Source organism: Pseudomonas sp. GW822-FHT04H02, assembly GCF_058800645.1.
The window spans coordinates 438,269-548,682 of sequence record NZ_JBXAMM010000001.1 but is presented as its reverse complement, the minus strand read 5'-3'; the positions used below and the strand labels follow the sequence as shown (position 1 = coordinate 548,682).

Annotated in this window: 107 protein-coding genes and 1 pseudogene (2 of these 108 running past the window's edge); 65 read left to right on the top strand and 43 right to left on the bottom strand. The window is 64.7% G+C overall.

The genetic code is table 11. The features are described from left to right. Window positions 1–1,001, bottom strand: the 5' portion of a protein-coding gene (locus AC1RMG_RS02690) for a serralysin family metalloprotease (RefSeq protein ID WP_011060780.1). The gene continues 445 nt to the left of window position 1, outside the view; only the first 1,001 of its 1,446 coding nucleotides appear in the window; its start codon is at window positions 999–1,001; its stop codon lies beyond the left edge, outside the window. Between the two features lie 256 nt (window positions 1,002–1,257). Here AC1RMG_RS02690 and AC1RMG_RS02685 point away from each other — a divergent pair, with 256 nt between their 5' ends. Both AC1RMG_RS02685 and AC1RMG_RS02680 read left to right on the top strand, forming a co-directional pair. Continuing rightward, window positions 1,258–1,554, top strand: coding sequence for a hypothetical protein (locus AC1RMG_RS02685; protein ID WP_053150873.1), 297 nt, complete (start codon window positions 1,258–1,260; stop codon window positions 1,552–1,554). A gap of 39 nt (window positions 1,555–1,593) precedes the next feature. Beyond that, window positions 1,594–1,923 (top strand): DHCW motif cupin fold protein, encoded by a 330-nt coding sequence (locus AC1RMG_RS02680; RefSeq protein WP_493168246.1) that lies wholly within the window; start codon window positions 1,594–1,596, stop codon window positions 1,921–1,923. A 6-nt stretch (window positions 1,924–1,929) separates the two neighbouring features. Here the strand turns inward: AC1RMG_RS02680 and AC1RMG_RS02675 are convergent, their stop codons facing one another. After that, the gene (locus AC1RMG_RS02675; RefSeq protein WP_072452316.1) at window positions 1,930–4,290 is read right to left on the bottom strand and encodes a DNA polymerase II; all 2,361 of its coding nucleotides are present in this window, start codon (window positions 4,288–4,290) and stop codon (window positions 1,930–1,932) included. Window positions 4,291–4,858: 568 nt separating this feature from the next. Here AC1RMG_RS02675 and AC1RMG_RS02670 point away from each other — a divergent pair. Further along, on the top strand, window positions 4,859–5,188 hold the full coding sequence (locus AC1RMG_RS02670) for a hypothetical protein (protein ID WP_011060776.1): 330 nt from the start codon (window positions 4,859–4,861) through the stop codon (window positions 5,186–5,188). Window positions 5,189–5,344: 156 nt separating this feature from the next. Here AC1RMG_RS02670 and AC1RMG_RS02665 read toward each other — a convergent pair whose 3' ends face one another. The 3 genes from AC1RMG_RS02665 to AC1RMG_RS02655 form a co-directional block, all read right to left on the bottom strand. Next, entirely contained in the window at window positions 5,345–7,195 is a 1,851-nt protein-coding gene (locus tag AC1RMG_RS02665; RefSeq protein ID WP_493168244.1) for an amidohydrolase, read from the bottom strand. A 31-nt stretch (window positions 7,196–7,226) separates the two neighbouring features. After that, complete coding sequence (locus AC1RMG_RS02660) at window positions 7,227–7,805, bottom strand: antibiotic biosynthesis monooxygenase (RefSeq protein ID WP_053157816.1); 579 nt, start codon at window positions 7,803–7,805, stop codon at window positions 7,227–7,229. A 114-nt stretch (window positions 7,806–7,919) separates the two neighbouring features. After that, window positions 7,920–8,561 carry a hydrolase gene (locus tag AC1RMG_RS02655; RefSeq protein ID WP_493168242.1) on the bottom strand — a complete coding sequence of 214 codons (642 nt, stop codon included), beginning with the start codon at window positions 8,559–8,561 and terminating at the stop codon, window positions 7,920–7,922. Between the two features lie 161 nt (window positions 8,562–8,722). Between AC1RMG_RS02655 and AC1RMG_RS02650 the strand changes: the two genes are divergently transcribed. From AC1RMG_RS02650 to AC1RMG_RS02635, 4 genes are all read left to right on the top strand, one after another. Further along, window positions 8,723–9,619, top strand: coding sequence for a LysR family transcriptional regulator (locus AC1RMG_RS02650; RefSeq protein ID WP_019094407.1), 897 nt, complete (start codon window positions 8,723–8,725; stop codon window positions 9,617–9,619). Window positions 9,620–9,703: 84 nt separating this feature from the next. Then, on the top strand, window positions 9,704–10,363 hold the full coding sequence (locus AC1RMG_RS02645; protein ID WP_053150862.1) for a methyltransferase family protein: 660 nt from the start codon (window positions 9,704–9,706) through the stop codon (window positions 10,361–10,363). A gap of 643 nt (window positions 10,364–11,006) precedes the next feature. Continuing rightward, a complete protein-coding gene (locus AC1RMG_RS02640; RefSeq protein ID WP_493168239.1) occupies window positions 11,007–12,371 on the top strand; it encodes a glutamine synthetase family protein in 1,365 nt (454 codons plus the stop codon). Between the two features lie 137 nt (window positions 12,372–12,508). After that, complete coding sequence (locus tag AC1RMG_RS02635) at window positions 12,509–13,822, top strand: NAD(P)/FAD-dependent oxidoreductase (protein ID WP_011060769.1); 1,314 nt, start codon at window positions 12,509–12,511, stop codon at window positions 13,820–13,822. Between the two features lie 84 nt (window positions 13,823–13,906). Here the strand turns inward: AC1RMG_RS02635 and AC1RMG_RS02630 are convergent, their stop codons facing one another. The 5 genes from AC1RMG_RS02630 to AC1RMG_RS02610 all read right to left on the bottom strand — a co-directional run bounded on the left by AC1RMG_RS02630 (window position 13,907) and on the right by AC1RMG_RS02610 (window position 21,068). Beyond that, a complete protein-coding gene (locus AC1RMG_RS02630; protein WP_493168237.1) occupies window positions 13,907–15,523 on the bottom strand; it encodes a GMC family oxidoreductase in 1,617 nt (538 codons plus the stop codon). 78 nt (window positions 15,524–15,601) lie between these two features. After that, the gene (locus AC1RMG_RS02625; protein WP_493168235.1) at window positions 15,602–16,819 is read right to left on the bottom strand and encodes a mandelate racemase/muconate lactonizing enzyme family protein; all 1,218 of its coding nucleotides are present in this window, start codon (window positions 16,817–16,819) and stop codon (window positions 15,602–15,604) included. Window position 16,820: 1 nt separating this feature from the next. Next, on the bottom strand, window positions 16,821–18,143 hold the full coding sequence (locus tag AC1RMG_RS02620) for an MFS transporter (RefSeq protein WP_493168233.1): 1,323 nt from the start codon (window positions 18,141–18,143) through the stop codon (window positions 16,821–16,823). A gap of 139 nt (window positions 18,144–18,282) precedes the next feature. Continuing rightward, window positions 18,283–19,707 carry an aldehyde dehydrogenase gene (gene aldA / locus AC1RMG_RS02615; RefSeq protein ID WP_123725622.1) on the bottom strand — a complete coding sequence of 475 codons (1,425 nt, stop codon included), beginning with the start codon at window positions 19,705–19,707 and terminating at the stop codon, window positions 18,283–18,285. Window positions 19,708–20,126: 419 nt separating this feature from the next. Continuing rightward, window positions 20,127–21,068, bottom strand: coding sequence for a LysR substrate-binding domain-containing protein (locus AC1RMG_RS02610; RefSeq protein WP_123725621.1), 942 nt, complete (start codon window positions 21,066–21,068; stop codon window positions 20,127–20,129). Window positions 21,069–21,381: 313 nt separating this feature from the next. On the opposite strand from AC1RMG_RS02610, the gene AC1RMG_RS02605 reads away from it, so the two are divergent. Continuing rightward, window positions 21,382–22,554 (top strand): hypothetical protein, encoded by a 1,173-nt coding sequence (locus tag AC1RMG_RS02605; protein ID WP_493168230.1) that lies wholly within the window; start codon window positions 21,382–21,384, stop codon window positions 22,552–22,554. A 269-nt stretch (window positions 22,555–22,823) separates the two neighbouring features. Then, on the top strand, window positions 22,824–23,699 hold the full coding sequence (locus AC1RMG_RS02600; protein ID WP_492583234.1) for a LysR substrate-binding domain-containing protein: 876 nt from the start codon (window positions 22,824–22,826) through the stop codon (window positions 23,697–23,699). 118 nt (window positions 23,700–23,817) lie between these two features. Here the strand turns inward: AC1RMG_RS02600 and AC1RMG_RS02595 are convergent, their stop codons facing one another. The 4 genes from AC1RMG_RS02595 to fae form a co-directional block, all read right to left on the bottom strand. Further along, window positions 23,818–25,179 carry an MFS transporter gene (locus tag AC1RMG_RS02595; protein WP_493168228.1) on the bottom strand — a complete coding sequence of 454 codons (1,362 nt, stop codon included), beginning with the start codon at window positions 25,177–25,179 and terminating at the stop codon, window positions 23,818–23,820. A 147-nt stretch (window positions 25,180–25,326) separates the two neighbouring features. Then, window positions 25,327–26,760 carry an NAD-dependent succinate-semialdehyde dehydrogenase gene (locus AC1RMG_RS02590; RefSeq protein WP_493168226.1) on the bottom strand — a complete coding sequence of 478 codons (1,434 nt, stop codon included), beginning with the start codon at window positions 26,758–26,760 and terminating at the stop codon, window positions 25,327–25,329. Continuing rightward, the gene (locus AC1RMG_RS02585; protein ID WP_047285958.1) at window positions 26,757–27,791 is read right to left on the bottom strand and encodes an aldo/keto reductase; all 1,035 of its coding nucleotides are present in this window, start codon (window positions 27,789–27,791) and stop codon (window positions 26,757–26,759) included. Before AC1RMG_RS02585 ends, AC1RMG_RS02590 begins: the two co-directional genes overlap by 4 nt. A 10-nt stretch (window positions 27,792–27,801) precedes the next feature. Further along, window positions 27,802–28,314 carry a formaldehyde-activating enzyme gene (gene fae, locus AC1RMG_RS02580; protein WP_493168223.1) on the bottom strand — a complete coding sequence of 171 codons (513 nt, stop codon included), beginning with the start codon at window positions 28,312–28,314 and terminating at the stop codon, window positions 27,802–27,804. Between the two features lie 439 nt (window positions 28,315–28,753). Here fae and AC1RMG_RS02575 point away from each other — a divergent pair, with 439 nt between their 5' ends. From AC1RMG_RS02575 to AC1RMG_RS02550, 6 genes are all read left to right on the top strand, one after another. Continuing rightward, window positions 28,754–29,770 (top strand): DUF2628 domain-containing protein, encoded by a 1,017-nt coding sequence (locus AC1RMG_RS02575; protein WP_125063771.1) that lies wholly within the window; start codon window positions 28,754–28,756, stop codon window positions 29,768–29,770. A 154-nt stretch (window positions 29,771–29,924) separates the two neighbouring features. Continuing rightward, complete coding sequence (locus AC1RMG_RS02570; RefSeq protein WP_019094411.1) at window positions 29,925–30,590, top strand: hypothetical protein; 666 nt, start codon at window positions 29,925–29,927, stop codon at window positions 30,588–30,590. After that, window positions 30,587–31,108, top strand: a complete 522-nt coding sequence (locus AC1RMG_RS02565; protein ID WP_103290990.1) for a hypothetical protein — start codon at window positions 30,587–30,589, stop codon at window positions 31,106–31,108. The genes AC1RMG_RS02570 and AC1RMG_RS02565 overlap by 4 nt, the downstream gene beginning before the upstream one ends. Continuing rightward, window positions 31,105–31,626 carry a hypothetical protein gene (locus tag AC1RMG_RS02560; RefSeq protein WP_015635213.1) on the top strand — a complete coding sequence of 174 codons (522 nt, stop codon included), beginning with the start codon at window positions 31,105–31,107 and terminating at the stop codon, window positions 31,624–31,626. Before AC1RMG_RS02565 ends, AC1RMG_RS02560 begins: the two co-directional genes overlap by 4 nt. Continuing rightward, a complete protein-coding gene (locus tag AC1RMG_RS02555) occupies window positions 31,626–32,036 on the top strand; it encodes a GFA family protein (RefSeq protein ID WP_493168220.1) in 411 nt (136 codons plus the stop codon). The genes AC1RMG_RS02560 and AC1RMG_RS02555 overlap by 1 nt, the downstream gene beginning before the upstream one ends. Next, window positions 32,029–32,496, top strand: coding sequence for a hypothetical protein (locus AC1RMG_RS02550; RefSeq protein WP_493168218.1), 468 nt, complete (start codon window positions 32,029–32,031; stop codon window positions 32,494–32,496). Before AC1RMG_RS02555 ends, AC1RMG_RS02550 begins: the two co-directional genes overlap by 8 nt. 132 nt (window positions 32,497–32,628) lie before the next feature. Here the strand turns inward: AC1RMG_RS02550 and nadE are convergent, their stop codons facing one another. From nadE to AC1RMG_RS02535, 3 genes are read right to left on the bottom strand one after another with little or no spacing between them, the layout of a single operon-like run. After that, window positions 32,629–33,468, bottom strand: coding sequence for an NAD(+) synthase (gene nadE, locus AC1RMG_RS02545; protein ID WP_493168216.1), 840 nt, complete (start codon window positions 33,466–33,468; stop codon window positions 32,629–32,631). Window position 33,469: 1 nt separating this feature from the next. Then, entirely contained in the window at window positions 33,470–34,699 is a 1,230-nt protein-coding gene (pncB, locus tag AC1RMG_RS02540) for a nicotinate phosphoribosyltransferase (RefSeq protein WP_011060764.1), read from the bottom strand. Between the two features lie 9 nt (window positions 34,700–34,708). Further along, window positions 34,709–35,356 (bottom strand): nicotinamidase, encoded by a 648-nt coding sequence (locus AC1RMG_RS02535; protein ID WP_493168214.1) that lies wholly within the window; start codon window positions 35,354–35,356, stop codon window positions 34,709–34,711. A 184-nt stretch (window positions 35,357–35,540) separates the two neighbouring features. Between AC1RMG_RS02535 and AC1RMG_RS02530 the strand changes: the two genes are divergently transcribed. From AC1RMG_RS02530 to AC1RMG_RS02520, 3 genes are read left to right on the top strand one after another with little or no spacing between them, the layout of a single operon-like run. Further along, window positions 35,541–36,086: an adenylyltransferase/cytidyltransferase family protein gene (locus AC1RMG_RS02530; protein ID WP_493168212.1), complete on the top strand. Its 546-nt coding sequence runs from the start codon at window positions 35,541–35,543 to the stop codon at window positions 36,084–36,086. 1 nt (window position 36,087) lies between these two features. After that, a complete protein-coding gene (locus AC1RMG_RS02525; protein WP_011060761.1) occupies window positions 36,088–36,795 on the top strand; it encodes an NUDIX hydrolase in 708 nt (235 codons plus the stop codon). 8 nt (window positions 36,796–36,803) lie between these two features. Further along, on the top strand, window positions 36,804–37,310 hold the full coding sequence (locus tag AC1RMG_RS02520) for an NUDIX hydrolase (protein ID WP_019094419.1): 507 nt from the start codon (window positions 36,804–36,806) through the stop codon (window positions 37,308–37,310). Here the strand turns inward: AC1RMG_RS02520 and AC1RMG_RS02515 are convergent. Then, window positions 37,262–38,209, bottom strand: coding sequence for a LysR family transcriptional regulator (locus tag AC1RMG_RS02515; protein WP_125063766.1), 948 nt, complete (start codon window positions 38,207–38,209; stop codon window positions 37,262–37,264). The genes AC1RMG_RS02520 and AC1RMG_RS02515 overlap by 49 nt on opposite strands. Before the next feature lie 100 nt (window positions 38,210–38,309). Between AC1RMG_RS02515 and AC1RMG_RS02510 the strand changes: the two genes are divergently transcribed. Further along, window positions 38,310–39,485: an aspartate aminotransferase family protein gene (locus tag AC1RMG_RS02510; protein ID WP_236204172.1), complete on the top strand. Its 1,176-nt coding sequence runs from the start codon at window positions 38,310–38,312 to the stop codon at window positions 39,483–39,485. A 75-nt stretch (window positions 39,486–39,560) separates the two neighbouring features. Here the strand turns inward: AC1RMG_RS02510 and AC1RMG_RS02505 are convergent, their stop codons facing one another. Next, window positions 39,561–40,097: a DUF4174 domain-containing protein gene (locus AC1RMG_RS02505; protein WP_011060757.1), complete on the bottom strand. Its 537-nt coding sequence runs from the start codon at window positions 40,095–40,097 to the stop codon at window positions 39,561–39,563. 786 nt (window positions 40,098–40,883) lie between these two features. Between AC1RMG_RS02505 and AC1RMG_RS02500 the strand changes: the two genes are divergently transcribed. From AC1RMG_RS02500 to AC1RMG_RS02490, 3 genes are all read left to right on the top strand, one after another. Next, the gene (locus AC1RMG_RS02500; protein WP_011060756.1) at window positions 40,884–41,873 is read left to right on the top strand and encodes a response regulator; all 990 of its coding nucleotides are present in this window, start codon (window positions 40,884–40,886) and stop codon (window positions 41,871–41,873) included. Window positions 41,874–41,876: 3 nt separating this feature from the next. Further along, window positions 41,877–42,824: a GGDEF domain-containing protein gene (locus AC1RMG_RS02495; RefSeq protein ID WP_493168209.1), complete on the top strand. Its 948-nt coding sequence runs from the start codon at window positions 41,877–41,879 to the stop codon at window positions 42,822–42,824. A gap of 117 nt (window positions 42,825–42,941) precedes the next feature. Continuing rightward, window positions 42,942–44,267 carry a hypothetical protein gene (locus tag AC1RMG_RS02490; RefSeq protein WP_493168207.1) on the top strand — a complete coding sequence of 442 codons (1,326 nt, stop codon included), beginning with the start codon at window positions 42,942–42,944 and terminating at the stop codon, window positions 44,265–44,267. A gap of 7 nt (window positions 44,268–44,274) precedes the next feature. Here AC1RMG_RS02490 and AC1RMG_RS02485 read toward each other — a convergent pair whose 3' ends face one another. Then, window positions 44,275–45,402 (bottom strand): saccharopine dehydrogenase family protein, encoded by a 1,128-nt coding sequence (locus AC1RMG_RS02485; RefSeq protein ID WP_207239075.1) that lies wholly within the window; start codon window positions 45,400–45,402, stop codon window positions 44,275–44,277. A gap of 437 nt (window positions 45,403–45,839) precedes the next feature. Here AC1RMG_RS02485 and AC1RMG_RS02480 point away from each other — a divergent pair, with 437 nt between their 5' ends. Further along, window positions 45,840–46,709, top strand: a complete 870-nt coding sequence (locus tag AC1RMG_RS02480) for an isocitrate lyase/PEP mutase family protein (protein ID WP_011060752.1) — start codon at window positions 45,840–45,842, stop codon at window positions 46,707–46,709. Between the two features lie 33 nt (window positions 46,710–46,742). On the opposite strand, the gene AC1RMG_RS02475 is transcribed toward AC1RMG_RS02480, so the two are convergent. Then, window positions 46,743–47,147, bottom strand: a complete 405-nt coding sequence (locus AC1RMG_RS02475) for a response regulator (RefSeq protein ID WP_011060751.1) — start codon at window positions 47,145–47,147, stop codon at window positions 46,743–46,745. A 182-nt stretch (window positions 47,148–47,329) separates the two neighbouring features. On the opposite strand from AC1RMG_RS02475, the gene AC1RMG_RS02470 reads away from it, so the two are divergent. The 7 genes from AC1RMG_RS02470 (at window position 47,330) to AC1RMG_RS02440 (ending at window position 55,140) form a co-directional block, all read left to right on the top strand. Beyond that, window positions 47,330–48,079, top strand: a complete 750-nt coding sequence (locus tag AC1RMG_RS02470; RefSeq protein WP_236204170.1) for an SIR2 family NAD-dependent protein deacylase — start codon at window positions 47,330–47,332, stop codon at window positions 48,077–48,079. Window positions 48,080–48,130: 51 nt separating this feature from the next. After that, the gene (locus AC1RMG_RS02465; protein WP_019094424.1) at window positions 48,131–48,796 is read left to right on the top strand and encodes a suppressor of fused domain protein; all 666 of its coding nucleotides are present in this window, start codon (window positions 48,131–48,133) and stop codon (window positions 48,794–48,796) included. A 225-nt stretch (window positions 48,797–49,021) separates the two neighbouring features. After that, window positions 49,022–50,395 (top strand): nucleotide 5'-monophosphate nucleosidase PpnN, encoded by a 1,374-nt coding sequence (gene ppnN, locus AC1RMG_RS02460; RefSeq protein WP_041117516.1) that lies wholly within the window; start codon window positions 49,022–49,024, stop codon window positions 50,393–50,395. A gap of 249 nt (window positions 50,396–50,644) precedes the next feature. Further along, window positions 50,645–50,803, top strand: coding sequence for a hypothetical protein (locus AC1RMG_RS02455; RefSeq protein WP_169893685.1), 159 nt, complete (start codon window positions 50,645–50,647; stop codon window positions 50,801–50,803). Between the two features lie 52 nt (window positions 50,804–50,855). Beyond that, window positions 50,856–51,056 (top strand): hypothetical protein, encoded by a 201-nt coding sequence (locus AC1RMG_RS02450; RefSeq protein ID WP_125063760.1) that lies wholly within the window; start codon window positions 50,856–50,858, stop codon window positions 51,054–51,056. After that, the gene (locus AC1RMG_RS02445) at window positions 51,047–53,257 is read left to right on the top strand and encodes an ankyrin repeat domain-containing protein (RefSeq protein ID WP_493168204.1); all 2,211 of its coding nucleotides are present in this window, start codon (window positions 51,047–51,049) and stop codon (window positions 53,255–53,257) included. Before AC1RMG_RS02450 ends, AC1RMG_RS02445 begins: the two co-directional genes overlap by 10 nt. Before the next feature lie 119 nt (window positions 53,258–53,376). Continuing rightward, window positions 53,377–55,140 (top strand): FAD-dependent oxidoreductase, encoded by a 1,764-nt coding sequence (locus tag AC1RMG_RS02440; RefSeq protein WP_262214830.1) that lies wholly within the window; start codon window positions 53,377–53,379, stop codon window positions 55,138–55,140. Window positions 55,141–55,155: 15 nt separating this feature from the next. Here the strand turns inward: AC1RMG_RS02440 and AC1RMG_RS02435 are convergent, their stop codons facing one another. After that, window positions 55,156–56,172, bottom strand: a complete 1,017-nt coding sequence (locus AC1RMG_RS02435; RefSeq protein ID WP_493168202.1) for a hypothetical protein — start codon at window positions 56,170–56,172, stop codon at window positions 55,156–55,158. Between the two features lie 217 nt (window positions 56,173–56,389). Between AC1RMG_RS02435 and AC1RMG_RS02430 the strand changes: the two genes are divergently transcribed. After that, window positions 56,390–56,764: a DUF2784 domain-containing protein gene (locus tag AC1RMG_RS02430; RefSeq protein ID WP_011060745.1), complete on the top strand. Its 375-nt coding sequence runs from the start codon at window positions 56,390–56,392 to the stop codon at window positions 56,762–56,764. A gap of 152 nt (window positions 56,765–56,916) precedes the next feature. After that, the gene (locus AC1RMG_RS02425; RefSeq protein WP_262214832.1) at window positions 56,917–57,657 is read left to right on the top strand and encodes a TetR/AcrR family transcriptional regulator; all 741 of its coding nucleotides are present in this window, start codon (window positions 56,917–56,919) and stop codon (window positions 57,655–57,657) included. Here the strand turns inward: AC1RMG_RS02425 and AC1RMG_RS02420 are convergent. Both AC1RMG_RS02420 and AC1RMG_RS02415 read right to left on the bottom strand, forming a co-directional pair. Continuing rightward, complete coding sequence (locus AC1RMG_RS02420; RefSeq protein WP_445177264.1) at window positions 57,654–58,475, bottom strand: helix-turn-helix domain-containing protein; 822 nt, start codon at window positions 58,473–58,475, stop codon at window positions 57,654–57,656. The two genes, AC1RMG_RS02425 and AC1RMG_RS02420, sit on opposite strands and share 4 nt — an antisense overlap. Before the next feature lie 36 nt (window positions 58,476–58,511). Beyond that, on the bottom strand, window positions 58,512–58,964 hold the full coding sequence (locus tag AC1RMG_RS02415) for a GNAT family N-acetyltransferase (RefSeq protein ID WP_262214833.1): 453 nt from the start codon (window positions 58,962–58,964) through the stop codon (window positions 58,512–58,514). Between the two features lie 144 nt (window positions 58,965–59,108). On the opposite strand from AC1RMG_RS02415, the gene AC1RMG_RS02410 reads away from it, so the two are divergent. Next, window positions 59,109–59,510 carry a DUF6713 family protein gene (locus tag AC1RMG_RS02410; protein ID WP_065363747.1) on the top strand — a complete coding sequence of 134 codons (402 nt, stop codon included), beginning with the start codon at window positions 59,109–59,111 and terminating at the stop codon, window positions 59,508–59,510. 14 nt (window positions 59,511–59,524) lie between these two features. Next, the gene (locus tag AC1RMG_RS02405; RefSeq protein ID WP_370058955.1) at window positions 59,525–59,854 is read left to right on the top strand and encodes a DUF2834 domain-containing protein; all 330 of its coding nucleotides are present in this window, start codon (window positions 59,525–59,527) and stop codon (window positions 59,852–59,854) included. 9 nt (window positions 59,855–59,863) lie between these two features. On the opposite strand, the gene AC1RMG_RS02400 is transcribed toward AC1RMG_RS02405, so the two are convergent. Beyond that, entirely contained in the window at window positions 59,864–61,219 is a 1,356-nt protein-coding gene (locus AC1RMG_RS02400) for an MATE family efflux transporter (protein ID WP_011060739.1), read from the bottom strand. 133 nt (window positions 61,220–61,352) lie between these two features. Then, window positions 61,353–62,336, bottom strand: a complete 984-nt coding sequence (acuI, locus tag AC1RMG_RS02395) for an acrylyl-CoA reductase (NADPH) (RefSeq protein WP_011060738.1) — start codon at window positions 62,334–62,336, stop codon at window positions 61,353–61,355. 284 nt (window positions 62,337–62,620) lie between these two features. Between acuI and AC1RMG_RS02390 the strand changes: the two genes are divergently transcribed. Next, entirely contained in the window at window positions 62,621–63,556 is a 936-nt protein-coding gene (locus AC1RMG_RS02390) for an ankyrin repeat domain-containing protein (protein WP_262214836.1), read from the top strand. 241 nt (window positions 63,557–63,797) lie between these two features. Continuing rightward, window positions 63,798–64,739: a class I SAM-dependent methyltransferase gene (locus tag AC1RMG_RS02385; RefSeq protein ID WP_011060737.1), complete on the top strand. Its 942-nt coding sequence runs from the start codon at window positions 63,798–63,800 to the stop codon at window positions 64,737–64,739. Window positions 64,740–64,794: 55 nt separating this feature from the next. Here the strand turns inward: AC1RMG_RS02385 and AC1RMG_RS02380 are convergent, their stop codons facing one another. The 5 genes from AC1RMG_RS02380 to AC1RMG_RS02360 all read right to left on the bottom strand — a co-directional run bounded on the left by AC1RMG_RS02380 (window position 64,795) and on the right by AC1RMG_RS02360 (window position 69,715). Further along, the gene (locus tag AC1RMG_RS02380) at window positions 64,795–65,253 is read right to left on the bottom strand and encodes a GNAT family N-acetyltransferase (protein ID WP_493168198.1); all 459 of its coding nucleotides are present in this window, start codon (window positions 65,251–65,253) and stop codon (window positions 64,795–64,797) included. Window positions 65,254–65,382: 129 nt separating this feature from the next. Continuing rightward, the gene (locus AC1RMG_RS02375) at window positions 65,383–66,501 is read right to left on the bottom strand and encodes an agmatine deiminase family protein (protein ID WP_493168196.1); all 1,119 of its coding nucleotides are present in this window, start codon (window positions 66,499–66,501) and stop codon (window positions 65,383–65,385) included. A gap of 127 nt (window positions 66,502–66,628) precedes the next feature. Further along, on the bottom strand, window positions 66,629–67,708 hold the full coding sequence (locus AC1RMG_RS02370) for an extracellular solute-binding protein (RefSeq protein ID WP_401155012.1): 1,080 nt from the start codon (window positions 67,706–67,708) through the stop codon (window positions 66,629–66,631). A gap of 43 nt (window positions 67,709–67,751) precedes the next feature. After that, window positions 67,752–68,660 (bottom strand): N-carbamoylputrescine amidase, encoded by a 909-nt coding sequence (aguB, locus tag AC1RMG_RS02365; protein ID WP_493168194.1) that lies wholly within the window; start codon window positions 68,658–68,660, stop codon window positions 67,752–67,754. After that, window positions 68,657–69,715, bottom strand: coding sequence for an agmatine deiminase family protein (locus tag AC1RMG_RS02360; protein WP_065363741.1), 1,059 nt, complete (start codon window positions 69,713–69,715; stop codon window positions 68,657–68,659). Before AC1RMG_RS02360 ends, aguB begins: the two co-directional genes overlap by 4 nt. Window positions 69,716–69,852: 137 nt before the next feature. On the opposite strand from AC1RMG_RS02360, the gene AC1RMG_RS02355 reads away from it, so the two are divergent. Together AC1RMG_RS02355 and AC1RMG_RS02350 are read left to right on the top strand one after the other, a co-directional pair. Further along, window positions 69,853–70,722 (top strand): LysR family transcriptional regulator, encoded by an 870-nt coding sequence (locus tag AC1RMG_RS02355; protein ID WP_493168192.1) that lies wholly within the window; start codon window positions 69,853–69,855, stop codon window positions 70,720–70,722. Window positions 70,723–70,845: 123 nt separating this feature from the next. After that, window positions 70,846–71,460, top strand: coding sequence for a LysE family translocator (locus tag AC1RMG_RS02350; RefSeq protein ID WP_493168190.1), 615 nt, complete (start codon window positions 70,846–70,848; stop codon window positions 71,458–71,460). A gap of 4 nt (window positions 71,461–71,464) precedes the next feature. Here AC1RMG_RS02350 and AC1RMG_RS02345 read toward each other — a convergent pair whose 3' ends face one another. After that, window positions 71,465–72,358, bottom strand: coding sequence for a LysR family transcriptional regulator (locus AC1RMG_RS02345; protein ID WP_236203855.1), 894 nt, complete (start codon window positions 72,356–72,358; stop codon window positions 71,465–71,467). Between the two features lie 123 nt (window positions 72,359–72,481). On the opposite strand from AC1RMG_RS02345, the gene AC1RMG_RS02340 reads away from it, so the two are divergent. From AC1RMG_RS02340 to AC1RMG_RS02315, 6 genes are all read left to right on the top strand, one after another. Next, on the top strand, window positions 72,482–73,009 hold the full coding sequence (locus AC1RMG_RS02340) for a GNAT family N-acetyltransferase (protein ID WP_011060732.1): 528 nt from the start codon (window positions 72,482–72,484) through the stop codon (window positions 73,007–73,009). A gap of 111 nt (window positions 73,010–73,120) precedes the next feature. After that, window positions 73,121–73,831, top strand: coding sequence for a FadR/GntR family transcriptional regulator (locus AC1RMG_RS02335; RefSeq protein WP_011060731.1), 711 nt, complete (start codon window positions 73,121–73,123; stop codon window positions 73,829–73,831). Between the two features lie 115 nt (window positions 73,832–73,946). Then, the gene (gene lhgO / locus AC1RMG_RS02330; RefSeq protein WP_401019522.1) at window positions 73,947–75,140 is read left to right on the top strand and encodes an L-2-hydroxyglutarate oxidase; all 1,194 of its coding nucleotides are present in this window, start codon (window positions 73,947–73,949) and stop codon (window positions 75,138–75,140) included. Between the two features lie 153 nt (window positions 75,141–75,293). After that, window positions 75,294–76,622, top strand: a complete 1,329-nt coding sequence (locus AC1RMG_RS02325) for an MFS transporter (RefSeq protein WP_015635186.1) — start codon at window positions 75,294–75,296, stop codon at window positions 76,620–76,622. An 87-nt stretch (window positions 76,623–76,709) separates the two neighbouring features. Then, window positions 76,710–77,504, top strand: coding sequence for a nucleotidyltransferase domain-containing protein (locus AC1RMG_RS02320; protein ID WP_493168188.1), 795 nt, complete (start codon window positions 76,710–76,712; stop codon window positions 77,502–77,504). Window positions 77,505–77,642: 138 nt separating this feature from the next. Continuing rightward, the gene (locus AC1RMG_RS02315; RefSeq protein WP_019095952.1) at window positions 77,643–78,641 is read left to right on the top strand and encodes a hypothetical protein; all 999 of its coding nucleotides are present in this window, start codon (window positions 77,643–77,645) and stop codon (window positions 78,639–78,641) included. Window positions 78,642–78,711: 70 nt separating this feature from the next. Here AC1RMG_RS02315 and AC1RMG_RS02310 read toward each other — a convergent pair whose 3' ends face one another. The 3 genes from AC1RMG_RS02310 to mqo all read right to left on the bottom strand — a co-directional run bounded on the left by AC1RMG_RS02310 (window position 78,712) and on the right by mqo (window position 82,177). Beyond that, window positions 78,712–79,494: a DeoR/GlpR family DNA-binding transcription regulator gene (locus AC1RMG_RS02310; RefSeq protein ID WP_370058950.1), complete on the bottom strand. Its 783-nt coding sequence runs from the start codon at window positions 79,492–79,494 to the stop codon at window positions 78,712–78,714. Window positions 79,495–79,561: 67 nt separating this feature from the next. Further along, complete coding sequence (locus tag AC1RMG_RS02305) at window positions 79,562–80,284, bottom strand: GNAT family N-acetyltransferase (protein WP_493168186.1); 723 nt, start codon at window positions 80,282–80,284, stop codon at window positions 79,562–79,564. A gap of 255 nt (window positions 80,285–80,539) precedes the next feature. Then, window positions 80,540–82,177, bottom strand: a complete 1,638-nt coding sequence (gene mqo, locus AC1RMG_RS02300; RefSeq protein WP_011060725.1) for a malate dehydrogenase (quinone) — start codon at window positions 82,175–82,177, stop codon at window positions 80,540–80,542. 665 nt (window positions 82,178–82,842) lie between these two features. Between mqo and AC1RMG_RS02295 the strand changes: the two genes are divergently transcribed. The 9 genes from AC1RMG_RS02295 (at window position 82,843) to AC1RMG_RS02255 (ending at window position 91,681) form a co-directional block, all read left to right on the top strand. Then, entirely contained in the window at window positions 82,843–83,484 is a 642-nt protein-coding gene (locus tag AC1RMG_RS02295; protein WP_065363734.1) for a hypothetical protein, read from the top strand. Window positions 83,485–83,588: 104 nt separating this feature from the next. Next, window positions 83,589–84,083 carry a PaaI family thioesterase gene (locus AC1RMG_RS02290; RefSeq protein WP_125063169.1) on the top strand — a complete coding sequence of 165 codons (495 nt, stop codon included), beginning with the start codon at window positions 83,589–83,591 and terminating at the stop codon, window positions 84,081–84,083. A gap of 168 nt (window positions 84,084–84,251) precedes the next feature. Continuing rightward, window positions 84,252–84,758, top strand: coding sequence for a sigma-70 family RNA polymerase sigma factor (locus tag AC1RMG_RS02285; protein WP_125063168.1), 507 nt, complete (start codon window positions 84,252–84,254; stop codon window positions 84,756–84,758). Beyond that, window positions 84,755–85,732, top strand: a complete 978-nt coding sequence (locus AC1RMG_RS02280; RefSeq protein ID WP_125063167.1) for a FecR family protein — start codon at window positions 84,755–84,757, stop codon at window positions 85,730–85,732. The genes AC1RMG_RS02285 and AC1RMG_RS02280 overlap by 4 nt, the downstream gene beginning before the upstream one ends. Window positions 85,733–85,822: 90 nt before the next feature. Further along, window positions 85,823–88,255 carry a TonB-dependent siderophore receptor gene (locus AC1RMG_RS02275; RefSeq protein WP_125063166.1) on the top strand — a complete coding sequence of 811 codons (2,433 nt, stop codon included), beginning with the start codon at window positions 85,823–85,825 and terminating at the stop codon, window positions 88,253–88,255. Between the two features lie 103 nt (window positions 88,256–88,358). Further along, complete coding sequence (locus tag AC1RMG_RS02270) at window positions 88,359–89,054, top strand: DUF1963 domain-containing protein (protein ID WP_125063165.1); 696 nt, start codon at window positions 88,359–88,361, stop codon at window positions 89,052–89,054. Between the two features lie 100 nt (window positions 89,055–89,154). Then, on the top strand, window positions 89,155–90,000 hold the full coding sequence (locus AC1RMG_RS02265) for a CAP domain-containing protein (protein ID WP_169893752.1): 846 nt from the start codon (window positions 89,155–89,157) through the stop codon (window positions 89,998–90,000). Window positions 90,001–90,213: 213 nt separating this feature from the next. After that, window positions 90,214–91,266, top strand: a complete 1,053-nt coding sequence (locus AC1RMG_RS02260; protein ID WP_493168181.1) for an NAD(P)-dependent alcohol dehydrogenase — start codon at window positions 90,214–90,216, stop codon at window positions 91,264–91,266. Between the two features lie 196 nt (window positions 91,267–91,462). Continuing rightward, window positions 91,463–91,681: a hypothetical protein gene (locus AC1RMG_RS02255; protein ID WP_019094443.1), complete on the top strand. Its 219-nt coding sequence runs from the start codon at window positions 91,463–91,465 to the stop codon at window positions 91,679–91,681. Between the two features lie 86 nt (window positions 91,682–91,767). On the opposite strand, the gene AC1RMG_RS02250 is transcribed toward AC1RMG_RS02255, so the two are convergent. After that, window positions 91,768–92,442 (bottom strand): hypothetical protein, encoded by a 675-nt coding sequence (locus AC1RMG_RS02250; RefSeq protein ID WP_015635178.1) that lies wholly within the window; start codon window positions 92,440–92,442, stop codon window positions 91,768–91,770. A gap of 246 nt (window positions 92,443–92,688) precedes the next feature. On the opposite strand from AC1RMG_RS02250, the gene AC1RMG_RS02245 reads away from it, so the two are divergent. Beyond that, the gene (locus AC1RMG_RS02245; RefSeq protein ID WP_368994839.1) at window positions 92,689–93,330 is read left to right on the top strand and encodes a LysE family translocator; all 642 of its coding nucleotides are present in this window, start codon (window positions 92,689–92,691) and stop codon (window positions 93,328–93,330) included. A gap of 13 nt (window positions 93,331–93,343) precedes the next feature. Then, entirely contained in the window at window positions 93,344–93,829 is a 486-nt protein-coding gene (locus tag AC1RMG_RS02240; protein WP_019094446.1) for a hypothetical protein, read from the top strand. Here the strand turns inward: AC1RMG_RS02240 and AC1RMG_RS02235 are convergent, their stop codons facing one another. Together AC1RMG_RS02235 and AC1RMG_RS02230 are read right to left on the bottom strand one after the other, a co-directional pair. Further along, entirely contained in the window at window positions 93,830–94,012 is a 183-nt protein-coding gene (locus tag AC1RMG_RS02235) for a DUF1289 domain-containing protein (RefSeq protein WP_011060713.1), read from the bottom strand. 3 nt (window positions 94,013–94,015) lie between these two features. Further along, window positions 94,016–94,387, bottom strand: coding sequence for a hypothetical protein (locus tag AC1RMG_RS02230; protein ID WP_015635176.1), 372 nt, complete (start codon window positions 94,385–94,387; stop codon window positions 94,016–94,018). 114 nt (window positions 94,388–94,501) lie between these two features. Between AC1RMG_RS02230 and AC1RMG_RS02225 the strand changes: the two genes are divergently transcribed. Further along, the gene (locus tag AC1RMG_RS02225) at window positions 94,502–96,382 is read left to right on the top strand and encodes an amidohydrolase (RefSeq protein WP_212806227.1); all 1,881 of its coding nucleotides are present in this window, start codon (window positions 94,502–94,504) and stop codon (window positions 96,380–96,382) included. 183 nt (window positions 96,383–96,565) lie between these two features. Here AC1RMG_RS02225 and AC1RMG_RS02220 read toward each other — a convergent pair whose 3' ends face one another. Beyond that, window positions 96,566–98,137: a L,D-transpeptidase family protein gene (locus tag AC1RMG_RS02220; protein WP_011060710.1), complete on the bottom strand. Its 1,572-nt coding sequence runs from the start codon at window positions 98,135–98,137 to the stop codon at window positions 96,566–96,568. A gap of 153 nt (window positions 98,138–98,290) precedes the next feature. Between AC1RMG_RS02220 and AC1RMG_RS02215 the strand changes: the two genes are divergently transcribed. The 6 genes and pseudogenes from AC1RMG_RS02215 (at window position 98,291) to AC1RMG_RS02190 (ending at window position 102,859) form a co-directional block, all read left to right on the top strand. Continuing rightward, complete coding sequence (locus tag AC1RMG_RS02215) at window positions 98,291–99,016, top strand: murein L,D-transpeptidase catalytic domain family protein (RefSeq protein WP_072452375.1); 726 nt, start codon at window positions 98,291–98,293, stop codon at window positions 99,014–99,016. Window positions 99,017–99,123: 107 nt separating this feature from the next. Continuing rightward, window positions 99,124–99,441 carry a hypothetical protein gene (locus tag AC1RMG_RS02210; RefSeq protein WP_053157779.1) on the top strand — a complete coding sequence of 106 codons (318 nt, stop codon included), beginning with the start codon at window positions 99,124–99,126 and terminating at the stop codon, window positions 99,439–99,441. A 52-nt stretch (window positions 99,442–99,493) separates the two neighbouring features. After that, complete coding sequence (locus tag AC1RMG_RS02205; protein ID WP_011060707.1) at window positions 99,494–100,015, top strand: alpha-ketoglutarate-dependent dioxygenase AlkB family protein; 522 nt, start codon at window positions 99,494–99,496, stop codon at window positions 100,013–100,015. Window positions 100,016–100,102: 87 nt separating this feature from the next. Further along, window positions 100,103–100,984, top strand: coding sequence for an alpha/beta fold hydrolase (locus AC1RMG_RS02200; RefSeq protein WP_041774176.1), 882 nt, complete (start codon window positions 100,103–100,105; stop codon window positions 100,982–100,984). A 27-nt stretch (window positions 100,985–101,011) separates the two neighbouring features. Continuing rightward, window positions 101,012–102,001, top strand: a pseudogene (locus AC1RMG_RS02195) (MCP four helix bundle domain-containing protein); the annotation flags it as partial. Next, window positions 101,996–102,859, top strand: a complete 864-nt coding sequence (locus AC1RMG_RS02190) for a methyl-accepting chemotaxis protein (protein WP_370059491.1) — start codon at window positions 101,996–101,998, stop codon at window positions 102,857–102,859. The pseudogene AC1RMG_RS02195 and the gene AC1RMG_RS02190, both read left to right, overlap by 6 nt. Window positions 102,860–102,870: 11 nt before the next feature. Here the strand turns inward: AC1RMG_RS02190 and AC1RMG_RS02185 are convergent, their stop codons facing one another. Then, the gene (locus AC1RMG_RS02185) at window positions 102,871–104,205 is read right to left on the bottom strand and encodes an aminotransferase-like domain-containing protein (RefSeq protein ID WP_493168176.1); all 1,335 of its coding nucleotides are present in this window, start codon (window positions 104,203–104,205) and stop codon (window positions 102,871–102,873) included. Between the two features lie 107 nt (window positions 104,206–104,312). Between AC1RMG_RS02185 and AC1RMG_RS02180 the strand changes: the two genes are divergently transcribed. Next, window positions 104,313–105,209: a DMT family transporter gene (locus AC1RMG_RS02180; protein ID WP_077933867.1), complete on the top strand. Its 897-nt coding sequence runs from the start codon at window positions 104,313–104,315 to the stop codon at window positions 105,207–105,209. A 413-nt stretch (window positions 105,210–105,622) separates the two neighbouring features. On the opposite strand, the gene metE is transcribed toward AC1RMG_RS02180, so the two are convergent. Then, the gene (gene metE, locus AC1RMG_RS02175; RefSeq protein WP_493168174.1) at window positions 105,623–107,911 is read right to left on the bottom strand and encodes a 5-methyltetrahydropteroyltriglutamate--homocysteine S-methyltransferase; all 2,289 of its coding nucleotides are present in this window, start codon (window positions 107,909–107,911) and stop codon (window positions 105,623–105,625) included. A 213-nt stretch (window positions 107,912–108,124) separates the two neighbouring features. Continuing rightward, a complete protein-coding gene (locus AC1RMG_RS02170; RefSeq protein WP_019094991.1) occupies window positions 108,125–108,454 on the bottom strand; it encodes a hypothetical protein in 330 nt (109 codons plus the stop codon). Between the two features lie 416 nt (window positions 108,455–108,870). On the opposite strand from AC1RMG_RS02170, the gene yfcF reads away from it, so the two are divergent. After that, window positions 108,871–109,503, top strand: a complete 633-nt coding sequence (gene yfcF / locus AC1RMG_RS02165) for a glutathione transferase (protein WP_493168172.1) — start codon at window positions 108,871–108,873, stop codon at window positions 109,501–109,503. Window positions 109,504–109,576: 73 nt separating this feature from the next. On the opposite strand, the gene AC1RMG_RS02160 is transcribed toward yfcF, so the two are convergent. Continuing rightward, window positions 109,577–110,107, bottom strand: coding sequence for a DUF1993 domain-containing protein (locus tag AC1RMG_RS02160; protein WP_011060699.1), 531 nt, complete (start codon window positions 110,105–110,107; stop codon window positions 109,577–109,579). A 187-nt stretch (window positions 110,108–110,294) separates the two neighbouring features. On the opposite strand from AC1RMG_RS02160, the gene AC1RMG_RS02155 reads away from it, so the two are divergent. Then, a protein-coding gene (locus tag AC1RMG_RS02155) for a hypothetical protein (protein WP_019094994.1) crosses the window boundary here: on the top strand, window positions 110,295–110,414 show its start. The gene runs 318 nt beyond the window's last position; only the first 120 of its 438 coding nucleotides appear in the window; it begins with the start codon at window positions 110,295–110,297; its stop codon lies beyond the right edge, outside the window.

Sequence of the window (110,414 nt, the reverse complement as noted above, 5' to 3'; positions counted from 1 at the left end):
GCGATGGACACGTTGCCCACCAGGCCGCCGACATCGGAGAAGCCCCCTTCATTGAGATTGATCTTCTGGTTCTGGGTGAAACCCGAGAAATCCAGGGTATCGTTGCCGCCGCCGTCCCAGACCGCGAACACCAGCTTGTCCGAAGCGCTGTGGGCGCTGTAGAAGTCCCGACCGGTGTTGGAGTTGAAGCCGTAGACAGTGTCGTCGGCACGGGTTTCCAGGTTGGCGCCATAGAGCTTCTGCACCGCGACGATATCGTCCAGCAACGGCGCCGAGGCGTAGGCACCGCCGCCGTCCTTGCTGAAGTCCTGCCCGGTGTTGCTCTCACTCCAGTAGCTCATCAGGCTGTAGCCGCGGGTGTCCTGGGCGTAGGTCACGTCGTTGTAGGTCGGGCTGCCGCTGCCGGCGTTGTACACGCCCGGGTGGGACAGGCCCAGGCTGTGGCCGATTTCGTGGGTCAGGGTCTGGCGGCCGTAGTTGCCGTTGCCCGGGGTTTCGTTGACCCGGTACTGGTCGTTGATCAGGTACCAGGACTGGCCGTCGTAGCTGCTGCCGGACGGCAGGTAGGCAAAGGCCGCGCCGCCGGTGCTGACGTTGTAGTTGCCGAAGCTCATGTGGCCGTCGCCACCCTTGGCCGCTTCAGTGAAGGTCACGTTGGCCACGTCCGCCCAGGATTGCAGGGACAGCAGCGCCTGGGCTTTTTGCAGTGCGCTGAACTCGCTGAAGCTGCCCAGGGCCGGGTTGTAGTTGGCCGGTTTTTCGGTGAGGAAGCTGTAGCTCAGGTCGATCTTGCCGTCGCCGTTCTGGTCGTGCCAGGACAGGCCTTTGCGCAGGATCGAATCCGCCGCCTGGTCGGCGGTGAAGGATGGCTTGCCGTTCACCAGCTCGCTGCCGCCACGGTCATACAGGTGGCTGAAGGCCAGAACTTGCTGGTAGGCATGGCTGGCCTGAGCGGCCGAATCGATGCCGTTGCCGACTGCTTCCGAGAGTGCTTTTGACATTGCTACGTCCTTGTTCCAGACAAAAAATCCGATAGGACAGCTGCGACCCCGCCTGCGAGATCGTCCTATCACTCGCCCATTGAGGCGCTGGAAACCTGACATATCCGTCAGCCGTGAGTCCACGGTTTTTTTTGTCCTACAAAGCTCCCGAAACGCTCTGGCACGGGGTAAATTTTCCACTCGCACGAGGGGGCGCCAAGGGATAGGCTAGACACCGCACCGGGGCCCCGCGGCCCTCTTTGGATAGGAGTCTGTGATGCGCAAAATCCTGTTTCTGGGCACCTTGCTGATCCTTGCCGGCTCGGCCCACGCCGAAGGCATTCCACTGTTCAACGTCTCCTGCCCGGGCAATCTGGCAGTCAGCGCCGACCAGGGCGGCCCGGTTTACATCAACGGCAAAGCAGTCAAGAACAGCGCCGTGGATGACCGGCATTTCCAGGTCAAGACGGCAGAAATCAGCCTGTCCATCAGCGTCGAGGACGACGAATCGGTGACCGTCAAGTACACCGACAAGCATGGCGCCAGTGGTCTCTGCGAAGCCGTGGACGACTGAGCCCTCTCCCCTTTTGCCTCACAACCTCAAGAGCCGTGCATGCACATCAGCGCAATTCCCTTCGCCACCACCGACTGGTCGAACATCGAACCCACCGAGCATCGCGGCGAATCCGGCAGCGCCTTCTGGCGCACCCGGCAGTTCGGTGAAATTCGCGTGCGCATGGTGGAATACAGCCCCGGCTACCTGGCTGACCACTGGTGCTCCAAGGGCCACATCCTGTTGTGCCTGGAAGGCGAGCTGCACACCGAACTGGAGGACGGCCGGCGGTTCGTCCTGACCCCGGGCATGAGCTACCAGGTGGCGGACAACGCCGAGCCGCACCGCTCCTTCACCGCCGTGGGGGCCAAGCTGTTCGTGGTGGATTGAAGCGCTTCAGAACAGGCCCATCTGCCCACCCACCAGGGTGCTGAAATCGTCCTGCACGAACGGCAGGATGGCGTCCGCCACCGGTTGCAACTGGCGGGTCAGGTAGTGCTCGTAGTCGATGGCCGCGCGGCGGTTTTCCAGGGGCTCGGGGCCGGCCAGGGTGATGACGTAGCTGATCCAGCCGCCGTTCTGGTACTGCAATGGGCGGCCCTGCTCGCGGTTGTATTCGTCCGCCAGGCGCGCCGCGCGGACATGGGGCGGCACGTTGCGCTCGTAGTCGTCCAGGGGCCGGCGCAGGCGCTTGCGGTAGATCAACAGGTCATCCAGTTGCCCGGCCAGGGTGCGTTGCACGTAGTCGCGCACATAGTCCTGGTAGGGCTGGCGGTGGAAGATGCGCTGGTACAGCTCCTGCTGGAATTCCCGGGCCAGGGGCGACCAGTCGGTGCGCACCGTCTCCAGGCCCTTGTAGACCATCTCCTGGCTGCCATCGGCGCGCTGCACCAGGCCGGCGTAGCGCTTCTTGCTGCCCTCCTCGGCACCACGGATGGTGGGCATCAGAAAGCGTTTGTAGTGGGTTTCGAACTGCAACTCCAGGGCGCTTTCCAGGCCGTATTGCTGCTGCAGGTGATCACGCCACCACTGGTTGACGTGGGCCACCAGGGCACGGCCGATCAGGGCTGCCTGTTCCTCGTCATGCAGGCCGCCGAGCCAGACGAAGGTGGAATCGGTGTCGCCGTAGATCACCTGATGCCCCTGGGCTTCGATCAGTTGCCGGGTGCGGGCCATGATCTCGTGGCCACGCAGGGTGATGGAGGACGCCAGGCGCGGGTCGAAGAAGCGACAACCGCTGGAACCCAGCACGCCGTAGAAGGCGTTCATGATGATCTTCAACGCCTGGGACAGCGGCGCATTGTGCTCGCGCTTGGCCACTTCGCGGCCCTCGGCGACCCGGGTCACGATCGATGGCAGGCAATGCCGGGTGCGGGAGAAACGCGCGCCGCGAAAGCCCGCTACCGAATGCTGCTCGTCCGGTTGGCGCAGGCCTTCCACCAGCCCCACCGGGTCGATCAGGAAACTGCGGATGATCGACGGGTACAGGCTCTTGTAGTCCAGCACCAGCACCGACTCGTAGAGCCCGGGCCGCGAATCCATGACGAAACCGCCGGGGCTGGCCTGGGGCGGCAGCTCGCCCAGGTTGGGCGCGACAAAGCCCTGGCGATGCATCAGCGGCATGTACAGGTGGGTAAAGGCCGCCACGGAACCGCCGCTGCGGTCGGCGGGCAGGCCGGTGACCGTGGCCCGTTCCAGAAGAAAGGTCAGCAGCTCGGTCTTGGCGAAGATCCGCGTCACCAGCTCGCAGTCCTTGAGGTTGTAGCGGGCCAGGGCCGGCTTGTCCTCGGCGAACATGCGGTTGATCTCGTCCATGCGCTGGTAGGGGTTGTCGATCGACTTGCCCTCCCCCAGCAGGGTCTGGGCGACGTTTTCCAGGCTGAAGGAAGGGAAGCTCCAGGTCGCCGAACGCAATGCCTCGATGCCATCGATGATCAGGCGGCCGGCAGCCGAGGCGAAATAGTGGGTACGGCTGCCGTGCTCGCGCCACTGCATTTCCTCGCCACCACGCCCCAGGCGCAGCGGCACCGCCAGGCGCCGGGCATGTTCGTGGAGTACGCGCAGGTCGAACTGCACCAGGTTCCAGCCGATGATCGCGTCGGGGTCATGCTCGGCCAGCCACTGGTTGAGCCTCTCCAGCAACTGCTCGCGGCTGGCGCAGAACTCCAGGTCGAAATCCACCGCACTGTCGTCGTCCCGGGCCTTGCCGAGCATGTACACCTGGCGCTGGCCGCAACCTTCCAGGGCAATGGAATACAACTCGCCGCGCTCGCTGGTCTCGATGTCCAGGGACACCAGCTTGAGGCTCGGCCGGTAGTTTGGCGCCGGCTTCATCTGCGCCTCCAGCAACAAGCCATCGGGGCCGGGCTGGCCGCCGAAGGACACCGGCGCGGTGATGAAGCGCTCCATCAGGTAGCGCTCGGGCGGTCGTACATCGGCTTCGAACACCTCGACCCCGGCGCGCCGCAGGGTCTTCTCCAGGCGCATCAGCTGATTGTGCTGCGGGCAGTACAGGCCCAGCACCGGGCGCTGGTGGAAGTCACGCAACTGCAAGGGGCGCAGTTGCACATCCGGGTCGTCGGTCAGCAAGCGCTCGGCCTGGGCCCGCTGCGCCGCCGGGATAAAGGCCACGGAAGTCTGCAACGGCAGGCGGATCTGGCGCGGCCCCTGGTCGGTGGCCAGCCAGAAATCGACTTGCGTGCCCGCCGGCGTATCGCGCCAGTGCCGGGTCAGGACGAAGCCTTGTTGTACATCCACCGCTGCAACCTCAGAACATTTCAAGGCGCCGATTCTACCTGCCCAGCCTCGCGTTGGGGGGGCCGGATGATGGCTTTTCGGCTTTTGTCAGACAATATGTAGTGCATGAAAATTTTCACTACAAAACCGTTGACGAGAGGATTTCGGCCTTGCATGATGCAGACGTCTCCCCGATCGGGGGACGAGGCAAAGGTGTTATGAGCAAGCTCGTCTGACCGCCGAGCTGTGACCCGGATGTGTACTGCCCACAAGGCAGATTGATGAAACTGACCTGGCATTGACCGTCCAGTACCACGACGGGAAGCCGGCGAAAACTCTTCAAGATGCTTGTGGCCGATGGTGGGAATGTCGGCAGCTTCATCCAGGTTTACGCTGCTTCTCTTCGTTGTGACGCTATTGCGTAGCAGTTAATCAAGGCAACTACACGCATCAGGCTCTGGGCCTTATCTGTATCCGACAGACACCCTCTGTCGCCCTGTTTCCGGTATCAGGGTTCAACTTACCGACGTAGCAAGATGAATTAGCGAATCAACTTAGATAGATCGATAAATGGTCAAGGGGGCTACAAATGAATCTTAATAACCAACCCACTATTGATGAATTGGCACGTATGTTCGCCGCACAGAAAGACAGCCACGACAGCCACATCCTGTGGATCGCCAAGTCGGGCCAAGTGCATATCGACTGCCTGTCGCCCCATAGCCATGAAGCAGAGTTCGACCAGAACAACCGGGACCTCGCGGCCCGCCTGAAGATGTACCGCCGCGGCCAGGGCTACGTCGGCAAGAAAGCCGCCGCCGACAAGGACTTCATCGGCCGGGTCCTGGAGACCCTGAAAGCCGAATGGCAATCGCTGCGGGATAAATCGGAAGTTCGGGTTATTGATCGGTTCTGCTAAGTAACGCGATCAATTCGTTAATCACCAACTAGTTGTTTAAACAATTGAATGGGCGCTCTTCATGAGCGCCCATTTTTATTGAAGCCAATTTCAAACCCGTAGCGAAAGCGGTGTTAGCCTTGAAACCGCCTTCGCTGGCAAGCCAGCTCCTACAGCTCAGAACGCAAAACACGAACACCCAAACGCCCCCCAGAACCCCTGGAAGTCACTCACCGGTACATTGGACATGCGCGCTTTCTGGTGCCCGTGGGCATGCACCGCGCACGGGCCGCTGCACTGGTGCACCCGGTTCTGCAACGGTGCGTTGGGCTTCCAATGCCCAGGGACCTTGGCCACCGGCGACCAGTCCGGGGTCACCGGCAGGCTCGGTGGGGCCAGTTTTTCGAAGTCACCGGCGGCATGCACCACCTTGCCATCCACCACGGTGAGCAGGGATTCGATCCACTTGATCGCCTCTTCCTCGACGCTGAAGTAGTCCGCCGACAGGGCCACCAGGTCCGCCAGTTGCCCGACCTTGATCTGGCCCTTCTTGCCCTGTTCCGAGGAGAACCAGGCGCTGCCGTGGGTGTAGAGTTCCAGCGCGGTATCACGGCTCAGGCCCTGGGGGTACAGCTCCAGCCCGCCGACAGTCCGGCCGCTGACCATCCAGTACAGCGAGGTCCAGGGGTTGTAGCTGGAGACTCGGGTGGCGTCGGTGCCGGCGCCCACCGGAATGCCTTCGGCGAGCATTCGCTGGATCGGCGGGGTCATTTCGGCGGCCTTGGCGCCGTAGCGCTCGACGAAGTACTCGCCCTGGAAGGCCATGCGGTCCTGGATCGCGATGCCGCCGCCCAGGGCCCTCACCCGTTCGATGTTCTTCGGGCTGATGGTTTCCGCATGATCGAAGAACCACGGCAGGCCGTTGAAGGGAATGTCGCGGTCGACCTTCTCGAACACATCGAGCATCCGCGAGATGGATTCATCGTAGGTGGCGTGCAGGCGGAACGGCCAGCGTTGCTCCACCAGGTGGCGCACCACCGGTTCCAGCTCCTGCTCCATGCTCTGCGGCAGGTCGGGACGCGGTTCGAGGAAGTCCTCGAAATCCGCAGCGGAAAACACCAGCATCTCCCCTGCCCCGTTGTGCCGCAGGAAGTCGTCGCCCTGGCCGTAGGTGACGCTGGAGGTCCAGTGCTTGAAGTCCGCCAGTTCTTCCTTGGGCTTCTGGGTAAACAGGTTGTAGGCGATGCGCACGGTCAGTTGCTGCTGGGCCGCCAACTGGTTGATCACCTGATAGTCGTCGGGGTAGTTCTGGAAGCCGCCGCCGGCATCAATAGCGCTGGTGACCCCCAGGCGGTTGAGCTCGCGCATGAACTGGCGGGTCGAGTTGACCTGGTACTCCAACGGCAGCTTGGGCCCCTTGGCCAGGGTCGCGTACAGAATCATCGCATTAGGGCGGGCGATCAGCATGCCGGTGGGGTTGCCGTTGCCATCGCGGACGATCTCGCCCCCCGGCGGGTTCGGCGTGTTGCGGTCGTAGCCCACCACTCGCAGCGCGGCGCGGTTGAGCAAGGCGCGGTCATACAGGTGCAGGACGAACACCGGGGTATCCGGCGCCGCCTGGTTCAGCTCTTCCAGGGTCGGCATGCGTTTCTCGACAAACTGGAATTCGTTCCAGCCGCCCACCACCCGTACCCACTGCGGCGCCGGGGTACGCAGGGCCTGTTCCTTGAGCAAGCGCAGGGCGTCGGCCAGGGACGGCACGCCTTCCCAGCGCAGCTCCAGGTTGTAGTTCAGGCCGCCGCGGATCAGGTGCAAGTGCGAGTCATTGAGCCCGGGGATCACCGTGCGCCCCATAAGGTCGATGACCTGGGTGCCGGCACCGCGCAGGGCCATGGCCTGGGCGTCATTGCCCACGGCGATGAAGCGCCCGTCCTTGATCGCCACCGCGCTGGCCCGGGGTTTGGCCCGGTCCACGGTGTGCAGGCGGCCGTTGAACAGAATCAGGTCGGCAATTGCATCGGGTTTCATGGCATTGCTCCAAACGAAGGTCGGGAAGGAATCAGGCCGCATTGCGCGGCTGCAGCCAGCGGCTGAACAGGCGCGTGACCCGGGGCATGAAGACGTAGACCACCAGCAGCACGATGCTCAGGGTGATCAGCACCGTGGCCGGCACGTAGCCGCCAAGCCAGGGCAGTTGGGCGAACAGCGGCTTCCACAATTGCGGCACCAGGAAGCTCAGCGGCAGGATCACCAGGAAGGTCACACACGCCTGTTTCCAACGCGGTGGCGGGGTCGGTGCACCGCCGTCCTGGGGGGTGAACCAGAATTCGCGATCGGCGTTGATTTCGGTCTGGTCACCGTCGGCCAGCAGGTGCTGGGCCTGTTGCACCAGCTCGCGGCGGTCGGCGGAATCCAGCCAGTGCTGCAACTGTTCGGTGCTGGCAAAGCGCAGCACGCTGGTGAACAACCCGAGGCCGCCGCTGTGGCCACGCACCACGTCGATGCCCAGGTGCCCCGGATAGCTGCGGGCCTTGGCGATGATCTGCCGCAGCCAGGTTTCATAGGCCTGATCCTGGCCCTGCTTGATCCGGTGACGGACCAGCAGGGTCACGACACCGTCGGTGAGTTCGATATTCATCAGAAGGCTCCAGTGTCTGCTAGGAGATGCATTCGCGCATCACAGTTAAGGCCCGTAGGGGCTGGCTCGCCAGCGAAGCGGTGGGTGCGATCGCATTCGCCGGCCAGCCGGCGCCTACAGCTGACGTTGCGGGGCCTTGTGCACCATGCTGTAGGCATAGTCCACGCCCATGCCGTAGGCACCACTGTGTTCCCGTACCAGGCCCATGACCGCGTCGTAGCTGTCCTTGTGCGCCCAGTCGCGCTGGTACTCCAGCAGCACCTGCTGCCAGGTCACCGGTACCGCGCCGGCCTGGATCATCCGCTGCACGGCCATGTCGTGGGCCTCCTGGCTGGTGCCGCCGGAGGCGTCGGTGACGATGTACACCTCGTAACCTTCGGCCATGGCCTCCAGCGCCGGGAAGGTCAGGCAGACCTCGGTCCACAGCGCCGCCATCACCAGTTTCTTGCGCCCGGTGGCCTTCACCGCGTCCACCAGCTTGCGGTCTTCCCAGGAGTTCATCGACGTGCGCTCGATGGGCTGCTGGCCGGGAAACACCGCCAGCAGTTCCGGCCAGATGTAGCCGCTGAAGCTTTCGGTCTCCACCGAGGTGAGGATGCTCGGCACGTTGAAGATCCTGGCCGCCTTGGCCAGGGCCACGGTGTTGTTCTTCAGGGTCTGGCGATCGATCGATTGCACGCCGAAGGCCATCTGCGGCTGGTGGTCGATGAGGATCAGGGCGGAGTTGGTCGGGTTGAGCAATTCACGAATGGACATGGCGCGTTCCTTTTGCAGTCAGAGAGTGAGGGTCGAACATGACCGGCTGATGGCGCTGCTTGCGCCCCGTGGCGTCCGGCTTGGTGGCTAATCTAGGGCCTGGCAGAAAAAGGAACAATTACCTAAAATCGAGAATCATTGATTCTAAAATAGGGACAATCATGGACCGTATCGAATGCATGCGCGCCTTCGTCGTCACCGTCGACGAAAACGGCTTTGCCGCAGCCGCCCGCGCCATGGACGTGCCCCGTTCCAAGGTCAGCAAACAGATCCAGGCGCTGGAAGAGGCCATCGGCGTGCAACTGCTGCAACGCACCACCCGCAGCCTGCGCCTGACCGAAGCCGGCGCCGAGTACTACGAAAGCGTTCGGGAAGTGCTGGCCACGGTGGACGAGGCCGAACAGCGCGCGCGCGATGGCATCGCCGAGTTGCGCGGAGTGCTGCGAGTCAATGCACCGATGTCCTTCGGTCTGCGTCGGCTTGGGCCGCTGGTACCGCTGTTCCACGAACAGCATCCGCTGATCGAGTTGCAACTGGTGCTCAGCGACCAGCAGGTGGACCCGCTGCGCGGCGGCTTCGATGTCACCCTGCGCATTGCCAGCCTGCCGGACTCGTCCATGGTGGCCCGCCAGCTGGCACCGGCACCGCGGATCATGGTGGCCTCCCCCACCTACCTGGCCCGGGCCGGCATCCCGCGCCAGCCCAAGGACCTGAGCAGCCACCAGTGCCTGAACTACGGCTACCTGCAAAGCGGCGTCAGCCTGCAATTGAGCAACGGCAGTGACGTGCAGCGGGTGCATGTCACCGGACCGCTGCACGCCAACAACGGCGACCTGCTGGCTCAGGCCGCCGAGGCCGGCATGGGCATCGCCCTGCTGCCGGATTTCATCGTCGAGGACGCCCTGGCGGCCGGGCGCCTGGTGCCGGTGCTCTGCGAATGGCAGGCGCCGCCCATCAGCATCAACGTGGTCTACCCCTCTGCACGGCGGGTGCCGCAGAAGACCCGGGCCTTCATCGACTTTCTGGCGGGGCACCTGACCCAGAAAACCGCGGGCTGAACCTTGCAGCGGACGAACGTACGCCTTCACCCGCAGGCGGGCTCCTACACTCAACACAGGTTCCCGCTACTGGCGCAGCGCATCATGAAAATCTCCCTCAGGCTGGCCGTTTCCAGCATCCTCGGTGCCATCGCCTACCTGGGCCTGGCGATCTGGGGCATGGGCGGTTTCTCCGCCTTCTTCGGCCATCCACAGTTGACCCTGATCGCCATCGCCACCCTGCTGATGGTGGTCGCCGCGCTGTACAGCGAAGTCAACCTGAGCAGCGGCGAGCAGGAAGACCAGGGCAACCGCTGGGTGCTGCCGGTGTTCGGGGTGATCGGCCTGTTGAGCGGCTTCGTCCCGGCCTACAGCGACCGCATCGATTTCTGCACCTTCGGCGGCGAAGGCCTGCGCTGGCTCGGGGCCTTGCTGTTCATCCTCGGCGGCGGGCTGCGGCTGTGGCCGGTGTTCATCCTCGGCCGGCGCTTCAGCGGGCTGGTGGCGATCCAGCCCAACCACCGCCTGGTGGTGGATGGCCTCTACCGCCACCTGCGCAACCCCAGCTACCTGGGCCTGCTGGTGAATGCCCTGGGTTGGGCCCTGGCGTTTCGCTCGGGGCTGGGGTTGTTGCTGGCAGCACTGACCCTGGTCCCGCTGATTGCGCGGATTCATGCCGAGGAGGCCTTGTTGCTCAAGCATTTCGGCGAGGAATACGAGGCCTATCGCGCCCGCAGCTGGCGCCTGCTGCCGGGCCTCTACTAAGGCTCTGTAAAAAAAATCAGACACGCCTGGCAGCCGGGACGCGCCGCTCTAGCACGCGGTTTTCACCATGAGCGAAAGCCCCATGCCAAGGGGCTCGCGCCCTTTACCCCCCTTACATTGGCCTGCGCTTTCTTGCAGTATTGATCCGCCCTGGAGGCTCGCCGCAGCAGTTCGCATCCTCCAGCGCCCGGTGTAAACCAAGAATAATCACCCCGAACTCGACAGCGAGATCACCCGGCAGATGCATCCCCAGAGCCCGTTCCACGGATTGGCCTGCACCCGCTCCACGGCCCCGCGCCTTGGCGGTGGTACGCTTGTCGACGCTCGTATCGCACTGCCCTGCCACTCCCCGCTGCACCCTGCCCAACGCCCTCGTGAGGTGCATGAGGTGCGCGCTGGCGTCATCGGTTTTCTCTTCCTGGACAGGCCCTGCCCATGAAGCTTCTGGTCAACCTGCCCATGGCCCTGTGCCGTTCCCGCCTGCGCCATTCCTCACGCCCTCCGGATCACTCGCCGCTGGCCTGATCGCGCTCCTGCGTGGTCCCTCCCAGACCTGATTTCTGCCCTTGCAACCGGCCCGTGCGCGGCGTCGTTGCAGGACCTGAAAACCTGCGCGCCCCACGGGCGCCAAGCGAGCACAAACATGAATTTTGCAGCCCTAGACGAAGCCCGGAGTCTCCTCGCCGCCAACCCCGATATCGACATGATCGAGCTGTTCATTCTCGACGCCAACGGCGTGCCCCGGGGCAAGCTGTTGCACCGCGAAGAACTGCTGGCGGTGTACGAAAGCGGCCGGCCCCTGCCCAGCACCATCCTTGGCCTGACCCTCAACGGCGACGACGTGGAGAACTCCGGCCTGGTCTGGGATGTGGGCGATATCGACTGCCGTGCCTACCCACTGGCCGGCAGCCTGGTACGCCTGCCCTGGCGGCAGATCCCTACCGCCGCGGTGCAGGTCAGCATGCACCCCCAGGAGGGCCTGCCCGCCAGCATCGCCGACCCGCGCCACCTGCTGATCAAGGTGATCGACGGCCTCAAGGCCGAGGGTTACCACCCGGTGATGGCCTGCGAGCTGGAGTTCTACCTGCTGGACGCCAAGCGCGACGGCAATGGCCGGCCGCAACCGGCGCTGGACGCCGATGGCGGTCGCCCGCGCAGCACCCAGGTCTACGGCCTGCGCGAGCTGGAGCAGATCGAACCGTTCCTCGCCGACCTCTACGCCGCCTGCAAGCTGCAAGGCATTCCGGCGCGCACGGCGATCTCCGAATACGCCCCCGGGCAAGTGGAGATCACCCTGGAACACGGCGACGCCCTGGAAGCCATGGACCAGGCCGTGCGCTACAAGCGCCTGGTCAAGGCCGTGGCCCACAAGCACGGGATGCAGGCCACCTTCATGGCCAAGCCTTTCGATCACCTGGCCGGCACCGGCATGCACATGCACGTGAGCATCGCCGACGCCGCGGGCCGCAACCTGTTCGCCAGCCAGGACCCGGCCGGCACCCCGCTGTTGCGCCAGGCGGTGGGTGGCATGCTCGCGTCCCTGTTGGAGTCGCTGCTGCTGTTCTGCCCCAACGCCAACTCCTACCGGCGTTTCCAGAGCAACAGCTACGCGCCCCTGGCCCCCACCTGGGGCGTCGACAACCGCACCGTGAGCCTGCGGGTGCCCGGCGGCCCGGCCAATAGCCGGCACATCGAGCACCGCATCTGCGGTGCCGACGCCAACCCCTACCTGGCAGCGGCGGCGATTCTCGCCGGCATCCATCGCGGCCTGCGGGAAAACCTCGACCCCGGCGAGCCGGTACAGGGCAATGGCTACGCCCAGGCCACCGAACTGCTGCCCACCGACTGGCTGACCTCGCTGGTGGCCCTGGAGCAATCGGCCTGGGCACGGGATGCCCTGGGCTCCGAATTCCTCGGTGTGTACCTGGCGGTCAAGCGTGCCGAGTACCGCCAGTTCATGGCCGAAGTCGGCGAGCAGGACTGGCGCTGGTACCTGACCCAGGCCTGAGGTCCGTTGCCGATCTGCCGCGCAGGGCTCGGGCGCATCCATTGCGTGCCGGACCCGCCGGCCCATCGACCGATTTCAAAGCCCTGGCCGCTGCCTGCCCGCAGCGGCCCGGCTCACTTTTTTGCGAGGTTCTATCCATGACAGCCGCCTTCGATCCGCGGACCCCGGCAGCCGAGCGCTGCCCCAGCTACTACAGCGCCACCCTGAACCAGGAAACCCACTACCCGACCCTGCAAGGCACTCATCAAGTGGATGTGGTGATCATCGGCGGCGGCTTCACCGGCGTCGCCAGCGCGGTGGAACTGGCCGAGCGCGGCCTGAAAGTCGCCATCGTGGAAAGCCACAAGATCGGCTGGGGCGCCACCGGGCGCAATGGCGGCCAGGTCACCGGCAGCCTCTCCGGCGATGAAGCCATGCGCAAGCAGATGCGCCGCCACCTGGGCGAGGAAGTGGACGATTTCATCTGGCACCTGCGCTGGCGCGGGCACCAGATCATCCAGCAGCGAGTGGAAAAATACGCCATTGCCTGCGACCTCAAGCACGGCCACCTGCACGCGGCCTACAAGCCCAGCCACCTGCCGGGCCTGCGCGCCGACTACGAAGAAGCGGTGCGCCGCGGCATGGGCGACGAGGTCAGCCTGCTGGACCGGGCCCAGGTCCGCGGGCTGCTGGAAAGCGAGCTCTACCACGGCGCCATCAAGAACACCCGCAACCTGCACCTGCATCCGTTGAACCTGTGCATCGGCGAAGCCCGGGCCGCCGAAAGCCTGGGGGCGCTGATTTTCGAACACAGCGAAGTGCTGGAGATCATCCACGGTGAGCGCCCGGCGGTGGTCACTGCCCAGGGCCGCATCGATGCCCGGCAAGTGCTTCTGGCGGGCGATGTGTACCACAAGCTGGAACCGAAGAAACTCAAGGGCAAGATCTTCCCCGCCATGGGCGGCATCGTCACCACCGAGCCCTTGGGCGACCTGGCCAAGCGCCTCAACCCCGAGGACCTGGCGGTCTACGACTGCCGCTTCGTGCTCGATTACTACCGCATGACCGCCGACGGCCGCCTGCTGTTCGGCGGCGGCGCCAACTACAGCGGCAAGGACTCGCGGGACATCGCCGGCGAACTGCGCCCGTGCATCGAACGCACCTTCCCCGCGCTCAAGGGCGTAGGCATCGATTTCCAGTGGAGCTGCGCCATGGGCATCGTGATCAACCGCATCCCGCAACTGGGCAAGCTCTCGGACAACGTCTGGTACTGCCAGGGCTACTCCGGGCACGGCGTGGCCACCACCCACATCATGGGCGAGATCATGGCCCAGGCCCTGACCGGCCACCTCGGCCACTACGACACCTTCGCCGCCTGCCAGCACATCCGCGTTCCCTTCGGCGACCAGTTGGGCAACCCGATGCTGGCGGCGGGCATGTGGTACTACCAGATGCTGGAGAAACTGCGCTGAACCCGGGCCAGCCAAAAGCCCGCTACGGCTGAACCGCGCGTGCCTCTTTGTATCGACTGCGTCGTGTGCAGGCTTGGGCAGCGGCTACAGGGCGTCCTCGAGGATCAGGTCGGCGCCCTTTTCCGCCACCATCAGTACCGCCGCATGGGTGTTGCCGGAGGTGACGTTGGGGAAGATCGAGGCATCGACAATGCGCAGCCCCGCCAGGCCATGCACCTTGAGACGCTTGTCCACCACCGAGCGCTGCTCGTCGCGGCCCATGGCGCAGGAACCGCACAGGTGGTAGATCGAGCCGCTGTTCTCGCGAAAGTACTGCAGCATCTGCTCATCACTGGCCACCGCCGGCCCCGGTAGCACTTCATCCACGGTAATGCTCTTGAGCGCCGGGGCCTGCATGATCTTGCGCAGCAGGCGGCTGCCCTGGATCACCTCGGCAATGTCCTTGTCGGTGCTCAGGTAGTTGGGGTCGATCAGCGCCGCATCCCGAGGGTTCTTCGAGGCGATCTGGATGCTGCCGCGACTGGTGGGCCGGCACGGGTTGAAGCACAGCAGAAAGCCGGAATACGGCTCGGGCTTGAGGCTGGCCCTGTTGCTCTTGGGGATCTGGTACGACAGCGGGTTGAAGTACAGCTGCAGGTTGGGGTGTTCCTGCACGGCATCGCCACGGAAGAAACCGCCAGCCTGGTTGACGCTCATGGCCAGTGCGCCCTTGCGCGTCAGCAGGTATTGCAGGCCCAGCTTGAGCTGGCCGAACAGCGAGCTGAGCTGGTCGTTGAGAGTCGGCACATTGGCCTTGTAGTAGTAGCTGACGCACAGATGGTCCTGCAGGTTCTGCCCCACCGCCGGCAGGTGCCGCACCAGAGGAATCCGGTGCCGGGCCAGCAACTCACGATCACCAACCCCGGACAGTTGCAGGATCTTCGGCGTGTCCACCGCACCGGCACACAGGATCACTTCCTTGTTGGCATTGAAGGTCCGGATAACACCGTGCTGGGTCACACTGATTCCGGTGGCGCGCTGTTTCTGCTCGTCGAACTGGACCCGGTCCACCAGTGCGTAATGCTCGACCTTGAGATTCGGCCGGCTCAACGCCGGATGCAGATGGGCAAAACTGCTGGAGCAGCGCTGGCCATTGCGGGTGTTGACGTCGTAGATCCCGGCACCTTCGAATTTGGCACCATTGAAATCTTCACTGCGCGAGTAGCCCAGTTCCTCGCAGCCTTTGAGGAACACATCGCAGATGGGATGGGTCTGGCCCTTCATCGGGGTGATGTTGATGGGGCCGCTGCCGCCGTGGTACTGGCTGTCTCCCAGAGGATGATTCTCCAGCTTGCGGAAATACGGCAGCACCTCGTCGAAGCTCCAGCCCTCATTGCCATCGGCCGCCCAATCATCGAAATCATGGGCCTGGCCGCGTACATAGATCATCGCGTTGATCGAGCCGGAGCCGCCCTGGACCTTGCCCCGCGGTGCGTAGATAGCTCGGTCGCCGAGCTGCTTCTGCGGTTGGCTGTAGTACATCCAGTTGAAGTGAGGGTTGTAATACATCTTGGCGAAACCCACCGGAATCTTGAACCAGAACGATGAGTCCTTGCCGCCCGCTTCCAGTAGCAATACCGAGTATTGGCCCGAGGCCGAGAGCCGATTGGCCAGAACGCAGCCGGCGGCGCCGGCGCCGGCGATGATGTAGTCGTATGTCATGCAGGGTTACCGCTCAGGTCGTATTGAAGGCAGCCGTAGCGGCTGCCCATGCCCTGCCCGTTACCGGGCGGGAAATGCTCAGCCCTTGGCCGGGGAGTGGTCGTTGACGTCGGCCGGAGTCGCGGCCATTTGCAAGTGCAGGCGTTCACCGTTGTAAGGCGAGTGCCTGCGCACCACGTCCATGTTCAGCTCCACCCCCAGTCCCGGCTCGCTGGACGGGATGATGTAGCCGTCCTCCCATTGCAAAGGCTTGGTCAGCACTTCGGCATGGAAGCCGCCCCAGGTCATGATGCTTTCCTGGATCAGGAAGTTCGGTGTGCAGGTGGCCAGCTGGAAACTCGCCGCCGCGCCAATCGGGCCGTTGTACAGGTGCGGGGCGATCTGCGCGTAGTAGACCTCGGCCATGCTGGCGATCTTCTTCGCCTCCAGCAGGCCACCGCAGCGCGCCACGTTCATCTGCAGGATCGAGGCGCCACCGGCCTGCAGCAGCTTGAAGAACTCGTACTTGGTGGTCAGGCGCTCGCCGGTGGCGATCGGGATGCTGGTCTTGGCCGCCACCTGCGCCATGGCCTGCTCCTGGCCCGGCGGCACTGGCTCCTCGAACCACAGCGGGTCGTATTGTTCCAGGCGCTTGGCCAGGCGAATGGCCGAGGACGGCACCATCTGCCCATGGGTGCCGAACAGCAGGTCGCAGCGATTGCCCACCGCTTCACGGATCTTGCGGCAGAAGGTTTCACAACGCTCCAGCACTTCCAGGGACAGCTGGTGTCCGGAGTACGCGGTGTAGGGGCCGGCCGGGTCGAACTTCAGGGCGGTGAAGCCCTGGTTCATGTTCTTTACTGCGCATTCGGCGGCCAGGTCCGGGTCGTCGTAATCGTATTCGCCGCGGCTGTTGAGCGGATACAGATAGGTATAGGAACGCAGGCGCTCATGGACCTTGCCCCCCAGCAGTTCATACACCGGTTTGTTCGCCGCCTTGCCAATGATGTCCCAGCAGGCCATCTCCAGGCCGCTGACCACGCCCATCATGGTCAAGTCCGGGCGCTGAGTGAACCCGCTGGAATAGGCCTGGCGGAAGAAGCGCTCGATATGGTGCGGATCCTGGTCCAGCAGGTAGCGCTGGAACACATCCTCGATGATCGGCTGCATCGCCTGGGGACCGAAGGTGGCGGCATAGATCTCGCCCACGCCTTCGATGCCGCAGGCGGTGCGCAGCTTGACGAACAGCCAGTACATGCCGCCGATATGCGGTGGCGGGACGGCGACGATATGGGTTTCAAGGGCGACGATTTTCATCTCAGGCTCCTGTTTGCGAATGCTGCTGGGTACGGTTGACGCGAGCGCGCAGAGCGATCGCGGCCAAGGTGCCAAGGGCGCCGACCGCGGCGATATAGCCGAAGTACAAGCGATAGCCCAAGGCCCCGGGGAAATGTTCGGTGAGATAGCCGTTGATCAGCGGGATAAAGGCGTCCGGCAGGTAGCCCACCACCGACACGATGCCAATGGCCAGGCCGGTGATGCGCAGGGGAATCCGGCAGGTATCGAGGATCGCCCAGTACAGCCCGCGAATGGCGTAGGTCATCAGACCGATGAAGATCACTGTGGCGATCAACAAGCCCAGGCTGCCCAGGGCCGGGAACAGGATCAGCCCGACGATGCCCAGGGTCGCCAGCAACAGGGCGACGATCAGCACCGAGATGTTCGAGAAACGGTCCCCCAGCCAGCCACCACCGATGCCACCCAGAGGCCGCATCCACAGCTTGATGGTGGTGATGGTGCCGGCCATCACGGCAGTCATGCCGCTGCCCTGCAGGTAGTCGGAGAAGCTGTAGGTGGCCCAGAAGATGTGGTAGCCGCAGAACACAATGGCGGTTACCAGCCACAGCTCGGGGATCTTCACCAGGGTCGCCAGGTCGCTGAGCAGATTGAAGCGCCCCTGCTCCACCGGCGCCGTGTCCTCCATGGACTTGGGGTCCTTGAGCAGCACCAGTACGCAGCCGATGGCTATGCAGGTAAAGGAGTACAGATAGACCACGTGACGGAAACCCTCGGCCGTCGACTCACCACGGGTCTCGGTGGCCAGGGCGAACAAGCCCAGGGCCAGGGTCGCCAGCAAGGCTTCCACCAGGCCACGGCCACCGTCGAGGATGCCAAAGAAACGCCCCTGTTCGGTGTGGTGGGCAATCATCTTCACCCGCTTGAGCACCGAGGCCCAGAACGTCAGCCCGGTGGTCAGCCCCCAGCAGCCGAAGATGATCATCAGCGAAGTCAGTGATGGCGCAGTGGAGTACCACAGGCCCAGGGCGCCAGTGGCCACCAGGGAGAAGAAAATCAGAAAGCGCGGAGCGATGCGGTCCGCCAGCCAGCCGCTGGGCAGGTAGCTGATCAGGAAGATGGTGCCGAGCATGGAGTACAGGTAACCCAGCTCGCTGTGGTTGATCTGCAGCACCTCAAGCATGGTGGTCTGGTAGACCTGGCGCAGGTACAGGATCGGGTAGATCGCCCCGGCGGCCAGCACCAGCAGCATCAGTTGAAAGTAACGACTGCCCTTGTCGCTGTTACCCACCGGCAACCCGGCAGAATCCTGAGCCGAGATCAGATCGGCTGCATGCTTAGACATAACGATGCCCTCGGGCGCCGGTATCCGGCGCCGCTCATTGTTGTTATTGGGGGAGCAGCGGCAAGTTTTAAGCTTCAAGCGGCAAGAAGTGTTGCAGCGCTTTAGCTTGCAGCTTGCCGCTTGAAACTTGCAGCTGCCTTTAGAAAGGCATGACCACCAGACGGGTCTGGGTGAACTCGAGCATGCCGTGCTTGCCGTCGTCACCGCCCAGCCCTGAGCGCTTCCAGCCGGCGTGGTAGCCCTGGTAGGGGTCGGCCGGAGTTCGGTTGACGTACAGCTCGCCAGCCTGAATGGCCCCGGCGACCTTCATCGCGGTACGGTAATTCTCGGTATAGAGCACCGAAGCCAGGCCGAACTGATGGTCATTGGCCAAGGCCAGGGCTTCATCGATATCCCGGTACTTGAGCACCGGCAGTACCGGCCCGAAGATTTCCTCCTGCACGATCTCCATCTCCTGACGGCAAGCGCTGAGCAGCGTCGGCGGATAGAAATGCCCTGGCCCCTCGGGCATCGTGCCACCGGCTTCGAGCACCGCCCCCTGCGCTACCGCTCGCTGCACCAGACCATGAATCGCCACCCGCGAAGCCGCACTGACCAGAGGCCCCATGCGGCTTGGGTCCTGGCGCCGGTCGCCGAATTGGACGGCGGCGATCTTGTCCTTGAGCAGCGCCAGGAAGCGCTCATGCACGCTTTCGTGGACATAGACTCGCTCCACCGCCGTGCACAACTGCCCGCAATGGGTGGTCTTGGAAGCGATGATGGCGCTGGCGGCCTGCTCCAGGTCGGCATCAGGCTCGATGATGGCCGGGGTCTTGCCGCCCAGTTCCAGGGACGGCTTGGCGATATTGGCCTTGCAGTAGTCGAGCACGATACGCCCGGCATTGACGCTACCGGTCAGGGTGATCATGCCCACTGCCGGGTGGGTACAGACGGTGGCAGCGGTAGCATGGTCCATGGTCAGGATGTTCACTACCCCAGGCGGCAGGCCAGCCTGCTGGACCGCCCGAGCGATCTCAAAAGCCGAGATCGGCGTGTTGTTGCTCGGACGCACCACCACCGTGTTGCCGGCGATCAGCGCCGGCGCCACCTTGCGTAGCAGGGTGTAGACCGGGTAGTTGAACGGGATCAGGCAAGCCACGACGCCAATCGCCTCGCGGTGTAGAAACAGCTTTTCGTCTGGGCTGTCGCTGGGAATGATCTCGCCCTCGATGCGGCGCGCCCATTCAGCGTGATAACGAGTGATCTGCGCGGCATAGCGGGCTTCATTGCTGGCATCCGCCAGGCTTTTGCCCGACTCGGCTGCCAGAGCCTGGCCAATGGCGTCGGCACGCGACTCCAGGGCGTCGGCCAATGCACGCAGGTAGTCACCGCGCTGGATACTGGTCAACGCTGCCCATTTTTTCTGGGCAACGCAGGCGGCGGTCACCGCAGCATGGGCCTCTTCCTGATTCGCGGCCGAGACATGCCCCACGAGGGTTTCGTCGGCCGGATCATAAACCGCGATGGATACGCCGCTGGCTGGTTTGATGAAGTCGCCGTTAACAAAATTCTGTTCAAGTTGCATGGAAGTTGCCCCGTCGTTGGCAGAGAAGTGGCGCAGGCAGCCTGGAAGCGATCCAGGCCCGGCGGTCAAAGGGTCTGGCGTGGTCGAGCGGGCACAGCGCAGCGATCGACGGACAGGGCAATGGCGTGCAGGCAAGGCTGGAAGCCGCGGACAAGGTGCAGCGACAGGCAATCGACAAGGACCGGATATGGCATGGCTGGGCACTCGGGTTGTTGTTATGTGAGTGCTGGCAGTCTTGTCGTCCGGCATGACAAGGACAAACGATTAATTAAACGAACTAACATGCAAAAAACGCAGGTTATAACGCACTGATGATGGTGGCCTGACGGACATCTTCGCTGGCAAGCCAGCTCCTACACAGGTTGTGCATGTGAGCTTTTGTAGGAATCGGCTTGCCGACGAAGGCGGTCGCCCGGCCTCTAGCGCAGGGGCGTGGAGGCTGTGGACGGCTCAAGCTGGCGTTGCGCCAGCCAGATTTCCTCTTCGAGCCACTGGCTAAACACCTGCAGTTGCGGCAACGGAGCCTGTGCTGGACGTGTCACCAGCCAGTAAGACTGGTGCCCCTCCACATGCACGTTGTGCACTTGGGTCAACTGCCCCGCGGCCAGTTCCGCCGCCACCATGTGCCAGTCGGCAATGGTAATTCCCAAACCCTCGGTGGCCGCGTGGATGGCCAGATCCAGAAGGTCGAACTCATAGCCGCCCTGAGTATCGACCCCGGTGATCCGCGCGGCATCCAGCCAGTGCTTCCAGGTCAGGTAGCGCTGGTCTTCCCGGGCCAATACATGCAACAGGGTCATGCGCTTGAGATCGATGCCCTGCTCTGCCGACTCCCGGGCCAGTAGCGAAGGCGCGCAGACGGCGATGTGCCGCTCCTGAAACAGCAGCGAACTGTCCAGGCCATCCCACTCGCCGTCACCAAAGCGGATTGCGCAATCCAGGGTCGCGGTTTCCGCCAGGCTGTCCTGCAAACGCGTGGTCAGGCTCAGCTCCAGCTCCGGGTGCTGCTCGCGCAGGCGCCCCAGGCGCGGCAGCAGCCAGCGACTGGCGAAGGTCGGCGGCGCATTGAGGTGCAAGCGATTGGTGTGGGATTTCTGCGCAATCCCGCGCAACGTCAACTCGATCTTGTCGAAAGACTGGTGCAGGGCCCGCAGCAGCACACGCCCGGCACTGGTCAGCTCCAGGTGATGATGGCGCCGTTGCAGCAGGCTTTCCCCCAACTGCTCCTCCAGTTGCCGGACCTGACGGCTGACCGCACTCTGGGTGACGTTGAGCAATTCGGCGGCCCGGGTAAAACTGCCGGTGCTGCCGGCGACCTCGAAGGCTTTGAGCGCATTGAGCGCAGGCATCTTGCGTTTCACGACAGTCTCTCTAACGGCTGCAGGAGGCGCAGAGCATCGCATGCCAGCGCGAACAGAAGCCATGGGACTAACATTCATTTTAGTCATGCGTCGGAGCTGAATAAATCGTTTGTAGAGCCCACAGTGGCTGGCAACACTGCGGGCACACACAACAATACGAGTAACACTCATGCCTCATCTCTCCCTTGCACCGCCGGTCATCGCTGGCTGAAGCCACAGCGTTCGCCCCCTCTGATTCCTTTCACCCTTGGCTGCCGCCCTTGCTGCGGCCGGGTTCATCGCACCCGACAATAACAATCCGGGAGAAAACCCCATGCTTTACAAACGCTCTGGCCTACTGTGCAACTTCGCCCTGCTGGGCAGCCTCGCCACCCCCGCTCTGGCCGTGCAAGTCACCGACCACCTGGACCTGGGCGGCGCGGTTCGCGCGCGCTGGGACTACGATCCCGACCGGGATATCCAGACCTTCAACTTCGACACCGCGATCCTCAGTGCCAAATACAGCTCCGACACCTGGATCGGCGCCGCCAAGTACCGCTTTTACGGTCGCGCCTACCCGTACCGCTACACCGACAAAGTGGGCGACATCGCCTTCGCCGAGAGCGCCTGGATCGGCTACCGGTTCAACCCCGAGCAGCAGGTACAGGTCGGTCTGAATCAGATTCCGTTCGGCCTGCAGCCGTATTTCGGCAGCACCTTTTTCGAAACCCTGGGCAACGTGGTGGGCCTGGAGGACATCGAGCAAGTGGGCGCCAAATACATCCAGCAGAGCGGCGACTGGAACCTCCAGGCCGGTTACTACCTGCGCCCGGCCTGGCAAGGCAAGGGCACCAGCAACGGCCGTACCTATTCCAGCGTGGTGTCCTCGGCCGACAGTTACGTGGCCGACGGCAGCGACAACCGCGAGCGCAACACCTTGGTGCTACGAGTGGCCAGGGCCGTACAACTGGGAGGCTGGGCCTCGGAAGTCGGAGTCTCGGGCCTGACCTCGACCCTAAAGAACAACGACACCCACAGCGACGGCCGGCGCAACGCCATGGCGGTTCACTACCTGGGTAAAAACGGCCCCTGGGGCCTGCAGCTGCAGGCGGCGCGCCAGCAGATGTCGCCACGCAACCCTGGCACCGATGAGCTGGTGACCCTGGGCGGCTACGACGGCACCTTCAACGTCGCCAGCCGCGGCAACCTGTATGTCGCCGACCTGAGCTACGACGTTGGCGGCAAGTACCTGCTCGACCAAATCAGCGGGGTCAAGCTGTACGCCAATTACAGCACCTTCGACAAATCGGCCAGTGCCTACAAGACCTCCCAGAGGATGATCCTCGGCAGCTCGTTCTCTCTGAGCAAGCTGTGGATCGCCACCGAATGGCTGTTCGGCAAGAACGATCCGTACATCGGGGGCAGCAGTTATGCCCAGAGCCTGGGGGCCGGTGGCAGCAACCAGTGGGAAAACCAGGTGTATGTGAATATCGGCTACTACTTCTGAATCCTTGCCGGCCCTTTCGCTGGCAAGCCAGCGCCTACAGTTGGCAGGAATATCGCGGGAGACTCTGTAGGAGCCGGCTTGCCGGCGAAGGTGATCTCGTGTTCCTCTTCGCTGGCAAGCCAGCGCCCTCGGAGGGCGGCTACTGGATAAGATGGGCGCCCTAAAAGAAGCGCCTTACAACAACAATAAGCCTGCCCCGCCACTTCCTGCGCTCAGCCCGCCAGGCTTGGATCGCTGTTTTCTGGCGTCAGGTGCGGAGTCTGCCCGCCATGCGCCAACTGCCCTCCCTGAACATGCTCCGGGTCTTCGAGGAAGTCGCCCACCACCGCAGCTTCAGCCAGGCCGCTGTGGTGCTCAACGTCACCCAGGGCGCAGTCAGCCGACAGATCAAGCAGCTCGAGGACTACCTCGGCGTGGCGCTGTTCAGCCGCACCCCGCGCGGGCTGGCGCTGACCGAAGCCGGCACGGCCCTGGCGCCGCACCTGGGCCAGGCTTTCGATCACATCGAGCGCGCCCTGCAAGCCCTGCGCGTCCCCAATCTGCGTCAGCGCCTGCGCATCGTCGCACCGCCGACCTGGGCCACCCGCTGGCTGTCGGCGCAGTTGCGGGACTTCTGCCAGCGCTACCCGGATATCAGCCTCAGCGTGACCCAGCACAACAGTCACGACAGCCCGGCTGAAGTCGACTGCGAAATCCGCTTCGGCCTGCAGGCCGCCGCTCATTGCCAGAGCCAGCTGCTGGTGATGGAGCGGCATATCGCCGTGGCCAGCCCGGAGCTGTTCAGCGCCGGCCAGGCGCCGGATCTCAGGCGCTTTCCGCTGTTGCACATCCTGCATGCCGGCAAGCGTTTGCAGGTCTGGGAGAACTGGCTGGCGGCCGTAGGCCGCAACGACATCGACGCCCAGGCGGGGTTGGAGTTCAGCACCTTGGACCAGGTGATCCACACAGCCTTGGCCGGTGGCGGGCTGGCGGTGATCGACCGCCAGATGATCGAACGGGAATTGGCGGACGGCCGCCTGCTACCGATCACCCCGGTGGAGGTGATCGGCCCTTACGGCTACTGGCTGGACGTGGCGAATGGCAAGCAGGGGCTGTCCAAAGTGCAGCTGTTCACCCAATGGCTGGGGCTGGTGAGCAACCCCTGAGGGCCCGTGGTTTCTCGTAGGAGCTGGCTTGCCAGCGAAGGCAACCTCAAGACTTATGCAACACTCTCTGGCCTCTTCGCCGGTAAGCCGGCCTCTACAACGGTCGGGCGGGGCAACATCAGATCGGTGAGGCAACCTTCTGCAGATCGCGTCCGACCAAGTCAGCAGCGCTCACGCTGCACGCCTGGTTGAGCGTAAGGGACTTGGTCTCTGGCGCCCAGGCCCAGGAAATCAGCGCCCCCAGAGCCAGAATCCCGGCGAGAATGCCCATGGTCGGGCTGAGGCCGATCCCGGCCACGCTCACCGGCAGCAGGAAGGTGCTGATAGCCGAGCCCAGGCGACTCACAGCGGTGGCCAGGCCAATGCCGCTGGCACGTACCTCGGTGGGGAAACTCTCCGCCGGAAACACCCCCACCAGGTTGCTCACAGCCGACAGCACCAGGGTGAACACGCCGAACAGCAGCACCATCAACCAGGCTGCGCTGCCCGGCAATACCGCCAGCAGCAACAGCGCCACCGCCAGGATAATGAAGGAGTTGATCAGGAACCCCCGGCGGGAAAACTTCACCGTGCACCAGATGCCGATCAACGCGCCGAGGATCAGCAGCAGGTTGAGCATCAGTTCGGTGCCAAAGCCCTCGGCCAGCCCCATCTTCTGCAGGATCGACGGCAGGAAGGTGTAGATGGCGAAGTACGGCATGACGATGCATACGAAGAACAGGCAGTTGAAGGCGGTGCGCTTGCGGTACTCGGGGCTGAACAGCACCGCGTAGCCGGAACGGGTTTCACCCGAGGGCTGTTCGTCGAGCACCACGTTGGCCCCCAGGTGCTTTTGAACAATGGCGCGGGCCTCGGCCACGCGTCCGCGGTTGACCAGCCAGCGCGGCGACTCTGGGGTGCCGATGCGCGCCAGCAGGATCAAGCCGGCGGGAATCGCCGAGGACGCCAGCATCCAGCGCCAGGCATCGTCGCCGAGGCTGAGCATCGCGGTACCGACGAAAGTCGCGGCGACGTAGCCGAAAGTCCAGATCACGCTGAACGAACCCAGCAGCACACCACGGTGCTTCTTGGGGGCAAACTCGGCGAGCATGGCGTGGCCGACGCTGAAGTCACCGCCCAGGCCGATGCCGATAAGGACCCGACACAGGAACAGCCCCATGGCAGTCTCGGCGTAGAACTGCATCACCGAAGCCAGGGTGATCAGCACGAAGCTAACCAGGAAGATCTTCTGTCGCCCCAGATGATCGGAGATCCAGCCGAAGAACAGGCTGCCGATAAACAGCCCCATCAGCGCCGAGGCGCCGATCAGGCCCTGCCAGAACGCATCCAGCTGCATCTGCGGGCTGAGCAGGGTGAAGGCGATGCCGATCAGGCCAAGAATATAGCCGTCGGTGAAGTGCGCGCCGAAGGTCAGGCCGGCGATTTTCAAGTGGAACCGGCCAATGGGCAGGTCATCGATCTTGACGGTTACAGTGCTCATGTTCGTCTCCATTTATTGTTTTTGAATAAGAGATGAATCGAACCACGCAGGAGCCGGCTTGCTGGCGAAGAAGCCCTTGGGCCTTGCGCCCTTTCGCTGGCAAGCGGAACGCCGCCCGGCCAGCTCCTGCATTGGAGGATGTGAGGGCTAGAGGCCACCCATCAGCAGGTATTTGATCTCCAGATAGTCGTCCAGGCCGTATCTGGAACCTTCGCGGCCAAGACCCGACTCCTTGATCCCGCCAAAGGGCGCCACTTCGGTGGAAATGATGCCTTCGTTAATGCCCACCATGCCCGCTTCCAAGCCTTCGGCCATGCGCCACACCCGACCGATGTCACGACTGTAGAAGTAGGCCGACAGGCCGAATGGCGTGTCATTGGCTCGCTGCAGCACTTCGGCTTCGTCTTTGAAGCGAAAGCATGCCGCCACCGGACCGAAGGTTTCTTCCTGAGCGATCTGCATCGCGTCGCTGGCTTCAGTGAGGACGGTGGGTTCGAAAAAGGTGCCGCCCAGGGTGTGGCGACGGCCGCCGCACAGTAGCCCGGCGCCTTTCTCCAATGCATCGCCAACATGCGCCTCGACCTTGGCCAGGGCCGCCGCATTGATCAGCGGCCCCTGCTCGGTATCGCCGTCCAGGGCACCGCCAACCCGCAGCGCGGCAACCGCCTCGGCCAGCTTGGTGGTGAAGGCCTCATACACACCCTCCTGGATAAAGAAGCGGTTGACGCAGACGCAGGTCTGCCCGGTGTTGCGGAACTTCGAGGCCATGGCGCCCTTGACCGCGGCGTCGAGGTCGGCGTCGTCGAAGACAATGAACGGCGCATTGCCCCCCAGCTCCAGGGAGACTTTCTTCAGGGTGTCGGCGGCCTGGCGCATCAGCAGTTTGCCGGTGCGGGTCGAGCCGGTGAACGATAGCTTGCGCACCACACTTGAGGCCTGCAGCGCCTCGCCAATGGCCGGCGCATCGCCGGACACGATGTTCAGCACCCCGGCCGGAATCCCCGCCTGTTGCGCCAGCACCCCAAGGGCAAAGGCCGATAGTGGGGTTTCTTCCGAGGGTTTGAGGATCATCGTGCAGCCGGCGGCCAGGGCCGGGCCGACCTTGCGCGTGACCATCGCCAGGGGAAAGTTCCACGGGGTGATCGCCGCGACCACGCCAATGGCCTCCTTGATCACGATAATCCGCGCATCAGCCTTGTGGCTGGGGATCACATCGCCGTAGGCGCGCTTGGCTTCCTCGCCGAACCACTCCAGGAAACTCGCGGCATAGACCACCTCGCCCATGGCCTCGGCCAGGGGCTTGCCCTGTTCGCGACTGAGCAAAATGGCCAGTTCGCGCTGTTGGCCGAGCATCAATTCGCTCCAGCGCTTGAGCCGCTGGCTGCGCTCCTTGGCGGTGAGTGCGCGCCAGGCCGGCAGCGCGCGCTGGGCGGCCGCGATGGCCAGGCGGGTTTCCTCGGCGCCGGCCTTTTGCACCTGGGTGATCAGTTCGCCATTGGCCGGGTTGTACACCGGGTAGCTGGCGCCGCCGCTGGACCATTGGCCATCGATGAAGTTACCGGTACGGATCAACGTGCTCATGCCACGGCCTCGGTCAGGGAAAAACGCTCAAGCCCCGGACGGGCCGTGCGCAGGATACGTTTACCGGCGGTGTAGTCGTTGATCACATCGCAGGGGGTGTAGTTGCGCTCCAGCTCGTGCAGCTCCTCGGCGTCCAGAGGGGTTTCCAGGGCTGCCAGGGCACTGTCGAACTGCGCGGTGGTGTCGGCGCCCACCAGCATGCAGTCGACCCCGGCATGGTTGAGTACCCAAGCCTGGGCCACCTGGGCATTGGACAGGCCGCGGGCGCGGGCCACCCGCTGCACCGAGCGGGCGATCTGCAACGAGGCCTCATCGCTGTACATCTGCTGGGTGAAGAAGTCGGTCTGGTTACGGGTCGACTGCACGTCGCCGGTGAGCAGGCCCCGGGCCAGCGGGCTGAACACCGAAACCCCCAGGCCCTGGTCACGGCAGAACGGAATCATCTCGCGCTCTTCCTCGCGGTAGGCACAGTTCAACTGCAACTGCATGTTGATCGGCTTGACCCAGCCATTGCGCTCACAGGCCATGAGCAGCTTCGCCAATTGCCCGGTGAGCATGGTGGAAACCCCGATATAGCGGGCCTTGCCGGCGCGGACGATGTCGTTCAGCGCTTCCATGGTTTCTTCCACAGGGGTGTTCACATCGAAGTAATGCAGCATGAACACGTCGACATAATCCATGCCCAGGCGCCCCAGGGAGGCATCGATGCTGTCGAGGATGTGCTTGCGCGAATGGCCGCTGGCGTTGATCCCGCCGCGGGTGCCGTAGCCGACCTTGGTGGTGATCACCAGGTCTTCACGGCGCGCCAGGCGCTTGACGATGCGCCCCACCACCTCTTCGCCGACGCCTGCGGAATAGAAATCCGCCAGGTCGATGAAATTCACCCCCTGGTCAAGGGCGTGGGCGACGATGGGCTCGCTCTGCTTTTCATCGAAGATCCAGGGTTTCCAGTCCGGGGTGCCCATGTTCATGGTGCCCAGACACAGGCGCGAGACCTGCAGGCCGGAGTGGCCCAGACGAATGTATTGCATGGTGCGTTCCTCAGGCCTTGGGGGTGTAGAACGGGTTGCTGATCTGGCTCACCACGTCCGCCAGTTGCGCACGCTCGGGCTTGCCAGTGAGGGCCGCGCGAATTGCCGTGCGGCAGGCGCGGTAGTTGTTCTGGTAGACCGCATCCAGGTCGTCGCAGGCCGGGTTGACCCAATTGGCGGTAACGATCGCCCACTGGTCCTCGGCCTCGGCCGGCAAGGTGCCGTCCAGCAGAGCTTCGAGCACCGCCCTGGCGATCCCGGCCTGGGAAGCGCCCCAGGTGGCATTGCCGTGCAGCTCGCCGGCGATGGCCGCCTTGTTCACGTACAGGGTCATGGGCTTGACCGGGATATTCGGCTGGGCGATCACCATGAACGGGCAATGGCCCTGACTCGGCGAGGCTAGGCTGTTGGCGAAGGCCTGCCCGGCCGGGCCATTGCGCGGTCCGATGAGAATGTTGATGTGGGCCGCGTTGACGCCCGGGCCTTCGAAGCCTTCACCTATATAGAGGTCGAGTGGGTGCATGAGTACTTACTCGTTGAGGATGCAAGGGAAAGTAGCCGGATCAGCCGAGGCGGCACCGGGTCGGAGGAACAGACAGGTCAAGGAGCGTGGCCGCAGGCCGCTGCAACGCGGGCCGGGAAGCCCGGCAGGACGAGAGATAGTCATGGCGCAAACGCTCTTTTTTGTTATGGGTGAGCTGTGTTTGCGTTGTTTTAGCACCGGGCTCGCTGGATCCCGTAACCATTAAAAGTCATGCGGGCATGAGCTTTAGTCATACCCCGGCTCAGACCCAAGACGGCGGGCATGTGGTACTACCAGATGCTGGAGAAATTGCGCTGAGGGCACGACGCGAGTCGGGCGGCAGCCGAGGCTCCAGCAAAGCTTGATGAGCCGGCCCTTTGTTCAGTAGGCTGCCCGCCCCTCGAAGGCATGGACCGCCCCGAACCCGCGGGCGGTCCCTGTGCTTCGTCTTGTAAAGACCCGCCCAAGCCTGAGGCTTGGGCCCAGCGAGACCGCCGTTATCCGAGTCCTCGACCAGGAAAGAATCGACCGCATCAATCAAGATCTGACCCGCGCCTGGAAGGCTGATGTTGAAACCACCTGCGTCCTCTCGGGCATCCTGCTGCTCCCCTGCCTCATCCTCATCTGCCTGCTGGATGGCCCGCTGTTCGCCAAGGTCATCCTGTGCACCTTCCTCTGCCTGATGGTCGGTGGCTGGTGCACCGCCAAGTGGCTCAACGCCCAGGCGCAACCCAGGACTGACATCACGGGCGTGAAAGTGGAGCAACTGGAAGGCTACTTCGACCGCCGCTGGGTTCGGAACGGCGGCAAGCCCTATATCGAATACAGCTTTGGCAAGCATTGGTTGCATATCCAGACCTCGGCCTGCAGCTTCTTCAGTGGCGACACCCAGTTGAAGCTCAACCGCCGCTATCGCGTCGACGCTCTGTACCTCACAGGCCATTCCAGCGCCTACACCGGTTATTACCTTCTGGAAGAAACCTTCAAGGAAATCTTCGATGACAGCGACCTCAGCGCTACGGAGAAAATCCAGATCGCCGAGCGTGAGAAGCGGATCAACCAGGACCTAGAGGAACAACACAAACGCCTCTACCGCCTCTATCGCAACCCCCAGGGCGAACTGGAAGCCGTGGCCATCGGCTTCAATTTTGCCGCCTGCTTTCTCACCGTACTCTGGTCGTACTGCGTCAGCCTGTACTGGGTGACCGGCCTCACCCTGGCTGCCCTGGGCCTGATCCTGCTGATCCCTGATACAGGCGCCGGCCACCACGGGTTCGCCCTGGGCTGGCTGCTCAGCGCCGGGGTATTCGGCGCGTGCGGCAACCTGTGGCGAGAAAGGCAGGTGCTGTCCAAGGGTTTTGTCCAGGTCGATGCCCTGCTGTCCTGCAACCCCGACCAGGCCAAGGTGCAATACAAAAGAAAGGTCGAAGAGGCAGCGCCGGGGTTCGGTCAATAGCGCTGCCGGGCAGGTCATTCCGGGTAACGCGCTACACAAAGCCCTAAGGTTCTCGTACCATCGCGCCGCTCACGAGCGGCGCCAGGGAAGGCCATGTACAGACACTCATGCCTCCCTGCCTGCGCCTTGTCCAAAGTCACTTTCAGGGTTCCCCATGTTCCGCGTAATCAAGGCTTCGTCCTTGCTGCTGGCCACCAGCATAGTTTCTGGCTGCATCAGCCAACCCGCCGCCATCGTCAGCGCCCCTCTGCAACCCGCAGCCAACGAACCCACGACCTATCTGGTGGGCGCTATTGGCCCGCAGTACCTGGGCGGCGGCGGTGCCGCCACCAACCTGCGCCTGCTGATTCGCAAGCGCGGCTCAATCAATGGCGCCGCGGCACTCTGGGAGGGCGACCCACGACCAACGCCTGAGGACATCCATGAACCCCGCGCCGCCGGCAGTGTATTTGTCATGCCGCTCAAACCGGGTGATTACGAGTTCTACAACTTCCAGTTCTGGTCCATGGTCTACACCCCGGGGCTCGGCTCACGCCTGCAATCCCAGGAAGCGCGCGAAGAGTTCGTACTGCCGCTGCGCCTGGAGGCGGGCAAGGCGTATTACATCGGCGAGTTTCGCTCAGTCTGCAGCCAAGTGACCCAGTGCTTCTTTGCCTGGAGCAATCAAATGCCCCGTGACGCCGTGATTGCCCAGCGCCAGGTGCCGGGGCTGCCGGACCTGCAATGGATGCCGCTGGATCTGGACAAGGCCAAGCCCTTCATCCTTCCCGTCGACAAGCAAACCAGCCCAGCCAACGCCACTGCGGAGAATCATCCATGAAATCCTGCCTGAGCCTTTGCGCCCTTGTGCTGCTCGCGGGCTGCGCGGCAACCGACACCTTGCCGGACCGTCCGTTGACGGATGGCCAAGCCTATTTGATGCCCCTGCATGTGATGGTCGATGACCCATTGCGCGCCGCTGAACTACGTAACGCCTTGCGTGCCACCGGGGTGTTCGAAGATGTCCAGACCGGCGCCGGACAAGCTGGCGAATACAGCGCCCGAATTCAATTCAAGTCCGAGCGGGACATGCCGCCAATGCCGTTGATCTTCCTCAGTGCCGCCACTCTGTTCCTGATGCCGCTCTCCAATGGCATCGACACCCAAACCGACATCAGCCTGCTGCACGAGGGCAAGCTCCTCAAGCGCTACAGCTATCGCAACCTGACGCATAAATACACCTGGCTGCTGGATCAGGGCGGTGAAATGCAAGAGCAGAATATCCAGCGCATCGCCCGCGCCTTTGCTGGCGATCTGCGTCAGGATCAACTGTTGCCAACCGCGAGTCAGGCCCAATGAACCCCATAGGTTTGACCGCCCTGCTGTGCAGCGCACTGATCATCACCGGTTGTGGCACCCGAATGGCGCCGCTGGACTACCGCAGTCAACATCCCTATGTACCGCTGACCCTGGACCTGGGCCCGGTGAAAAGTCGCTTCGACGAACAGGAGCAACGGGAAACCATCGCCGCCCTGCGTCAAACCGGAGCCTTCTCCTTTCTCGATGGTGGCTACAGTCGCAGCGGCTACAGCCTCCTGATCAGCGAGCCTGGAGGCAAGAGTGCGGGACTGCTTGGCGCGTTGAATGCCATCACCCTGCTGACCTTCCCCATGCCCTACTCCTACCAGAGCAACTTGCGCGGCAGCCTGCTCAAGGACGGCCAACTGCTCAAGACCTACGACTACCGTCGTGAAGGCTATAGTGTGGCGGCCTGGTATGTACCGCCGGTGCAGATCGAAAGCCGCAGAGAGATGCTCGATGAACTGCTGCGTGACTTGGAAAAGGACCGTTTGATTCCTCAGGAGAACCCACGCTGATGACTGCCAGCCTGTACCAGGGCGGCTGCCTGTGCGGGCAGATTCGCTTCGAGGCCCAGGGGCCTGCCGCCAATCCCCACACCTGCTCGTGCCAATTGTGCCAGCGCCACAGCGGCGCGCTGACGCTGGCGTGGGTCGAATTCCCCCGAGAACGGGTGACCTGGACCGGCCCTGGCGGCGCTCCGGCGACCTTCAGGTCGTCGGACTCTTCGAGCCGGGCCTTTTGCCGGGCTTGCGGCAGCTCCCTGGGGGCCATCGATGATCAGCCGACCATTGCCTTGCTGCTGGGCTGCTTCGATGACAACCGCGACCCGGCCCTGATGCCGCACAGCCATTCGTTCAGCGACCGCTGGCCCGAGGGCTGGCAGCCCGCACCGACAACGCAGGATAAAGGCGAACAGCATGAGTGAAGCACCGTCGCGCTGCACCTCCCCCCTCGCCTCGAACGTCTGGACCTGGTACGGCCAGGACGAATACCGGAGGATCATCCTGTTGGGAGAACTGGGCGTGGCCCTGGAATTTCTCGCCCTGGACGCCAAGCGACAACGGGTGGAGGTCGGTTGCTGTGCCGAGTGCAATCTGTGGTCTGGCTATCTGGACTATCTCGCTGGTTTTGTGAAGCAGTTTCCGCTGCATCTGGCGCCGCACTTGCTGCCGCGCTTGCAAGCACTGTTAAGCGGCTGTGAAGTACTGTGCCGGGAAGCTTACGGCCTGACCCTGGAAGACAACGGCTTCGAACACCCGCAATGGCGACCGCTGCGAGAAGGCGCCCGCAAGGCGCTGGAGATATTGGGTTGGTCGCAGGTACGGGAGCATATGCCGGAGCTGACCGAGGATTGCCGTGAGGCGTTGCGCAGATGGCCGGATTGAACGCTCAAAGGGTGGCGGTGCTGCTCCGGGCCCCTTCGCCAGCAAGCTGGCTCCTACGGTATTGGGTGCAGCGCTGCCTGTAGGAGCCGGCTTGCCGGCGAAGGCGATTCGGCGGACCACACAAGTCCGTTGCTACAGGCCAGCTATCGCCGGGGTCCGTGGCAAGGCGCGTTTGTGGGCAGTGCGCAGGTAGGCACGCTCGATCAACTGGCGCACCGCGTCGGTAACGGGCTCGCCCATCAGGTAAGCGTCAATTTCTGCGTAGCTGCAACCATAAGCCGTTTCATCCAGCTTGCCCGGCGCCAGTTCCTCCAGGTCCGCGGTGGGCGCCTTGTACACCAGATGCCCTGGCGCGCCGAGGGCCTCGGCCAGCAGCCGCACCTGGGTCTTGGTCAGCCCCGACAGCGGGGCCAGGTCGCAGGCGCCGTCGCCGTACTTGGTGAAGAAACCCATCAGGGCCTCGGCGCCGTGGTCGGTGCCCACCACCAGGCCGTTGCTGAAGTTGGCCACCGCGTACTGGGCCAGCATCCGCGCCCGGGCCTTGACGTTGCCCTTGACGAAATCCGTGAGGGCCGGCGAAGGCTGCAGGCCGTCGATCCGCACCTGGTCCATCAGGCCCTCGACGCTGTCGGCAATGTTGCAAGTGCTCACCGCGTCCGGGCCAATGAAGTCCAGGCAAGCCTGGGCATCACTTTCATCCGCCTGTTGCCGATAAGGCAGGCGCATGGCGATGAAACGGGCCTCCTGCCCCGCGGCGCGCATCTGCTCCACCGCCAACTGGCACAGGCGGCCGGCGGTCAGGGAATCCACCCCGCCACTGATACCCAGTACCAGAGTGCTGCAGCCGGACTCGCGCAGTACCTGCTGGATAAAGGCCACACGCCGGGCGATCTCGGCGGCCTCGCCACCGCGAACCAGTTGCCGGTCAATGCCCAGTTCCCGGGCGATGCGTGCTTGGGTTGAATTGCTCATGTCAGGCCTCCAGGGGCGAGTGGGCAAGATCGACGTTGAACACCTGGGCCGCGTACCGGAGGAACGACGGGTCTTCGCAGACGTTCTTGATCGGGTCGTCGGAGAACTTCACCACCGGTTCACCGTGGACTCGCACCAGCTTCATCACGATGCTCAGCGGCTCCACGCCCTCCACATCGCAGGCCAGGCTGGTGCCCATGCCGAAACCGAAGCGGGCCTGGCCACGCACGTGGCGCAGGATCGGCAGGCATTTCTCGAAGTTCAGGCCATCGGAAAACATCAGGTCCTTGGTCCGAGGGTCGATGCCCAGTTCCCGGTAGCGGGCCAGGACCTTGTCGGCCCAGAGGATCGGGTCCCCGGAATCCTGGCGCAGGCCGTCGTAGAGCTTGGCGAAGTACAGGTCGAAGTCCTTGAGGAAGAAATCGGTGCTGATGCAGTCGGTCAGGGCAATGCCCAGGCGCCCGCGATACTCGTGCACCCAGTTCTCAAGGGCCGCATTCTGGCTCTCGCGCAGCCGCCCCAGTTGCTGGTGCACCATCAGCCATTGGTGGGCCATGGTGCCGATCAGCGGCAGGTCGAACTCATAGGCCAGGTGCGCATTGCTGGTGCCGACGAAGACCCCGGGGAAATCGCTGCGCATGATCTTCACCACTTCACGCTGGGCCTTGAACGACAGGCGCCGGCGGGTAGAGAAATCCGAGACGCGGAACTCGGCAAGCTCGTCGCGGCTGGCGTTTTTCTCCAGCCATTCGAACTTCTGATAGAGCCGGCGAGTGACATCCTCAAGCTCCACCTCGGGGTACTTATCGCGGTTGCGCAACTCACTGACCATGGCCAGCACCGGCTGCTCGAACATGATGCAGTGCAGCATCGGGCCGCGGACGCGGATGCTCAGTTGGCCGTCGACCGCCGCCACGTGGATGTAGCGCAGGTTGAAGCGGAACAGGCCGAGGAACTGTTCGAAGTCAGGGGTCAGGTATTCACGAAAGCGCTTGTTGAACAAAAAGCGCTGTTCGCCTTCGCGCATCTGCAGGCCGGCAAGCTTTTCCAGCTCCTGGCGGATCTCGGGGATCAGGTGCACCAGGGACTCTCTGGAGCGAACGATGAACTGGTATTCCACGTCCACATTGGGGTGCTGGTGCAACACCGCCTGCATCATGGTGAAGGTGTAGTAGTCGGTATCCAGCAGGCTCTGGATCACGCCGTTGTTGCGGTCAAATGCACTTTCCATGGTGACTCCTCAAACCTTGGCCAATCTGGCGGTTTCTTCGCGGGTCGCGGCAACCGTGATGCCCGCTTGTTGCATGTCGGCGATGGCCTCGGTAGCGCCCTCGGCGCTGATGGCCCGGCACGCCGGCAGGTGAATGAGCACCTTGAAACCGGCAGCGGCCAGTTGCAGGGCAGTGGTCTTGACGCAGAAATCCAACGCCAGGCCGCCGACTATGACTTGCTGTACGCCCTGGCCCTTGAGGTACTCGATGACCCCGGTCGACAGCTTGCCGTGCAGGTCGTGGTAGCAGGCGCCGTAGGGGTGCAGGTCCGGCTCCACGCCCTTCCACACGAAGTAGTCGTAGTCATAGGGCGCAGGCAGTTCGTCCAAAAGGGTGAAGCCTTCAGTGCCCGGAACGCAGTGGCTGACCCAGGTCAGATCGGCATGTTCAAGGCCCGTGGGCTGGAGCATCTGGGCGTGCCCAGCCACCACCCAGGGCGCCTGGGGGCTGTGGGCGTCCTTGCTGCCGATACGCAGGCTGGCGAGGGTCGCCATGAAATTCAGCTCGCCGCCGATGCGATCGCCTTCAGCCACGGGCAACTCGTCCGGGCACAGCGGGGTAAAGCTCTTTTGTGCATCGACATCGAAGGAAGCGGTCTTCATCGTTTGGCTGTTCATGCTGGGTCTCTCCTCTGCATGGATCACAAAGTACATGTCATGTACTTTCATGGCAAGCCCTCCTTGGATTTTATTTTTCTCAATCGGACTTCAATCAAACCGAACAAATAAGCTGAAAAAGAAGATTCTCCGCCGACAAAAGCGATGCCAAGGTACACGTCATGTACCTAACAAGGAAAAGCAGATGTTTGAACTGGCCCTCTATGGCGGCGCCTTCAACCCGCCCCACGCCGGGCACGCCCAGGTGATGCTCGAAGCCGCCCGCCATGCCCGCCGGGTACTGATAGTGCCCAGCTTCCGCCACCCGGACGGCAAGCGCATGGCCGACTTCGAGCAGCGCGCCAGCTGGTTGCAGGCAATCACCGCGCACCTGCAGCCAGAGTGCGACGCCGAGCTGGCGGTCAGCCGCCTGGAACGGCAACTGGCCCTGGCCGACCCGGGCCCGGTCTACAGCTTCACCCTGTTGCAACGCCTGGCCGACGACCTGGCCCTGGACGGCAAACGCATCGCCCTGGTGGTGGGCGAAGACGTCGCGCGCCAGTTGCCCAGGTTCCATCGCGGCGAGGAACTGATGCGGCGCTTTTCCGTCCTCTGCATCGAAGAGCAGCCCGGGGTGCGCAGCAGCGTGTTGCGCCAATGCCTGGCCCGTGGCGAAACGCCGCCCAGGCAATGGCTGGCTCCGGGAATGAATCCGCTAAACTACGGCCTCTACGCCGTCCACGGAAGTTGATATGCACGACCGCACCACCCTCCCCAGCGCCTACCTGCACACCATCGACCTGTGCCTGCTGCGCTATCACCGCGAACGCGGCGAGCTGCAGATCCTCCTCCATCAACGGGATGCCGAGCCCTTCGCCGGGCACTGGGCGCTGCCGGGCATCGTGGTCAACGGCGACGTCGAAGACCGCAGCCTGAATGACGCGGTGGAACGCCTGCGCCGTTCGAGCAAGGTGGACATGCCCCTGGCCTGGCTGGAACAGGTGGGCACGGTGGGCGACGCCTTTCGCGACCCGCGCTGCTGGTCGTCCTCGACCTTCTACCTGGGGATCCTCAGCGAGCCGGTGGAGCCCGCCGCGCAACAGGGCTTCTTCGCCCTCGGCGAGGTGGCCAGCGGTGCCTTCAAGCTGCCCTTCGACCACAACGCCCTGGTAGCCCAGGTGCACGAGCGGCTGTTTTCCAAATCCCTGTACAGCAGCCTGCCGCTGATGTTTCTCGGCAACGAGTTCAGCGCCCCCGAGGCGGTGAGCATCTTCTCCCTGGTGCTGCAGCGTCCGGTGCTCAAGACCAGCATCCGCCAGCGCCTGCTGAAGATGAGCGAGGCCGGCTACCTGCGCGACACCGGGCGCAAGAAGAGCGGCGACGGCGGCCGGCCCCAGGCCACCGTGGAGCAGCTCAAGCCCGCCGAGCTGTATTTGTTCGATCGTTGTTTCCTGGAGTGATAGCCCCCATGAGTTCCACCCCCGACACCCAGTGCCTGCTGGAAACCCCGTACTTCAAGGTGGTCCGTGAAAACGGCTACTTCATCATCAAGGAAGCCCAGGCGGTGAACGGCGTCGTGGCCGTGCCGACCCTGGCCGATGGCCGACTGATGCTGGTCAACCTGCGGCGCCGGGCCATCGGCGGCCAGTCCATCGAGTTTCCCCGGGGCGCCATCGATGTCGGGGAAAGCGCCTGCGACGCGGCGGCCCGGGAACTGCTGGAGGAAACCGGCTGGCAAGCCTCAGAGGTACGCCAGCTGGGGCTGCTGCACAGCAACACTTCGCTGATCGCCAGCGCCGTGGCGGTGTGCCAGGTGCAGATCGCCGAGCAGCAGGCCGCCGCCACCGATGGCGAAGTGGACCATGTGCTGTGGGCCAGCCGCCAGGAGTTGCTGGCAATGATCGCCGCCGGCCAGATCACCGATGGTCACACGCTGTCGGCAGCGATGATGCTGCTGGCCAGCGAGTCGGCCTGACGCCCCCATTTCTCCAGGGCAAAGTCGACAAAGCTGCGCAGCTTGGGCAGGCGATAGCGGTCCTGGGCATAGAGCAGGTGCATCGTCCGAAAGGGCAACTGATAGTCCTGCAGCACCGGTACCAGCCGGCCCTGCTGCAGGTCTTCCTCCACCAGCGCATCGGGCATCATCACCAGCCCCAGGCCACCCCGCGCCGCACGATGCAGGCCGGACGAGGTGTTGGCCAGCAATGACCCCGACACCGGAATCTGCACATCGCCTTCAGGCCCGCGCAACGGCCACAGGGTGGCGGTGGCGCTCCACTCATCACCGGCCGGGTAGGCAAATGCCAGACAGTTGTGCCGCTGCAGGTCCTCGGGGACCTGGGGCGTGCCGCAGCGCTCCAGATACTCCGGCGCAGCGCAGATCGTCAGGGTGTAGTCCTGCAGGCGCCGGGCAATCAGCGAAGCGTTGTCCAGGTTGCCCAGGCGCACCGCCACATCGAAGGTGCCATCGGTCAGGTCGAAGCGCTGGTTGGCCAGGGTCAGCTCGACCTTGACCTGGGGGCAGCGCTGGCGGAACTCGTCCAGCGCTGGCGCCAGGCGTTCGGTGCCGAAGGTCAGGGGTGCGGTGATGCGCAAGGTGCCGGTGGGTTCGCCCTGGACCTGCTCCGCCAGGCGCTCGGAATCCGCCACCAGCCCCAGCACCGCCAGGCAGCGCTGGTAGTAGTCACGGCCAAAATCGGTAAGCCGCTGGCGCCGTGTCGTGCGGTTGAGCAGACGCACCCCGAGGCGCTGCTCCAGGGCCCGCAGGTGATTGCCCACCATGGTGGTGGACATGCCGCACTCCCGGGCCGCGGCGGTCATGTTCCCCGCCTCCACCACCTTGACGTACACCGACATTGCCTGGAACAGATCCATTATCAATCCTGACTTCAAGATGATTAAAGAAATAGCGAGTTTATCTAGCCTGGGTGGCTAACGATACTGATAGCACACCCCCAAGATGGAGCCGCCCGCCATGACCGCCGCCTGCCTGATGAGCACCTACCAACCCCTCGCGCTGAGCTTCTGCAAAGGCCTGGGCAGCCGTCTCTGGGACCAGGCCGGGCGAGAATACCTGGACGCCATCGCCGGGGTCGCGGTGACCGGCATCGGCCACAGCCACCCACGGCTGGTCGGCGCCATCAGCGAACAGGCCGGCCTGCTGCTGCACAGCTCCAACCTCTACGACATCCACTGGCAGCAGCAACTGGCCGCCAAGTTGACCCAGTTGAGCGGCATGGACCGGGCGTTCTTCAACAATTCCGGGGCCGAGGCCAACGAGACCGCCCTCAAGCTGGCACGCCTGCACGCCTGGCACAAAGGCATCGAGCAGCCCCTGGTGGTGGTCATGGAAAACGCCTTTCATGGCCGGACCCTGGCCACCCTGGCCGCCAGCGACGGCCCGGCAGTGCGCCTGGGCTACGGCCAGTTGCCAGGCGGTTTTCTCAAGGTGCGCTTCGGCGATCTGGCCGCCCTGGAATCGGCCGTCGCCGAGCATGCTCCACGCATCTGTGCCGTATTGATGGAGCCGATCCAGGGGGAAAGCGGCATCCAGCTGACCCCACCCGGCTACCTCAAGGCCGTGCGCGAGCTGTGCACCCGGCGCAACTGGCTGTTGATGCTCGACGAGATCCAGAGCGGCATCGGCCGCACCGGGCGCTGGTTTGCCTGCCAGCACGAAGACGTGGTGCCGGATGTGATGACCCTGGCCAAGGGCCTGGGCAACGGCATTCCCATCGGCGCCTGCCTGGCCCGGGGCAAGGCTGCCCAGCTGTTTACCCCGGGCAGCCACGGCAGCACTTTCGGCGGCAACCCCCTGGCCTGCCGCGCGGCCTGCACCGTACTGGACGTCATCGAGGACCAGCAGTTGCTGGCCAACGCCGAACAGCGCGGTGCCCAACTGCTGCGGCGGCTGCGCGAGGAACTGGCGGCGCATCCGGCGGTGCGGGAGATTCGCGGACTGGGGCTGATGGTGGGTATCGAACTGCGGCAGCCGGCCCGAGAGCTGGTGCAGGTCGCCGCCCGTGACCACGGGCTGCTGATCAATGTCACCCGGGGCACCACCATCCGCCTGCTGCCACCCTTGGTGATCGATGGGCAGGAAGTGGAGATGATCGTCGATGGGCTGCGTCAGACCCTGGAGGCGCTCTAGCCTGGGCGAGGCGGGGCAATGCAGTCGGCAGGCACCGGGGCGGTCAGCGCCTGCCCCGGCCTCCGCCCATGGGCTTCAGTCGTCCAGCGCCTTGGGTGCTGCGGCGGGCTTGGCCGCCTTGCCGGCCTTGGCATTGGCCGGCTTGGCCTCCGGCTCGGGGGCCGGAGCCGGCGCTGCGGCCTGTTTCTCCGCCGCCGGCAACTGGTCGACGGCACTGAAGACTTCCTTGAGCTCGATGGCCCCGGAGTGCTCCAGCTTCTTCTCGCCGTCCTTGCCCACCAGGATCACCTTGGTCTGCGCCCCGGCGCCCAGCTTGAGGCTGCGGATCAGGGCCATGGTGGATTGCGGGTCGATGTCCTTGCCATCGCGCTGGCCGATGGTGTTGATCACCGTGTACAGGACCATGTTGCGTTCGTTGAAGGCTTGACGGGTGGCCGGCTCTTCCAGGGACTTCTTCAGGCTCACCAGGGTCGGGTCCACGGTGCTGGGGGCAATCACGATCAGTGGCCGTGACTTGCCCAGGTCCTGGGTCAATGGGCCGTCGTTGTCGGCCGCCAGGACAGGGCCGGCAACAGCGAGCAGAGTAGCGAAGGTCAATGACCGAATGAACATGCGTCTCTCCTTATGTTTTCCACGCAGTAATGATTGCGCATTGCGGGAAAAGGTCCAGGCCGGGACTCAAAATCTGACATTTTTTTGCCCACGGCGCAGCGCTGGTCTTCGGCTTGCCACAGGCCGCGCACGACCGGGGCTCGCGCCCTTCGAGCGGTCGGCACAACCAGGTTCGCGGTAAGGTTTTGTTGCATATGCAGCCCGACAATTACGTCCCTGCAGCACTCGCTCCAACAGCCTTGCGCCCGCTCTTTAATATTCGAATCAATACAACAGCGGCCCTGGGTTGTTTATAAGAACCGCTGCACGACACATTCAACCCACACAACTCCAGCGCTCTTAACAACCATTGAAACGAACCACTCGCAGAACCTCCGGCAACAATCAACAAGAAGATTCCGAAAGTTTTAAACTTATGCCTCAAGTGTCATTTTTCAAACGTCAGAAAACAGGCGCGCACTCCCTACCCCGATAGAAAAATCGGTCTATATCAAGGCTTACAGAGGCCTCTCAGTTTATTGCCACAGCCCACGCCACGGGCCGCCGCGGCCTTTTAACTGCTGCTCTGCAACAACTCTAAGTTACATGCCCAGGCCTGCTTGAATTGCAGCAGACAATGATCTGGAGCAAATAACCGAAGCCATCACTACTTGTTCTTTTATTGCCGAGGGAACTATAGTGCGGCGCGGCACGGACAGCCCGATACGGCACAACTATAAAGCGGCAACTCGCCCTATTACCGAACACTATCCCTTACGGATTTTTTCGAATGAGCGTCCGATACCGATGATCCCCCTCCTCATCTGCGATGACTCGAGCATGGCCCGCAAGCAGGTGCTGCGGACCTTGCCCAGCGAGTGGCGGGTGTCCGTGACCCAGGCCTGCAACGGGCGCGAAGGCCTGGAAGCCCTGCGCCGCGGGCTGGGCAAGGTGGCGCTGCTGGACCTGACCATGCCCGTGATGGACGGCTACCAGGTCTTGAGTGCGGTGCAGGAAGAAGGCATCGAGGCGCAGATCATTGTCATCTCCGGCGACATTCAAGAGGAAGCCGTGCGCCGCACCCGCGAGCTGGGCGCCCGGGCCTTCCTCAAGAAGCCCTTCGACCCGCAGCAACTGCGCGCCCTGCTCAACGAACTGCAACTGCTGGACAGCACTGACGCCAAGCCACTGGCAGCCCCTTCGCCAGCACCGGTGGTGACCTTTCGCGACGCCTTCCGGGAAACCGTCAACGTTTCCATGGGCTACGCCGCGGCGCTGATCGCCAAGGTCCTGGATGTCTTCGTGCACCTGCCGATTCCCCACGTCAATGTGCTGGAAGCCGGCGAGTTGCAGATGCTGCTGGCCGATGCCAACCGCGCCCGGCAACTGACCGCCATCTGCCAGAGCTACATCGGCAGCGGCATCGCCGGCGAAGCCTTGCTGATGTTCTACGACTCCGAAGTGGCCGACATCGCCCAGTTGATAGAGCAAGGCACCGACCCCTACCAGGAAATGGAAGTGCTGATCGACCTCTCCAGCGTGCTGATCGGCGCCTGCCTGAGCAGCATCGCCGACCAGCTGGACGTGTTCTTTTCCGTGGGCCATCCCCAGGTACTGGGGGAACACACCACCATCGACGAGCTGATCGTGCTCAACCAGCAGCGCTGGAAAAAGACCCAGGCGGTGGAGATCAGCTACAGCCTGGAAGAACAGAACATCCACTTCGACCTGTTGCTGTTGTTCACCGAAGGCTCCATGGCCTTGCTGGAACAGAAGCTCGCCTACCTGATGAGTTGAGCCATGCCCAAGAGAATGGATTTCAGTGAACTGCACTGGTTGCTGGCGGTGGTCCAGAGCATCGACGTGGGTATCGTCGTGCTCGACCTGGAGTGCCGGGTCCAGGTGTGGAACAGCTTCATGGAGAACCGCTCCGGGGTGCCCTCCAAGCAGGCCATCGACCAGTCGTTCTTCGAGCTGTTCCCCGAGGTCGAGCGCCCCTGGTTCACCCGCAAGGTGGGGCGCGTGGTGGCCCTCGGCACGCCGGCCTTCACCATCTGGAAGCAGCGGCCGTACCTGGTGCATTTCAACAACTACCAACCGATCACCGGCCAGGGCGAGTTCATGTACCAGAACACCACCCTGCTGCCGCTGCGCTCCTCCAACAGCGAGATCCACCACGTCTGCCTGGTGATCTACGACCTGACCGACGTGGCAATCAACAGCCTGGCCTTGCAGAAGGCCAACCAGCAGTTGCAGCACCTGTCGCGCACCGACCACCTGACCCAGCTCTACAACCGCGGCCACTGGGAACAGCGCCTGCAGTTCGAATACAGCCGCCACGGCAACAGCATCGCCCTGCTGATGCTGGACATCGATCACTTCAAGTCGATCAACGACCGCCATGGGCACCAGGCCGGCGATGCAGTGATCAAGCGCGTCTCCGAGCTGATCCACCAGCATGTGCGCGACAGCGACGTGGCCGGGCGCTATGGCGGCGAGGAGTTCGCCATTCTCCTGCCCCACACCGACCTTGCCGGGGCCCGCACCCTGGCCGAGCGCTTGCGCCAGTCGGTGGAAGAGCAGGAGATGATCCACAACGGCCAGGCCATCGCCTTCACCATCAGTCTGGGCATCGCCTGCCTCGACCGTCCGGCCCGGGATCATCGCTGCCTGATCGAGTGGGCCGACCAGGCGCTGTACGCCTCCAAGCGCGCCGGGCGCAACCGGGTCAGTACCTACGCGCCTTGAACGGCAGCCCTGGAAAAACCTGAAAAAAACTCGCTCCCTAGGGATAAACTGCGCGCTTTTCCGGTCCATCCCCCGGTCTGCTACGCCTTTCCCAGCGCCACAAGGAGTCCTGCGCGCATGTCCCAGTCGAATTCGAACCACTCCCCGCAAGAGCAATGGCAGCAAGCCGTGCTGACCTATGCCCGCGACATCAATCGCTATGTCGAGACCGGCAACCGCGACGGCTGGAAGGGCTTGAAGGAACCGCACTTGCCCGATACCGAGCACCTGCTGCCAGACTGGCAGGCGGCCCTGGAAGCGAGCAACCAGGAGCCCTACGACGCAGCCCGGCGCCAGGCATTCCGCCAGGACTGGCCGCCGGCGCACTTCCCATTGTCGCCACGCCTGGAAAGCCAGGGACGGATGATTCCGACCCTGGCCCTGTTGCCGGACGGCAGCCTGCTGGCGCGCATCGGCGCACCTTACGAGGCTGGCGAGGTGGTGCATATCGACGACGCAAGGATCCAGACCCTGGAGCAGGTGGAAGGCTTCGGCATGTGCCCCCAGCGGCGCTATTTCGCTTGGGCACGGGCTGACGGCATCCAGCTCACCGACGGCTGGAACGGGCCAGAGGTGGCAAGTTTTGCCTGGCCCGATCCCCACGCGAACCTGCCGGCGGGGGTGGCGCTTGAAGACACCGGGCGCTGCTGCCCCAGCAGCCTGATCCCCTTCCCCGACGGGCGCCGGGTACTGCTGGTGAGTTCCGACGGCATCTTCGTCCTGCAGGCCGAGGGCGCCACGCGCCTGCTGCCGAGCCTGGAAGACCTGCAGCAAGAGCTGGCCGATGGCGTCGCCCCCGAGGACCTGGGCATCGGCCTGAGCATGGAGCATGGCGCGGTGTCGCCCGATGGCCAGTGGATCGCCGTGGGCGAGCAAAGCAGCTCGCACCTGGTGTTCGATGCAAGGTTGCAACGGGTAGCGCAGATCGGCCCCGCCAGCGAGTACCCGCATTTCGCCCATTTCAACCAGCGCGGCGATCGCCTGCTGCTCAATGCCTGCCACTTCTATGGCGGTGCCAGCGTGGGAGTGGCGGTGGCCGACCTGCCAGGGCTGTCCACCGATTTCTACAGTGACGATGCGCGCACCCCGGTGCTGCAGGAAGGTGCCCGGGTGTATGCCGCGGCGTCACGGGGCGACGAATTCATCATCGGCGACGCCTACGGCTACCTGCGGGCCTTCAGCGAAAACGGCGAGGAACGCTGGCAGCACTATATCGGCTCGACCCTCACCGCCATGGACATCAGCCCCGATGGCAAGACCCTGGTGGCCGCCACCTATGCCGGGATCATCGTCAAGCTTGACCTGGACGCCGGGCGCCCGGACTGGCAGATCGGCACCGGCGAGCACCTTGAAGTGCAGCGCTGGCTGTTCTGGAAAGACTTCGCCAAGCCGCTGCTGTGGTGACCGGGGGTTAAACCGGCGGGCGCGAGAAACTCACTTGCAGTTGCAGGTGATCCGGATCGTCGATCGCCCGCAGGTACTCCTCCACGCTGACCTCGCCGGCACTGGACCGGGCCCCCGGGGCCGGCACATGGCCGGCGAGCAGCTTGTGCACCACCGCCACCGCCGCGCAGCTGGGAATCTCCGGCCCGTGGTCATGGGTTGCGGTGAGCTGCACGCTCATCGACAGTGGCTGGCCGTCCTGGCCCAGGCCGTGCACGTCGATGTACAGGGCACTGAGCCCATCTCCGAAACCTTCGAACCAGGTGCCGCAGCGATGCAGGCGCGCCGCCCAGGGCGCCGGGTCGCGCACCAGGCCGAGCTTCACCGCCTGGGCCAGCAGCGCATTGGCCAACCCGGCGATCTTCAGCCCGGCGCCGGCCTGGAAGCTCAGGGTGTGGGCACCGTAGCGCTCGGCGAACAGATCCAGGTCCGGCACATCGACATTGGCCACCAGCCGCGTGCCCAGCCTGGGCAGCTTGCGCAGGGTCAGGCCCTGCCAGCCGATCACCGGGTGCGGCCGGCCGTCCTTGAGTTGCAGGATGGGTTTGCCGGCATAGGCCAGCACGCCCTGGATGGTGGACAGGCCGGGCATCTTCGCCGAGGAGGAAATGCCGTGCTCGATGCGCTCGATGCGGGAAAAACGCTCACGGTGTTCATCGATCATCGCCGCCGACAGGGTCGGCACCGAGCTGCAGCCGCTGAGCAGCGTCACCCCGGCGGCCCGGGCGGCCTCATCCAGCGTGCCAATGCCGCGCACGAACTGGCGACAGTCGGCCAGGTCGCAGTAGTTGACCCCGGCCTCGATGCAGCCCCGGGCTACCGCGTAGGACTGGCCCTGGAACGGCCCGCCGGTATGAATCACCCAGTGCACCTTAAGGGCCTTGAGCGCCGGCGCCCATTGCGGCCCCATGGCATCGCCGCACCAGCCTTCGCAGGGCTGCCCGCCTTCAGCCTGCAAGGCCTGAACCTTGGCCGCGAGCTTGTGCGGGTCGCGCCCCGAAATCAGCAGATGCACCCCAGGGGTATGGATCAGATAGCGGCAGACGATGCTGCCGAAATTGCCATAACCACCCACCACCAACACCCTGAGCGCCATTGCCTGCATCCTTGAACTAAGCCGTTGCGCAGCATGAACGCTGCCATTCGAGGCGCGGCAGCTTGGTGGATTTGCCAGCGCTCGACAAGCCCCCGACAACCTTCGACATGCCCCCGAAACGCCCCTGGCAAGTGCTTGTAATATTCAGTTAGAAAAAAAATGCCAATGCCGGTCCGGCATAATGCTATGCAAAATCCTCATCATCTACGGCCCTGGAGCGTGATAGCCTCGTCCTGCTATGTCGGCCTCGCATAATAAACCCGTCGGTTCGCGCAACCGAACGGGATAAAGACGCCTTGCTACCCACCTTGTTTCATCTTCATCTGCCCAACTAACGTTTCGCTGTGAGCCGCTCTTTCCCCGGCTCGCCAAGGGAACTGATTGCAAAATTTGACTCGACCTCAAGGTCGATCTCTCGATCCTATCTCGGAGCTGTTATGTCCAGGCTTTCCCATCAAGATTTGCGCCGCGGTTTCCGTGAACTGATCGCTTCCAACTCCTGCTACCACACCGCTTCCGTATTCGACCCGATGTCTGCCCGTATCGCCGCCGACCTGGGTTTCGAAGTGGGCATCCTCGGCGGCTCGGTGGCCTCGCTGCAAGTGCTGGCGGCCCCCGACTTCGCCCTGATCACCCTCAGTGAATTCGCCGAACAGGCCACCCGCATCGGCCGCGTGGCGCAGTTGCCGGTCATCGCCGACGCCGACCACGGCTATGGCAACGCGCTGAACGTGATGCGCACCGTGGTCGAACTGGAACGCGCCGGCATTGCCGCGCTGACCATCGAAGACACCCTGCTGCCGGCCCAGTTCGGGCGCAAATCCACTGACCTCATCTCGGTGGCCGAAGGCGTCGGCAAGATCCGCGCCGCCCTGGAAGCCCGGGTTGATCCGGAACTGGCGATCATCGCCCGGACCAACGCCGGCATCCTTCCGGTGCAGGAAATCATCAGCCGTACCCAGCAGTACGAGCGTGCCGGCGCCGACGCCATCTGCATGGTGGGCATCCGTGATTTCGAACAGCTGGAACAGATCTCCGAGCACCTGAGCGTGCCGCTGATGCTGGTGACCTACGGCAACCCGGCGCTACGGGACGATGCGCGCCTGGCCGAGCTGGGCGTGAAGATCGCCGTGGACGGTCATGCCGCCTACTTCGCCGCGATCAAGGCCACCTACGACTGCCTGCGCGAGCAGCGGCAGATCTTCACCCAGGCGTCGGACCTGAGCGCCACCGAGCTGGCCCACACCTACACCCAGCCCGAGGAGTACATCGTCTGGGCCAAGGAGTTCATGAGCGTCAAGGAGTAACACCGGCGATTGGCCGGGGTGAGGCGCCACGCCTCAACCCTGGGCCGATTTCAGCGCGCCTTCCACGCAGTCGAGGATCTGCCCGATGGTCCAGGGCTTGCGGATGAAGGACACCGGATAACGCACCCCGGAACTCTCGGGGGTCTCGAAACCCGACATGACCACGATCGGCAACTGCGGCCAGCGCTCGCCGCACAAATTGCTCAGGCTCGCGCCATTGAGGGTGCCGGGCATGGTGATATCGGTCAGCAGCAGGGCCACGTCCGCGGCCTGTTCCTGCAGGAATTCCCAGGCCCGATCCGCGCTGTCCATCGCCTGGGTGGCAAACCCTTCGTCCTGCAGGATCTCGCAGAGAAACTCCAGCACCGTCGGCTCATCCTCCACCACCAGGATCAAACGGGATTGGGCGCCGGGATTGACTGGCGTGGCTGGGTTCATGAGGGTGACACTCCCTGACGGATTGAGGCGGCTACACACAGGACCGCTGACAAGAGTTATGAGCGGCGCCTTGACGATAAATTCATTTACGCTGCAAGGCCGGCGCGTTTTTAGTACCGGTCCGATCCGCACGCGGAAGCGGGCGCCCCGTTCTTTCACCCACGGCAGGAACATCTTCAACCATGCAGTTCGATCCCAAGCGCCTGGCCCAGGCCCGGCATGTGGTGGTATTCAGCGGTGCCGGGGTCTCGGCGGAAAGCGGCATCCCGACCTTTCGTGACGCCCTGACCGGCCTGTGGGAACACTTCGACCCGGCGCGCCTGGCCACCGTGCAAGCCTTTCGCGAAGACCCGGCGCTGGTCTGGGGCTGGTATGAATGGCGACGCCAGAAAGTGCTCCAGGCCCAGCCCAATCCAGCCCATCTGGCCCTGGCCGAACTGGCCCGGCGGGTGCCGCGCCTGACCCTGATCACCCAGAACGTCGACGACCTGCACGAACGCGCCGGCAGCCCCTCGGTGCTGCACTTGCACGGCAGCCTGCACACCCCCAAGTGCTTTGCCTGCAACCGCCCGTTCAAGGGCCAACTGCCCTTGCCGGACTTGCCGGAACAGGGCGCCAGCCTGGAGCCGCCGCGCTGCACCGGTTGCAACGGCAAGATCCGCCCCGGGGTGGTGTGGTTCGGCGAACCCCTGCCCCAGGCGACCCTCAAGGCCGCCTTCAACGCCGCCGAAGCATGCGACCTGCTGCTGTCGGTGGGCACCTCCGGGCTGGTCCAGCCGGCGGCGCGAATTCCCCAACTGGCGCTGCAGCACGGCGCCTGCGTGGTGCATATCAACCCCCAGCCCCAGGCTTGCACCGGCGCCGAGGAATACAGCCTGGAGGGCAAGGCCGGGCAGTTGCTGCCGGAACTATTGCGCCAGGCCTTTGCCTGATTCCCTGGCGGCTCAAGCCGGGCCGCCGCTTCTGTTCAAGGACGCTTTCACATGCCGCAATCCCCCGACTCTTCATGGCTCGAAGCCGCCTGGGCGCAACGTGAAGAACAGATCTACCCGGCGCTGTTCGGCGCACTGGGCCCGGGCATCTATCCCCTGGACATGGCGCTGTTCAGCCAGGTCTTTGGCCAGCACGACGTCGATCCGCGCTGGCTCACCCACGGGGTCTTCGAATCACCGCCCAATGCCGGACGCAGCAGTTGGCTATACGTCACTTCGGGCCTGTCCAATGCCTGGGAAGATGCCCGGCCCGATGCCGATGGCGAATCCGGCATGGGCCACGAACTGCTGCTGGAAACCCGTGAACAGTCACCCTGGGCCCTGCGCCTGTTACGCAATTTCTGCGCCTACCAATTGCTGCTGGCCGCCGGCCGTTTTGGCGAGCAGCCGCCGTTGGGCGAATGGGACCGCATGCGTACCGGCGAGCCGATCAATGGCGGCGACAGCCTGTTGCAGGCACTGCTGTTCATCCCCGCGCCGGGTTTTGCCGGCCCCCGGCAATTGCTGAGCGGGCGCTTCGGATTTCTGCAGATCATCGGCCTGACCCTGGCCGAACACGCCTGGGGCCAGGCCGAGGGCTACCCGGCCCTGATGGAGCGCCTGGCCCTGGCCGGGGCAGCGCCGGTGCTGGACCCGACCCGAGCCAGCCTGTGCTGAAGGCCGGTGAAAAATCCGCCACGACCAGGGCGGATCGTCATTTTTCCCGCCACGGCGGGCCCGCATGAGGTAGATTCAAGCAGCGAACAATCTCGCGACGACGTTTGCTTTCTTGCCCTGCCGCTGGAAACCAAGCCCCGTACCGGTGGCTCTGTTCACTGCCCCGCTATTTTTTCGCCACTGGCCGTACACGGCGCGGTGGCGACGCTTTCAGGAAATGGATGAATGCCGCAAAGACAAGTGATCAATGCTTCGGTGAGCCCGAAAGGCAGCCTGGAGACCCTCTCGCAACGTGAAGTGCAACAGCTCAGCGCCGCCGGTTCCGGCAGCATCTATACCCTGTTCCGCCAGTGCGCCCTGGCCATCCTCAATACTGGCGCCCACGTCGACAACGCCAAGACCATCCTCGACGCCTACCACGATTTCGAAGTGCGCATTCACCAGCAGGATCGCGGCGTGCGCCTGGAACTGCTGAACGCGCCGGCCGATGCCTTCGTTGATGGCGAGATGATCGCCAGCACCCGGGAAATGCTCTTCAGCGCCCTGCGCGACATCGTCTACACCGAGAACGAACTGGACAGCCAGCGCATTGACCTGGACAGCTCCCAGGGCATCACCGACTACGTCTTCCACCTGCTGCGCAACGCCCGCACCCTGCGCCCCGGCGTGGAGCCCAAGATGGTGGTGTGCTGGGGCGGCCACTCGATCAATACCGAGGAATACAAATACACCAAGAAGGTCGGCCACGAGCTGGGCCTGCGCAAGCTGGACATCTGCACCGGCTGCGGACCGGGCGTGATGAAGGGCCCGATGAAGGGCGCCACCATCGCCCATGCCAAGCAGCGCATGAGCGGCAGCCGCTACCTGGGCCTGACCGAGCCGGGGATCATCGCCGCCGAAGCACCGAACCCCATCGTCAACGAGTTGGTGATCCTGCCGGACATCGAGAAGCGCCTGGAAGCCTTCGTCCGCGTCGGCCACGGCATCATCATCTTCCCCGGCGGCGCCGGCACCGCGGAGGAGTTCCTCTACCTGCTGGGCATCCTGATGCACCCGGACAACCGCGACCTGCCCTTCCCGGTGATCCTCACCGGCCCCAAGAGCGCGGCGCCCTACCTGGAGCAGCTCAACGCCTTCGTCCTGGCAACCCTGGGCGAAGCGGCGCGCCAGCACTACCAGATCATCATCGACAACCCGCCGGAAGTGGCGCGGCAGATGACCGAGGGGCTCAAGACCGTCAAGCAGTTCCGCCGCGAACGCAACGACGCCTTCCACTTCAACTGGCTGCTGAAGATCGACGAGAGCCTGCAACGTCCCTTCGATCCGACCCACGAGAACATGGCCAACCTGCAACTGAGCCATGCCCTGGCGCCCCACGAACTGGCGGCCAACCTGCGTCGTGCGTTCTCCGGCATCGTCGCCGGCAACGTCAAGGACCAGGGCATCCGCCTGATCGAGCAGAAAGGCCCGTACAGCATCCACGGCGACCCGGCGATCATGCAGCCCCTGGACCAGCTGCTCAAAGCCTTCGTCGAGCAGCACCGCATGAAGCTGCCCGGCGGCGCCGCCTACGTACCGTGCTACCGCGTGGTCAACTGAGCCCTGCCCTGCCGCCTTGAACAACGCCGCGTTCCCTGCCTGGGAACGCGGCTTTTTTTTGCCCGGCCTGTACCGTTCGCCACGCGTCCCGTCCTGCTCCATGCCACTGCAACGCCCCTCTGGCGGGCCGTGCCACGGGGTAAGTATTTTTCGTTTTTTTTGCGCCACCGGCGCCGCCGCCCATCATTCACTGCCTGAGTACTATCGCCTCACTGCCACTTCCGGCGGTACCTAAAGGAGATGACTCACATGGCTAAAAAAGCCCCTTCTGCCAAGCCCTCGCCGATGAACCAGCCGGCAGCTTCGCGCATCGCCAGCACCACCGCCAAGGCCGGCAACGGCCAGGTGCCGGCGGACAGCTTCGCTGCCCGGGCCGAACGCGCCGCGGCAAAAAACGCCAATCCTTGATCCTCTCGCGCCCCACCGGCCTTCGCCGGTGGGGTCAGGCCAGGAGGCCGACATGACCCATTACAGCAATGACAAGAACATCGCCCGGCTGGTCCGCCAGCAATTACGTCTGGGCTGGCTGTTCCATCATGGCAAATGCCATGGGAAGCTCACTGCCCCAGGCAAGGGCTCGATCCCTGTGCCCTGCACACCCAGCGACTGCCGGGCACTGCAAAACTTCAAACTGATGCTGCGGAGGCTCGAATGCCGATAGCCCGTTCCCCCTTTCCCAGCCTGGGTGAGTGCTACCAACTGCTGACCGCCGCGTTCGATACCAAGGCCAGCGACCCAACGCGGCGCAAGCAACTGGCCAGGCTGGCAGACAGCGATCACGACTGGAGCCTGTTTCCCGCGATCAAGCGTGACCTGCTGATCGAACCCCTGGCCCAGCTGGACTGCGAGTTCGCCCAGTACGTGGAAGCCTTCATCGATTATCTGCAGGCGCACTACCTGGATCTGATCAAGAACGTGGAACTCGATAGCCTGAGCCGCGAGCAGGCATTACCGGTACTGGTCGAACACTATGCCGGCCTGGTCGGCGGCTTCCTCCAGCAACTGCAGCAACGCTTCGGCGGCCCGGACCTGGGGCAACTGCTGGACCCGGACCAGACGGCCTTCGGGCAGGTCTTGCAGTGGTATCAGCAGCACAGTGGCGACTCGCTCCAGCAACTGGCCCAGCGCCTGTATCCCGAGAGCAAGGATGCCCGTGACCAACTGGCCCGCTGGCACAACGGCACGCGGCTGGCCGACCTGTCGAGCCTCAAGGTGCTGCTCAAGACCCTGGAACAGGCCGCCAGCCCGCCCCTGCTGGTGCGCAACCTGGGGCGCTGGCTGGTGATTGGCCGGGCCCTTGGCTACCTCGATCAACAGCTGCTCGGCGCCGGGCGCGGAGCTTTTCGCCAGCCGGTATTGCAGGCCCTGTTGCTGATGCCCACCCCGGACAGCGGCCGGCAGGCGCTGCGGCGCCTGAATCTGGCGGCCGGCCAGCGCCTGAATATCCTCAAACCCGGGGCCCGATGGCTGAGCGAACACCTTGACCCGAGCCGAGACAAGGACAGTACCTGCCAGGCCCGAACCCGGCAGATGCTGGACGACTTCATCACCCTGCAAACCCGTTATGACGAAGATCACCGCACCGGCTATCTCAGTGCCTGGTACGAGGGCCGCTGGCAGTTGCTCTCGGGCAACTCCCCTGCCGCCCTGCGGCATTACGCCAAGGCCCTGGACGCGGCCCTGTATCGCGCCGGGCCCTTGCAGCTCGGCCTGCTGGAGGAAGCCCTGAGCCTGGCGGCGGCGCTGGAGGACAAGATCCTGCTCAAGCGCATGAAACATCAGGCCGTGGTGCTGGGACTGTTCAGCACCCTGGGCATGGAGCAGGGCCCGGTGATCAGTGACTGGGAAATCATTCAGTTGAAACAGGTCTTCGCACGGCTGTTCCCGCCGCAGGGTTTGTTCCCCCAGGCCGAGCGCCAGGAACTGCAGGTGGAGCGGCCCTTCCTGGCTTTCGACCCTGCCGAGATCGCCCGGATCAAGGTGGACCTGAAGCGCCCCGACCGGGTGATCACCGTGCATGCCCTGGACGGCCAGAAGCGTCGCTATCCGCAATTGCTGTGGTTCGCCTCCGAAGGTCAGGCCGATGCGGTGAGTGCGCTGTTGCAGGCCGGCGCCGACGTCAACCCGGGCGACGAGGCCGCTGGCTCGGCGCTGCTATGCGCCCTGCAATACGCCCACGATAGAAACCAGCGCGGCGCCCTCGACCTGCTCCTGGCCCGGCCTCATGCCGTCGCTACCCTCGACCGCCGCACCCACAGAAAACAACTGACGCCCCTGATACAGGCCATCGACATGGGGGATGCCGAACTGGTGGCCCGACTTCTGCAGATGGGCGCCTCGGCCGACGCGCGAGGGCTGTATCCGCTGCTGACCCCGCTGTATCACTGCCTCGGAAAGCTGTGCCAGGTGCAACGCCCGGACAAGACACTGGAGTTGGTACTCGAAAGGATCGGGCAACAGGACCCGGTCAGCCGCGAAGTCCTGCGCCGGACCCTGGGCAGCAGCGCCGGAACCTTCGGGCAACGGATGCCCATACCACCCGGGCACCCGCTGTATCAACAGGTGCTAGAAATGCTCCTGGAACTGCAGAGTGAACGCTGCGACCCCGGGCAACTGATGCATATCGCGCACCTGCTGCTGCATCACGGTGCCGACCCCAACGCTGTCCACGACTACCCCTGCGCCGGCCGGACCCCACTGATGCAGGCGGCCGAAGACGACCAGTTGGAGCTGTTCAAGGCCATGCTCGCGGCCGGCGGCGAGCCACAGCGCCAGGATCGCGAAGGCGCCGATTGCTGGCAAATCGCCCTGGCCCATGGCGCCCATCGGGTTCTGGCGTGGCTGCGCTCGATGCCGTCCTGAGAACCGTAGCCTGAAACTCCGGGACGGTTTGACAGCGTCCTGAGCAGTGTGGAATAGTTTTCCATAATAATGGAACAGAGTTCCATTTTATCTCACTGATCGAAAAAGGCCCTGTCATTGTGAGCGACGCTCCCGCTGCAACCCTCCCGCCCCTGGATTGTGATTTGCTGGTGATCGGCTCCGGCGCCGCCGGCCTGGCCTGTGCGGTGACCGCCGCGTGGCATGGCCTGAAGGTGATAGTTGTGGAAAAGGATTCCACTTTCGGCGGTGCCAGCGCCTGGTCCGGCGGCTGGATGTGGGTGCCGGGCAATCCCCTGGCACGTCGCGCCGGCATCCATGAAAACCCGCAGCAACCGCGCACCTACCTCAAGCATGAGCTGGGGGAGCGCTACGATGCCGCACGCATCGACGCCTTTCTGGATAACGGGCCGCAGATGGTGGCCTTCTTCGAACAGCACACGGCCCTGCAATTCGTCGACGGCAATGGCATCCCGGATATCCACGGCCAGGTGCCCGGGGCCGGGATCGAGGGCCATCAGGTGATCGCCGCGCCGTATGACGCCCGGGCCATCGGCCCACTGCTCAAACGGCTGCGCAAGACCCTGCGGGAAACCTCGTTCCTGGGCATGCCGATCATGGCCGGGGCCGACCTGGGGGCCTTTCTCAGCATGACCCGTTCCTTCAGGTCGCTGCTGCATGTGGCCGGGCGCTTTGCCCGCCACCTGCGGGACCTGGCGCTACACGGCCGGGCCATGCACCTGGTCAACGGCGTGGCGCTGATCGGCCGGCTGGGCAAGTCCGCCGAGGACCTGGGGGTCAACCTGCTGGAGTCCACCCCGGCCCGCTCGCTGCTGCGCGATAGCCAGGGGGTGCAGGGCGCCCTGGTGGACACGCCTGAGGGGCCGCGGGAAATCCGCGCCCGGCGTGGAGTGCTGCTGGCCGCCGGCGGCTTCGCCAATGACCTGCCCCGGCGCCAGGCGTTGTTTCCCCGCGCCCCGGGGCCGGACGAGCACCTGGCCCTGCCGCCGCGCAGTTGCTGCGGCGACGGCATCCGCCTCGGCGAACAGGCCGGTGCCGTGCTGGCCACGGACCTTGCCAGCCCGGTGGCCTGGGCCCCCGTCTCTCGGGTGCGGCATGCCGACGGCAGCATCGGCCACTTTCCCCACATCATCGACCGGGCCAAACCCGGGCTGATCGGCGTGCTGGCCAACGGCAAGCGTTTCGTCAACGAGGCGGACGGCTACTACGACTACACCGCGGCCATGCTGGAGGCGGTTCCCGCGGGCGAGGAAGTGGCGTCCTGGCTGATCTGCGACCACCGCTTCCAGCGCCGTTACGGCCTGGGTTATGCCCGGCCCTTCCCCCTGCCGGTGGGGCCGCTGGTGCGCAGCGGCTACCTGGTACGGGCCGACTCCATCCAGGCCCTGGCCAGCCAGTGCGGCATCGACCCCCAGGGCCTTGCGGCCACGGTGCAGGCATTCAACCAGCATGCCCGCAACGGCCAGGACCCCGAGTTCGGCCGCGGCTCGACGCCCTACAATCGCAAGCAGGGCGACGCCCTGTATCCCGGGCCCAACCCCTGCGTGGCGCCCATCGAACAGGGGCCTTTCTACGCGGTGAAAGTGCTGCCCGGCAGCTTCGGCACCTTTGCCGGGCTCAAGACCAACGCCCAGGCCCAGGTGCTGGATTCGCACGGCACGGCGATCCCCGGGCTGTATGCCGCAGGCACCGACATGGCCAGCGTGATGGGCGGCTTTTATCCCTCCGGCGGTATCAACCTGGGGCCGGCCATGACCTTCGGCTACATCGCCGGGCGCCATGCGGCCGGGGTCAGTGACTACGAAGTGCCGCTGGATCCTGGTGCCGAGGCCACCCGCGGCTGAGCCGCCAGGACGGATTCAGGGGCCCCGGCCATCGCCGGCGTCCTCATTGACCAGCGGCGCCTGCAGCTGGCGTTCGAGCTGCTGGCCGAGGTAATACACCCCGGCCATGACCCCATGCTCGGGGTCATGCAACTGCCTGGCCCAGGCCTGATCGAAGGCCGCGCCCAGGTCCCGTCGGGTCTGGGCCTGCAGGTCTTCCCGGTCATGGTCCTGGACCAGCGCCCGGACCCCGGCCACTCCCACCGAAATCAGCGCGCCAGCCACCCGCCCCACCGCCGCCGCCACCGCACCGGCCACACTGCGGCTGGCGAACTGGGCCTGGAGCTTGTCACTGGTCACCTGCGCCACCTGGGACACCCCCGGGGCCGGCGCTCCCTGTTCGCCGGTCGGGGTGCCATGGATCTGCTGCAGCAAGGGCCCATAGGCGGGCAAGCGGGCAATGGGCTCGGCCCGTATCAACTGGTTCAAGGAGGCGCGCTGCTCGGGGGCCGGCCCCAGGTCGATGGCCAGCACCTGGTCCAGATGGAGTTCCAGTTGCGGTGCCGGCAGTGGGTAACGGTTGCGGATCTGCGCCAGTTGCTGGCGCAGCAACTGCACATAGAACTCCATGGCCTCGCCGGTGATCGCATCGGCATCGACTTCCAGCGCCACCGGTGCCAGCACCCGTTCCTGGTATTGCTCCTGCAAGTAGGCCGCCAGGCGCCGGGAAGCTTGCCCGGCGTCGCCTTTATCGTTCAGGGAATACCAGCCAACCTTGAGCGACAGCCATTCCTGGGTCCAGTAGCCGCTGAACCAGGGAATGAAGTTTTCCTCGGTCTGCTGGTAGACCCGGGTCCGCCAGTGCTCCATGGAGCCCTGGGTATAGACCTCGGCCTGTTCAGTGGCGCTGCGGGAGGCTTCCAGCAGTTCATGGTTGACCTGGCGCCAGGTGGCCGGGCTGACCGGCATCGCGGCCACCGGCTCGGGAACCCGATGGGCGCAGCCGGCGAGCACCAGCATCAGCACCAGGACCCCGTGGCGGCAGCAGAGCATCGTTGGCCGCAAGGCATGTACCTCCCGCAAAGGCCGCGCCAGGCTCGACAGGTCGCCCTGGCGTTCCAGCAGTATAGGTAGCGCAAAGGCGGGCCCGATCGATTGCGAGCCGGGCTTTTTTCCTGCACCACGAAGAAACACTGCCACCGCCTACCGGCCCTCGGTATATTGCGCCCCGGCGCCTGCGCCACGGATCTGCCCCCTACAAGGAACCCCCATGCTCTACCGTATTGCCGCCGACAGCCTGGTGCTGTTTCACCTGTCCTTTATCGTCTTCGTGCTGCTGGGCGGCCTGCTGGTGCTGCGCCACCCGCGGCTGATGCTGCTGCACCTGCCCGCTGCGGCCTGGGGCGTGGCAGTGGAAGTGCTGCACCTGGAGTGCCCGCTGACCCGCTGGGAAAACCTGCTGCGCCACGCCGCCGGCCAGGACGGCTACGGCGCCGGCTTCATCGAGCATTACCTGATCCCGCTGATCTACCCCGCCGGGCTGACCCCGGGCATTCAGCTGTGGCTGGGTAGCCTGGTGCTGCTGATCAACCTCTGGGTCTATGGCTACCTGGCCCGACGCTGGCTGCGCAAGCGCCGCGCCTGAGCCTGCCGCCAGCCGGAACGGCGCACCGTTGCGGCCTTGCCTCTTCTGTTCGCCCCTCTATGAAACAGCCGAGACAGCAGCGCCGGCGCCTGAGGCAGGTGTTTCGCTATATACTTTTGTATATTGCGATTTCACACCCCCGAGATTTGCCCATGCACTGCCCCTCTTCCACCCCGTTTTACCTGACCCCGCAGGCGCTTGAGGCCGACTCGGCAGCGCCCCGGGTGCCAGCGCCAGCCCGCCAGGAACGCCGCTCGCGCCTGCGGCATCGGCAACTGATCCTCGATGCCGCCCGCAACGAGTTCGCCGCCAAGGGCTTCAGTGCCTGCCAGACCCTGGATATCGCGCTGCGCGCCGGGGTGCCCAAGGCCAACCTGTACTACTACTTCCACACCAAGGAAAACCTCTACGCCGAAGTCCTGCAGCCCCTGCTGGAACCCTTGCACCAGGCGTCGCGGCTGCTGCACCCGGAGGCCGATCCGGCGCAGGCGTTGCAGGCCTACATCGAGGCGCGGATGCAGATCGTCGAGGATTTCCCCCTGCGTTCGAAGATTCTCTGCAGCGAGTTGCTGCACGGCGCGCAGCAGTTGCCAGAGGCCTGGCGTGAAAGCCTGGAGGCGCAGAACCGCAGTGAAATCGCTTGCCTGCGCAATTGGGCCGAACGCGGCCTGATCCGCGCCATTGCCCCGGAGCATCTGCTGCTGTTCATAGGAGCGGCGACCCAGACCTACCCCACCCTGGGCTGGCAGATCGCCCTGATGAGCGGCGTAGCCCAGCCCTCCAGCAGGGACTTCCAGAGCGTCGCGGCCACCCTGACCCGCATGGTGCTCGCCGGGGCACTGCCGGCGCTGGCGAGCGCCCAGGGGCTGCCGGCCCGGGCCCTGGCGATCTAACCCGGTTCGAGTTCGCCCAGGCGTTCGCAAGCCAGGGTCAGGGCCTGCCAGGTCGGCTCGTCAGCGGGAATCAGGTGTTCGATGCGCAGCGACGCCACGGTGATGTCCTGGGGCATGCCGAAGGTGGTGAAGGTGGACAGAAAACGCAGCTCGCCCCCGGGCCCGCGCACCCGGGTCAGCAGCAACGGCTCGGCCGGGCTCGGGGTCGCCGGCGACTCTCCGGGGAACGGCAGGCCGGCCAGCAGCGCCGCCAAGCCGGGGTCGCCCATGGCCTCCCGGGAGGCCCGCTGCCAGGCCACCTGGCGCACCTCCTCGGCATTGATCAGGCAGTCACCGAAACCACCGGGCTCCAGGAGGGTCGTCAACAGGTTGAAGCCCTGTTCCATGGCGTGTTGCGACAACCCCAGCAGTTGGAACAGTGCCGCGGTAGCCTGATTGGCCGCCAGCACTTGCCAGCCACTGTCGATGACGATCGCTGGCGCCGGGTTGTTGGCCTTGAGCAGGTGCATCAGCGCTGCGCGCACCGGCGCCAGGCCGGGGTCGGCCAGGGGCAAGGCGGCGTAGCGCGGCGCATAGCCCGCGGCGAGGAACACCCGGTTGCGCTGGGGCAAGGGGGTGTCCAGGGTGGTCAGCAGCGCATCCAGCAAGGCCGGGCTGGGCTGGGCGCGACCGGTCTCGACGCAGCTCAGGTGGCGCTGGGAAATCCCCGCCTGCAACGCCAGGTCCAACTGGCTCAAGCGCGCCTGGCGCCGTAACTGGCGCAACTGTGCGCCCACCGGCAAGGGCCCGGCGCGGGGAGCTTCAAGGGTGCAGGGCATGGCGGCGCGACCGCTGTCGGGCACAGGCATCCCGGCTCAGCCCACACGCTTGCAGAAGATCAGCTCGGGGTCCTGCTCGTCGAGGTTCTCGATCACCCCACTGGGCTGGAAACCGGCCTTGGCAATCAGGCTTCGGGCCGCCAGGTTCGACTGGTTGGTGGAGATGAACAGCCGGGGCGTGCGACAGGCCCGCTCGGCGGCGCCGAGCAAGCGCCGGGCCACGCCCTGGCGTTGCTGCCCCGGAGCCACCACCACCAGGGACACGAAGCCATGGTCGAAGAAGTCATGGTTCAGCAGCAGGTAGCCGGCGACCCGGCCGGCCGCCACCTCCACCCAACCCTGGCCACGGCCCACCGCCACGCGTACGGCATCGCCCCGGCTGGCGTGGGCCCGGGCATAGGTGTCGCACTCGAGCATGGCCGGCACATCATCGGGCCCGGCCACGCGGATCACCCGGCCTGCGCCGGGAGCCTGCTGGTTGGAAGTCATCGCTGTTCAATCCTTGAAAGTGAAAGTCGCACCGCCCCAGCTGACAGCCTGAAGCGCCCCGCTGTCTATGACCTGGGGGGTCATTGAGTGACAACAGGCTTGCCACTTAGCCTGTTCATTCCCGCTTGTTCAAGGATTTTCACCGTGAAAAACACACTCTGGCGACTCTGCATCGGGCTGTTCGCCGGCCATGAGCTGGATGCCGTGGCGCAGCGTGAATGGCGCCTGCTGTATGGCCTGCGCGACCTCGACCCCATGCTCGGGCAGCACCTGTTCATTGCCCTGCACGTCCCCCTGTGTGCCGGGCTGGTCCAGCTGTGCGGCCATCGGCGCCGTCGCGTGCGCGAGCTTGCCCGCCAGTGGCTGGCGGCGCTCGCCCTGGTGCATGCCGGGTTGCATCAACGCCTGCGCGACGACCCGCTGTACCTGTTCGACTCCCTGCTGTCGCAAAGCCTGATCTTTGGCTGTGGCGCAGCCGGCCTGCTGTATCTGCTGCTGGGCCTGGCCACCCGCAACCGCCGCGCCGTACACCCTGCCCATCCCTGATCGAGGACTGCGCCATGCGCCACCCTTACCCCGCCCTGCTGGCTCTACTGGGCTTCAGCACCTACACCCTGTACTGCCTGTTCCAGGCCGAACAGTCGCTGCTGCAATTCGGCCTGCAACTGCTGTCGCGCCCGGACACCGCACAAGTGGTGATCGACCTGTACCTGATGGCGCTGCTGGCGGCTGCGTGGATGCTGGGAGACGCCCGCGCCCGTGGGCGCTCCCGGCGTTCGGTGCTGCCCTATCTGCTGCTGACGGCGGTCTTCGTCTCCATCGGGCCCTTGCTGTACCTGGTGGTTCGCGACCTGCGCCCGCCCCGGCAGCCACTGGCCGACGGCGCTTGAGCGCGGGCCTCAGATCAGGCGCTGGATCTCCTTGTGGCGCCACACCAGCTTGAAGTAGCAGACCTGCAGCACCAGCATGGTCAGGTAGGCCACCGGGAACGCCATCCACACCCCTTGCAGGCCGAAATGCGCGTCCAGCACATAGGCCGCCGGCACCTGCACCCCGAGGATGCAGAAGATCGAGATCGCCACCGGCACCAGCACCGTGCCGCTGGCGCGCATGATGCCGCCGACCACCGCCTGGAAACCGAACACCAGGATGCTCCAGAGCATGATGTGCAGCAGGTGCTGGGCCTGCACCAGGGCTGCCGGGTCGATGATGAACAGGCCCAGCAGCCAGTGGGAAATCAGGTAGCCGAGCAGCACCAGGGCGCCGGTGAGGCACAGGTTGATCGCAAGCCCGGTACGCAGGATCGGGGTGATGCGCTCCAGGCGCCCGGCCCCGATGGCCTGGGCGCCGAGGATCGAGGCGGTGATAGCGATCGACAGCGCCGGGAACTGCACGTAGTTGACGATCTGGGTCACCGCGCCATAGGCCGCCGTGGCCTGGGAACCGTGGCGGTTGACCAGGGCCAGGATCACCAGTTCGGAAAGCGAGATGACCACCATCTGCACCCCGGTGGGCAGGCCGATGCGCAGCACCTTGCCGAGTATCGCCCGGTTCAGCCGCAGCGCCGCGAACAGCGCCCGGTCCGGGGCCAGGGGGTGGTCGCGGCCACTCAGGCGCCAGACCAGAAACCCCATGGCCAGGATATTTCCCGCCAGCCCGGCGAAGGCCGCACTCTGGATACCCATGGGCGGCAGGCCCAGCCAGCCACGGATCAACGCCGGGGTCAGCAGCAGCCCCGCCAGGGTCGAGACCATCAAGGCCAGCAGGGGCGACAGGGTATCGCTGACACCCCGCAGCAACTGGGTGTAGAGCACGAACACCAGCAGCAGCGGCATGATCAGCATCATCACCCGGGCATAGCCCACTGCGTCGTCCAGTACATCCGCCGGTGTGCCCAGGCCCTGCAGGGCCGGGCGGGCGAACAGCATGCCCAGCACCGCCCCCAGCAGGCCGATCAAGGCCCCCAGCATCAGGGTACTGCCGGCCACCGACTTCACCGCATCCAGCTCCCGGGCACCCCAGGCCTGGCCGATCAGCACCGAGGCACCGGCCCCCAGGCCGATCACCAGGGCAATGAAGAAGAACACGATGGGGAACATCCCCGACACCGCCGCCAACGCCTGGGTGCCCAGCAACTGGCCAATGTAGATACCGTTGAGGGTGCCGGAAAACGACTGCAGGAAATTCGACAGCACCATGGGCAGCAGGAAGACCAGGTACACCTGCCAGAGGGGGCGCTGAGGGGAAATGGACATGAAACAGGCAACCTCGGATCAAGAGGACGAAGGGCCGCGAAGAAGCCCCGTGGCACGGGGCTCGCGTCGGACCTGAAACATGCAGCAACCCAGGCCGCGCACGGCGTTCCGACAGCGCGGCCCGGGGTTTATATCAGTGGTTGACGTCGACCACCACCCGCCCGCGAACCTTGCCTTCAAGCAACTCGTGGGCGACGGTCAGGGCTTCTTCCAGACCCACTTCGCGGGTGATCCGCTGCAGGTGCTGCTGGTCCACCTCGGCGGCCAGGCGTTCCCAGGCATGCACCCGCTCGTGATAGGGACGGGTCACGCTGTTGATCCCCAAGAGGCTCACCCCACGCAGGATGAAGGGCGCCACCGAGGCCGGGAAATCCATGCCCTGGGCCAACCCGCAGGCGGCCACCAGGCCATCGGCGGCGGTGCCGGCACAGACGTTGGCCAGCGTATGGCTGCCCACCGAGTCAATGGCCGCCGCCCAGCGTTCCTTGGCCAGCGGACGCCCCGGCTGGGACAGCTCGGCGCGCTCGATGATGCGGCTGGCGCCCAGCGCCTTGAGGTAGTCGGCCTCCTCCGGACGCCCGGTGGCGGCGATCACCGAGTAGCCCAGGCGCGACAGCAGGCTGATGGCAAAACTGCCGACCCCGCCGCTGGCACCGGTGACCAGCACCTCGCCGTGTTCGGGGGTCAGGCCGCTGCGCTCCAGGGCGATCAGGCAGAGCATGGCGGTGTAGCCGGCGGTGCCGATGGCCATGGCCTGGCGCGCGCTGAAGGCTTCAGGCAGGTGGATCAGCCAATCGCCCTGCAACCGGGCCTTCTGCGCCAGCCCGCCCCAGTGGCTCTCGCCCACGCCCCAGCCATTGAGCAGCACCTGTTCACCCGGGCGAAAGCGCGGATGGCTGCTGGCTTCGACGGTGCCTGCCAAGTCGATACCAGGGACCATGGGAAACTGCCGCACCACCGGGCTCTTGCCGGTGATTGCCAGGCCGTCCTTGTAGTTCAGGGTGCTGTAGGCCACCCGGACCGTGACATCGCCCTCAGGCAGTTGCGCCTCCTCCAGCTCGCGCAGATGGGCGCGATAACCTGCAGTGTCTTTGTCGATCACAATGGCCTTGAACATCATGGACTCCTGTTGGCAAGGGAGGCTGCAGCGCTGGCTGCAACGGCGTAGAGCGCGAACGCGCCATCCTACGCAAGCCTCTGCAAGGCGTCCATGAGCCTCCCCTCCCCACCCGCGACGCTCGAAACAGCCCACTGCCCACGCCGGCGTCGCGTATCGCAGTACAGCCCGGCGCGCCCGGCCTGCCGGAACCAGGGCGTGGAGTAGCCCGGGCGTGGCAGAACCTGGCCCCAGAGCGCTACCATGCGGCGGCATCTGCCCCCTGACCGAACGGATTTCCGACCTTGTCCCATCTCCTGGAAAAAGCCGCCGCGCGCGGCGACCTTGCTGCTCTCGAGCGCCTGCTGGATGCGGGTGCGGACCTTGAATGGCAGCACAAGGGCACCGGCCGCACGGCCTTGCTGGCCGCCACTATCGCCGGGCACCAGCCGGCCGTGGCGCTGCTGCTGGCGCGCGGCGCGAATGTCCAGCAGCCGTGCAAGGCCCTGGGCTACAGCCCCCTGGCCTGGGCCGCCAGCCACGGCGACACTGCCCTGGCCGAGTTGCTGATCGCCCATGGCGCAGCGCTCGAACAGGCCAGCCCCGAACTGCAACGCACCGCCCTGATGAACGCTGCCCAGGCTGGCCACGAGGCAATGGTGGCCTTGCTGCTCAAGGCCGGCGCCAACCCCTCGCCCGTGGATTTCCAGCAACGCAACGCCTGGTCCCTGGCCGAAGAAAATGGCCATGCCCAGGTCATGCAACAGCTGGAGCAGGCCGGTACCGGGGCACCGCCAGCACCTGCACCGGCCCCTTCCCTGCCCTGGCCGCCGCTGGTGCCTGGCACTGACAGCAGCGCAGATCCGGTCACCCAGGTGCGGGCCTATACCCTGGCTTTGTACGCCTGGGAACAGCGCGGCAATGCCCTGGGCCACGACGCGCTCGACGCCGCCTTCTGGGCCGAACCGCAACAGTTGCTCGAACGTTTTTGTACCCTGCGACCGCGGGCCTATCCGCGAGCCTCCTATGGTTACCCCACGACCCACGCCGAGGCCGACGAACTACTGGGCTGCCAGTTGCTCAAGCCCGCCCAGGCCGAAGTGCTGGTGCGCGACCCGGCGTCCCGGGCCCTTTGCTACGAGCATCGCTTTGTGGTCAAGCGGGTTGCCGGCCAATGGCGCATCGACAGCGTCAAGCGCCGCCTGGCCGGCACCCAGAAATGGGCAAACGCCATTCTCTAGCGGGGGCAAGGGGCAAGAGCGAACGGGCGCAGCCTGCTCGACGTGCGGCACGGTTCGAGCCCGTCGCCCTTGGCGTGCAGTCGCCCGCCATCACCACCGCTGTCCAGATCCGCGTTGAAACACGTGCCGACAAGCCCCTGGCCCGGCAGCAGGCGGCCGCCAGCCAGCAGCAATTGCTGGTTGGCGGGCGGGCTGCTGCCCGTGGTTAAATGCCGCCCCGAAAAAATGACCGGCCCCGCTGATGACCCCTCTCGCCCTCGCCACCCTCAACCAGCACCTGTTGACCGCCCTGGCCGCCGCGCCCGGCGAAACCCGGCGCCTGTTCCATGGCCGCGGCCGCTGCTGGCCGGGGCTGGAACAGCTGACCGTGGACTGGCTGCAGGGGGTAGTGCTGGTGTCCTTGTTCAAGGAACCCGAAGCCGGGCAACTCGAAGCCCTGCAGCAGTTGCTGGCGGACCTGGGCTCGACCCCGCAATGGGTGGCCAGCGGCGCCCGCAGCCTGATGCTGCAACACCGCTACCTGCCCGACAGCCGTGGCGAGTGGCTGCTGGGCGAGGCCATCGACAGTTGCACCATCACCGAGGAAGGCCTGCGCTACCAGGTGGACCTGGGCAGCAAGCAGAACAACGGGCTGTTCCTCGACATGCGCTACGGGCGCAACTGGGTGCGGGCCAATGCCCGGGGCAAGAATGTCCTGAACCTGTTTGCCTATACCTGCGGCTTCTCGGTGGCGGCGATTGCCGGCGGTGCCGAGCGGGTGGTCAACCTCGACATGTCCCGGGCGGCCTTGAGCCGCGGCCGCGACAACCACCGGCTCAACGGCCACGACACCAGCCGGGTGAGCTTCCTCGGCCATGACCTGTTCAAGTCCTGGAGCAAGGTCAAGCAGGGCGGGCCCTATGACCTGGTGATCATCGACCCGCCGTCGTTCCAGAAAGGCAGCTTTGTCCTCGGCAAGGACTATGCGCGGGTGCTGCGGCGCCTGCCGGAGTTGCTCACGGCCGATGGTTGCGTACTGGCGTGCATGAATGATCCGGCGTTTAGCGTGGATTTTCTTCTGGAGGGGATGGCCGAAGCGGCGCCGGGGTTGCGCTTTGAACAGCGGCTGGAGAACCCGCCGGAGTTTCCGGATGCGGATCCGCAGTGCGGGCTCAAGGCACTGGTATTTCGGCATGGGGCATAGGCCTTGATCCTGGCTGGATAGCCGTTGCTGCAGCAACGGGCATCCAGCCAGGCCCTTACAACTCCATCCGATACTCGATCACCCCCGGCTTGTGCGCCACCCAGTCATACAACCGTTGCGCCCGCTTGTTGCTCTCCTGGGTATGCCAGTACAAACGAGCGCACTGGTGTTGCCGGGCAAAGGCCTGCACCCACTCGATCAACAGTTTCCCCGCCCCGCTGCCGCGAATCGACGGGGCCACGTACAGGTCTTCCAGATAGCAGAAGTCGCCGACGGCCCAGGTCGAACGGTGCAACACCAGGTTGACGAAGCCGATGACTTCATCGTCCTGCACCGCCACCGCCGAATACATCGGTTCCCGCGAATCGAGGAAACGCTCGAACGTGCGGTGACTGACCTCATCGCTCAGCGTCACCTGATAGAAATCCTGATAGGCCAGCCACAGCGGCAGCCATTGCTGGTAATCCCCAGGCTGAATCGCCCGTACCGTCACCGCGGGTTGTTGATCGCTCATTACGCGCTCCTCTTGATCATCCACACCGGGATCAGCCCCGGTTATTGAAGAGTGCGCAGGTTAGTGCGTGAGTGGCGGATTTTATCAGGCCAATTCTGCCATCTGTAACAGACCACTTTTCCCAACCCCTCACAGCCCGGGCTGCTGATGGGTCACGCAGTGAATGCCGCCGCCCCCTGCGGCGATAGCGTCGATATCCAGCTGGATCACCTGCCGCCCGGGGTACAGGCTGGCCAGCAGGCTATGGGCCTTGGCGTCGGCCTGCCGGTCACCGAACTGCGGTGAGATCACCGCCCCATTGATCACGAAATAGTTGATGTAGCCGGCGGCGAAGTCCGGGTTGCCCCGGCTGAAGCGGTTCTGCCGGGGATTCATCGGCGGCGACAGGGTATGCACCTGCAGCTTGCGACCATCGGCGTCACTGGCGGCTCGCAGGATCTCCAGGTGCTCGAGGGTTACCGAGTGATCATAGGAGTCGGGATCGTTGTCGAGGTTGGCCACCACCACCCCCGGCCTGACGAAACGCGCATAGAAGTCGACATGGGCATCGGTGATGTCCCGGCCCTTGATCCCCGGTAGCCAGATGATCTTGCGCAGGCCGAGGCAAGCCTTGAGTTCCTCTTCGACCTCGGCCTGGCTCCAGCCCGGGTTGCGGTTGCCGTTGATCCAGCTGCTTTGGGTCATGATCCCGGTGCCGTGGCCGTCCACCTCGATGCCGCCGCCCTCGCCCACCAGTTCGCTGCGCAGATAACGGGCGCCTGCAGCGTCGGCCATCTCCCGCGCCAGCCGGGCGTCCCTGGCGTGGCGCTGTTTGTTGCCCCAGCCATTGAAGTTGAAGTCCACCGCGCCCAATCCGCCTTCTCCATCGACGACAAAGTTGGCACCGATGTCGCGCATCCAGATGTCGTCCAGTTCGGTGCTGACAAAAGTGATGTTGTGCGAGCCGCACAACTGCTCGGCCAGGCCGCGCTCCTCTGCCCGGCAGAACAGGGTCAGGGGTTGATAGGCGGCAATTGCCCGGGCGATCCGCCCCTGGGCCTGTTGCACGTCGCCGGTAAAGTCTTCCCAGATGGCCTCCTGGGCACCAAAGGCCATGAAGGCCCGCTGCTGGTGGTCGCCTTCATCGGGCAGGTACCAGTGGCCCTGCTCCCCGGCCCGGGCACTGCGCGGCCCCAGGCCGAGGGCCGGCATGGCGGCGACAGCGGCCAGCAACGAGGCCTGTTTGATCAGTTGACGTCGGGTGGGCATTGGACGGTTCTCTTGTCGAAGGTATTGCATGAAAAGGTTCGGGGGTGCGGCCCGGGCCCTCGCCGACACGCCGGCTCCTACCCGGGAGTGTAGGAGCCGGCGTGTCGGCGAACCGCATGGCGCCCGGTCAGTGGCGGGCAGCGGTGGCCGTCTTGAACTGGGTCCAGGTGCGCATTCGAGCCCGCATATCGGCCTGGGGAATGTCGCGGCCGGGAATCAAGCGTTCGAAGGTGGCGGCATCCGGGTAGATATCCGGGTTGTTGCCCATCTGCGGGTCGACACTTGGCCGCGCCCGGGCATTGGCCGTGGGGTAGCCGGTGAAGTTGCTGATGGCCGCCATGTTCTCTGGTCGGGTCACGAAGTTGATGAAGGCATAGGCGTATTCCGGGTGCCGCGCATCCTTGGGGATCGCCATGGTGTCCATCCACACCGTGGTGCCTTCCCGGGGAATGCGGTACTGGAACTCGACCGCTTTGCCTGCGGCGTCGGCGGCGCGCTGGGCCTGGGTCATGTCGCCGCTGTAGCCCAGGGACAGGCACAGGTTGCCATTGACCAGGTCGGTCACCGGCTGCGACTGGAACTTGCGGATATAGGGCCGCAGCTTGCCCAGCAGCTCGCCGGCGGCCCGCAGATCCTCGGGCCGGGCACTGCGCGGGTCGCGCCCCAGGTAGTGGAGCGCCACCGCCAGCACCTCGTCCGGCGAGTCGATCAGGGAAATTCCGCAATCGGCGAAGCGCGCCGCCAGCTCCGGCTTGAACAACAGGTCCAGGCTGTTGACCGGGGCGTCGGGCAGGCGCTCGGCAATCTGCCGGGCGTTATAGGTCAGGCCGATGGTGCCCCAGGTGTAGGGCACCGTGGCCTGGCGGGCCCCGGGGTACTGGGCGCGCAGCTTCTGCAGGCCGGGCTCGATGTCGTCCTGGCCGATCAGCCGGGCCGGATCCAGGGTCTGCAGGCTGCCGGCGCGCATCAGGCGCTCGGCCACGGTGTCACCGGGAAAGATCAGGTCGTAGCCGCTGCCGCCGGTCATCAGCTTGGCTTCCAGCACTTCGCTGCCCTCCATCACGTCGTAGATCACCCTGATCCCGGTTTCGGCGGTGAAGCGCGCCAGGGTATCGGCGGCGAAGTAGTCGGCCCAGTTGTACAGGCGCAGGGTCTTGTCCTCGGGTTCGGCCTGGGCCTGGAGCACTACCAGGGTCAGGGCCAGCATGCCCGCGCAGCGGCGTTTCCAGCGTTTGCCTGTGGTCTGCATGTCATGCCTCCCGGGGGTTCCAGCGTGGGTGAAGGTGTTGGCCGTCCAGGCTCAGCAGCGGCCCGTACATCTCCGGGCGACGGTCGCGGAAGATGCCCCAGGTGCGACGCTCCTCGGCCATGGCGGCCAGGTCCAGGCGCTGCAGCAAGACCCCTGTGCTGTCACGATCGGCCTCGGCCAGCAGCCGGCCCTTGTGGTCGCAGATGAACGATGAGCCGTAGAAATCCATGTGCAACGCCGGGTCACCGGTAGCCACTTCACGGCCGACCCGGTTGGCCGCCACTACCGGCAGCAGGTTGGCCGCCGCGTGCCCGCGCATGGTCATCTGCCAGTGATCCCGGGAATCCAGCCCGGCGCTGCCCGGTTCGCTGCCGATGGCGGTGGGAAACAGCAAGACCTCGGCGCCTTGCAGCGCCAGGCAGCGGGCGGTCTCGGGGAACCACTGGTCCCAGCAGATGCCGATGCCCAGGCGGCCGAAAGCGCTGTCCCAGACCTTGAAACCGGTATCGCCGGGGCTGAAGTACTCCTTCTCCTGATAACCCACGGCGTTGGGAATGTGGGTCTTGCGGTACCCCCCCAGCAAGCGGCCGTCGGCATCGGCGACGCTCAGGGAATTGAAATAGGCCGTACCGGCCCTTTCGAACCAGCTCAGGGGCAGCACCACACCCAGCTCCCGGGCCAGGGCGGCGAAACGCTGGAGCACCCGGCTCGCGGGGTACTCCTCGGCCAGGGCCAGGTGCCGGTGCTGCTGTTCGATGCAGAAGTACGGGGTGGCGAACAGCTCTTGCAGGAGGATCACCTGGGCGCCCCGGGCTGCCGCTTCGCGCACCAGCTGTTCGGCGCGCTCGAGGTTGCCCGGCAGGTCCCAGGTGCAGGGCATCTGGGTGGTCGCGACGGTCAATGGGTTCATGCCTGGGCCCTCGTTGGCCATTGGGGTTGCTGCTGGGTGATGCAATGCACGCCACCGCCGCCGTGGGCCAGATGGTTGATCCGCACCGGCACCACCTGCCGGTCGGGGAAGGCCCGGGCCAGCACCTGGGCCGCTTGCTGGTCGGCGGCGATGCCGTAGGCCGGCATGATCACCGCGCCATTGGCCAGGTAGAAGTTGGTGTAGGAGGCGCAGAACACCTCGGCCCGGTGGTCCACCGCGGCGCTGGCCTCGAACAGCTCGATCAGCTCGAAGGCGCGCCCGCGGGCATCCCGCGCCAGCTCCAGGGCACGACGGTTCTCGCGCACCACTTCGGCGTACACCGAGCCCCGGTCATGGGTGGCATCCACCAGCAGCACCCCGGGGCGGGCAAAGGCGCAGATCCCGTCGACATGGCCGTCGGTCATGTCCCCGGTCACGTGGTCCGGGTCCCCCGGCAGCCAGATGATCTTCTGCACACCCAGTAGGCGCTGGAAGATCGCCTCGACCTCGGCCTTGCCCAGGCCCGGATTGCGGTTGGGGTTGAGCAGCACCGATTCGGTGGTGATCAGGGTGCCTTCGCCGTCCACATGGATGGCCCCGCCTTCGTTGGCCAGGGGCGTGCCGAAGCAAGGCAGCCCCAGCTGGTCCAGCAGGCGCCGGGCCAGGCTGCGGTCCAGGCTGTGCTCGGACTTGCCGCCCCAGGCGTTGAAGCGCCAGCTGACCCCGGCCAGCCCCTGCTGCGGATGGCAGATGAAACTCGGGCCGGAATCCCGGCACCAGCTGTCGTCCACCGCCTGGGGGACCAGCTCGACATTGGCGCCACACAGGCGTCGGGCACTGTCCAGGGCAGAGGGGTCGACCACCAGTTTCACCGGTTCGAAACCGGCGATGGCATTGGCCACCCGGGCGAAGTCTGCCTGCACCTCGGCCAGGGTCACGCCCCATACCGATTCCCACACCCCCCGGTTGTGGGGCCAGACCATCCAGGTCGCCGCGTGGGGCGCCCACTCGGCGGGCATCCGCCAGCCACTGTCCTGCCTGTCATTGCCTTGCATGGGCCCTGCACCTCTCAAGTAAGGTTTTGTTATCAATCAACCAACAAGGTTGAAACACAGCGCCCATGCTATGGCTTTGAAAAACCGCCAACAAACGATAGATTTAGCGCACATCTGATTAGCCAGGCTTATCAATCATGCTCAAACACTGGCCACCCCTGAATGCCCTGCGAGGCTTCGAAGCCGCCGCTCGCCTGGGCAGTTTTCACCAGGCGGCGCAAGAACTGCACCTCACCCAATCGGCCATCAGCCAGCAGATCCGCAGCCTGGAAACCTTCCTCGAACAGCCGCTGTTCCATCGCAACGGCCGCAGCGTGACCCTCACCGACGCCGGGCACGACCTGCGCAGCACCACCCAGTCGCTATTGCAGCAACTGGCGGTGGGCATCCGCCGCCTGGAGCAGTACCGCAAGCCCAACCAGCTGGTGGTCAATACCAGCCCGGCCTTTGCCCGCCACTGGCTGTTGCCGCGGCTGGGGGAATTCCATCGCCTGCACCCGGAGGTGGACCTGTGGCTGTTCACCAGCTTCGAGCCACCGGACATGAGCACCCAGACCATCGACCTGACCTTGCGCGACGACCTCAGCGCCCAGGCCGAATGCAGCTACCTGGAGCTGTACAGCGACCGCCTCTACCCTGCCTGCCACCCCAGCGTGCTGGCGCAACCCGAAGCACTGCGCACCACCTTGCATGGCGAGCGGGAAATGGACTGGAGCCACTGGCTGGTGGAAGGCGGCAGCGACATTGGTCAACGCAGCAACGGCCTGAACTTTTCCGACCCGGGCCTGCTGCTGGACGCCGCCTGCGCCGGCCACGGCATTGCCCTGGTCAGCCAGCTTCTGAGCCAGCAGGCCCGGAGCCAGGGCTTGCTGAGCCCTTTGTGCGAACAGAGCGTGCGCGGCCCGACCTGGGCCTGGCTGATTCACCGCGACAGTGAAAGCAGCCCGCTGACCCGCAGTTTCTCGAAGTGGCTACAGGGTGCGCTGCAGGCTTCGGCCGAAGCTTGAGGCGCCCGCCCGGCAAGGACTGGAGCGATGCAAAACCGCTTTCCATTCCTGCCCCTAACCCCACGCGTGGCGGCGCCTTAAGCTGGCGCCAGTGCAATCCGCACTGCCTTCCAGGAGCCGCCCGTGCCCCCGATCCACGACATCAACTGGCCGCTGTGGCTGTCCACCATGCTGCCCATGGCCCTGAGCGCCGGCCCCGGCAACCTGATGGTGGCCAGCTCCGGCGCCCGCAGCGGCGTGCGGCGTTCCCTGCGCTTCATCTGCGGGCTGGACCTGACCTACCTGCTCCTGGCGCTACTGGTGGGGCTGGGGCTGTATCACAGCCTGGCGGCGTATCCAGGGTTGCTCTGGGGCCTGCGGGTAGCGGGCAGCCTGTACATTTTCTGCCTGGGCCTGCGCCTGCTGCTGCGGCCGTTGCGCAAGCCTGGCGAGCAGAGTGAAGCCCTGCAGTTTCGTGATGGCGTGATGCTGCAACTGGGCAATGTGCAGGGTCTGGTGATGCTGCTGGTCATGTTCTCCACCTTCAGCCCGGGCGCCGATGCGGGCACTGCCGTGGTGCTGGCGCTCAGCGCCGCGCTGATCGCGGTGAACCTGTTCGGCCACCTGCTGTGGGCCAGCCTGGGCTCAAGCCTGCAGCGGCTGATGCGCGACCGCCCGCGCCTGCTGCTGGCGCAGAATGCGCTGTTCGGCTCGCTGCTGATGGCGGTGGCCGGGTGGCTATTGCTGCGTGGCGCCTAACGCGTCAGCCGGCCTTGCCCTCACCCTGCAAGCCCTGGCGCGCCAGCAGATCGCAGAGAAATTCCGCCACCCGCTCGACCCGCTCCTGGCCCTGGGTCGCCAGGTTGCGCAGCAGCCAGATATCCGCGCGGTGGGCCGGAGCCTGGGGCAAGACCCGGTGCAGGCCCAGGGGTTCTGCGATATAGGCCGGCAAGGCGGCAATCCCCAGGCCCGCCTGCACCGCCTTGAGCTGCGCCTCCAGGTTGCCGGTGCGCATCCACAACGGCTGATTACCGCTGAGCTGGTCCAGCCAGCGGGCCAGGGGCATGTGGGCCAGGGTCTGGTTCCAGCCGATCAGCGAATGCTGGCGCAGCTGCGAAGGCTTCTCGGGGCAGCCATGGGCTGCGGCATAACCTGGGGAACAGAACAGCGCCTGGGTCAACTCGCCGACCCGGCGCAGGGTGAAGTTGCCGGCTTCCGGCCGTTGCAGGCGCAGCAGCAGGTCGCTGTGGCTCTGGGTGAGCTTGACCGAGCGCGCCGCATTGACGAAATCGAAGCTGATCTGCGGATGCTGCAAGCGAAACTGCGCCAGTGCGGGAATGATCAGGTGGCTACCCATCAACTCCGGGCATTCGATGCGCACCACCCCGGCCATGCGCGCGCCTGGCCGGGACAACTGGCGTTCCATCAGGCGCAAGCGCTCCTCGATCTCCAGCGCCATGGGCAGCAGGGCCTGGCCGGCTTCGGTGAGGAAATAGCCCTGGGTGGTCTTGAGGAACAGCACGCTGCTCAAGGCCTGCTCCAGCACCAGGATCTTGCGCGAGACCGTCGAGGCCGACACCTTCAGCGCCTGCCCGGCGTCGGTGATGTTGCTGGCATTGGCGACGGCAATGAAAAACCGCAGATCGTCCCAGTTCACGCTTACCTGCCCTATCCCTGAAAACCCAGGCCCGGGATCTTATGCGAAATAAGCAGCGCAGCGGTCAGACTTTTCTCCTGTAAAGTGCCCAAAATCTTTCCTGCCCACGGATCGGGAGCCCCCATGCTGGAACTGCACACCCCTCGCCTGAACCTGCGCCCCCTGAACGCCCATGACTGGGAGCTGTTCCTGGCCCTGCACAGCGACCCGGAAAACCTGCGCTATGTCTGCGATCCGCTCTCCCGGATGCAGATCGAGGAGCGTTTCACCTCGCGCCTGCCCCATTGGGACATGGATTGCGACCACTGGCTGTGCCTGGTGATCCGCGATCGCCACAGCGGCGAGGAGCTGGGCTTCACCGGCCTGCGAGTCAGCGATCGGCCCAGCGCCGAAGCCGAGGTCGGCTACCTGCTGGCCCCCGGTCATCAAGGCAAGGGCCTGGCCACGGAATCCCTGCGCACGCTGATGCAGTACGCCCGCCACAGCTTGGGGATCAAGCGCCTGGTGGCCACGGTCACCGACGGCAATGCTGCATCCTGCCAGGTTCTGGAGCGATGCGGTTTCGTCTTCCAGCAACGTGACGAAGGGGCCTTCCGCAGGGGTGGCGAAGACTTCGACGACCTGATTTTCAGCTGCCCCCTGACGGCCTGAGTGCGCGTTTGCGCGACCCCGCCTACGCCTGCCTGGCGTGGGTTTTTCTTGACAGCGAAAATTCCCAACGGCTATTGTCTGACAACCTGACTACCAAGGTTTTACCCACCCATGCTTGAACTCCAGCGACCCGACTCTCTCGTTGTGCGCGTGGTCAATGCGATCCGCACCGAGATCGACTCCGGCCGCCTGGCCCCCGAATCGCGCCTGCCGACCGAGCAGCAACTGGCCGAGCAGTTGAACGTCAGCCGCTCGGTGATTCGCGAGGCCATCGCCCAGCTCAAGGCCGACGGCGTACTGATCGCCCGGCGTGGCCTGGGTTCGTACATTTCCAAGACCCCCGCCGGCACCGTGTTCCGTTTCCCCCAGGGCGATGGCCGCCTGCCGGACCTGGCGCAGATGTTCGAGATGCGTTTGTGGATCGAAACCCAGGCCGCGTCGATCGCCGCCCAGCGCCGCGACGCCGCCGACCTGCAACGGATGCAGGGCGCGTTGCAGGAAATGCACGACAAGCGCAGTGATTTCGAAGCCGCGGGGCTGGCCGACGTGGAGTTCCACCGGGCCATCGCCGAGGCCAGCAAGAACGACTATTTCGTGGCCTTCCATGATTTTCTGCGCAGCCAGCTGACCAGCGCCCGCAAGGCCGCCTGGGAGAACTCGGCGCTGCGCATGGTGGGCGGTTCCGCCGATGCCACCCAGGAACACCAGGCGCTGTACCAGGCGATTGCCGCTGGCGACCGCCAGGCCGCCGCCGGTTGCGCCGACGCCCACTTGCGGGCTTCGGCCAAGCGCCTGGGCCTGGAGCTGCCGACTATCGATTGACCCCAGCTTCACGCTTCGAGCCGCATGCCACGGCCTGCGGTTTTTTGTCGGATTAGTTAGTCTGACAACCTGATAACCAGACCGAAACGCATTGGATCCAAGGTACCTAAGAACAATGATTTATGACTTTTGCATCATCGGCGGCGGCATCGTCGGCCTGGCTACGGCGATGGAGATCCTCAAGCGCCAGCCCGGCGCTTCGCTGGTCATCCTGGAAAAGGAAAACGTCCTGGCCAAGCACCAGACCGGGCACAACAGCGGGGTGATCCACGCCGGCATCTACTACGCTCCGGGCAGCCTCAAGGCCGACCTGTGCAAGCGTGGCGCCGAGGCCACCAAGCAGTTCTGCAGCGAGCACGGGATCAAGTTCGAGGTCTGCGGCAAGGTGCTGGTGGCGTCCAACGCCCTGGAAGTGCAGCGCATGGAGGCCCTGTACCAGCGCTCGCAACAGAACGGCCTGAAGGTGGAGCGCCTGGACGCCGAGCAACTGCGCCTACGCGAACCGAATATCGTCGGCCTTGGCGGGCTGTTCCTCGACGCCACCGGCATCGTCGACTATCGCGAAGTCTGCGACACCATGGCCCGGGTGATCCGCCGCGAGGGCGGCGAGATCTGCCTGAGCCAGACCGTCACCGCGATCCAGGAAAGCGCCGACAGCGTCACCGTCAGCAGCCACGGCGGCAGCTGGCAGGCGAAGAAACTGGTGGCCTGCGCCGGCCTGCAATCGGATCGCCTGGCGGTGATGGCCGGGGTGAAGATCGACCACCAGATCATCCCCTTCCGCGGCGAATACTTCCGTCTGCCGGCGTCGAAGAACAACATCGTCAATCACTTGATCTACCCGATCCCCGATCCGGAGCTGCCGTTCCTCGGGGTGCACCTGACCCGCATGATCGACGGCAGCGTTACCGTCGGCCCCAACGCGGTACTGGGCCTGGGCCGGGAAAACTACAGGAAGTTCTCCATCAACTGGCGCGACGTGGCGCAGTACGCCAGCTTCCCCGGTTTCTGGAAAACCATCTGGCAGAACCTCGGCTCCGGCACCACCGAGATGAAGAACTCACTGTTCAAGTCCGGCTACCTGGAGCAGTGCCGCAAGTACTGCCCTTCCCTGCAAGTGGAAGACCTGCTGCCTTATGAGGCGGGGATCCGCGCCCAGGCGGTGATGCGCGACGGCAGCCTGGTGCACGATTTCCTGTTCGCCGAAACCCCGCGCATGTTGCACGTGTGCAACGCGCCCTCGCCCGCCGCCACCTCGGCGATTCCCATTGGCTCGATGATTGCCGACCGGATTTTCCAGGCCGCCTGAAACACCCCGCGCCATCACCTTGCAGCGCAGTGCCCCGGCACTGCCAAGCGGGCCGCGTGTCGCCGCAATACCCTCGGCCGCCCTTTAGGGTGCGGCGCGCAAGGCTCGCGTCAACTCGACAATAAATACAATGATTCATGAGGATGTACGGATATGACCGCAGTTGAAACCAGCAGTACTGCAGCGGAAACCCCACAGCAAACCAAGAAACGCCTGCGCAAGGTCGCGGCGGCCACCATCTTCGGCTCGATGCTGGAGTGGTATGACTTCTACCTCTACGCCACCATGGCGGCCATCGTCTTCTCGAAGATCTTCTTCGATAACAGCAACCCGAAAAGCGCCACCCTGATGGCCTTCTCGACCTTTGCCATCGGCTTTATCGCCCGCCCCTTCGGCGGCATTCTGTTCGGCTACCTGGGGGACAAGTTCGGCCGCAAGCAGGTACTGGTGCTGACCTTCTGCCTGATGGGCGTGTGCACCGCGCTGATCGGCCTGATCCCCAGCTACGCATCGATCGGCATCTGGGCGCCGATCCTGCTGGTGGCAATCCGCATCATCCAGGGCCTGGGCGCCGGCGCCGAACTGTCCGGCGCGGCGGTCACCTCCTATGAACACGCCAGCGAAGGCAAGCGCGGCAGCCAGGGCGCCTGGCCGGCGCTGGGGCTGAACCTGGGCCTGCTGCTGTCGTCGCTGACCATCTACCTGCTGACCATCAACGGCAACGACTTCCTGCTGGCCGGCGGCTGGCGCATTCCGTTCGTCTGCAGCATCGTCCTGGTGGCCGTCGGCCTGTGGGTGCGCAACAGCATTCCGGAAACCCCGGAGTTCAAGGAACTGAGCAAGGAAAGCCAGAAAGCCAAGGCCTCGCCGCTCAAGGCGCTGTTCAAGAACGACCTCAAGGGCCTGGCCGTGGTGTTCTTCGTGGCGGTGGGCTACAACGCCCTGAGCTACATCTTCAAGACCTTCTCCCTGGCCTACCTGACCCAGTACAAGAACGTCGATGTGCACGTCACTTCGCTGTCGGTGACCATCGCCAGCCTGATCGCCATCGTCGCCGTGCCGTTCTTCGGCTGGCTCTGCGACAAGTGGAGCAGCAAGACCGTGCTGATCCTCGGCGGGCTGTTCTCGGTGCTGTTCGCCTACCCCTTCCTGGCCCTGCTGAACACCGGTGAGAGCCTGATGATCTACATCGCCATCGGCGTCGGCACCGGCATTCTGGCGCCGATGATGTTCGCCCCACAGGGCTCCTTCCTCAGCCGCCAGTTCCCCACCGCGACCCGCTCTTCGGGCTTCGGCACCGGGCGCGAGATCGGCACCGCCATCGCCGGTGGCCTGGCGCCGCTGGGCGCTCTGTCCCTGGTGACGGCCTCGGCCACCCACTCCACCGACGGCGTGGTGATCATTCTCGCCGTCGCCGCGGTGCTGGTGGTGGTGTTCGCCTTCCTCGACCAGGGCCGCAAGCACTCGGCCTTCAAGAACTGAGGCTGGACCCAACCCTGCCCGGGCCGCTCCAACGGCCCGGGCAGACTTTGCTAAGGTGGCCGCTGAACCCGCATTACAGGCCACCCCATGTCACCCGATAGCGCATTCGGCGTCGATGCCGACGGCTTGATCGCCCTACCTGCCGAACCACCCCTGCAGCCCGAGTACCGAGCCCTGCTCGACGAGCTGTGCGCCGCCCTCACCGCTCCCGCCAGCCCGCCGCTGCATAGCCTGTACCTGTACGGCAGCGTCGCCCGTGGCACAGCCCGGCCTGGAGCTTCCGACCTGGACCTGTGCCTGATCCTGCAAGATCCCGCCGACCCGACCGCGTGCCAGCATCTGGAAAACCTGCGCCAAGCCCTGCAAGCGCGCCACCCGCTGGTGTCGAAGATCGATTTCGATATCGGCGACCTCAAACAGGTACTGGAAACGCGGAACCTCGGCAGCTGGGGCTATTGGCTCAAGCACCATTGCCGCTGCCTGTGGGGCGAAGACCTGCGCTCGCGCTTTGCACCTTTCAGGCCCAGCCGGGAGATTGCCCTGGCGGTGAACGGTGACTTTCTCGCAGTGCTGGACGACTACGCCAAGCGCATCGACCGCGAACAGAAGCCCGCCGAAGTCCTCCGGCTGCAACGGCAGGCCTCGCGCAAACTCGTTCGCGCCACCAACCTGCTGCGCCAGGAGCAGGAGCCGAGCTGGCCCCAGAGCCTGGATGAGCATGTGTGGCTGTTTGTGCAGCGCCATCCCGAGATGCGAGGGCCCATCGGCGAGTTCCGGCAAATAGCCGAAGCAAAGACATTAGCCTGTGACGGTTTCACCACGCGCTTACGGAACATCGCACAGTGGATGGCTCTACAAGCCTTCCCAGACTCTGCAATTTAGTTAACTACTGCTTCAGCTCACCAAGACACTGGCCTGACAGAGGGATAATGCGGCCCTGAAGGCTTCGGCACCTGTCTTGCAAAACCCCGGCTGAAGGCATGGCAAGCCCCTTATTGGCAATCACAAGGAGAATCAAAAGTGCTATCCCAAAAATTGATCAATGCACTAAAGAGCTCGAAGGGTATTGCAGACAATCACTATCTAGAACAACTACAACCAGCCTTGGCAGAACTTGATCAGGCCTACCAAGGCAATCCAGCACTCACTGAATATGTCATGCAACTGGACGAACTCCTGTCCAAGCCTCATTTCGAGCTGGAACCGCACCTCACCAACAAATTTGCACAACTATTGGGTGAGGCACATTTCTGGTTGCTCTGCACTCAGGCAGAGCTGAACCTCAAGCGCGTCTCCGAACAGAACGGCAAAAGAACCCCAGACTTCGAATTGTGCTCACATCCCGGCGAAGCTTTTTTTGAAGTCAAGACGCTTTCTGTCGCGACAGGCGACCTAGGAGTGGCCAAAACCATTGCAGACTCTCTGCTGACTCAACTCGATCTGGAAAGGCAGTTGCATGCAGGCAAGAGAGTCGCTTGCGCAACAACCGAGATCGCATCCTATGGGGAACAGGATCATGGCTGCCCAGACTTATTGCACGCCACACGGGTGCTGATTGAAAAGGCTCGACAAAACTTCAAGACAGATCAGTTCGCCAATCCAAATACATTCCTCGTACTGAATCTTTGCATGCTGCACCCGATCGAAAGCCACCCCCGGATACTGCGCCCCTCCTATCCTGATCTCGATGGCCAATACCCCACTTCAGTCACCGGTCAACTCTGGGCGCTCGCTTTCGGACACCCCGAAATGCTTGTACAAGGCCATTCTGAGTTCGCAGGCAAGCCCTTTGTACTCGGCAAACTGGACAAAGAAGGAATCTTGCGCGAGTTCGAAAATATCAAAGGCATTCTCTTCATGATCCACCCGTTGCAAGAGCCTGCTTGTGTCTGGGCGCTGCTACGCAGCTACGAGAAGTTGAATGATGAAAACCCGCAACTGCTCGAAGAAATTCTGCGCCTTACAGGCATCCATCAGTGGAACGATGAATTGGATTGCAACGGCTTCGTCTTGAACTGAAATGCCGCGTTCAAGGAGAGCCTGCGGGCCCCACAGACCTCCTGCACTCTCAGAGACTGGTGCCTGACATTCAGATCTGCAGCACCTCGACTCCCTGCCGACGGTAATCCTCGATATCCCCGGTGATCACCTCCTGCTCGGTAATCAGCCGGTGCAAGCGGTTGCATGGCACCACCACGAAGGGTTCCATGGCGCCGAGCTTGTCGGCGGTGGTCACGGCGATGACCTCGCTGGCACTGTCGAACATTGCCTGCTTGATCGGCACCTCGTCGAAATGCAGGGAGCTGATGCCGATCTCCGGGTGGATCGCGCAGACGCCGGTGAACATCAGGTCGGCCTTGATCCCCTGGATCATGCGCAGTGCTTCATGGCCGCTGGCGGACAGGGTTGCCGGGTTGAGCTGGCCACCGGCGAGAATCACCCTGACCTTGGGGTACTCGGCCAGGGCCACGGCAATCATCGGCGAGGCGGTGACCGCGGTCATGCTGATGCCCGCCGGCAGCGACTGGGCGATGTGCAGGGTGGTGGAGCCGGAATCGAACAGCACCGTCTGGCCGTCCTGCACCCATTGCACGGCATATTGCGCCAGGCGCAGTTTCGCCTCATTGGTTTCGCCGACCCGGGTGAAATAGTCCTTGCCGCTGTCCTTGGGCCGCGGCAGCGCGCCACCATGGACCCGCTGCACCAGTCCGGCGGCATCCAGCTCCGCCAGGTCGCGACGGATGGTGTCTTCGGACACCGCGAAATGCCGGCTCAGTTCGGCGGCCATGACCTTGCCGTCGCGCTCCAGCAGCAGAAGGATTTTTTGCCGACGCAAGGATGGCAGCTCGGCCGGCGGGTGTTGACATTGCATGTTTATGCCCGTTATTACGTGTTTTCGCCAAGCTACACAGACACTCGGGCAAAAACAAGCAACCCGATCAGTTGATCAGCTGCGGCGCCCGTGAGCGGTACAAGGCCGCTTCCCCGAGGCGCTCGCGCACCAGCGCCTGGGCCTGGCGGGTCATCTGGTCCAGCTGCCGGTCGCGCTTTTTCTCCGCTTCCAGCATGGCCTTGCGCCCGTGCTGGGCCAGCAGGTAGGTGTGGATCTGCCGCACTTCCACCGATTGGTAGATCGGTGCCACATCCAGCACCGCCAGCAGGCCGTCGCTGCCGTGGTCCCGGGTGTTCATCAGCACCTGCGGGCCGCGGGCGCCCAGCAGCTGGAAGCCCAGGGCCTCGAAACACCCCACCTTGGCCACGTTGCAGGCGAGTTCCGCATGGGGGTAACGCGCCAGCATGGCTTGCAGCATCTGCCGGGCAATGCCCTGGCGCCGATGGCCTTGCCGCACCGCCATATAGGCCACGGCGCAGGCCTGGGGATCGTCCTTGACCGGCAGGTACAGGGTGAAACCCAGCACCTGGTCCGGGGCCTGCGGGTCGATGGCCACCACCAGCTCCACCGCGATCCCCCGGGAACCGTCCATGGCCTGCAGGTACAGGTGCACCTCATAGCCGACGCCGTACTGGTAGAGGTTGTACAGCGGGTTGCTCGGGGCGATGGCCACCGCGCTGACGTCGGTGATGTAGTCCACCACCATCTGCTGGATCTGGCTCTGGATGGCTTCGGGTGGCGGGGCTTGGAACAGGGTGATGCTGGACATCGAGGCGGTGACTCCGAGGGTTGGGGCAGGCCCGGCTACGGCGGGCGCGCCATGATAACCCGGCGCGGGTGACACAGGCGCACAACCAGGCAACGCATCGGGCGCGTGCATCGGCGAAAAAGCGCGAATGGGATCGGGAGCAAGAGACTGGCGGGCTGCGGCTATGGCGGGGCCATGGCCGCAACCGGTACAGGATGCGGATGCACCGGGGCATCCGCGGTGCCCCGCCCGACGAACGCGGGCGGGGCCGAGGGCTTACAGCGCCATGTCGGCCGCTGGGTTGCTCTCTGGCTTGGCCAGGCTGGCCGGAGCTTGAGGCGCCGCGCCCTTGACCGGCGGTGGCGGGGTCAGTTGCAGCACTTCAGCGGTGTAGGCCCATTCTTTGGCCACACGCTCAGGGCTGTCGTTCAGCGCAGTGCCGTAGCTCGGCACGATCTGCTTGAGCTTCTCCTGCCAGGCCGGGGTCGCTACCTGGTCCTTGAAGACTTTCTGCAGCACGCTGAGCATGATCGGCGCGGCGGTCGAAGCACCTGGGGACGCGCCCAGCAGGCCGGCGATGCTGCCGTCTTCGGAGGCCACGATCTCGGTGCCCAGTTTCAGCACGCCGCCCTTCTCTTCGTCACGCTTGATGATCTGCACGCGCTGGCCGGCCTGCCACAGGCGCCAGTCTTCCTGCTTGGCGTTGGGGAAGTATTCCTTCAGCGCGGCGAAGCGGTCGTCATCCGACAGCATCAGCTGGCCGGCCAGGTATTCCACCAGCGGGTACTGCTCGATACCCACCTTGGTCATCGGCCAGAAGTTGTGGGTGGTGGTGCTGGTCAGCAGGTCGAAGTACGAACCTTCCTTGAGGAACTTGGTGGAGAAGGTAGCGAATGGGCCAAACAGGATCACCCGCTTGCCGTCCAGCACACGAGTGTCCAGGTGCGGAACCGACATCGGTGGCGCGCCGACCGAAGCCTTGCCGTAGGCCTTGGCCAGGTGCTGCTCGGCCACGCTGGCGTTGTCGGTCACCAGGAACGAGCCACCCACCGGGAAGCCGGCGTATTCGTTGGCTTCAGGAATGCCCGACTTCTGCAGCAGGTGCAGGGCACCGCCGCCGGCGCCGATGAACACGAACTTGGCGTCGGTCTCGGTTTTCGAACCGTCCTTGAGGTTCTTGTAGGTCACGCGCCACGAGCCGTCTTTATTGCGCTCGATTTCCTGCACTTCGCTGGACAGTTTCAGCGCGAAGTTGGGCTGGGCCTGCAGGTGGGCAACGAACTGGCGAGTGATCTCGCCGAAGTTGACGTCGGTGCCGATCGGGGTCCAGGTCGCAGCGATCTTCTGCGCCGGGTCACGACCTTCCATCATCAGTGGAACCCACTTCTTGATCTGCTCGGCGTCTTCGGAGTACTGCATGCCGCTGAACAGCGGGCTGGCCTGCAGGGCCTCGTAGCGGGCCTTGAGGAACTTGATGTTGTCATCGCCCCAGACGAAGCTCATGTGCGGGGTGGAGTTGATGAACGAACGCGGGTTCTTCAGGACGCCGTTCTTGACCTGCCAGGACCAGAACTGCCGGGAAATCTGGAACGCTTCGTTGATCTCGATGGCCTTGGCGATCTCGATCTTGCCGTCCTTGCCTTCCGGCGTGTAGTTCAGCTCGGCCAAAGCGGAGTGGCCGGTACCGGCGTTGTTCCAGCCGTTGGAGCTTTCTTCTGCGACGCCGTCCAGGCGCTCGACCATCTCCATCGACCAATCCGGCTGCAGCTCATTGAGCCAGACCCCCAGGGTCGAACTCATGATGCCGCCACCGATCAGCAGCACATCCACTTTCTTCGGCTCAGCCGCGTGCGCGGTCGTGAGGCCTATCGACATCGCCAGCCCGATCAGGGCCGTGTTCACTTTCTTAAACATTCTGAGTACCTACGATAGAACGCCATCCGCCGCCCCATCCTCGATCCTGCGTACTCCGGTGATTGCGAAACAGTCATTTCGCAGGTCCTGGACCAACACATTCAAAAGAACTGGAGGGTGGGCACACAAGGCCGACGAGACAGGCTCGACCTCAGTTTTATATCGCTCCGGCGCTGACTTCTTGTCGTTCTTGGCTTCAGCTACTTGAGTGACAGTGTTTCTCAGGGCACGTCACGGGACGCAACCAACAGGCAGTTTCCCCCTGCCCGACCTTGCGCGCCGCAAACTGCCGGACGAACAAGAATGACGCCCGCAACTGCGGGGGCCAACAGGAAATTAGGGGTCGGGTTCAACCAAAGAGGTAAACGAACACTGCCTGACATTACATTCGGCGGGGTCGTGCAGACACTCCCACAGCCTTGCAAGGGACCCGAACAGGCCACTTGAAGCTAAGCACGGGTAAGGTATTTCTGCACAAACGATGAACCGATTCAGCGCAAGAATATCATTACGGCATCAGCCTGTCTTGGCCGGAGCCACGAGCCGCCCGCCCGGGAAAACCTCGACGCTGTACGACACCTGCCGCAATCAATGCGTCACAACGACGCTGGCCGCCCCTCATTCACAGCGGCAAATGCGCCTTCGCCAAGAGGCGACCTTGATGCATGATGGCACCGCGCCACAACACCACCTTCACCCATTTACTGCAAAGGACGGCCATGCAAGGTATCGACAGTGTTGCAACAGAGTTCCGCGCGTTCCTGAAGTCCTGGGAACAGGAGCGCCCGCACCTTCCCTCGGCCCTCAGCGTGCTCGGCAATGGTTTCGAGGGCTGGCTGAAGTTCGAATTCTATTTCTGGCTGATCCAGCACCGGGGGTTGGCCGGGCCACGCGACGGCTGGCTCGGCGACGTGGGCGTGGAATACAAGGTCGCCCTGGACCAGCGCTGGTCCGACATGGACATTCACCATAAGCAATGTGACCTGTGGATCCGCGACGCAGACAAGCAGCGCTTCCACTTCATCGAACTCAAGGCGCCCTTTGCCAACGCCAACCAAGGCAAGTTGTTCATCTCGGCATCGGACGACTACTGGTACATGACACGCCTGAAGGCCAAGGAAGAAAAGGTCGCCAGCGGCAGCGTGATCATCTTCGGCGTCGGCTTCACAGAGGATAAATGGACAAAGCATCTGGAGGCGGTCGTGGAATACACCGGCTGGGTCGAACACGCCTCCCGCGATATTGGCGAAGTACCCGGGGTCGAGAACCTGCGCTGGGCCGTGCTGACCATGCACTACCCCAGCTAGCTGCAATCCGTCCTTCGATCGTTCAGGCAAATTGGATAGGATGCTGCGCTGCAACGCCGGGAAAGCACCCGGCGCCGCGCCCCCAAGAACAACAAGGAACAACCATGCACCCGACCTCACTGCAAGACACCACCGCCCCCGAAGGCGTGTGCTTCGGCTGCGGCAGCAGCAACCATCACGGCCTGCACATCAAGAGCCACTGGCACGAGGACGGTGTGCACGTGGTGGCCGAGCACCTGCCCGACGCCAAGTACTGCGGCTGGCCGGACCTGGTCTACGGCGGCCTGATCGCCATGCTGGTGGACTGCCACTCCAACTGGACCGCCATGGCCTACCACTACCGCAACGAACAGCGCGAGCCCGGCAGCCTGCCACGCATCGACTGCGTCACCGGCAACCTGGGCATCAAGTTCATCAAGCCCACCCCCATGGGCGTGCCCCTGACCCTGCGCGCCAGGGTCGAGGGTGAAGTGGGCCGCAAGAGCCAGGTGATCTGCGAGGTATATGCCGGCGATGTGCTGACCGCCATTGGCGATTCGGTCTTCGTGCGGGTCGATACCAGCCAGCTGGCCGCCGCTGCGCATGGTCGTGAAAGCTGACTGGACAGCAGTCCCGCACCTGAGATCGGCAGGCGTGTCCAGCCACTCCTGCCCTTCCATAGCGCCATGATCGGCGAGGACTTCAGCGCTCACATGCAACGATTGCGGTCCTCCGGCGCGCCCCTGTACTATTGAGAACGATTCACACTCACATCTCGGCAGGCAACGGTGCATTCATCTTCGAGCAACAAGCTGGGCTTCTTTTTCAGCGACCATCACCGTTGGCTGCTGCAGCATATTCACAAGCGCCTGGGCAACCGCGCCGACGCCGAAGACACCGCCGCCGACACTTTCTGCCAGTTGCTCGCGGCCGAGGTCGACCCGGACAGCATCGAGCAGCCACGGGCCTACTTGTCCACCATTGCCAGGCGTTTGATGTTCGATCGCCATCGCCGGCGCCAGCTGGAACAGGCCTACCTGCAACGCTTGTCGGCCCTGCCGGAACTGCTGGCCCCCTCCCCCGAAGAACAGTTGCTGCTGGTCGAGGCCCTAGTGGCCATCGACCGAGCGCTGGACGGCCTGCCGCTGATCGTCAAGACCGCGTTTCTCTACAGCCAGCTCGATGGCCTGAGCTACGTGGCCATCGCCCGCAAGCTGGAGTTGTCCGAACGCACCGTCAGCCGCTACATGAAGCAGGCCCTGCGCCAGTGCTACCTGAGTGAGCTGGCCCTGTGAGCCGGCAACCCCTGGACCCGCTGACCGAGCAGGCCATCGACTGGATGGTGCGGCTTCGCGCCGGCGACCCGGACCCGCGCCTGGAGCAGGCCCTGGCCGCCTGGCTGGCCAGCGACCCAGCCCACGCCCAGGCCTGGAATCACCTGCAAGAACGGCTTGGCACATCATTCAATACCTTGCGTGCTCTCGATCGACGCCTGCCCGGGCAGGCTGGCGAAGCCCGACAACTGCTGCTCGGCCCCCACCGCTCACGACGCCAACTGTTGCGCGGCCTGGCCGGCCTCGGCCTGCTGGGCGGCGGCCTGTGGCTGGGGGCCCAGACTCGGTATGGCGAAACCCTGCTGGCGGATGTCAGTACCGGCCGCGGCCAGCGCCGGGACTTCACCCTGGCCGATGGCAGCCGCCTGAGCCTGAACGCCGACAGCGCCGTGGACCTGCGCTTCGACGACCAGCAACGACTGGTGATCCTGCGCCATGGCGAGTTGCTGATCCAGGTGGCCGCCGACCCGCGGCGACCACTGCGAGTGCGCAGCGCCCAGGGCCAGGTCCAGGCCTTGGGCACCCGTTTCCTGGTGAGCCAGGAAGCCGCTGCCACCCGGGTTGTCGTGCTGGAGCACTCGGTGCGGCTGCGCCTGTTGACCGGCGATGAACGCGATCTGCAACAGGGCCAGGCCGCCCTGCTGCACCCCGAACGTATCGAGCTGCTGGATCAGGACCAGCGGTATCGCGGCGATTGGCTCAACGGTCGCCTCAACGTACTGGATGACTCCCTGGAGCAGGTGATCGCCGCCCTGCGCCCTTACTGCCGGGGCTACGTGCGGGTAGCCCCCTCGGTCGGTCATCTCCGGGTGCAGGGCGTGTTCCCTCTGGATCAGCCGGAACGAGCCCTCAGCGCCCTGGCGGAGACCCTGCCGATCAGGATCGATCGCTACAGCCCCTGGCTCACACTGATCCGCCCCCGCAACCAAGAATGAATATTTTTTGAAAATCACTCTTATTTGTGTCCGGTTTTCATTTCTTGTCCCACCTATCTCCTGACACGCCAACACAATCAGGAGAATTCCGTGCGCAACCCTTGGTTCCATGTCCTTCCCGCTGCCTTCGCCGTGGCTGCCCTGAACAGCCAGGCCCAGGAGCAGCTCCAGTCGTTCAACTTGCCGGCGGCCCCCCTGGCCGTGACGCTCAACGCCATCGCTGGCCAGAGCGGCGCCGTGCTGGCCCTGGAACCGGCGCTGGTACAAGGCAAGCAAGCCCCGGCGGTGATTGGCCGGATGACTGCGCTGCAGGCCATGCACAGCGCGCTGGTCGGCAGCGGCCTGCAATTGAAGCTCACCGTCAGCGGCCACTACAGCGTCGAGCCTCTCCCGGCCGACGGAGCCTCCGTGCAACTGGGCACGACCAGCATCATCGAGAGCGGGCTCGACACCACCACTGAAGGCTCCGGCTCCTACGCTGCACGTGCAGTGACCATCGGCAAGGGCACCCACAGCCTGCGGGAGATTCCCCAATCGATCACGGTCATGACCCGCAAGCAGATGGATGATCAGGGCCTGACCGACCTCAAGGCCGCCGCCAACCAGACCACCGGCCTGGTGGGGGTGCAAGGGGTGGGCAAGGGCATGATCCTCTCCTCCCGCGGTTTCCAGATCGACGATTGGCAATACGATGGCGTGCCGATCCCGCGCAACACCTACTCCCTGGGCAACTGGGCGACCCAGGACCTGATCTTCTTCGACCGCCTGGAAGTGCTGCGCGGTGCCTCGGGGCTGCTGCAGGGCACCGGCAGCCCGGGGGGCGCGATCAACCTGGTGCGCAAGCGCGGCCAGAACACCCCGACCGTGACCCTGACCGGCAAGGCCGGCTCGTGGGACCACTATGGCCTGCAAATGGACGCCGGCGGCCCACTGAATGCCGCCGGTACGGTACGCGGGCGCGTGGTGGCCGACGAGGACCAGAGCGATTCGTTCATCGACAAGCAATGGAGCAAGACCCACTCGCTGTACGGGTCCCTGGATTTCGATCTGAGCGACGACACCACCCTGGGCCTGGCCGCCAGCCGCTCCGAGGCCGAATCGCGGCCGATGCTCCGCGGCCTGCCGCGCTATGCCGACGGCAGCACGGTGAACCTGCCGCGCTCGACCTACAGCGGCGCGCGCTGGAACCATTCGCAGATCAACGTCACCACGCTCTACGCCGACCTGGAGCACCGTTTCAACCAGGATTGGACCTTCAAGGTCGGTGCCGTGCGCATGAGCGAAAGCAACGACTCGATCCAGCAACGCATCCAGACCACCCTTGAGGGCGTAAACCCCGACGGCAGCGGCCTGCAGTACGCCGACTGGGTCACCGATTTCGACAACACCAAGATCGGCCTCGACATGAACCTCACCGGGCGCTTCGAGGGCCTGTCCATGGAGCAGGAAATCACCCTGGGCGGCAACTACTCGAAACTGACCACTGACGATGTCTTCGCCCGCACCTTCAACAATGGCGGCAACATCTTCGCCATCGACCACGATCGGCCGAAGATCAGCTATGACAGCCTACTCAATACTCCCGGCGGACGCGGCACCCACAGCAGCTACGATGTCCGCCAGAAAGGCCTGTATGGCAGTTGGCGGATCAAGCCCTTGGATGACCTGACCCTGGTGCTGGGTTCCCGGGTCAGCTGGTATGACTACCGCTACGAAGCCACCAACTACCAGGCCATCAGCCACAAGGGCACTGCGGACGATCCGTCCACCATGACCGACAGCGGCGAAGTCACGCCCTACGCCGGCATCGTCTACGACCTGAGTCGCGAATGGTCGGTGTATGCCAGCTACACCGATGTGTTCGAGCCGCAGACAGCACGCACCGCCAGCGGCTCGGTGCTGCAACCGGTGATTGGCAGCAACTATGAAGTCGGCCTCAAGGGCGAGCTGCTCGAAGGCCGGGTCAACACCTCCCTGGCACTGTTCCGCTACGACCAGAAGAACCGTGCCGTACAGGACACAGCCTCGGGCTACGCCTGTGACGGCTGGTACTGCTCCACCGCCTCGGGCAAGGTGCGCAGCCAGGGGCTGGAGGCCGAAATCAGCGGCGAAGTGGTGGACCGTCTGCAGCTGTTCGCCGGCTATACCTACAACACCACCACCTTCCTTGAAGATCCGAAGGATCAGGGTCGGACATTCAGCCAATGGACCCCCAAGCACATGCTGCGGGTGTGGAGCGACTACCAGCTGGACGGCGCCTTGAGCCGGGTCAGCACCGGCCTGGGCTTCACCAGCCAGAGCCATACCCTGGGTTACGAACGCAGCTACAAGGTGCCGGGCTACACCGTCTGGAACGCCCGCATCGCCTATCAATTGAACGACGAGGTAAGCCTGGCACTGAACGCCTACAACCTGTTCGACAAGCACTACTACATCTCTGGCTACAACCAGTTGGATGGCAACAACAACTTCGGCGATCCACGCAACTTCATGCTCAGCGTGAAGTACACACCGCAGTTCTGAATCGGCCTTGTCGCAGCGCCCCCAAACGGGCGCTGCAGACAGCGCCGGGCTTTTGTATGATCCGCCCTCGCCCCGCCCCTTCCTGAGGACGTTTCATTTGAGCATGGACATTCAAGACATCCAGCGCAGCCTGGCAAGACCCGCGCTAAAACTCGTCGCTGGCGGCTTTCGCCCCACCCAGGCCATGGATGAAAGCTGGCTGGGCCGAGTCTTTCTGTTTCGCGAAGACGAAGAGTTACCGCGCAACCGCGCCGGTGAAACCCTGCTGCCCTTTGCCCAGCTCTATCTCCCTAGCCTGCCCTTTCACAGCCCGCCGCTGGAAGGCGTGCGGGTGCTGAGCGTGTTTGTCGCCAACCCCTTCCCCGACCCCTTGGAGCCCATGGGCGAACGCTGGATGATCCGCGAATACCGCGACGACGAGGTGCTGGTGCACAAGGAACTGGCGGCTCCCGGAGCCTTCCTCAAACCCATGCCGATCAAAGCCGAAGCCGTGGCCGCGGACTTCCCGCTGTGGGACGGCGGTGGCGTGCCGGAGGACCTGGAGCGGGAAATCCTCGAACTGGAAAACTCCGGGCAGATCGAGTGCTACTACGACCTGGTGAACCATTGCTACCAGCACAAGCTCGGGGGCTACCCCTCGTTCTGCCAGTCGGGAATCGATGTCGGGGACGGCTTCGAATTCGTGATGCAGATTTCCTCCGACGCCAAGATCGGACTCAACGTGGTGCACGGCGGCAGCCTGATGTTCTGGAAACACCCCGCCAGCGGCGAATGGGCGCTGTACTACGACTTCCATTGAGGCGCAGCGGCTAACACCGATTTCATCCACCGGCGGATGAAATGCCCCGGCGCCGGGTGCATCATGGGTGCTGTCCATTTCCCGGGAGACTTGCATGCCCATGCGCTCACTGTTCTTGCCCGCCACAGCCCTGGCCCTGGGCTTGCTGGCGGCCACCGGCGCCGTCGCCGACGACCAGTCGCAACTGATCGAATCGATCAACGCCTACCGCAGCCAGCCGCAACGCTGCGCCAACCAGGCCTCCTCGGAGCTGCCGCCGCTGACCGGCGACCCACGGCTGATCCTGCCGGTGGACAACGTCGGTGACCTGCAGCAGGCCTTGGCCCGGGCGGCCTACCCCATGGTCAACGTGCAGGCCATCAGCCTGTCCGGCCCCCGGGATGCCCAGGCAGCGATGCAGGCGGTACGCGAGAGCTTCTGCCAGGTGGTGCTGGACCCGCAGTTCGTCGATATCGGTGTCAATCGCCAGGCCAACCAGTGGCGCATCGTGCTCGCGCGACCACTGCTGTCCGCGCGCCTGGGGGACTGGCAGGCCGAGGGCCAGCAACTGCTCGCGCAGATCAACAGTGCCCGCGGCCAGCCCCGGCAATGCGGTGGCCAGGATTTTGCCGCCACCGCGCCCCTGGCCTGGAACGCCACCCTGGGCACCACCGCCGAGGAACACAGCCGGGCCATGGCCAACCAGAACTACTTCGACCACAAGGACCACGACGGCCGCACCCCGGGTGACCGCGCGGAACTGGCAGGCTATGCCGGCCAGCAGGTGGGCGAGAATATCGCCGCCGGCCAGGACACGGTGCGCAAGGTGGTGGACGGCTGGCTGGCCAGCCCCGGGCATTGCGCCAACCTGATGAACCCGGCCTACAGCGAGCTGGGCGCGGCCTACGCGGTGGACCCGAAAAGCGATGCCGGCATTTACTGGACCGCGATGTTCGGCGCGCCCTGAGCCCAGTGCCTGGGCGTGGCTGCCACGCCCTGAAGCTGCAACCGGGCCCCCAGGACAACGAAGGAGCGACACTCACTCACCCCGGCCTGCGCGGTGCGCGGCCGGTTGGCCCGCACAACCATCGGTCGGCCGTCCTCACGGTGCGCCCGGGGCTTCTATGCTTGTAGCCCTGCCTTCGGATCATTCGCTCTCCCTCACACAGGAACGCTGATCATGCAAACCTTCGGTTACGCAGCGCAGTCCGCCGGGGTTCCCCTGGCGCCTTTCACCTTCCACCGTCGCGCCCTGCGCGCCAACGATGTGGCGATGGAAATCCTCTATTGCGGGGTCTGCCACTCCGACCTGCACCAGGCGCGCAACGACTGGGGCGCCAGCCGCTACCCCATGGTCCCGGGCCACGAGATCGTCGGCCGGGTCACCGCCGTCGGCCCCGAGGTCAAGCGGTACAAGGTCGGCGACAGCGTCGCCGTCGGCTGCATGGTGGACTCCTGCCAGGTGTGCGACCAGTGCCGCAAGGGCGAAGAACAGATGTGCCGCGAGCACAATACCCAGACCTACAACGGCCTGGACCGCCTCACCCGCGAGGTGACCTACGGCGGCTACTCCAAGCACCTGGTGGTGCGCGAAGAATTCGTCCTGCGGGTGCCCGAGGGCCTGGAGCTGGCCAAGGCCGCGCCGCTGCTGTGCGCCGGCATCACCACCTATTCGCCGCTGCGCACCTGGAATGTCGGGCCCGGCAGCCGGGTCGGGGTCATCGGCCTCGGTGGCCTGGGGCACATGGCGGTCAAGCTGGCGGTGGGCATGGGAGCCAAGGTCACGGTCCTCAGCCGCAGCGCCGACAAGCGCGCCGACGCCCTGGCCCTGGGCGCCGATGCACTGCTGATGTCCAGCGACCCGCAGGCCATGGCCCGCGCCCAGTCGAACTTCGACCTGATCATCGACACCATTCCGGTGCGCCACGACGTCTCGCCCTACATGCCCCTGCTGGACATCGACTGCACCCTGGTGATCGTCGGCCAGGTCGGGCCGATCGACGAACAACTGACCCTGCCCATGCTCCTGGGCCGGCGCCGGCTGGCCGGTTCACCCATCGGCGGCATCGCCCAGACCCAGGAAATGCTCGACTTCTGCGCGCGCAAGAACATCCTCCCGGACTGCGAAATGATCGCCATGCAGGACATCAACCAGGCCTTCGAACGCATGGAACGGGCCGATGTGCGCTACCGCTTCGTGATCGACATGGCGTCCCTGGGCAGCGGCGCCTGAAACCCGGCCTGGCACCAGCAGTGAACGCTCGCAAGTGAATGAAGGGTCGATGACGGCACCCTTGCCTATTGCTTTGCACCGCCGTGTCGATAACCCGTCACACCGCTCCCTCTGGCGCGCCGCTGCCCGCATCCGGGCCGCGACGCACCAGAGGGGGTGACCGACCTTCATTCGATAGCGAGACGATTCAATGGTTATGTTCCTGATCCTGTCAGGGCTTGCACTTACGGTGGCGATGCAGTTCGCGATTTTCTGCGTGGCCCTGAAGAATTCTTTGGGCAATGCCATCCTCAGCCTGTTCATTCCCTTCTATGTGTACGTCTACGCCAGGAAAGACCCACAAGCCCGGCCCTTTCTCTGGGGCTGGTACCTGGGCATAGCGCTGCTGGTCGCGGGGGTTCTGGCCTCGGCCTAGGCACCGCGCCACAGGCTGCCCCCGGCCAGGCACAAAGCAAAAGCCCCGAACATTCGGGGCTTTTTTTCATCAGGCCTGCCTGCAACTCATTTGTTGGCCGCCATCTGCCCCGCTTCGCCCTGGCTCACCAGGGCCTTGAGCGATGCGTCGAACTGCTTCAGGGCATCGACCTGCAACTCGGTCTGCTGGTTGATCTGCGCAGCGATCTCCGGCGCCGCCTTGCCCCGTACCCAGACCGACGGCAGTTCCTTGGCCTGGATCCCGGCTGCCTGGCCGATGTACTGCAGGTTGGCGTCATAGAACTTGGCGATGAAGCGCGCCTCGACCTTGCTGTTGCGCTTGGTCACCAGCTGGTTGTAGGTATCGAGCATCACCACCACATCAGGGTGGGCCTGGACCACCGCGTCAAGGCTGTCATAGACGGTCACCGAACCGAAATGCTTCTGCAGCGAAGCCATCAGCCAGTCGATTGCCCGTTTCGGGTCCGAGCTGTTGACGAAGGCTTGGCTGATGCGCGGATCGAGGCCGGCATTCTTCGCCCCGTTGAGCGCCACCGCATGGTAGTGCTCCAGGTATTGCAGAGTGCTGATGGTGTTTTCGCTGTACAGCACGCCTACCGACTGCGCGTGCTGCAGGTCGGTGCTGCTGTCGGCCATGGGCAGGAAGTGGCAGGAGGCGTCGTCAGTGGCGAGGGTGGCCGCAGAAGCCCCGGTTCCCGCGATCAAAAGCACCACAAGGGTCACTAGAGTCGAGATTCTCATCGGGTGTTTCCTTCTGCAGCAAGCACGGTGTAAGCGCTATCTTCCTCCTTTGCCGGAAAAACGGAACCTGCACTTTTTGATGATAACTATCGATTGCAGCAATGGTTGACAATGGGCACCGATGCGCCTCGGAGGCGGTGGCCTGCGCCGCTCGCGCCCTTCGATAAAGCCGTCAATTTCTGGCATACAGCTCGCCCTGGCCCCGATAGAATCAAGCCCCCTTTTTCTGCAAGACGAGTCCGGACCATGGATGCTCACTCGATACTGACCTACACCCTGGTGGCAGCCATCGCCATCGCCAGCCCCGGCCCCGCTACCCTGGTGGCGCTGCACAACAGCGTGGCCTACGGCGCCAAGTCCACTATCTGGTCATCGTTGGGCAATGTCAGCGGGCTGTTCTGCATGTCTGCCGCGGCCATGCTCGGCCTCGGGGCACTGATCGCCAGTTCCGAATGGATCTTCAACGCGGTGAAGATCATCGGTGCCGGCTACCTGTTCTACCTGGGTGCCAAGCAGCTGTTCAGCAAGAGCCAACTGCTGGGCGAAGCCAGCGCAGACAGCACCAAGGTCGGCAAGCCGCCGCGCCTGAAGCTGTTCAAGTCGGCCTTCCTGACCGCCGCCACCAACCCCAAGGCGACCATCTTCTTCACCGCCCTGTTCCCCCAGTTCATCGACCAGCACGCCGCGCTGCTGCCGCAGTTCTTCATCCTGACCCTGATCTTCATGGCGCTGTCCCTGACCTCCCTCAGCGTCTACGCGGTGCTGGCCTCCCGGGCCAAGGGCGTGCTGACCCGGCCGGCCCTGTCCAAGTGGGTCAACCGGGTGGTGGGTTCCACCTTTATTTTCTTCGGCACCACCATCCTGGCCATGCGCCGGCAAACGGCCTGAGCCCTCAGGCGCGATGCAAATAGACCTGCTCAAGGAATCGCTGCTGGGCCACTGGGAAACCACTGCCGGCGTGCTGCAATGCGAATTGCAGTTCGGCAGCCGCCTGGTCTACGTCCAGCACCCCAGCAACGAACCGCCCCAGCGCCGGCTCGCGACCGCGCAGCAAGGGGTACAGGCCGCCTGGGACGACATCCCCCAGGCCCTGGCCTTTGCCGAGCGCCTGTGCGTGCCCGGCATGCGCAAGGTCTGGCAGCTGTACGCACAAGGCCTGCTGTCGTGCCCGCCACTGGAGGTCTACTCGATTCATTTCGAGATCAACAGCCCTTACCCGTCCTACACCATTTCCCAGAACCCGGGTTTCGACTGGGAGACCAGCCTGACGGTGGAGGACGAGCAGGGACAGGTGCACCGCCTGTCTCTGGCCGAGTACGAACCTGGGGAAGACTTCTGGCTGAGCGTGCGGCGCCTGGGCGCCGGCCAATTCCAGAGCGATACCTGATCAGCCCTTCTTTTTCTGCAAGGCCTTGAGCCGGATGCCGGCCCGCTGCACGGCGGCCATTTTTTCCGGGCGCTTCATGCGCTTCCATTTGCGGATGTCGTCCTTGCTGCGCCCGCAACTCAGGCACAGGTCGCCACTGAGCTGGCACAGGGCGATGCAGGGGTTGTCGATTTCCTTGGCCATGGCTCAACCCCGGCCCGGGCGCAGGCGCTTCAGGCGTTGCGCCCAATCGCCACCATTGATCCGCCGGCATTGCTCTTCGCTGTCGAAGAACACACGGGTTTCCAGGGCGTCGAGGTGAACATCGGCCTCTTCCAGGGCCCGGGCCGTCAGTTCGAGCATCCGCGCGCCCTGCCCGGCCGCCAGGGCCTGCTCCTTGTGGGCCTGGGTGTCGAAAACCCAGACCACCACCAGGCTCGCCGCAAAGGCGGCGTAGTCCACTTCGTGGGTCAGCCAGGAAAAACCGACGATTTCGGCCTTGGCGGCTTCGCAGGCTTCGGTCAGGGTGGCGGCCAGCAGGCGCTCCGTGGCCGCCTGCTGGCGTTTGTTGAATGGCATGACAAGCCTTGAGTCGCAGCTAAAAGGCCGCACACCATACCTCAAGCCACTCGCCCGCGGCGGCGCTTTGCGGCTAGGCTAGTGCGCTCCTGCCCGCTTCAAGGAAGAACGCACATGCAAAAGACCTCCTTCGCGCTGCTCGTGGCAGCGCTCCAGCTCGCCAGTGCCAGCGCCCTGGCGGCCACGCCGCCGGTGGCCGACGCCATCTGGTTCAACGGCCCGATCATCACCATCGATGACCAGCACCCCAAGGCCCAGGCAGTGGCGGTGAAGGACGGCAAGATCCTCGCCGTGGGTGACCGGCAACAGGTACTCAAGAACAAGGGTCCGGCCACGCAGATGCTCGACCTCAAGGGCGCGACCCTGCTACCGGGCTTCGTCGACCCCCACGGCCATGTGTCGATGGTGGGTTTCCAGGCTGCCAGCGCCAACCTGCTGCCGCCACCGGATGGAACCAACAACAGCATCCCCGGGCTCCAGGAAACCCTGCGCAGCTTTGAACAGCAGTCGCCGATCCCCAAGCAGTTCGGCGTGCTGTTCGGCTTTGGCTATGACGATTCCCAGCTGCAGGAACAGCGCCACCCCACCAAGGCCGACCTGGACGCCGTGACCCGCGACCTGCCCATCGCCATCGTCCACCAGTCCTCGCACCTGGGGGTGCTCAACAGCAAGGCGTTGGAACTGGCGGGGATCGACGCGTCGACCCCCAACCCGGAAGGCGGGGTGATCCGCCGCGTCGACGGCAGCCAGGAGCCCAACGGAGTGCTGGAGGAAAACGCCTTCTTCAACGCCCTGATCAAGATCTTCCCCAAGCTCACCGCCGACCAGGCGGTGGACATGCTCAGCGCCGGGCAGAAGCTGTATGTCAGCTATGGCTACACCACGATCCAGGACGGCCGCTCTTCCCCGGACCAGGTCAAGACCGCGATCAAGGCCGCGGGCGATGGCAAGTTGCTGGCGGACATCGTCTCCTACCCGGATATCCTCACCCCCGGCGTCAAGCAACTGATGGTCGCCCCCTGGTATCACCCGAGCAACCAGCCGGTGGTGTACAACCAGCACTTTCGCATCGGTGGGGTCAAGCTGACCCTGGACGGTTCGCCCCAGGGCAAGACGGCCTGGCTGAGCCAGCCCTACTTCAAGCCGCCCCAGGGCCAGGACGCCAGCTATGCCGGCTACGGCGTGGTCAAGGACGCCGACGCCCTGGCCATCTATAAAGAGGCCCTGGCCAACCGCTGGCAGATCCTTTCCCACACCAACGGCGACCGCGCCATCGACCAGTTGCTCGGTTCCATGCGTGCCGCGGAACAGGCCTACCCCGGGGTCGATGTGCGGCCGGTAATGATCCACGGCCAGACCCTGCGCAAGGACCAGGTGGCCGAACTCAAGCAACTGAAGATCTTCCCTTCCCTATTTCCCATGCACACCTACTACTGGGGCGACTGGCATCGCCAGTCGGTGCTGGGGCCCGAACGCGCGGAAAACATCTCGCCGACCCAGTGGGTGCTCCAGGCCGGGATGAAATTCACCACCCACCACGATGCACCGGTGGCCCTGCCGGACTCCATGCGAGTGCTGGCAGCCACGGTCAACCGCACCACCCGCAGCGGCTACGTACTCGGCCCGGACCAGCGGGTGACGCCCTTGCAGGCGCTGAAGGCCATGACCCTGTGGTCGGCCTACCAGCATTTCGAAGAAGACCGCAAAGGCTCCATCACCCCGGGCAAGCTGGCGGATTTCGCGGTGCTCTCGGCCAACCCGCTGACCGTCAAACCCGAGACCCTGAGCGAGATCCAAGTGCTCAAGACCGTCAAGGAAGGCCGGGTGATCTATGAGCGTCCGGTAAAGGTGGCAGGCTTGCCGCCGCCGTTCGGGATGCATGGCGATCCGTCATTGCCGGTGCCCCAGGGCATCAAGGCCGTGGCCCAGGGCGACGGCGACCTGGGCCCGGCCCTGGATGTGATCTACGACCGGCTGGCGCCTGTGCAGCCTTGAAACCCGCTATGGAAAACGCCGCGACGCCCATCCAGGCACCGCGGCGTTTTTTCTGCTCGCGCAAAGGCGCCGGTGGCGAGAGAGCCTGCGTCCGCTAGAGCGCCATGAGGGCCTAGGGGCGGCTACGCCACCCAGCGGGAGCAAGCTCCCTGGCCAGGGTTTGCCTTCACCCACACAGCCACATCAGATCTTGCTGCCCAGCGCAGTCGACAGCACCTGGTCATGCCCGTAGATATCCGGGGCATACAGCAGTTGCCCGTGGCTGTCGGCCTGCACCGTCCAGTAGCTGAGCAGGATCGGCACCGGCTTGGCCAGGCGGAACTCGTGGGTCAGGCCGGTGGCCAACAGCTCGTTGGTGCGCAACCGCTCCGCCGGGCTGAGCAGCCAGTCGCGCAGTTGCAGGGCCTGCTCGACCCGCACGCAGCCGGAGCTGAAGGCCCGCGGCCCCTTGCTGAACAGCGCCTGGCTCGGGGTGTCGTGCAGGTACACCGAGAACGGGTTGGGGAAGCGGATGGCGATGCGCCCCAAGGGGTTGCGCGGGCCGGCGCCCTGGCGCAGGAGGATGTTGCCGGGGCGGTCCCAGTCGATGTCCTCGGCCGCCAGGGGCTGGCCGTTGGCATCCAGCACCTGCAGGTTCTGGCGGTTGAGGAAACCCTGGTCGCGGCGGATTTCCGGCAGCTTGTCTTCCTTGAGGATGGTCGGCGGCACGGTCCAGGTGGGGTTCAGGGTCAGCCGGGTGACCTGGGATTTGAGCAAGGGCGTCTGGCGCTCCGCGCGGCCGACCTGGGTGCGGGTCTGCCAGACCACCGCGTCATGCTGATAGAAGGTCAGCTGGGCAGCGGCGACGTTCACCAGCACCAGGTTCGGCTCGTAATCCTGGGCCAGCCAGCGCAGGCGTTCGAGGTTGATGCGCAGCTGTTCGCGGCGCTCGGCCGGGCTGATGTTCATCTCTTTCAGGGTGCCCGCGCCGACCACACCGTCGGCCTGCAGCGAATGGCCAAGCTGGAAGTTCTTCACCGCGCTGACCAGCTCGCCGCTGTAGGCGTTGTCCGGGTTGACCACCGGGCTTTGCAGGTAGCCGCCGTGGTACAGGCGCAGGGCCAGCTCCGGCACCCGCTTGTCCTGCATGTCCGGGCGCAGCAACGGGCCGCCGGCCACGGCCTGCCACTGGGGCAAGGGTTGCTGGCGCTCATGGGCATAGGCCTGGCGCAGGTTGCGGTATTGCGCGAGGCTGGGGCGCGCCTGCTCGAAGGCCGTGGCGATGTGGGCGATGCCCGGCACGGCAATCGCCAGCAGCGCGCTCTGGCGATCGTCCGGCAGCGGCTGGGCCCGCCACATAGGCTCGAAGCGGCTTTGCGCCAGGCGACCGTAATGCAGGTCCTGCAGGGCTTGCAGGTACTGATGGGTGATATCGATATCGCTGCACAGGCCATCTCCCGCCGGGCTCGCCTGCGGCAGGCGGTAGTGGCCCGGGTCCAGCCCGTCGTCCACCAGTTGCGCCAACTGCGCCTGCAAGCTGGCCAGGCGGCCCGCCACGGACCACACCTGCTGTTCGCCCTGTTGCTGGTAGAAGCCCTGCAACAGCTGCTGGGCCGGGGTATTGAGCCGCGGCGCCAGGGCCGGGCAGGCCACGGCCAGTTGCGTCAGCGCCGTTTGCATCGGGCTCGCCGACAGCTGTGGCAGCTCATCGGCCAGCGCGACCAATGGCGCAGCGAGCAGGCACAGGGTCAAGTAACATGCGGGTTTTTTGAACAACTGCTTTACTCCAATCCGTGGGCGCCCAGCGGGCGGCCAACCATTACGGCAGATGCGGAAAACAATCGGGCCTGGGCATTAAACATATAGACCAGACTGCCGGGGGAACGACAGGACGTCAGGAGCCAAAGTGACCATGGGGACGCTCTATACATGTTGAATTTCTTGTGCCGGTTCTGCCTGGTGGCCATTGCCCTGGGCGCCTTTTCCATTTCGTCCTTCGCCGCCAGCAAAGTCCAGCCCGTCGCCAGCCCCACGCTGTACGCCAGCCTCGCCCACGCCGCCCCGCAACTCAATCCCCAGGCCCTGAAAAGTGCCCTGAGCGCCATGCAATGCGCGGTAGGCAGCGGCGCCCGACAAGCCCGCCACCTGGCGGTGATCGACTACTCGCAGCCCTCCACCGAACGGCGTCTGTGGATCTTCGACCTGCGGACCAAAAAACTGGTGCTGCGCGACCTGGTGGCCCACGGGCAGAAATCCGGGGAAAACTTCGCTACCCAGTTCTCCAATCGCCTGGGCAGCTACCAATCCAGCCTGGGCCTGTTCCGCACCCAGGAAAGCTACGAAGGCAGCCATGGCTACTCGCTGCGCATGGACGGCCTGGAACCGGGCTTCAACGACCGGGCCCGGGACCGCGACATCGTGATCCATGCCGCCGACTACGTGAACCCCTTGTGGAGCCAGCGCCAGGGCCGCATCGGCCGTAGCCAGGGCTGCCCCGCGGTGCGCCCGCAAGTGGCGCGCCAGGTGATAGACAAGCTCAAGGATGGCCAGTTCATGTTCTCCTGGTACCCGGACCAGCGCTGGTTGAAAACCTCGCCCTACCTCAACTGCCAGCCACGCCAGGTGGCGAGCATCCTCAGCGCCAACGGCGGCTGAGCAAGCCGGCCGGATGCTCGGCGCCTGCCCTCTTCGCAGTTGCGCCGCACGCCGGCGGCGAGATACCGTTACCGACCTGGAACGCCACCTCGCCCGAGCTCCACGCCATGCCTTCGCCACATGCCCTGCTTCTGCAACAGCCCGGACCACGCCCGGCGTTCTACCGGGTGGCCGAACACCTGTGGGGCGCTGGCTGCAATGTGGATTCCGATGGTGACAGCCGGACCGCCGACGATGACCAGTGGACCGAGCTGACCCTGATACTGCGCAATTCCAGCCAGCAACGGCTGGACATCGAGCCACTGTCCCTGGCGCCCCTGGTCCTGCTGATCCGCGCTTCCCAGGCGGACCTGGGGCAAAAGGCCGCACAGTTTATCCAGTCGGTGGCAGGCGGCACACTCCAGGCCCCCATCAAGGACCGATAAGGATCACGCCCTGCCCCCGCAGGCGCTGTCCTTCACGACAGGCAGTACTCCCATGACTCCACCCGAAATCGACTTTTTCCCCGACTTCATCGCCGACCCGCATCGGCTGTTCAACCACCTCAAGGACTCCGTGCTGTGGGACGAGCGCATGCGTGCGCGCAAGACCGCCAGTTTCGGCGCGCCCTACGACTACTCGCAGATCACCTACCCCGCCGTGCCGATGCCCGAAGCGCTGGAGCAGTTGTGCGGGCCCATCGAGCAACTGCTGGGCTTTCGCCCCAACAACTGCCTGCTCAACTGCTACCCCGACGGCCACTCCTCCATGGGCTTTCATTCCGACGCCAATGAACAGTTGGTGACAGGCACCGGGGTGGTGATCGTCTCCCTGGGCCACGCCCGGGCCATGGTCTTTCGCCACAAGGAAAGCGGCGCCACCTTCGACTACAGCCTGGCCAGCGGCTCGCTGCTGCACATGTCGGACGAACTGCAGAAACACTGGCTGCACGCGATCCCCAAGGCGCCGGACGCCGGCGAGCGCATCAGCCTGTCGTTTCGCCAGCTCAAGACCGGGTAGTGCTGGACTCGGTCAGGATCGGCCCTTGACTCAAGGGCCGGGCCATCGACAATGCCCGGCTGTATTCAGCGTTTGCCCCGAGGCCCCATGCAGTTGCTTCCCTGGTCCTACCCCTGTCCCGAAGGCTTCACCCTGCGCGGCCTGCGCTCCGCGCCTTCGGGCAAGCCGCTGCTGCACTTCCTGCACGGCAACGGTTTCTGCTCCATGGCCTATCAGCCGATGCTGGCGCTGCTGGCCGAGTCCTTCGACCTGTGGCTCAGTGACGTCCAGGGCCACGGCGATACCGACCACGGCGGCCCGTTCCTGGGCTGGAACCGCACCGCGGAACTGGCAGCCGAGGCCTTCGAAGCCGGGCTCGATGCCTATGGCGAGGTACCGCGCTATGCGCTGGGCCACAGTTTTGGCGGGGTGCTCACCTGCCTGATCGTCGCCGAACGCCCGCAACTGTTTCGCAAGGCGGTGATGCTGGACCCGGTGATCTTCACCCCCTCCATGATCGGTTCCCTGGGCGTGCTGTCGGCCCTGGGCCTGAACCGCCGCCACAGCCTCGCGCGCAAGGCCGCCGCCCGCCGCCGGCGCTGGCCGGACCGCGCCGCCGCCAAGGCCGCGCTGGCCAACCGGGGCATCTTCAAGGGCTGGAGCGACGCGGCCCTGGCCGCCTATGTCGAACACGGCCTGAAGGACGACGAACAAGGCGTGGCCCTCAAATGCGCCCCCGAGCGCGAAGTGGATATCTACAGCTCCTTTCCCCGCCGCCTGTGGCGCTCGCTGCGCCAGGTGAAGACCCCAAGCCTGGTGATCCACGGCCGCGACAGCTACCCCTACGTGGCTCGCTCGATCAAGCGCTGGGCGGCCATCAACCGGCACCTGAGCACTCAGGTGATCGATGGCCAGCACTGCTTCATGCAGGTCGACCCGGCCACCAGCGCCCGCTCCATCCAGGGCTTTCTTCAGACCGAAGGCCGGTGAAAGCCGCGGGCCAGGCGCCCGCGACAGATGTCACCGTGCTATCATTGGCGGGTTTTCCAGGCAGGCCGTGCAACCTGTCGATCCTGGAAAGCACTGGACAAAGGCGCCGATCAGATGCGCCTGCCGCCTGCCTTGTGTGCAAAAAGCCGACGGTGCCGTGGGGCCTGGCCCCACCGCGCACCGCACCGATGCAAACCGCGACTCGCCTCGCCGGTTGTACTTTTTGCCGCCACAAGGAACACAGTCATGCTCTTGAGAACGATGAACATTTCCCGCCGCGCAGGGTTCAGCTTCGCCCTGATCGCCTTGCTGGCCCTGGCCCTGGGAGGTTTCTCCCTGCTGGAAATGCAACGCATGAACCAGCAATCCCTTGAGGTCGACCAGAACTGGCAGCCATCCATCGTTGCCGCCAATGCCCTGGCCCTGACCAGCACCCAGATCCGAACCCTGACCCTGCGCATGCTGGTGGTGCGCGACAGCGGTGACGTGCAGGCCTTGCTGTCGCGCCTCAGCGAGCTGGAGCAGCAGCAGGATCGGCAACAGCAGGCCTATGAAAAACTGATCAACGTCGACGACGAACGCGCCGCCTACGAGCGTTTTGTCGAAGCCGAGGCGCTGTACCTCAAGGACCAGCACCGGATCACCGACCTGATGCGCCAGGGCCACAAGGAAGCGGCGATCGACATCGTCGACGGCGGCCCGTTCCTGGCCAATGCCGACGCCATGCTCAAGGAATTGCTGACCATCATCGACGTCAACACCCGGGGCGGTATCGCCGCGGCGGCGCAAAGCAACCAGGTGTTCAAAGGTGCGGTGGGCATGGTCCTGCTGATCATGCTGGTCGTGGTGGCCCTGACCGTGGTCCTGGCCCTGTTCCTGACCCGCAGCATCGTGCGCCCCCTGGGCCAGGCCGTGGAGGTAGCGGAAACCATCGCCCGCGGTGATCTCGGCCAGAGCATCGCAGTCAGCGGCAAGGACGAACCGGCGCGCCTGCTGCACGCCCTGCAGACCATGCAGGCCAGCCTGCGCGGCACCCTGCAGCGGATCGCCGATTCGTCCAACCAGCTGGCCTCCGCCGCCGAGGAACTGCACGCGGTCACCGAGCATTCCAGCCAGACCCTGCACCAGCAAAGCAACGAAGTGGAACAGGCGGCTACCGCGGTCAATGAAATGACCGTCGCCGTGGAGGAAGTGGCGCGCAATGCGGTGAGCACCTCCGAAGCCTCCCAGGAAACCGACCGCACGGCCCATCACGGCCGCGAGCAGGTACAGCACACCGTCGACTCCATCGGCCAACTGGCCGAAGACGTGACCCAGACCTGCCAGCGGGTGGAAAACCTGGCGGTGGACGTGCGCAATATCGGCCAGGTGCTGGAAGTGATCCGCTCGATTGCCGAACAGACCAACCTGCTGGCGCTCAATGCCGCCATCGAGGCCGCGCGGGCCGGGGACGCCGGACGCGGCTTCGCCGTGGTCGCCGACGAAGTGCGGGCCCTGGCCCATCGCACCCAGCAGTCGACCCAGGAAATCGAAAGCATGATCAACACCATCGAGGAAGGCACCGAAGGTGCGGTCAGTGCCATGCGCAACAGCAACGAGCGCGCCCACCTGACCCTGGAAGCCGCCCGCGCTTCGGGGCTGGCTCTGGACCAGATCACCCAGGCCATCACCACCATCAACGAGCGCAACCTGGTGATCGCCAGCGCCAGCGAGGAACAGGCCCAGGTCGCCCGCGAGGTGGACCGCAACCTGATCAATATCCGCGACCTGTCGACCCAGACCTCGGCCGGGGCCAACCAGAGCAATGCCGCCAGCCAGGAGCTGTCACGCCTGGCGGTGGACCTCAATGCCCTGGTGACCCAGTTCAAGCTTTGACGCTTGCCGCTTCAGAAGGTGTAGCGGCCGATCACCTGCCGGACCCTGGCTAGCGCCACGCCCAGATCGGCCATGGCCACCGAGCCCAACGCCAGGCGAATGGCGTGGGGCACCGGGCCGGCGCCGACAAAGGGCTCGGCGGTGGACACCGAGACCTTCTCCCGCAGCAGCGCCATGGCCACCTGATCGGCCCGGACTTCCTCGGGCAAGGGCAGCCAGAGGAAGTAGGAGTTCGGATGGCTGACATAGGCCAGCCCGGCCAGGGCTTCCCGGGCCAGGGCCTGGCGGGCCTGGGCATCCTCGCGCTTCTGGTGCTCCAGGCGCGCCACCGTGCCGTCCTCGATCCAGGCACAGGCCATGGCGGTCATCACCCCCGGGGTGTTCCAGGTGCTGGTGCGGATCGCACGCTCGATCAGCGCCACCCAGGCCGGTGGCGCCACCACATAACCGACCCGCAGGCCGGTGGCCACATTCTTCGAGAACCCCGAGATGTAGACCGTGATCTCTGGTGCCAGGGCAGCCAGCGGCGCGGGAGGTTCCAGGGCCAGGAAGGCGTAGGCGGCGTCTTCGATGATCAGCAGCCCGTGGGCCCGGGCAATCGCCACCAGGCGCTGGCGCCAGGCCAGGTCCAGCACCCAGCCCATGGGGTTGTGCAGGGTCGGCATGGCGTATACCGCGCGCACCCGCCGCCGTTGGCACAGGCGCTCGAAGGCCTCCAGGTCCGGCCCCTGCTCGCTCAGGGGAATGGCCAGCAGTTCCAGCCCGTGGGCCTCGGCCACCACCTTGAACCCGGGGTAGGTCAAGGCATCCACCGCCACCACATCACCGGGCCTGAGCAACGCCATCAGGGTGGTCGACAGGCCGTGCTGGGCGCCGCTGACCAGCAGCACCTGCTCGCCCTCCACCACCAGCCCATGGCCTGCCAGGTAGCGCGCTACCGTGGCCCGCTCATGACTGCGCCCGGCGTGTGGCTGGTAGCGCAGCAAGGCTTCCAGGTCGCCGGTCGCCGCCAACTGGCGCAAGGCGCTACGCAGCAGTTCGGCCTGGCCGGGCAACGCCGGGTAGTTGAAGTTCAGGTCCAGGGTGCCCGGTGCCGTGGCGGGCTGGTCCACGCCCTGCCCTGGCGGCAAGGCGGTTTCCCGGACATAGGTCCCACGCCCGGTTTCACCGCTGACCAGGCCCATGGCTTCCAGCTCGGCGTAGACCCGCGATGCAGTGACCAGGGCCAGCCCTTCCCGCGCCGCCAGCTCGCGATGGGTGGGCAGGCGGGTGCCGGGGGCAAGGATGCCGGTACGGATATCGGCGGCAAAGGTGTCCACCAGTTGTTTGTAGCGGGCACGGGCCATAGGCGCTGTATCCATGACAATTTTTTGATTGTGCTGATTTTCAATCCTAGGATGGGCTCGACACAAGCCCCGCCGCTGCGGCCCCCCACTTCTTGAGCACTCCCCGAATGGAACGGACATCGACCCTGCAATCCCCAGCCCTGGAAAAAACCGCCAGTGGCTGGCTCAACGGCTTTATCGGCGTGCTGATCTTCAGCGGCTCACTGCCGGCCACCCGGGTCGCGGTGCTGGAGTTCGACCCGCTGTTCCTCACCGTGGCCCGGGCCACCATCGCCGGGCTCCTGGCGTTGTGCATCCTGCTGCTGTTCAAGCAGCGCCGTCCGAGCCGCGCCCAGCTCCTGCCCCTGACCATCGTTGCCCTGGGCGTGGTGCTGGGCTTTCCGCTGCTCACGGCCCTGGCCCTGCAGTACGTGACCTCGGCCCATTCCATTGTGTTCCTTGGCCTGTTGCCCCTGGCCACCGCGGTGTTCGGCGTGCTGCGCGGCGGCGAGCGGCCGCGCCCTGTGTTCTGGCTGTTCTCGGTGCTCGGCAGCCTGTTGGTGGTGGGCTATGCCCTGTCCCAGGGCCTCACGGCTTCGCCCGAGGGTGACCTGCTCATGCTCCTGGCCGTGATGGTATGCGGCCTGGGTTATGCCGAAGGCGCCAAGCTGTCGCGCACCCTGGGCGGCTGGCAGGTGATCTCCTGGGCCCTGGTGCTGTCGCTGCCACTGATGGCCGCACTGACCCTGTTCAGCATGCCCGCCTCCTTTAGTGGCATCAGCCTGCCGGCCTGGGTCAGCCTGGGCTACGTATCGCTGTTCAGCATGCTGATCGGTTTTGTCTTCTGGTACCGCGGGCTGGCCCAGGGCGGGATCGCCGCCGTCGGCCAGTTGCAGTTGCTGCAACCCTTTTTCGGCCTGGCCCTGGCCGCCGGCCTGCTCCACGAGCACGTCAGCCTGGGCATGCTCGGGGTCACCGTGGCGGTGATCCTCTGCGTGGTCGGGGCACGAAAGTGTTCCAAATAAGTACAAGGCAGTGGCAGCGCTTGCCGGGCTGCCACTGATTGCGCGGGGATATGAAGCAAGAGCCGCAAAGGGCTCGGGGGTCAGGTCGGAGAGATAGTCGCGAGCGCACCGAGCGCGATGGTCAAGGCTAAAAATCCAAACAAGAAAAACGCCATCTTAGTCATCAGGCCTCCTGAACAGTAGGTATGCGGTGCAGCGGGCCCGGTCTCCAGCCGTAAAGCCGGCCGGGCGCGCCATTTTCAAACCATGGCTGTTCTGATAACAGACGCAGATGCGCAAGAAAAATACGGATCAGATGCGCCGCGCCGGCCTCCGCTACCTGCTTGCTCGCCCTCGCACCACTTGCCCCCGATGCCATGCTGGAAGCAGAAAACCGGAGCACGCCGACGGGCTCCGGTGGCGGGGTTGGCCGATCAGGCCAGTTCTTTACGCAACTGACGGGCCGCGGTGACCATGTGCACCAGGGCTGCTTCGGTTTCCGGCCAGCCGCGGGTCTTCAGGCCGCAGTCCGGGTTGACCCACAGGCGCTCGGCAGGAATGCGCTGGGCGGCCTTGCGCAGCAGGTTGGCCATTTCCGAGGCATCCGGCACCCGTGGCGAGTGGATGTCATAGACGCCCGGGCCGATCTCGTTCGGGTAGGCAAAGGCTTTGAAGGCGTCCAGCAGTTCCATGTCCGAACGCGAGGTCTCGATGGTGATGACATCCGCATCCATGGCGGCGATGGACTCGATCACATCGTTGAATTCGCTGTAGCACATATGGGTGTGGATCTGGGTTTCATCACGCACGCCAGAGGCGCACAGGCGGAACACTTCGGTGGCCCAGTCCAGGTAGTGCTGCCACTGCGCCCGGCGCAGCGGCAAGCCTTCACGGAACGCGGCTTCGTCGATCTGCACGATCCTGATGCCGGCGGCTTCCAGGTCCAGCACTTCGTCGCGGATCGCCAGGGCCAGTTGCCGGGCCTGCACTTCGCGGCTCACATCCTCGCGCGGGAAAGACCACATCAGCATGGTCACCGGGCCGGTGAGCATGCCCTTCATCACCTTGTCGGTCAGGCCCTGGGCGTAGCGGATCCACTCCACGGTCATGGCATTGGGGCGGCTCAGGTCACCGAAGATCAGCGCCGGCTTGACGCACCGGGAACCGTAACTCTGCACCCAGCCGAAACGAGTGAACACATAGCCGTCCAACTGCTCGGCGAAGTACTCGACCATGTCGTTGCGCTCGGCCTCGCCGTGCACCAGCACGTCCAGGCCCAGGCGTTCCTGCACCAGCACTGCGTGGCGGATTTCGCTGTGCATGGCTTCGGTGTATTCGGCCACGCTCAGCTTGCCCTGCTTGAACGACTGGCGCGCCAGGCGGATCGAGGCCGTCTGCGGAAACGAACCGATGGTGGTGGTGGGGAACAGCGGCAGGTCGAGGCCGGCGCGCTGCTTGGCGATACGCTGGGTGAAGGCCGAGCGCCGCTGGCTGTCCTTGGGGGTGATGGCCGCCACCCGAGCCTGTACCGCCGGTTTGTGGATGCGCGGCGAGGCCGCGCGGCTGGCCTGTACGGCGCGGCTCTGCTCCAGGGCCTTGAGCACCGCCTGGGCCTGCGGCTGGTTCACCGCCTGGGCCAGTACCGCCACTTCCTGGCATTTCTGCACGGCGAAGGCCAGCCAGCTCTTGAGCTCGGCGTCCAGCTGGTCTTCACGGCCCAGGTCCACTGGGCTGTGCAACAGCGAGCAGGAAGGCGCCACCCACAGGCGCTCACCCAGGCGCTCATGGGCGTGCTGCAGGGTGGCCAGGGCTTTTTCCAGGTCGCAGCGCCAGACGTTACGGCCATTGACCAGGCCCAGTGACAGCACCTTGTAGGCCGGCAGGCGATCGAGGATGGTCGGGTACTGCTCGGGAGCACGCACCAGGTCGATGTGCAGGCCATCCACCGGCAGGTTCGCGGCCAGGCCGAGATTCTCTTCCAGGCCACCGAAATAGGTCGCCAGGAGTTTTTTCAGCGGCTCGCGCTGGATCTGGTTGTAGGCGCGTTCGAACGCGTTTTTCCAATCCTGGGGCAGGTCCAGCACCAGGATCGGCTCGTCGATCTGCACCCACTCCACACCCTGGGCCGCCAGGCGCTGGAAGATCTGGCCGTACAGCGGCAGCAGGCGGTCCAACAGCTCCAGCTTGTCGAACTCGGCGCCCTTGGCCTTGCCCAGCCACAGGTAGGTCAGCGGGCCGATCAACACCGGCTTGACGGCGTGCCCCAGGGCCCGGGCCTCCTCGACCTCTTCGAAGAGCTGCTCCCAGCCCAGCTGGAATTGCTGGTCGGCGCCGAATTCAGGCACCAGGTAGTGGTAGTTGGTGTCGAACCACTTGGTCATTTCCTGGGCGTGGGCACCGCCGCAGCAGCCGTCGCTGACGCCACGCGCCATGCCGAACAGGGTCTGCAGCGTGGCTGGGCCATGCTGCGGACGGAAACGCTGGGGGATCACGCCGAACATCAGGGAATGGGTCAGAACCTGGTCGTACCAGGCGAAATCGCCTACGGGCAGCAGGTCGATACCGGCGTTTTTCTGCAGCTCCCAGTGAGTCTTGCGCAGATCACGGCCCACGGCGCGCAGGCCGGCTTCGTCGAGTTCGCCCTTCCAGAACGCCTCTTGCGCTTTCTTCAGTTCACGGTCGCGGCCAATGCGCGGAAATCCTAGAGAATGGGCCAAAGCCATGACATGCAACTCCCCTGTGTTTGATGGGAGCCATTGTCGGCACTCGGCACTTGGTGAGACAAACTCATTTTAATCGCGATGATCACAAGTTCCATTCATGATCAAACAGGCAGATCAGACACTGCCGCAGGAGGCCGCGCGCCCTTCAGGCTCCTGCCCGGGGCGGCCCGGGCCAGCTACAGGCCTGCGACCCGGTGCAGATCTGCGCCCCCCTCAGCGGCGAGCCAACTTATACCTCAGGCAATCCTCGTTAAAGCTTTTGCGCAGTGCCTCGGGCTTGATCCGCGAGGGGCTGTCGTAGGTCTGCTCGGTAATGCCCAGGGCCATCATGCGCATCCAGCCCTTGCTGAACTTGTAGGTCTGGATCTTCTGCCGCGCCGCATACAGCGACACCCCGGACAACTTCAATTCCTGGGCCCTGGCGGCAGTGCCCGCCCCCCAGCTGCAGATATACCGGTCATTGGCCGCCAGCTCCCGGGCCTGGGCCGCAGAAGCCCCGCCCAACAGGGCAAACGAAGTCAGCGTAATCAACACATGGCGCATTTTGCGGTCACCTAACCACCTGAAAATAAAGTGATTTTGGCGACACTTCAGACTGCCCGGGGCCAGTACTGTGCCTTCTCGATCAAGGCAATGTGCCTGCCAATGCTGGCCACTCGCGCGGCACAGGCGCACCCGCCGCTGACGCCAGTCGATCAACCGCAACGCGCTGAAGCGGGTTTTTCCGCACCCCGTGGACCGGCTCGATAACCGACGCTGGCGACTGCACAGCCACTGCTGCACGCCCCGGTCCGCCTCCGACGCCCGCCCGCGACTCCAGAACCGCATCGCCACGGCTGCATCGCGCACGGAGGCCGAAACGCCAGTATTCCTACGAGGAATGCACGGATAAAAAACCTGCATTTTATTTATCGACCAGGATCTCCTAGCGTGGGCGCTCCCCCCTTGGAGAGACCGCCGTGACCGCTTCCCGCCCGCGCCTGTACGTCGATACCCAGTTCACCAGCCCCTATGCTCTGTCCGTGTTCGTGGTGCTGCGGGAAAAGGGTATCGACTTCGACCTGCTGCCCCTGGACCTGGACGCCGCGCAGAACCGCGAGCCGGCCTACACCCGCCTGTCCCTGACCCAGCGCGTGCCGACCCTGGTGCTGGACGATTTTGCCCTGTCCGAATCCTCGGCCATCGCTGAATACCTGGAACAGCTGTTCCCACACAACCCGGTCTATCCCCAGGACCTGCGCCAGCGTGCCAAGGCCCGCCAGGTCCAGGCCTGGCTGCGCAGCGATCTGCTGCCGATCCGCCAGGAGCGCACGACCCTGGTGGTGTTCTACGGCTGCAAGGGCGAACCGCTGTCGCCCCAGGCCCAAGCGGCGGCTAACACCCTGGTGGAGGCCGCGCAGGAGCTATTGGCGGATGGCCGCGACTTCCTGTGCGGCCAGTGGTCGATCGCCGATGTCGACCTGGCGCTGATGCTCAACCGGCTGATCCTCAACGGTGACCCGGTGCCGGCGAACCTGGTGGACTATGCCCGGCGCCAGTGGCAACGGCCGGCAGTGCAGGAATGGGTGCAGTTGCCGCGGCCGGCGCTGTAGGACCTGGAGCGCCGGGTGATGCGGCCATCGGCCGTTGACCTGACGCTGGCTGGGGAGTCTGCGGCTGGCGCGGCTAGGCTTCTTGCGGTTGGCGCAGGTAGGCGAACATGTGCTGGGCATAATCGGCCTTGCCCAGGGGCACACCGTTGTGCCGCAGGATGTTGTAGGCCGTGACCAGGTGGAAATAGAACTGCGGCGTCGCCCAGTTGCGCGCGAACTCCTCGCCGTTCATGTCGAAGGCAATACCGTTGTGCAGCTCGATGGCGATGGCCCGCTGGCCACTGCTGTCGATCAGCTCGCGGTCCGCCGCCGCCAGGAACGCCAGGGTGTCTTCGATCAGTGCCCTGGCCTCGGCCATACCGGCCGGCGCCTGCAATGCAGTCACAGGCTGCCCGCTCAGGCGCTGTACCGCTTCCCGGGCCTGGGTGCAGGCAAAACGCACCTGGGCCGCCAGGTCATACATGTCCGGTGCCAGCCGCGACTGCAACAGCACCTGGGGTTCGAACCCCCGCTCCCGGGCCTGCTCTTCGCCCTTGGCGAGAAAGCCCTCCAGGGCGCGCAGCATCTGGGCAAAACAGGGAACGGTGATTGCGTAGATCGACATGGGTGTTCCTCGATGAGATCAAGACACAGGGGCTGGGTGCTGCCCGTCGCCCCGCCATAAAAGCCGATGGATCCTAGCAGATGTCCCCCCTCTCTCAAGCCGCGGACAATGCCAGAAAAGTACCCCTGGGCCGATCCGGCTGGTATGGTGCGCCCCTTGAGAAATACACCGCCTGACAGTGAGGAAAATGACCTTGAGCAGTGAAGCAAAAATGACCGGGGACCTGTTCGAAGTCGACAAGCGCCTGGCCCTCAAGCCCATCGTCGATTTCAACAGCTACCTGCGCGCGGCCTTCGCCGATGGCCCC

What these genes read in the sequence shown, in the direction of transcription:
- AC1RMG_RS02215 (WP_072452375.1), top strand. Translation starts at nt 98,291, where the DNA reads ATGTTGAATTTCTTGTGCCGGTTCTGCCTGGTGGCCATTGCCCTGGGC.
- AC1RMG_RS02670 (WP_011060776.1), top strand. Translation starts at nt 4,859, where the DNA reads ATGAATCTTAATAACCAACCCACTATTGATGAATTGGCACGTATGTTC.
- AC1RMG_RS02485 (WP_207239075.1), bottom strand. Translation starts at nt 45,402, where the DNA reads ATGGCGCTCAGGGTGTTGGTGGTGGGTGGTTATGGCAATTTCGGCAGC.
- AC1RMG_RS02565 (WP_103290990.1), top strand. Translation starts at nt 30,587, where the DNA reads ATGAAATCCTGCCTGAGCCTTTGCGCCCTTGTGCTGCTCGCGGGCTGC.
- AC1RMG_RS02190 (WP_370059491.1), top strand. Translation starts at nt 101,996, where the DNA reads ATGCAGGCCAGCCTGCGCGGCACCCTGCAGCGGATCGCCGATTCGTCC.
- AC1RMG_RS02335 (WP_011060731.1), top strand. Translation starts at nt 73,121, where the DNA reads ATGCTTGAACTCCAGCGACCCGACTCTCTCGTTGTGCGCGTGGTCAAT.
- AC1RMG_RS02185 (WP_493168176.1), bottom strand. Translation starts at nt 104,205, where the DNA reads ATGGCCCGTGCCCGCTACAAACAACTGGTGGACACCTTTGCCGCCGAT.
- AC1RMG_RS02620 (WP_493168233.1), bottom strand. Translation starts at nt 18,143, where the DNA reads ATGTCTAAGCATGCAGCCGATCTGATCTCGGCTCAGGATTCTGCCGGG.
- AC1RMG_RS02450 (WP_125063760.1), top strand. Translation starts at nt 50,856, where the DNA reads ATGACCCATTACAGCAATGACAAGAACATCGCCCGGCTGGTCCGCCAG.
- AC1RMG_RS02380 (WP_493168198.1), bottom strand. Translation starts at nt 65,253, where the DNA reads ATGAGCGATCAACAACCCGCGGTGACGGTACGGGCGATTCAGCCTGGG.
- AC1RMG_RS02685 (WP_053150873.1), top strand. Translation starts at nt 1,258, where the DNA reads ATGCGCAAAATCCTGTTTCTGGGCACCTTGCTGATCCTTGCCGGCTCG.
- AC1RMG_RS02585 (WP_047285958.1), bottom strand. Translation starts at nt 27,791, where the DNA reads ATGCAATACATTCGTCTGGGCCACTCCGGCCTGCAGGTCTCGCGCCTG.
- AC1RMG_RS02295 (WP_065363734.1), top strand. Translation starts at nt 82,843, where the DNA reads ATGATGGCACCGCGCCACAACACCACCTTCACCCATTTACTGCAAAGG.
- AC1RMG_RS02605 (WP_493168230.1), top strand. Translation starts at nt 21,382, where the DNA reads ATGCTTTACAAACGCTCTGGCCTACTGTGCAACTTCGCCCTGCTGGGC.
- mqo (WP_011060725.1), bottom strand. Translation starts at nt 82,177, where the DNA reads ATGTTTAAGAAAGTGAACACGGCCCTGATCGGGCTGGCGATGTCGATA.
- AC1RMG_RS02495 (WP_493168209.1), top strand. Translation starts at nt 41,877, where the DNA reads ATGCCCAAGAGAATGGATTTCAGTGAACTGCACTGGTTGCTGGCGGTG.
- AC1RMG_RS02360 (WP_065363741.1), bottom strand. Translation starts at nt 69,715, where the DNA reads ATGCAAGGCAATGACAGGCAGGACAGTGGCTGGCGGATGCCCGCCGAG.
- AC1RMG_RS02170 (WP_019094991.1), bottom strand. Translation starts at nt 108,454, where the DNA reads ATGCGCCATGTGTTGATTACGCTGACTTCGTTTGCCCTGTTGGGCGGG.
- AC1RMG_RS02305 (WP_493168186.1), bottom strand. Translation starts at nt 80,284, where the DNA reads ATGTCCAGCATCACCCTGTTCCAAGCCCCGCCACCCGAAGCCATCCAG.
- AC1RMG_RS02430 (WP_011060745.1), top strand. Translation starts at nt 56,390, where the DNA reads ATGCTCTACCGTATTGCCGCCGACAGCCTGGTGCTGTTTCACCTGTCC.
- AC1RMG_RS02225 (WP_212806227.1), top strand. Translation starts at nt 94,502, where the DNA reads ATGCAAAAGACCTCCTTCGCGCTGCTCGTGGCAGCGCTCCAGCTCGCC.
- lhgO (WP_401019522.1), top strand. Translation starts at nt 73,947, where the DNA reads ATGATTTATGACTTTTGCATCATCGGCGGCGGCATCGTCGGCCTGGCT.
- AC1RMG_RS02265 (WP_169893752.1), top strand. Translation starts at nt 89,155, where the DNA reads ATGCGCTCACTGTTCTTGCCCGCCACAGCCCTGGCCCTGGGCTTGCTG.
- AC1RMG_RS02665 (WP_493168244.1), bottom strand. Translation starts at nt 7,195, where the DNA reads ATGAAACCCGATGCAATTGCCGACCTGATTCTGTTCAACGGCCGCCTG.
- AC1RMG_RS02515 (WP_125063766.1), bottom strand. Translation starts at nt 38,209, where the DNA reads ATGGATCTGTTCCAGGCAATGTCGGTGTACGTCAAGGTGGTGGAGGCG.
- AC1RMG_RS02630 (WP_493168237.1), bottom strand. Translation starts at nt 15,523, where the DNA reads ATGACATACGACTACATCATCGCCGGCGCCGGCGCCGCCGGCTGCGTT.
- AC1RMG_RS02160 (WP_011060699.1), bottom strand. Translation starts at nt 110,107, where the DNA reads ATGTCGATCTACGCAATCACCGTTCCCTGTTTTGCCCAGATGCTGCGC.
- AC1RMG_RS02655 (WP_493168242.1), bottom strand. Translation starts at nt 8,561, where the DNA reads ATGTCCATTCGTGAATTGCTCAACCCGACCAACTCCGCCCTGATCCTC.
- AC1RMG_RS02650 (WP_019094407.1), top strand. Translation starts at nt 8,723, where the DNA reads ATGGACCGTATCGAATGCATGCGCGCCTTCGTCGTCACCGTCGACGAA.
- nadE (WP_493168216.1), bottom strand. Translation starts at nt 33,468, where the DNA reads ATGAGCAATTCAACCCAAGCACGCATCGCCCGGGAACTGGGCATTGAC.
- AC1RMG_RS02535 (WP_493168214.1), bottom strand. Translation starts at nt 35,356, where the DNA reads ATGAACAGCCAAACGATGAAGACCGCTTCCTTCGATGTCGATGCACAA.
- AC1RMG_RS02405 (WP_370058955.1), top strand. Translation starts at nt 59,525, where the DNA reads ATGCGCCACCCTTACCCCGCCCTGCTGGCTCTACTGGGCTTCAGCACC.
- aguB (WP_493168194.1), bottom strand. Translation starts at nt 68,660, where the DNA reads ATGAACCCATTGACCGTCGCGACCACCCAGATGCCCTGCACCTGGGAC.
- AC1RMG_RS02500 (WP_011060756.1), top strand. Translation starts at nt 40,884, where the DNA reads ATGATCCCCCTCCTCATCTGCGATGACTCGAGCATGGCCCGCAAGCAG.
- AC1RMG_RS02420 (WP_445177264.1), bottom strand. Translation starts at nt 58,475, where the DNA reads ATGCCCTGCACCCTTGAAGCTCCCCGCGCCGGGCCCTTGCCGGTGGGC.
- AC1RMG_RS02560 (WP_015635213.1), top strand. Translation starts at nt 31,105, where the DNA reads ATGAACCCCATAGGTTTGACCGCCCTGCTGTGCAGCGCACTGATCATC.
- AC1RMG_RS02310 (WP_370058950.1), bottom strand. Translation starts at nt 79,494, where the DNA reads ATGCAATGTCAACACCCGCCGGCCGAGCTGCCATCCTTGCGTCGGCAA.
- AC1RMG_RS02595 (WP_493168228.1), bottom strand. Translation starts at nt 25,179, where the DNA reads ATGAGCACTGTAACCGTCAAGATCGATGACCTGCCCATTGGCCGGTTC.
- AC1RMG_RS02270 (WP_125063165.1), top strand. Translation starts at nt 88,359, where the DNA reads ATGGACATTCAAGACATCCAGCGCAGCCTGGCAAGACCCGCGCTAAAA.
- AC1RMG_RS02320 (WP_493168188.1), top strand. Translation starts at nt 76,710, where the DNA reads ATGTCACCCGATAGCGCATTCGGCGTCGATGCCGACGGCTTGATCGCC.
- AC1RMG_RS02550 (WP_493168218.1), top strand. Translation starts at nt 32,029, where the DNA reads ATGAGTGAAGCACCGTCGCGCTGCACCTCCCCCCTCGCCTCGAACGTC.
- AC1RMG_RS02240 (WP_019094446.1), top strand. Translation starts at nt 93,344, where the DNA reads ATGCAAATAGACCTGCTCAAGGAATCGCTGCTGGGCCACTGGGAAACC.
- metE (WP_493168174.1), bottom strand. Translation starts at nt 107,911, where the DNA reads ATGGCTTTGGCCCATTCTCTAGGATTTCCGCGCATTGGCCGCGACCGT.
- AC1RMG_RS02600 (WP_492583234.1), top strand. Translation starts at nt 22,824, where the DNA reads ATGCGCCAACTGCCCTCCCTGAACATGCTCCGGGTCTTCGAGGAAGTC.
- AC1RMG_RS02260 (WP_493168181.1), top strand. Translation starts at nt 90,214, where the DNA reads ATGCAAACCTTCGGTTACGCAGCGCAGTCCGCCGGGGTTCCCCTGGCG.
- AC1RMG_RS02645 (WP_053150862.1), top strand. Translation starts at nt 9,704, where the DNA reads ATGAAAATCTCCCTCAGGCTGGCCGTTTCCAGCATCCTCGGTGCCATC.
- AC1RMG_RS02180 (WP_077933867.1), top strand. Translation starts at nt 104,313, where the DNA reads ATGGAACGGACATCGACCCTGCAATCCCCAGCCCTGGAAAAAACCGCC.
- AC1RMG_RS02210 (WP_053157779.1), top strand. Translation starts at nt 99,124, where the DNA reads ATGCCTTCGCCACATGCCCTGCTTCTGCAACAGCCCGGACCACGCCCG.
- AC1RMG_RS02520 (WP_019094419.1), top strand. Translation starts at nt 36,804, where the DNA reads ATGAGTTCCACCCCCGACACCCAGTGCCTGCTGGAAACCCCGTACTTC.
- AC1RMG_RS02480 (WP_011060752.1), top strand. Translation starts at nt 45,840, where the DNA reads ATGTCCAGGCTTTCCCATCAAGATTTGCGCCGCGGTTTCCGTGAACTG.
- AC1RMG_RS02290 (WP_125063169.1), top strand. Translation starts at nt 83,589, where the DNA reads ATGCACCCGACCTCACTGCAAGACACCACCGCCCCCGAAGGCGTGTGC.
- AC1RMG_RS02680 (WP_493168246.1), top strand. Translation starts at nt 1,594, where the DNA reads ATGCACATCAGCGCAATTCCCTTCGCCACCACCGACTGGTCGAACATC.
- AC1RMG_RS02465 (WP_019094424.1), top strand. Translation starts at nt 48,131, where the DNA reads ATGCCGCAATCCCCCGACTCTTCATGGCTCGAAGCCGCCTGGGCGCAA.
- AC1RMG_RS02455 (WP_169893685.1), top strand. Translation starts at nt 50,645, where the DNA reads ATGGCTAAAAAAGCCCCTTCTGCCAAGCCCTCGCCGATGAACCAGCCG.
- AC1RMG_RS02400 (WP_011060739.1), bottom strand. Translation starts at nt 61,219, where the DNA reads ATGTCCATTTCCCCTCAGCGCCCCCTCTGGCAGGTGTACCTGGTCTTC.
- AC1RMG_RS02255 (WP_019094443.1), top strand. Translation starts at nt 91,463, where the DNA reads ATGTTCCTGATCCTGTCAGGGCTTGCACTTACGGTGGCGATGCAGTTC.
- AC1RMG_RS02475 (WP_011060751.1), bottom strand. Translation starts at nt 47,147, where the DNA reads ATGAACCCAGCCACGCCAGTCAATCCCGGCGCCCAATCCCGTTTGATC.
- AC1RMG_RS02635 (WP_011060769.1), top strand. Translation starts at nt 12,509, where the DNA reads ATGACAGCCGCCTTCGATCCGCGGACCCCGGCAGCCGAGCGCTGCCCC.
- AC1RMG_RS02205 (WP_011060707.1), top strand. Translation starts at nt 99,494, where the DNA reads ATGACTCCACCCGAAATCGACTTTTTCCCCGACTTCATCGCCGACCCG.
- AC1RMG_RS02530 (WP_493168212.1), top strand. Translation starts at nt 35,541, where the DNA reads ATGTTTGAACTGGCCCTCTATGGCGGCGCCTTCAACCCGCCCCACGCC.
- AC1RMG_RS02525 (WP_011060761.1), top strand. Translation starts at nt 36,088, where the DNA reads ATGCACGACCGCACCACCCTCCCCAGCGCCTACCTGCACACCATCGAC.
- acuI (WP_011060738.1), bottom strand. Translation starts at nt 62,336, where the DNA reads ATGTTCAAGGCCATTGTGATCGACAAAGACACTGCAGGTTATCGCGCC.
- AC1RMG_RS02445 (WP_493168204.1), top strand. Translation starts at nt 51,047, where the DNA reads ATGCCGATAGCCCGTTCCCCCTTTCCCAGCCTGGGTGAGTGCTACCAA.
- AC1RMG_RS02355 (WP_493168192.1), top strand. Translation starts at nt 69,853, where the DNA reads ATGCTCAAACACTGGCCACCCCTGAATGCCCTGCGAGGCTTCGAAGCC.
- AC1RMG_RS02385 (WP_011060737.1), top strand. Translation starts at nt 63,798, where the DNA reads ATGACCCCTCTCGCCCTCGCCACCCTCAACCAGCACCTGTTGACCGCC.
- aldA (WP_123725622.1), bottom strand. Translation starts at nt 19,707, where the DNA reads ATGCAACTTGAACAGAATTTTGTTAACGGCGACTTCATCAAACCAGCC.
- AC1RMG_RS02640 (WP_493168239.1), top strand. Translation starts at nt 11,007, where the DNA reads ATGAATTTTGCAGCCCTAGACGAAGCCCGGAGTCTCCTCGCCGCCAAC.
- AC1RMG_RS02590 (WP_493168226.1), bottom strand. Translation starts at nt 26,760, where the DNA reads ATGAGCACGTTGATCCGTACCGGTAACTTCATCGATGGCCAATGGTCC.
- AC1RMG_RS02660 (WP_053157816.1), bottom strand. Translation starts at nt 7,805, where the DNA reads ATGAATATCGAACTCACCGACGGTGTCGTGACCCTGCTGGTCCGTCAC.
- AC1RMG_RS02235 (WP_011060713.1), bottom strand. Translation starts at nt 94,012, where the DNA reads ATGGCCAAGGAAATCGACAACCCCTGCATCGCCCTGTGCCAGCTCAGT.
- AC1RMG_RS02230 (WP_015635176.1), bottom strand. Translation starts at nt 94,387, where the DNA reads ATGCCATTCAACAAACGCCAGCAGGCGGCCACGGAGCGCCTGCTGGCC.
- AC1RMG_RS02415 (WP_262214833.1), bottom strand. Translation starts at nt 58,964, where the DNA reads ATGACTTCCAACCAGCAGGCTCCCGGCGCAGGCCGGGTGATCCGCGTG.
- AC1RMG_RS02570 (WP_019094411.1), top strand. Translation starts at nt 29,925, where the DNA reads ATGTTCCGCGTAATCAAGGCTTCGTCCTTGCTGCTGGCCACCAGCATA.
- pncB (WP_011060764.1), bottom strand. Translation starts at nt 34,699, where the DNA reads ATGGAAAGTGCATTTGACCGCAACAACGGCGTGATCCAGAGCCTGCTG.
- AC1RMG_RS02490 (WP_493168207.1), top strand. Translation starts at nt 42,942, where the DNA reads ATGTCCCAGTCGAATTCGAACCACTCCCCGCAAGAGCAATGGCAGCAA.
- AC1RMG_RS02340 (WP_011060732.1), top strand. Translation starts at nt 72,482, where the DNA reads ATGCTGGAACTGCACACCCCTCGCCTGAACCTGCGCCCCCTGAACGCC.
- AC1RMG_RS02505 (WP_011060757.1), bottom strand. Translation starts at nt 40,097, where the DNA reads ATGTTCATTCGGTCATTGACCTTCGCTACTCTGCTCGCTGTTGCCGGC.
- AC1RMG_RS02425 (WP_262214832.1), top strand. Translation starts at nt 56,917, where the DNA reads ATGCACTGCCCCTCTTCCACCCCGTTTTACCTGACCCCGCAGGCGCTT.
- AC1RMG_RS02325 (WP_015635186.1), top strand. Translation starts at nt 75,294, where the DNA reads ATGACCGCAGTTGAAACCAGCAGTACTGCAGCGGAAACCCCACAGCAA.
- AC1RMG_RS02250 (WP_015635178.1), bottom strand. Translation starts at nt 92,442, where the DNA reads ATGAGAATCTCGACTCTAGTGACCCTTGTGGTGCTTTTGATCGCGGGA.
- AC1RMG_RS02245 (WP_368994839.1), top strand. Translation starts at nt 92,689, where the DNA reads ATGGATGCTCACTCGATACTGACCTACACCCTGGTGGCAGCCATCGCC.
- AC1RMG_RS02470 (WP_236204170.1), top strand. Translation starts at nt 47,330, where the DNA reads ATGCAGTTCGATCCCAAGCGCCTGGCCCAGGCCCGGCATGTGGTGGTA.
- AC1RMG_RS02625 (WP_493168235.1), bottom strand. Translation starts at nt 16,819, where the DNA reads ATGAAAATCGTCGCCCTTGAAACCCATATCGTCGCCGTCCCGCCACCG.
- AC1RMG_RS02370 (WP_401155012.1), bottom strand. Translation starts at nt 67,708, where the DNA reads ATGCTGGCCCTGACCCTGGTAGTGCTCCAGGCCCAGGCCGAACCCGAG.
- AC1RMG_RS02510 (WP_236204172.1), top strand. Translation starts at nt 38,310, where the DNA reads ATGACCGCCGCCTGCCTGATGAGCACCTACCAACCCCTCGCGCTGAGC.
- AC1RMG_RS02555 (WP_493168220.1), top strand. Translation starts at nt 31,626, where the DNA reads ATGACTGCCAGCCTGTACCAGGGCGGCTGCCTGTGCGGGCAGATTCGC.
- ppnN (WP_041117516.1), top strand. Translation starts at nt 49,022, where the DNA reads ATGCCGCAAAGACAAGTGATCAATGCTTCGGTGAGCCCGAAAGGCAGC.
- fae (WP_493168223.1), bottom strand. Translation starts at nt 28,314, where the DNA reads ATGCACCCACTCGACCTCTATATAGGTGAAGGCTTCGAAGGCCCGGGC.
- AC1RMG_RS02375 (WP_493168196.1), bottom strand. Translation starts at nt 66,501, where the DNA reads ATGCCCACCCGACGTCAACTGATCAAACAGGCCTCGTTGCTGGCCGCT.
- AC1RMG_RS02435 (WP_493168202.1), bottom strand. Translation starts at nt 56,172, where the DNA reads ATGCTCTGCTGCCGCCACGGGGTCCTGGTGCTGATGCTGGTGCTCGCC.
- AC1RMG_RS02200 (WP_041774176.1), top strand. Translation starts at nt 100,103, where the DNA reads ATGCAGTTGCTTCCCTGGTCCTACCCCTGTCCCGAAGGCTTCACCCTG.